Source organism: Nocardioides sp. Soil777, assembly GCF_001428425.1.
Taxonomy (GTDB): Bacteria; Actinomycetota; Actinomycetes; order Propionibacteriales; family Nocardioidaceae; genus Nocardioides; species Nocardioides terrigena.
In genome coordinates this window covers 56218-167789 of sequence record NZ_LMSN01000015.1, presented here as the reverse complement: position 1 = coordinate 167789, position 111572 = coordinate 56218, and the positions used below count along the sequence as shown (strand labels likewise).

General features: G+C 73.0%; 112 protein-coding genes and 1 riboswitch (2 of these 113 only partly in view). Of the genes, 32 read left to right on the top strand and 80 right to left on the bottom strand.

Annotation, left to right across the window (positions count from 1 at the left end; genetic code table 11):
* Positions 1–663, top strand: partial view of a family 16 glycosylhydrolase gene (locus ASG88_RS11515; protein ID WP_056887569.1) — the 3' portion only. It extends 552 nt beyond the left edge of the window; 663 of the gene's 1215 nt are visible here — the last part of the coding sequence; its start codon lies off the left edge, out of view; its stop codon occupies positions 661–663.
* A 267-nt stretch (positions 664–930) separates the two neighbouring features.
* On the opposite strand, the gene ASG88_RS11510 is transcribed toward ASG88_RS11515, so the two are convergent.
* Complete coding sequence (locus tag ASG88_RS11510) at positions 931–2805, bottom strand: Na+/H+ antiporter (RefSeq protein WP_056887568.1); 1875 nt, start codon at positions 2803–2805, stop codon at positions 931–933.
* A 92-nt stretch (positions 2806–2897) separates the two neighbouring features.
* Here ASG88_RS11510 and ASG88_RS11505 point away from each other — a divergent pair, with 92 nt between their 5' ends.
* Entirely contained in the window at positions 2898–4547 is a 1650-nt protein-coding gene (locus ASG88_RS11505) for a hypothetical protein (protein ID WP_157559693.1), read from the top strand.
* Here the strand turns inward: ASG88_RS11505 and menD are convergent.
* The 3 genes from menD to ASG88_RS11490 are packed head-to-tail and all read right to left on the bottom strand — an operon-like array spanning position 4519 to position 8086.
* The gene (gene menD, locus ASG88_RS11500; RefSeq protein ID WP_056887566.1) at positions 4519–6108 is read right to left on the bottom strand and encodes a 2-succinyl-5-enolpyruvyl-6-hydroxy-3-cyclohexene-1-carboxylic-acid synthase; all 1590 of its coding nucleotides are present in this window, start codon (positions 6106–6108) and stop codon (positions 4519–4521) included. The two genes, ASG88_RS11505 and menD, sit on opposite strands and share 29 nt — an antisense overlap.
* Positions 6105–7046: an o-succinylbenzoate synthase gene (locus tag ASG88_RS11495; RefSeq protein ID WP_157559718.1), complete on the bottom strand. Its 942-nt coding sequence runs from the start codon at positions 7044–7046 to the stop codon at positions 6105–6107. Before ASG88_RS11495 ends, menD begins: the two co-directional genes overlap by 4 nt.
* Positions 7046–8086 (bottom strand): AMP-binding protein, encoded by a 1041-nt coding sequence (locus tag ASG88_RS11490; RefSeq protein WP_235534823.1) that lies wholly within the window; start codon positions 8084–8086, stop codon positions 7046–7048. The genes ASG88_RS11495 and ASG88_RS11490 overlap by 1 nt, the downstream gene beginning before the upstream one ends.
* Before the next feature lie 37 nt (positions 8087–8123).
* On the opposite strand from ASG88_RS11490, the gene ASG88_RS11485 reads away from it, so the two are divergent.
* The 6 genes from ASG88_RS11485 (at position 8124) to ASG88_RS11460 (ending at position 14027) form a co-directional block, all read left to right on the top strand.
* Complete coding sequence (locus tag ASG88_RS11485; protein ID WP_235534822.1) at positions 8124–9452, top strand: MFS transporter; 1329 nt, start codon at positions 8124–8126, stop codon at positions 9450–9452.
* Complete coding sequence (locus ASG88_RS11480) at positions 9449–10825, top strand: MFS transporter (protein ID WP_235534821.1); 1377 nt, start codon at positions 9449–9451, stop codon at positions 10823–10825. Before ASG88_RS11485 ends, ASG88_RS11480 begins: the two co-directional genes overlap by 4 nt.
* A gap of 8 nt (positions 10826–10833) precedes the next feature.
* On the top strand, positions 10834–11709 hold the full coding sequence (locus ASG88_RS11475) for a 1,4-dihydroxy-2-naphthoate polyprenyltransferase (RefSeq protein ID WP_056887564.1): 876 nt from the start codon (positions 10834–10836) through the stop codon (positions 11707–11709).
* Positions 11710–11765: 56 nt separating this feature from the next.
* Entirely contained in the window at positions 11766–12134 is a 369-nt protein-coding gene (locus ASG88_RS11470) for an ArsR/SmtB family transcription factor (RefSeq protein WP_056887563.1), read from the top strand.
* Between the two features lies 1 nt (position 12135).
* Complete coding sequence (locus ASG88_RS11465; RefSeq protein ID WP_056887562.1) at positions 12136–12621, top strand: SRPBCC family protein; 486 nt, start codon at positions 12136–12138, stop codon at positions 12619–12621.
* 146 nt (positions 12622–12767) lie between these two features.
* On the top strand, positions 12768–14027 hold the full coding sequence (locus tag ASG88_RS11460) for a GNAT family N-acetyltransferase (protein WP_056887561.1): 1260 nt from the start codon (positions 12768–12770) through the stop codon (positions 14025–14027).
* Here ASG88_RS11460 and ASG88_RS11455 read toward each other — a convergent pair whose 3' ends face one another.
* Positions 14028–14294 (bottom strand): DUF4229 domain-containing protein, encoded by a 267-nt coding sequence (locus ASG88_RS11455; RefSeq protein ID WP_056887560.1) that lies wholly within the window; start codon positions 14292–14294, stop codon positions 14028–14030.
* 71 nt (positions 14295–14365) lie between these two features.
* Between ASG88_RS11455 and ASG88_RS11450 the strand changes: the two genes are divergently transcribed.
* Positions 14366–14590, top strand: coding sequence for a hypothetical protein (locus tag ASG88_RS11450; RefSeq protein WP_056887559.1), 225 nt, complete (start codon positions 14366–14368; stop codon positions 14588–14590).
* Here ASG88_RS11450 and ccsB read toward each other — a convergent pair.
* Genes ccsB through hemL form a run of 6 tightly spaced genes read right to left on the bottom strand, consistent with a single transcriptional unit; the run spans position 14539 to position 20532 of the window.
* Positions 14539–15531, bottom strand: a complete 993-nt coding sequence (ccsB, locus tag ASG88_RS11445) for a c-type cytochrome biogenesis protein CcsB (RefSeq protein ID WP_082600305.1) — start codon at positions 15529–15531, stop codon at positions 14539–14541. The two genes, ASG88_RS11450 and ccsB, sit on opposite strands and share 52 nt — an antisense overlap.
* On the bottom strand, positions 15528–17123 hold the full coding sequence (locus tag ASG88_RS11440; protein ID WP_235534820.1) for a cytochrome c biogenesis protein ResB: 1596 nt from the start codon (positions 17121–17123) through the stop codon (positions 15528–15530). Before ASG88_RS11440 ends, ccsB begins: the two co-directional genes overlap by 4 nt.
* A gap of 1 nt (position 17124) precedes the next feature.
* Positions 17125–17874: a cytochrome c biogenesis CcdA family protein gene (locus ASG88_RS11435; RefSeq protein ID WP_056887558.1), complete on the bottom strand. Its 750-nt coding sequence runs from the start codon at positions 17872–17874 to the stop codon at positions 17125–17127.
* Positions 17871–18506 carry a TlpA disulfide reductase family protein gene (locus ASG88_RS11430; protein ID WP_235534819.1) on the bottom strand — a complete coding sequence of 212 codons (636 nt, stop codon included), beginning with the start codon at positions 18504–18506 and terminating at the stop codon, positions 17871–17873. Before ASG88_RS11430 ends, ASG88_RS11435 begins: the two co-directional genes overlap by 4 nt.
* Positions 18507–18508: 2 nt before the next feature.
* On the bottom strand, positions 18509–19180 hold the full coding sequence (locus ASG88_RS11425; RefSeq protein ID WP_056887557.1) for a histidine phosphatase family protein: 672 nt from the start codon (positions 19178–19180) through the stop codon (positions 18509–18511).
* Positions 19180–20532, bottom strand: a complete 1353-nt coding sequence (gene hemL, locus ASG88_RS11420; RefSeq protein WP_235534818.1) for a glutamate-1-semialdehyde 2,1-aminomutase — start codon at positions 20530–20532, stop codon at positions 19180–19182. The genes ASG88_RS11425 and hemL overlap by 1 nt, the downstream gene beginning before the upstream one ends.
* A gap of 341 nt (positions 20533–20873) precedes the next feature.
* Here hemL and ASG88_RS11415 point away from each other — a divergent pair, with 341 nt between their 5' ends.
* Complete coding sequence (locus ASG88_RS11415) at positions 20874–22085, top strand: lytic transglycosylase domain-containing protein (RefSeq protein WP_056887556.1); 1212 nt, start codon at positions 20874–20876, stop codon at positions 22083–22085.
* A 4-nt stretch (positions 22086–22089) separates the two neighbouring features.
* Here ASG88_RS11415 and ASG88_RS11410 read toward each other — a convergent pair whose 3' ends face one another.
* Positions 22090–22908: an aminoglycoside phosphotransferase family protein gene (locus ASG88_RS11410; protein WP_056887555.1), complete on the bottom strand. Its 819-nt coding sequence runs from the start codon at positions 22906–22908 to the stop codon at positions 22090–22092.
* 76 nt (positions 22909–22984) lie between these two features.
* On the opposite strand from ASG88_RS11410, the gene ASG88_RS11405 reads away from it, so the two are divergent.
* Together ASG88_RS11405 and ASG88_RS11400 are read left to right on the top strand one after the other, a co-directional pair.
* Entirely contained in the window at positions 22985–23977 is a 993-nt protein-coding gene (locus ASG88_RS11405; RefSeq protein WP_056887554.1) for a DUF2332 domain-containing protein, read from the top strand.
* Positions 23978–24055: 78 nt separating this feature from the next.
* Entirely contained in the window at positions 24056–24763 is a 708-nt protein-coding gene (locus tag ASG88_RS11400) for a 4a-hydroxytetrahydrobiopterin dehydratase (protein ID WP_056887553.1), read from the top strand.
* A gap of 7 nt (positions 24764–24770) precedes the next feature.
* Here ASG88_RS11400 and ASG88_RS11395 read toward each other — a convergent pair whose 3' ends face one another.
* Positions 24771–25547 carry a DinB family protein gene (locus ASG88_RS11395; protein ID WP_056887552.1) on the bottom strand — a complete coding sequence of 259 codons (777 nt, stop codon included), beginning with the start codon at positions 25545–25547 and terminating at the stop codon, positions 24771–24773.
* A gap of 181 nt (positions 25548–25728) precedes the next feature.
* Between ASG88_RS11395 and glyA the strand changes: the two genes are divergently transcribed.
* Positions 25729–27060 carry a serine hydroxymethyltransferase gene (glyA, locus tag ASG88_RS11390; protein WP_056887551.1) on the top strand — a complete coding sequence of 444 codons (1332 nt, stop codon included), beginning with the start codon at positions 25729–25731 and terminating at the stop codon, positions 27058–27060.
* A 16-nt stretch (positions 27061–27076) separates the two neighbouring features.
* Here glyA and hemB read toward each other — a convergent pair whose 3' ends face one another.
* The 7 genes from hemB to ASG88_RS11355 form a co-directional block, all read right to left on the bottom strand.
* Complete coding sequence (gene hemB, locus ASG88_RS11385) at positions 27077–27997, bottom strand: porphobilinogen synthase (RefSeq protein WP_056887839.1); 921 nt, start codon at positions 27995–27997, stop codon at positions 27077–27079.
* An 83-nt stretch (positions 27998–28080) separates the two neighbouring features.
* Positions 28081–29751, bottom strand: a complete 1671-nt coding sequence (locus ASG88_RS11380) for a uroporphyrinogen-III synthase (protein WP_056887550.1) — start codon at positions 29749–29751, stop codon at positions 28081–28083.
* Positions 29748–30698: a hydroxymethylbilane synthase gene (hemC, locus tag ASG88_RS11375; RefSeq protein ID WP_056887549.1), complete on the bottom strand. Its 951-nt coding sequence runs from the start codon at positions 30696–30698 to the stop codon at positions 29748–29750. The genes ASG88_RS11380 and hemC overlap by 4 nt, the downstream gene beginning before the upstream one ends.
* Positions 30695–31996 (bottom strand): glutamyl-tRNA reductase, encoded by a 1302-nt coding sequence (locus ASG88_RS11370; RefSeq protein ID WP_056887548.1) that lies wholly within the window; start codon positions 31994–31996, stop codon positions 30695–30697. Before ASG88_RS11370 ends, hemC begins: the two co-directional genes overlap by 4 nt.
* The gene (locus ASG88_RS11365; protein WP_056887547.1) at positions 31993–32697 is read right to left on the bottom strand and encodes a redox-sensing transcriptional repressor Rex; all 705 of its coding nucleotides are present in this window, start codon (positions 32695–32697) and stop codon (positions 31993–31995) included. The genes ASG88_RS11370 and ASG88_RS11365 overlap by 4 nt, the downstream gene beginning before the upstream one ends.
* A gap of 161 nt (positions 32698–32858) precedes the next feature.
* Positions 32859–33128, bottom strand: coding sequence for a glutaredoxin family protein (locus ASG88_RS11360; protein WP_056887546.1), 270 nt, complete (start codon positions 33126–33128; stop codon positions 32859–32861).
* A complete protein-coding gene (locus tag ASG88_RS11355; protein ID WP_056887545.1) occupies positions 33125–34723 on the bottom strand; it encodes a class I adenylate-forming enzyme family protein in 1599 nt (532 codons plus the stop codon). The genes ASG88_RS11360 and ASG88_RS11355 overlap by 4 nt, the downstream gene beginning before the upstream one ends.
* Positions 34724–34815: 92 nt before the next feature.
* Here ASG88_RS11355 and ASG88_RS11350 point away from each other — a divergent pair, with 92 nt between their 5' ends.
* The 3 genes from ASG88_RS11350 to ASG88_RS11340 all read left to right on the top strand — a co-directional run bounded on the left by ASG88_RS11350 (position 34816) and on the right by ASG88_RS11340 (position 38022).
* On the top strand, positions 34816–35700 hold the full coding sequence (locus ASG88_RS11350; protein ID WP_235534817.1) for an HAD-IB family hydrolase: 885 nt from the start codon (positions 34816–34818) through the stop codon (positions 35698–35700).
* Between the two features lie 119 nt (positions 35701–35819).
* The gene (locus tag ASG88_RS11345) at positions 35820–36596 is read left to right on the top strand and encodes a sigma-70 family RNA polymerase sigma factor (protein WP_056887544.1); all 777 of its coding nucleotides are present in this window, start codon (positions 35820–35822) and stop codon (positions 36594–36596) included.
* Between the two features lie 148 nt (positions 36597–36744).
* On the top strand, positions 36745–38022 hold the full coding sequence (locus tag ASG88_RS11340; protein WP_056887543.1) for a DUF5667 domain-containing protein: 1278 nt from the start codon (positions 36745–36747) through the stop codon (positions 38020–38022).
* A gap of 18 nt (positions 38023–38040) precedes the next feature.
* Here the strand turns inward: ASG88_RS11340 and ASG88_RS11335 are convergent, their stop codons facing one another.
* The 5 genes from ASG88_RS11335 to ASG88_RS11320 all read right to left on the bottom strand — a co-directional run bounded on the left by ASG88_RS11335 (position 38041) and on the right by ASG88_RS11320 (position 42135).
* The gene (locus ASG88_RS11335; RefSeq protein WP_056887542.1) at positions 38041–39270 is read right to left on the bottom strand and encodes a lysophospholipid acyltransferase family protein; all 1230 of its coding nucleotides are present in this window, start codon (positions 39268–39270) and stop codon (positions 38041–38043) included.
* Positions 39263–40273 (bottom strand): NAD-dependent epimerase/dehydratase family protein, encoded by a 1011-nt coding sequence (locus tag ASG88_RS11330; protein ID WP_082600299.1) that lies wholly within the window; start codon positions 40271–40273, stop codon positions 39263–39265. The genes ASG88_RS11335 and ASG88_RS11330 overlap by 8 nt, the downstream gene beginning before the upstream one ends.
* Before the next feature lie 23 nt (positions 40274–40296).
* On the bottom strand, positions 40297–40398 hold the full coding sequence (locus tag ASG88_RS22635) for a 30S ribosomal protein bS22 (RefSeq protein ID WP_008356322.1): 102 nt from the start codon (positions 40396–40398) through the stop codon (positions 40297–40299).
* A gap of 183 nt (positions 40399–40581) precedes the next feature.
* Positions 40582–40788, bottom strand: coding sequence for a helix-turn-helix domain-containing protein (locus ASG88_RS11325; RefSeq protein ID WP_056887541.1), 207 nt, complete (start codon positions 40786–40788; stop codon positions 40582–40584).
* Between the two features lie 168 nt (positions 40789–40956).
* Positions 40957–42135, bottom strand: coding sequence for an acetoin utilization protein AcuC (locus ASG88_RS11320; RefSeq protein WP_056887540.1), 1179 nt, complete (start codon positions 42133–42135; stop codon positions 40957–40959).
* A gap of 89 nt (positions 42136–42224) precedes the next feature.
* On the opposite strand from ASG88_RS11320, the gene ASG88_RS11315 reads away from it, so the two are divergent.
* The gene (locus ASG88_RS11315; protein WP_056887539.1) at positions 42225–42728 is read left to right on the top strand and encodes a general stress protein; all 504 of its coding nucleotides are present in this window, start codon (positions 42225–42227) and stop codon (positions 42726–42728) included.
* Positions 42729–42815: 87 nt separating this feature from the next.
* Here the strand turns inward: ASG88_RS11315 and proC are convergent, their stop codons facing one another.
* Both proC and ASG88_RS11305 read right to left on the bottom strand, forming a co-directional pair.
* On the bottom strand, positions 42816–43619 hold the full coding sequence (proC, locus tag ASG88_RS11310) for a pyrroline-5-carboxylate reductase (RefSeq protein ID WP_056887538.1): 804 nt from the start codon (positions 43617–43619) through the stop codon (positions 42816–42818).
* 8 nt (positions 43620–43627) lie between these two features.
* Entirely contained in the window at positions 43628–44557 is a 930-nt protein-coding gene (locus ASG88_RS11305; RefSeq protein WP_056887837.1) for a proline dehydrogenase family protein, read from the bottom strand.
* A 165-nt stretch (positions 44558–44722) separates the two neighbouring features.
* Here ASG88_RS11305 and ASG88_RS11300 point away from each other — a divergent pair, with 165 nt between their 5' ends.
* Complete coding sequence (locus ASG88_RS11300) at positions 44723–45088, top strand: hypothetical protein (RefSeq protein WP_056887537.1); 366 nt, start codon at positions 44723–44725, stop codon at positions 45086–45088.
* Between the two features lie 246 nt (positions 45089–45334).
* Here the strand turns inward: ASG88_RS11300 and ASG88_RS11295 are convergent, their stop codons facing one another.
* Genes ASG88_RS11295 through ASG88_RS11275 form a run of 5 tightly spaced genes read right to left on the bottom strand, consistent with a single transcriptional unit; the run spans position 45335 to position 49190 of the window.
* The gene (locus ASG88_RS11295; RefSeq protein WP_056887536.1) at positions 45335–46072 is read right to left on the bottom strand and encodes an ABC transporter permease; all 738 of its coding nucleotides are present in this window, start codon (positions 46070–46072) and stop codon (positions 45335–45337) included.
* Positions 46069–46773 carry an ABC transporter ATP-binding protein gene (locus ASG88_RS11290; RefSeq protein WP_200956420.1) on the bottom strand — a complete coding sequence of 235 codons (705 nt, stop codon included), beginning with the start codon at positions 46771–46773 and terminating at the stop codon, positions 46069–46071. The genes ASG88_RS11295 and ASG88_RS11290 overlap by 4 nt, the downstream gene beginning before the upstream one ends.
* 55 nt (positions 46774–46828) lie before the next feature.
* Positions 46829–47422: a TetR family transcriptional regulator gene (locus ASG88_RS11285; RefSeq protein ID WP_056887535.1), complete on the bottom strand. Its 594-nt coding sequence runs from the start codon at positions 47420–47422 to the stop codon at positions 46829–46831.
* A gap of 20 nt (positions 47423–47442) precedes the next feature.
* A complete protein-coding gene (locus tag ASG88_RS11280; RefSeq protein WP_056887534.1) occupies positions 47443–48231 on the bottom strand; it encodes a sugar phosphate isomerase/epimerase family protein in 789 nt (262 codons plus the stop codon).
* Positions 48228–49190, bottom strand: a complete 963-nt coding sequence (locus tag ASG88_RS11275; protein WP_056887533.1) for a Ppx/GppA phosphatase family protein — start codon at positions 49188–49190, stop codon at positions 48228–48230. Before ASG88_RS11275 ends, ASG88_RS11280 begins: the two co-directional genes overlap by 4 nt.
* Positions 49191–49215: 25 nt before the next feature.
* Between ASG88_RS11275 and ASG88_RS11270 the strand changes: the two genes are divergently transcribed.
* The 3 genes from ASG88_RS11270 to ASG88_RS11260 all read left to right on the top strand — a co-directional run bounded on the left by ASG88_RS11270 (position 49216) and on the right by ASG88_RS11260 (position 51417).
* Positions 49216–49992 carry a hypothetical protein gene (locus ASG88_RS11270; RefSeq protein WP_056887532.1) on the top strand — a complete coding sequence of 259 codons (777 nt, stop codon included), beginning with the start codon at positions 49216–49218 and terminating at the stop codon, positions 49990–49992.
* A gap of 91 nt (positions 49993–50083) precedes the next feature.
* The gene (locus ASG88_RS11265; protein WP_056887531.1) at positions 50084–50722 is read left to right on the top strand and encodes a VOC family protein; all 639 of its coding nucleotides are present in this window, start codon (positions 50084–50086) and stop codon (positions 50720–50722) included.
* Complete coding sequence (locus tag ASG88_RS11260; RefSeq protein WP_235534815.1) at positions 50647–51417, top strand: class I SAM-dependent methyltransferase; 771 nt, start codon at positions 50647–50649, stop codon at positions 51415–51417. The genes ASG88_RS11265 and ASG88_RS11260 overlap by 76 nt, the downstream gene beginning before the upstream one ends.
* A gap of 42 nt (positions 51418–51459) precedes the next feature.
* On the opposite strand, the gene ASG88_RS11255 is transcribed toward ASG88_RS11260, so the two are convergent.
* Positions 51460–52503, bottom strand: coding sequence for a LacI family DNA-binding transcriptional regulator (locus ASG88_RS11255; RefSeq protein WP_056887530.1), 1044 nt, complete (start codon positions 52501–52503; stop codon positions 51460–51462).
* 74 nt (positions 52504–52577) lie between these two features.
* Here ASG88_RS11255 and radA point away from each other — a divergent pair, with 74 nt between their 5' ends.
* Both radA and disA read left to right on the top strand, forming a co-directional pair.
* Positions 52578–53981, top strand: coding sequence for a DNA repair protein RadA (gene radA / locus ASG88_RS11250; protein WP_056887529.1), 1404 nt, complete (start codon positions 52578–52580; stop codon positions 53979–53981).
* Between the two features lie 42 nt (positions 53982–54023).
* The gene (gene disA, locus ASG88_RS11245) at positions 54024–55106 is read left to right on the top strand and encodes a DNA integrity scanning diadenylate cyclase DisA (protein WP_056887528.1); all 1083 of its coding nucleotides are present in this window, start codon (positions 54024–54026) and stop codon (positions 55104–55106) included.
* Positions 55107–55322: 216 nt separating this feature from the next.
* Here the strand turns inward: disA and ASG88_RS11240 are convergent, their stop codons facing one another.
* Positions 55323–56129 carry a hypothetical protein gene (locus ASG88_RS11240; RefSeq protein WP_157559691.1) on the bottom strand — a complete coding sequence of 269 codons (807 nt, stop codon included), beginning with the start codon at positions 56127–56129 and terminating at the stop codon, positions 55323–55325.
* An 81-nt stretch (positions 56130–56210) separates the two neighbouring features.
* Between ASG88_RS11240 and ASG88_RS11235 the strand changes: the two genes are divergently transcribed.
* Positions 56211–57077 carry an A/G-specific adenine glycosylase gene (locus ASG88_RS11235; RefSeq protein WP_056887834.1) on the top strand — a complete coding sequence of 289 codons (867 nt, stop codon included), beginning with the start codon at positions 56211–56213 and terminating at the stop codon, positions 57075–57077.
* 294 nt (positions 57078–57371) lie between these two features.
* Here ASG88_RS11235 and ASG88_RS11230 read toward each other — a convergent pair whose 3' ends face one another.
* The 10 genes from ASG88_RS11230 to ASG88_RS11185 form a co-directional block, all read right to left on the bottom strand.
* On the bottom strand, positions 57372–59972 hold the full coding sequence (locus ASG88_RS11230; RefSeq protein WP_056887526.1) for an ATP-dependent Clp protease ATP-binding subunit: 2601 nt from the start codon (positions 59970–59972) through the stop codon (positions 57372–57374).
* A 333-nt stretch (positions 59973–60305) separates the two neighbouring features.
* Positions 60306–60641 carry a histone-like nucleoid-structuring protein Lsr2 gene (locus ASG88_RS11225; RefSeq protein ID WP_056887833.1) on the bottom strand — a complete coding sequence of 112 codons (336 nt, stop codon included), beginning with the start codon at positions 60639–60641 and terminating at the stop codon, positions 60306–60308.
* Between the two features lie 130 nt (positions 60642–60771).
* Entirely contained in the window at positions 60772–61545 is a 774-nt protein-coding gene (locus ASG88_RS11220) for a type III pantothenate kinase (protein WP_056887525.1), read from the bottom strand.
* Between the two features lies 1 nt (position 61546).
* Positions 61547–62467: a carboxylating nicotinate-nucleotide diphosphorylase gene (gene nadC, locus ASG88_RS11215; protein WP_056887524.1), complete on the bottom strand. Its 921-nt coding sequence runs from the start codon at positions 62465–62467 to the stop codon at positions 61547–61549.
* Entirely contained in the window at positions 62464–64152 is a 1689-nt protein-coding gene (locus ASG88_RS11210) for an L-aspartate oxidase (RefSeq protein WP_056887523.1), read from the bottom strand. The genes nadC and ASG88_RS11210 overlap by 4 nt, the downstream gene beginning before the upstream one ends.
* 9 nt (positions 64153–64161) lie before the next feature.
* The gene (gene panD, locus ASG88_RS11205) at positions 64162–64578 is read right to left on the bottom strand and encodes an aspartate 1-decarboxylase (RefSeq protein ID WP_056887522.1); all 417 of its coding nucleotides are present in this window, start codon (positions 64576–64578) and stop codon (positions 64162–64164) included.
* The gene (panC, locus tag ASG88_RS11200; protein WP_056887521.1) at positions 64578–65498 is read right to left on the bottom strand and encodes a pantoate--beta-alanine ligase; all 921 of its coding nucleotides are present in this window, start codon (positions 65496–65498) and stop codon (positions 64578–64580) included. The genes panD and panC overlap by 1 nt, the downstream gene beginning before the upstream one ends.
* Positions 65495–66478 carry a Rossmann-like and DUF2520 domain-containing protein gene (locus ASG88_RS11195; protein WP_082600297.1) on the bottom strand — a complete coding sequence of 328 codons (984 nt, stop codon included), beginning with the start codon at positions 66476–66478 and terminating at the stop codon, positions 65495–65497. The genes panC and ASG88_RS11195 overlap by 4 nt, the downstream gene beginning before the upstream one ends.
* 184 nt (positions 66479–66662) lie before the next feature.
* Positions 66663–67613, bottom strand: coding sequence for a glycosyltransferase (locus ASG88_RS11190; RefSeq protein ID WP_056887520.1), 951 nt, complete (start codon positions 67611–67613; stop codon positions 66663–66665).
* Complete coding sequence (locus tag ASG88_RS11185; RefSeq protein ID WP_056887519.1) at positions 67610–68767, bottom strand: sulfotransferase family protein; 1158 nt, start codon at positions 68765–68767, stop codon at positions 67610–67612. Before ASG88_RS11185 ends, ASG88_RS11190 begins: the two co-directional genes overlap by 4 nt.
* Positions 68768–68803: 36 nt before the next feature.
* Between ASG88_RS11185 and ASG88_RS11180 the strand changes: the two genes are divergently transcribed.
* Positions 68804–69922: a glycosyltransferase family 2 protein gene (locus ASG88_RS11180; protein WP_056887518.1), complete on the top strand. Its 1119-nt coding sequence runs from the start codon at positions 68804–68806 to the stop codon at positions 69920–69922.
* A gap of 113 nt (positions 69923–70035) precedes the next feature.
* On the opposite strand, the gene ASG88_RS11175 is transcribed toward ASG88_RS11180, so the two are convergent.
* The 3 genes from ASG88_RS11175 to ASG88_RS11165 are packed head-to-tail and all read right to left on the bottom strand — an operon-like array spanning position 70036 to position 72534.
* Entirely contained in the window at positions 70036–70983 is a 948-nt protein-coding gene (locus tag ASG88_RS11175; protein WP_056887517.1) for an ABC transporter substrate-binding protein, read from the bottom strand.
* Positions 70984–71038: 55 nt separating this feature from the next.
* Positions 71039–71815 (bottom strand): ABC transporter permease, encoded by a 777-nt coding sequence (locus ASG88_RS11170; RefSeq protein ID WP_082600295.1) that lies wholly within the window; start codon positions 71813–71815, stop codon positions 71039–71041.
* Positions 71812–72534: an ABC transporter permease gene (locus ASG88_RS11165; RefSeq protein WP_235534813.1), complete on the bottom strand. Its 723-nt coding sequence runs from the start codon at positions 72532–72534 to the stop codon at positions 71812–71814. Before ASG88_RS11165 ends, ASG88_RS11170 begins: the two co-directional genes overlap by 4 nt.
* Before the next feature lie 3 nt (positions 72535–72537).
* Between ASG88_RS11165 and ASG88_RS11160 the strand changes: the two genes are divergently transcribed.
* Positions 72538–73590: an ABC transporter ATP-binding protein gene (locus ASG88_RS11160; protein ID WP_414858636.1), complete on the top strand. Its 1053-nt coding sequence runs from the start codon at positions 72538–72540 to the stop codon at positions 73588–73590.
* Positions 73591–73653: 63 nt separating this feature from the next.
* Here the strand turns inward: ASG88_RS11160 and ASG88_RS11155 are convergent, their stop codons facing one another.
* The 13 genes from ASG88_RS11155 to dacB all read right to left on the bottom strand — a co-directional run bounded on the left by ASG88_RS11155 (position 73654) and on the right by dacB (position 85994).
* Complete coding sequence (locus ASG88_RS11155; protein WP_200956419.1) at positions 73654–74739, bottom strand: GNAT family N-acetyltransferase; 1086 nt, start codon at positions 74737–74739, stop codon at positions 73654–73656.
* A gap of 87 nt (positions 74740–74826) precedes the next feature.
* A complete protein-coding gene (locus ASG88_RS11150; RefSeq protein WP_157559690.1) occupies positions 74827–75486 on the bottom strand; it encodes a hypothetical protein in 660 nt (219 codons plus the stop codon).
* Positions 75487–75495: 9 nt separating this feature from the next.
* Positions 75496–76008, bottom strand: coding sequence for a DUF3180 domain-containing protein (locus ASG88_RS11145; protein WP_056887515.1), 513 nt, complete (start codon positions 76006–76008; stop codon positions 75496–75498).
* Complete coding sequence (gene folK, locus ASG88_RS11140; protein WP_056887514.1) at positions 76005–76577, bottom strand: 2-amino-4-hydroxy-6-hydroxymethyldihydropteridine diphosphokinase; 573 nt, start codon at positions 76575–76577, stop codon at positions 76005–76007. The genes ASG88_RS11145 and folK overlap by 4 nt, the downstream gene beginning before the upstream one ends.
* Positions 76574–76942, bottom strand: coding sequence for a dihydroneopterin aldolase (gene folB, locus ASG88_RS11135; protein ID WP_056887513.1), 369 nt, complete (start codon positions 76940–76942; stop codon positions 76574–76576). Before folB ends, folK begins: the two co-directional genes overlap by 4 nt.
* Complete coding sequence (gene folP / locus ASG88_RS11130) at positions 76939–77814, bottom strand: dihydropteroate synthase (protein ID WP_056887512.1); 876 nt, start codon at positions 77812–77814, stop codon at positions 76939–76941. Before folP ends, folB begins: the two co-directional genes overlap by 4 nt.
* Positions 77811–78416 carry a GTP cyclohydrolase I FolE gene (gene folE, locus ASG88_RS11125; protein ID WP_056887511.1) on the bottom strand — a complete coding sequence of 202 codons (606 nt, stop codon included), beginning with the start codon at positions 78414–78416 and terminating at the stop codon, positions 77811–77813. Before folE ends, folP begins: the two co-directional genes overlap by 4 nt.
* 12 nt (positions 78417–78428) lie before the next feature.
* Positions 78429–80495 (bottom strand): ATP-dependent zinc metalloprotease FtsH, encoded by a 2067-nt coding sequence (gene ftsH, locus ASG88_RS11120; RefSeq protein WP_082600293.1) that lies wholly within the window; start codon positions 80493–80495, stop codon positions 78429–78431.
* Between the two features lie 97 nt (positions 80496–80592).
* Entirely contained in the window at positions 80593–81144 is a 552-nt protein-coding gene (gene hpt / locus ASG88_RS11115; RefSeq protein ID WP_056887509.1) for a hypoxanthine phosphoribosyltransferase, read from the bottom strand.
* Between the two features lie 147 nt (positions 81145–81291).
* Positions 81292–82218 carry an endonuclease domain-containing protein gene (locus tag ASG88_RS11110; protein WP_056887508.1) on the bottom strand — a complete coding sequence of 309 codons (927 nt, stop codon included), beginning with the start codon at positions 82216–82218 and terminating at the stop codon, positions 81292–81294.
* Positions 82219–82425: 207 nt separating this feature from the next.
* Positions 82426–83427, bottom strand: coding sequence for a tRNA lysidine(34) synthetase TilS (gene tilS / locus ASG88_RS11105; protein ID WP_056887507.1), 1002 nt, complete (start codon positions 83425–83427; stop codon positions 82426–82428).
* Positions 83428–83435: 8 nt separating this feature from the next.
* A complete protein-coding gene (locus ASG88_RS11100; RefSeq protein WP_235534812.1) occupies positions 83436–84494 on the bottom strand; it encodes a zinc-dependent metalloprotease in 1059 nt (352 codons plus the stop codon).
* 27 nt (positions 84495–84521) lie between these two features.
* The gene (dacB, locus tag ASG88_RS11095; RefSeq protein WP_056887505.1) at positions 84522–85994 is read right to left on the bottom strand and encodes a D-alanyl-D-alanine carboxypeptidase/D-alanyl-D-alanine-endopeptidase; all 1473 of its coding nucleotides are present in this window, start codon (positions 85992–85994) and stop codon (positions 84522–84524) included.
* 162 nt (positions 85995–86156) lie between these two features.
* On the opposite strand from dacB, the gene ASG88_RS11090 reads away from it, so the two are divergent.
* Positions 86157–86645, top strand: coding sequence for an inorganic diphosphatase (locus ASG88_RS11090; RefSeq protein WP_056887829.1), 489 nt, complete (start codon positions 86157–86159; stop codon positions 86643–86645).
* Positions 86646–86663: 18 nt separating this feature from the next.
* Here ASG88_RS11090 and ASG88_RS11085 read toward each other — a convergent pair whose 3' ends face one another.
* The 4 genes from ASG88_RS11085 to ASG88_RS11070 form a co-directional block, all read right to left on the bottom strand.
* Complete coding sequence (locus tag ASG88_RS11085; protein WP_056887504.1) at positions 86664–87536, bottom strand: RNA polymerase sigma-70 factor; 873 nt, start codon at positions 87534–87536, stop codon at positions 86664–86666.
* Positions 87533–88111 carry a carboxymuconolactone decarboxylase family protein gene (locus ASG88_RS11080; RefSeq protein ID WP_056887503.1) on the bottom strand — a complete coding sequence of 193 codons (579 nt, stop codon included), beginning with the start codon at positions 88109–88111 and terminating at the stop codon, positions 87533–87535. Before ASG88_RS11080 ends, ASG88_RS11085 begins: the two co-directional genes overlap by 4 nt.
* Positions 88112–88316: 205 nt before the next feature.
* Positions 88317–88898, bottom strand: a complete 582-nt coding sequence (locus ASG88_RS11075; RefSeq protein ID WP_056887502.1) for a class I SAM-dependent methyltransferase — start codon at positions 88896–88898, stop codon at positions 88317–88319.
* Positions 88895–90901: an acyl-CoA dehydrogenase gene (locus tag ASG88_RS11070; RefSeq protein WP_056887501.1), complete on the bottom strand. Its 2007-nt coding sequence runs from the start codon at positions 90899–90901 to the stop codon at positions 88895–88897. The genes ASG88_RS11075 and ASG88_RS11070 overlap by 4 nt, the downstream gene beginning before the upstream one ends.
* A 23-nt stretch (positions 90902–90924) precedes the next feature.
* Here ASG88_RS11070 and ASG88_RS11065 point away from each other — a divergent pair, with 23 nt between their 5' ends.
* Positions 90925–91797, top strand: coding sequence for a sulfotransferase domain-containing protein (locus tag ASG88_RS11065; protein ID WP_056887500.1), 873 nt, complete (start codon positions 90925–90927; stop codon positions 91795–91797).
* Between the two features lie 199 nt (positions 91798–91996).
* Here the strand turns inward: ASG88_RS11065 and ASG88_RS11060 are convergent, their stop codons facing one another.
* The 5 genes from ASG88_RS11060 to ASG88_RS11040 all read right to left on the bottom strand — a co-directional run bounded on the left by ASG88_RS11060 (position 91997) and on the right by ASG88_RS11040 (position 98652).
* Positions 91997–93565 carry a C40 family peptidase gene (locus ASG88_RS11060; RefSeq protein ID WP_157559688.1) on the bottom strand — a complete coding sequence of 523 codons (1569 nt, stop codon included), beginning with the start codon at positions 93563–93565 and terminating at the stop codon, positions 91997–91999.
* 274 nt (positions 93566–93839) lie between these two features.
* A complete protein-coding gene (locus ASG88_RS11055; RefSeq protein ID WP_235534811.1) occupies positions 93840–94886 on the bottom strand; it encodes a phosphatase PAP2 family protein in 1047 nt (348 codons plus the stop codon).
* Between the two features lie 45 nt (positions 94887–94931).
* Positions 94932–95906, bottom strand: coding sequence for an ABC transporter ATP-binding protein (locus ASG88_RS11050; protein ID WP_056887497.1), 975 nt, complete (start codon positions 95904–95906; stop codon positions 94932–94934).
* On the bottom strand, positions 95906–97540 hold the full coding sequence (locus tag ASG88_RS11045) for an ABC transporter permease (protein ID WP_056887496.1): 1635 nt from the start codon (positions 97538–97540) through the stop codon (positions 95906–95908). Before ASG88_RS11045 ends, ASG88_RS11050 begins: the two co-directional genes overlap by 1 nt.
* The gene (locus ASG88_RS11040; protein WP_056887495.1) at positions 97537–98652 is read right to left on the bottom strand and encodes a thiamine ABC transporter substrate binding subunit; all 1116 of its coding nucleotides are present in this window, start codon (positions 98650–98652) and stop codon (positions 97537–97539) included. Before ASG88_RS11040 ends, ASG88_RS11045 begins: the two co-directional genes overlap by 4 nt.
* Positions 98643–98749: riboswitch (TPP riboswitch) on the bottom strand. (Overlaps the previous gene by 10 nt.)
* A 72-nt stretch (positions 98750–98821) precedes the next feature.
* On the opposite strand from ASG88_RS11040, the gene ASG88_RS11035 reads away from it, so the two are divergent.
* Positions 98822–99232, top strand: coding sequence for a GNAT family N-acetyltransferase (locus tag ASG88_RS11035; RefSeq protein WP_235534810.1), 411 nt, complete (start codon positions 98822–98824; stop codon positions 99230–99232).
* Here the strand turns inward: ASG88_RS11035 and ASG88_RS11030 are convergent.
* Entirely contained in the window at positions 99208–100266 is a 1059-nt protein-coding gene (locus ASG88_RS11030; RefSeq protein WP_157559687.1) for an MBL fold metallo-hydrolase, read from the bottom strand. The two genes, ASG88_RS11035 and ASG88_RS11030, sit on opposite strands and share 25 nt — an antisense overlap.
* A gap of 23 nt (positions 100267–100289) precedes the next feature.
* On the bottom strand, positions 100290–101108 hold the full coding sequence (locus tag ASG88_RS11025; protein WP_162259839.1) for a glycerophosphodiester phosphodiesterase: 819 nt from the start codon (positions 101106–101108) through the stop codon (positions 100290–100292).
* A gap of 106 nt (positions 101109–101214) precedes the next feature.
* Here ASG88_RS11025 and ASG88_RS11020 point away from each other — a divergent pair, with 106 nt between their 5' ends.
* Positions 101215–101925 (top strand): hypothetical protein, encoded by a 711-nt coding sequence (locus ASG88_RS11020; protein WP_056887492.1) that lies wholly within the window; start codon positions 101215–101217, stop codon positions 101923–101925.
* Here the strand turns inward: ASG88_RS11020 and ASG88_RS11015 are convergent, their stop codons facing one another.
* The 3 genes from ASG88_RS11015 to ASG88_RS11005 are packed head-to-tail and all read right to left on the bottom strand — an operon-like array spanning position 101926 to position 104186.
* On the bottom strand, positions 101926–102327 hold the full coding sequence (locus ASG88_RS11015) for a hypothetical protein (RefSeq protein ID WP_056887491.1): 402 nt from the start codon (positions 102325–102327) through the stop codon (positions 101926–101928).
* Positions 102328–102361: 34 nt separating this feature from the next.
* Positions 102362–103270, bottom strand: a complete 909-nt coding sequence (locus ASG88_RS11010) for a cation diffusion facilitator family transporter (protein ID WP_056887490.1) — start codon at positions 103268–103270, stop codon at positions 102362–102364.
* 58 nt (positions 103271–103328) lie between these two features.
* Complete coding sequence (locus ASG88_RS11005; RefSeq protein WP_056887489.1) at positions 103329–104186, bottom strand: hypothetical protein; 858 nt, start codon at positions 104184–104186, stop codon at positions 103329–103331.
* A 275-nt stretch (positions 104187–104461) separates the two neighbouring features.
* On the opposite strand from ASG88_RS11005, the gene ASG88_RS11000 reads away from it, so the two are divergent.
* A complete protein-coding gene (locus tag ASG88_RS11000; protein ID WP_056887488.1) occupies positions 104462–105739 on the top strand; it encodes an ammonium transporter in 1278 nt (425 codons plus the stop codon).
* 54 nt (positions 105740–105793) lie between these two features.
* On the opposite strand, the gene ASG88_RS10995 is transcribed toward ASG88_RS11000, so the two are convergent.
* Positions 105794–106084: a DUF1330 domain-containing protein gene (locus ASG88_RS10995; RefSeq protein WP_056887487.1), complete on the bottom strand. Its 291-nt coding sequence runs from the start codon at positions 106082–106084 to the stop codon at positions 105794–105796.
* Positions 106085–106135: 51 nt separating this feature from the next.
* Here ASG88_RS10995 and ASG88_RS10990 point away from each other — a divergent pair, with 51 nt between their 5' ends.
* Positions 106136–106483: a TraR/DksA family transcriptional regulator gene (locus ASG88_RS10990; protein ID WP_056887486.1), complete on the top strand. Its 348-nt coding sequence runs from the start codon at positions 106136–106138 to the stop codon at positions 106481–106483.
* A gap of 259 nt (positions 106484–106742) precedes the next feature.
* Here the strand turns inward: ASG88_RS10990 and ASG88_RS10985 are convergent, their stop codons facing one another.
* The 5 genes in view from ASG88_RS10985 to ASG88_RS10965 are tightly spaced (at most 23 nt apart) and all read right to left on the bottom strand, a layout consistent with a single transcriptional unit that may run on beyond the window.
* Positions 106743–107876, bottom strand: coding sequence for an NAD(P)/FAD-dependent oxidoreductase (locus tag ASG88_RS10985; protein ID WP_056887485.1), 1134 nt, complete (start codon positions 107874–107876; stop codon positions 106743–106745).
* 23 nt (positions 107877–107899) lie between these two features.
* A complete protein-coding gene (locus tag ASG88_RS10980; RefSeq protein ID WP_056887484.1) occupies positions 107900–108511 on the bottom strand; it encodes a LutC/YkgG family protein in 612 nt (203 codons plus the stop codon).
* Positions 108508–109986: a lactate utilization protein B gene (locus tag ASG88_RS10975; RefSeq protein WP_056887483.1), complete on the bottom strand. Its 1479-nt coding sequence runs from the start codon at positions 109984–109986 to the stop codon at positions 108508–108510. Before ASG88_RS10975 ends, ASG88_RS10980 begins: the two co-directional genes overlap by 4 nt.
* Positions 109983–110768 carry a (Fe-S)-binding protein gene (locus ASG88_RS10970; protein WP_056887482.1) on the bottom strand — a complete coding sequence of 262 codons (786 nt, stop codon included), beginning with the start codon at positions 110766–110768 and terminating at the stop codon, positions 109983–109985. The genes ASG88_RS10975 and ASG88_RS10970 overlap by 4 nt, the downstream gene beginning before the upstream one ends.
* A protein-coding gene (locus tag ASG88_RS10965; RefSeq protein ID WP_235534809.1) for a rhamnulokinase crosses the window boundary here: on the bottom strand, positions 110765–111572 show its 3' portion. It continues 659 nt past the right edge of the window; only the last 808 of its 1467 coding nucleotides appear in the window; its start codon lies beyond the right edge, outside the window; the stop codon is at positions 110765–110767. Before ASG88_RS10965 ends, ASG88_RS10970 begins: the two co-directional genes overlap by 4 nt.

The window sequence follows — 111572 nt, the reverse complement described above, 5'->3', positions numbered from 1 at the left end:
AAGGGTGACCCGCGCGCCGTCTCCGTCGGCGGCGGCACCGCCCGCCTGAGCGTCATCAAGGACCCGAGCCGCTCGACGAAGTGCGTGGCCAAGAAGGACGGCAAGTCCACCGGCAAGTTCGCCTACCGCCTCAACGGCCACATCGGCACCCAGGGCGCGTTCTCGTACAAGTACGGCTTCGCGGCCGCCCGCATCAAGTTCCAGAAGTCGCGCGGCCAGCACGGCGCGTTCTGGATGCAGCCCGCCGTCAGCGTGTCCGGTGCCACCGACCCGCGCCTGACCGGTGCCGAGATCGACGTCATCGAGTACTTCGGCGACCAGCACCCCGAGGGTGGCCTGACGTCGTTCGTCTACTCGAAGAACAAGAAGGGCCAGGGCGTCAAGACCGGCTCGTGGATCAAGGACTCGCGCTCGTTCCTCAAGAACAAGCGTGACGGCTGGTCCAAGAACTTCCACGTCTTCTCGGTGGAGTGGACGCCCAACGTCTACATCTTCCGGATCGACGGCAAGGAGACCTACCGCACCAAGGTCGGCGTCTCCGGCCAGCCGCAGTACCCGATCCTGAGCATGCTCGCGTCCGACTACGAGATCTCCAAGATCGTCAAGGACAGCAAGCTCCCCCAGTCGATGACTGTCGACTGGATCCGGGTCTGGCAGGCCTGATCGACCGGCCGCAAGGCCGCCCGCACGACGTGCGACGCGTCGTCCCGCTCCGGCGGGACGGCGCGTCGTCGCATTTCAGCCCGCCCCGGCTTCGCCGAGGTGGCGTCGGACGAGAATTGCTCCACTGCGGGGCCGGCGGCCGGTCTCGTTCCCCACGCCTGCGCCGTACGACGTCGCCCCACTCACGCCGTACGACGCCGGCCCACCTCGCGCGTACGACGCACTCCCGGACGCCGGGGGCACACCGCCGTGTGCCGCAGGTCGGGCTCAGCCGGTCAGGTGGTGCACGTAGCACCAGCGCCAGTCCTCGCCGGGCTGGGCGGACTGCATGACCGGGTGCGTGGTCTCGTGGAAGTGCTCGGTGGCGTGCCGGAAGGGCGAGGAGTCGCAGCAGGCCACGAGCCCGCAGGTGAGGCAGCGGCGCAGCGAGACCCAGTGCACCCCGGCGGCGAGGCACTCCTCGCAGACCAGCCCGTCGTCGGCCGACGCGGGAGGCTGGGCGGGCGTCTCGTCGAGGTGGTCGCAGGTGTCCCCGCGGACCACCCGGGCGTTGCGGGCCTCGTCACGCTCGTCCTCGTCACCGAGGGCGACGTCGAGCATCGACTCCTCGACGTCGAGGACGGCGAGCACGTCTCGGATGACGTCGCTGGCCACGCTGCCCGTGCTGCGGATCTCAAGCACCCGCTCCCGTTCGGCGCCGATCATGGCCACCCGGACCCGCGCGTAGAGGTCGCTGGGCGACTCCTGCCCGGCGGTCGTGGACAACCGCTCCCAGGCGGCGAAGTTGCGCTGCTCGACCCGCTGCCGGATCTGGTCGAGGACACCGTGCGGGTCGTCGGTCTCCATCCGCTCGAGCTCCTTGAAGCCGGCCTTGGACGCCTGCTGCAGCACCGACGCCCGGGCCAGGGCGTCGTCGAGCGGGTCGGGCGAGGGCACGCGCAGGGTGCGGGCCACCCACGGCAGGGAGAGGCCCTGGAGGAAGAGGGTGCCGGCCACCACGGTGAAGGCGATGAGCAGCAGGACCTCGCGGTGCTCGGTCTCCTCGGGGATGACGAAGGCCGCCGCCAGCGTCACCACGCCGCGCATGCCGGCCCAGCCGAGGACGAAGCTGTACTGCCACGGCGGCACCTCGCCGCTGTCGGGGTCCGGGCCGGGCCGGACCAGCAGGTAGCGCGCCGCGAACACCCAGACCATCCGCAGCACCACCGTGGTCAGCAGCGCCGCCACGCACACGGCGGTGATGAGCCGCGGGGAGAGCTCGCTGTCCGCGACGCCCTCGAGGATCCAGCGGGCCTGGAGGCCGATGAGCAGGAAGACGGTGTTCTCCAGCAGGAAGGAGATGGTCCGCCAGTTGATGCGCTCCGCGATCCGCGACTGCGCGGTCTGGATGACCGGCGCCTTGTGCCCGAGCAGCAGCCCGGTCACCACGACGGAGATGACCCCCGAGGAGTGCAGCTCCTCGGCCAGGAGGTAGGCCGCGAACGGCGTGACCAGCGAGATCGCGGTGTCCATCAGCGGGTCGGTGACGAGCAGGCGGACCTTGGCCACCACGACGAAGACCACGAAGCCGAGCGCGGCACCGCCGACGGAGGCCCACAGGAAGTCCAGTCCCACGTCGAAGGCCTCCACGCCGACCGAGCTGGCCGCCAGCGCGGTGCGCAGGGTGACCAGGGCGGTCGCGTCGTTGAGCAGCGACTCGCCCTCGAGGATGGTGACGATCCGTCGTGGCAGCCCGATCTTGCGGGCGATCGCGGTCGCCGCCACCGCGTCGGGCGGCGCGACGACCGCGCCCACGGCGATGGCCAGCGGCCAGGAGATGGCCGGCACCATCCAGTGCACGACCGCACCGACCCCGAACGCTGTGAAGAGCACCAGCCCGACCGAGAGCAGCAGGATCGGGCGCCGGTTGGCGTTGAAGTCGACCAGCGACGTCTGCAGCGCGGCGGCGTACAGCAGCGGGGGCAGGAAGCCCAGCAGCACCACCTCGGCCTCGAGGCGGACCTCCGGCACGAACGGCAGGTAGGTCCCGGCGACGCCGACCAGGATCAGCAGCAGCGGGGCGGGCAGGTCGAAGCGGTCGGCCAGCGCCGTGCCGGCGAGGACCACGACGACGAGGGCGACGAGGAAGAGGGCGATCTCCACCCGCAGAGTCTGGCAGGAGTACGACGCACGGTCGCCGCGCGTCCGCGGGGCACGGGGTCCGGGCCCCACCGGGCGGCTGGGATGATCTGCGGGTGCGACGACTCGGGAGGATGCTGCTGGCGCTCGTCGGCCTCGTGTGCCTCCTCGCCGGGGCCGCCGCGGCGGCGTACTTCGGCTCCGACGACACCGTCTTCAACCGCCCGGCCGCGCTCGGCGCCGACGGGCGTCCGGTCCTCACCGCACCTGACCTGCTGGCCTGGGACGGCGTGACGGTGACCCTGCGGGCCCAGGCGCCGGACGGCGTGTTCATCGGGACCGCGCACCCGGTCGACGTGGCCGACTTCGTCGGCGGCTCCACGCGCGTGCGGCTCGACGGCGTCACGCTCGACGGCGTGGTCGCCGAGGACGCGGGCCGGGGCGCACCGCGGCACCCCGAGGACGCCGACTTCTGGACCCGGGAGATGACCGGCACCGGACCGCAGGAGCTGGCGCTCGACCGCAGCACCTCGGCCGCCCAGTGGGTGATCGCCCCGCTCGGCGGCACCGGACCGACGACGGTGTCCTTCGGCGTGACCGTCGAGGGGGCCTACCTCGCCGCGCTGGGCGTCGCGGGTGCCGGGCTGCTGCTGCTCGTCCTGGCCGTCGAGCTGCTGCGTCCCCGGGGTCCCCGACGCCCCCGACGCTCCCGTCCGTCGCGGGGCCGGGCGTCCGACCCAGCCGACCCAGCCGACCCCGCCGACCCCGAGGAGCCGGCGCCCGTCCGACGCCCGGGCGCCCGCAAGGCCGCCCGCCCCGGACGCCGCTCCCGCACCACGACCACCACGACAGTCGCCACCCTCGCCGTGGTGCTCCTCGCGACCGGGTGCCAGCTCCCGGAGCCGTCGACCCAGGAGGCCGCCACCCTCGCCCGGACCAAGGTGTCGCTCACCGAGGACGACCTGCCGGCGCTCTACGCGTCGTACGACGAGCGGCGGGCGCGGGCCGTCCGCCGCGCCGGCCCGCCGGCCTACCGCGAGGGCCCGTGGCGCGCCGCCGACCGCGGGCTGGCACTGGCCGTGGACCGCTACGAGACGGCGGCCCGGCGCACGATGGGGCTCGGGCACGGGCACGCGGCCGCGCACACCGGGCTGCGGGTCTACGCCGCGCGGTTCGACGCCTACCCGATGTGGGCGCTGGTGGCGGCGCGCGCCCAGGGTGGCGACCCCGAGGTGCACGTGATGGTCCGCGACTCGGTGACCTCGCCCTGGCTGATGGAGGCCCGGACCGAGGTCGCCGGCGACCTGCCGCGGTCGGGGCGTCCCACCACGCTCCCCGGCAGCGGGGTCCGCGAGGCAGCGACCGCGGCCCGGAGTGCCTGGGCCGCCTTCCTCGAGAGCGGCACCGAAGAAGGGCTGCGGGTCGACGAGGCGTCGCGGGCATGGCGCCGGGCGATGGCCGACCTGGGCTCGCGGGCGATCTTCCGCGGCTGGGAGGTCGGGACGAGGGCCGAGGACGCCCCCGTGCGGGTCGTGGCCGTCGCGGACGGCCACCTCGCCGTCGTCGCGCTGCGGGTCGCCACCCGGCTGAACGGCCGTCCAGACCTGGCGGTGCGGTGGAACCCGCCCTACGCCCGGCTCCGTGCCGGGGAGGGAGGCGTGCTGGCGGTCGACGAGCTCGCGGTCGGCCTGGTGCACCTGCCGGACGACGGTCCGCCGACGCTGCTGGGGACGACCTTCAGCGAGATCCCGGCCGGAGCGACCTGATCCGGGCGTCGAGCTCGCGGCGGTTGTCGCGGCGGACGACCGCCTCGACCACCTCGATGCCCCCGTTGGGCGAGCCGAGCGCCTGCTCGAGCTCGGGCAGGCTCGTCACCCTCAGGTGCGGGGTGCGGGTGGCCGCGCAGACGCTGGCCAGGTCCACGTCGTGGGGCGTCCCGAAGAGGGTGTCGAAGGCGTCGCGGTGCTCGTCGGCGCCCTGCTCCAGCATGCTGAAGATCGACCCGCCGTTGTCGTTGACGACCACGACCGTGAGGTCCGGGCGCTGCTCACGGGGACCGAGCACCAGCCCGGTCATGTCGTGCACGAAGGTCACGTCGCCCATCAACGCCAGGGCCCGGGTGCTGCGGGGGCGGCCCAGCGCGGCGCCGATCGCGGTCGATACCGTGCCGTCGATCCCGGCCAGGCCGCGGTTGGCGATCACCTTGCGCCGGTCGCCGACTGCGTAGCGCGCCACCATCAGGTCCAGGTCGCGGATCGGGCTGGAGGCGCCCACGTGCAGCAGTCCCCCGGGCGGCAGCGCCCGACTCACCGCTCCCGCTACCTCGTACGGCGTGAGGTCGGGCTCCGCGGCGAGGAGCCGGTCGAGCTGGCGGCCGACCGACCGGTCGGCCTCGCGCCACTCGTCGAGCCACGCCGGGTCGCCGGGAGCGGCGGCGTACCGGTCGGCCTCCTGGCTGACCGCGAATGGGCGCGCCGACCAGATGCCCCGCGAGCGCATCGAGACGACCTCGACCTCCTCGCGACCGAGCAACCGGGTGACGGGGCGCGACAGCGTCGGGTGACCGGCCACGACGACCCGCTCGACGCGGTCGCCGAGGTCGCTGCCCAGCAGCAGGCGGTAGGTGCGGATGGCGTGGTCGCCGGTGCGCGAGCCGCTCGTCGGCTCGGCCAGCAGCGGCCAGCCGGCGTCCTGGGCCAGCACGCGCGCGGGCGGGCCTGCGTCGTCACCGGCCACCACGACGGTGCGGGGACCGGACGGGAGCTCGACGGGCACGGCGCGGTCGTCCCACGACATGGCCCAGGAGTCGGCGGCCACGTCGGTCCACGGCCCGTCGGGGAGCAGCGGGTCGTCGAGGTGGACGTTGAGGTGGACCGGTCCGGCGGTGCCCGACAGCGCGCCGCCGAGGGCCGGTCCGCCCGCCTCCAGGACCGTCGTCGGGGCGAAGGCGCCGAAGACCCCCACCTGATCGGTGGTCTGGTTGGCGCCGGTGCCGCGCATCCGTGCCGGCCGGTCGGCGGTGACGACGACCAGGTCGAGGCCGGAGTGGGCGGACTCCATGACGGCGGGCAGGAGGTTGGCCACGGCCGTCCCGGAGGTGCACACCACGGCCGCGCGGGCGCCCACCTTGGTGAGTCCGAGCGCGAGGAAGCCGGCGGTGCGCTCGTCGACCCGGGTGTGCAGGCGCAGCAGGTCGGCCCGAGCCGCGTCGTGGACCGCGAAGGACAGCGGTGCGTTGCGTGAGCCGGGGCAGAGGACGACCTCGCGCACCCCGGCCGCGAGCAGTGCGGCCACGACCTCGCGGGCCAGGGCGGTCGACGGGTTCACGAGGGCTGATCCTGCCGCACGGACGCCAGCCGGCGCTCCCACCAGGCGACCCGCTCCGGGTCGGCGGACAGCCGGTCGAGCGCGGCGGGGTCGACGACCGGGATGCGGACGGGCAGCATCCCGTCGTCCGGCAGCAGCGGCTCGGTCACCACGTCGTCGGTGAGCATCTGCACGGTGGCCAGCCCGCACGCGTGCGGCAGCTCCGGCAGCGCCGCCGCCAGGGCCACCCCCGCGGCGATGCCCACGCTCGACTCGATCGCGCTGGAGACGACCACCGGCAGGCCGATGTCCTCGGCGATCCGCAGGCACGCGCGCACGCCCCCGAGCGGCTGCACCTTGAGGACGGCGATGTCGGCGGCACCCAGGTCGCGCACCCGGTAGGGGTCCTCCGCCCGGCGGATCGACTCGTCGGCGGCGATCGCCACGTCGACCGCGCGGCGCACGGCGGCCAGCTCCTCGACGTCGGCGCAGGGCTGCTCGACGTACTCCAGGCCGCCCGCGGCCCGCTCGAGGAGGCGGATCGCGCCGACCGCCTCGTCGACGTCCCAGCCGCCGTTGGCGTCGACCCGGATGAGTCCCCCGGGGCCCAGCGCGTCGCGCACCGCCTCCAGGCGGGCCTCGTCGTCGCCAAGGGTCTGTCCGACCTCGGCGACCTTGACCTTGGCGGTGGCGCACCCGCCCGCCCGCACGATCGCGTGGGCGCGCTCGGGGCTGCACGCGGGCACCGTCACGTTGACGGGCACGGCGTCGCGCAGCGGGGCCGGCCAGTCCCCGGCGGCGGCCTCCTCGGCCGCGCGCCACCACGGCCGCGCGGTCGGGGCGTCGTACTCGGTGAAGGGGCTCCACTCCCCCCAGCCCGCCGGCCCCTCGACCAGCACGCCCTCCCGGACGGTGATCCCGCGGAAGCGGGTGCGCAGCGGGATGCTGAAGACGCGGATCACGCCCCCTCCTCCGCGCGCGCCACGAGCGCCTGCCGGTCGACCTTGCCGTTGTCGAGCAGCGGCAGGACGTCGAGGGCGACGACCTGCCGGGGCGCCCACGAGCGCGGGTGCACCTCCCCGACCCAGTCACGGACCTCCTCCAGCACCACGACGCCGACCACGAAGGCCACGACGCGGTGCCCCCACTCCTCGTCCTCGACGCCGAGCACCTCCGCGGAGTCGACCGCCGGGTGCTCGCGCAGCCGCCGCGCGACCGCGGGGAGGGGCACGTTGACCCCGCCGCTGACCACCACGTCGTCGAGACGGCCGAGCACGTGCAGCCGACCGTCCTCGTCGAGGCGGCCGGCGTCGGCGGTGAGGTACCAGCCGTCGACGAGCGTGCTCGCCGTCAGCTCCGGGTCGTCGGCGTAGCCCTCGAACAGCGTCGGCCCGCCGATCCGGATCCGGCCGTCGGTCCCGATCGCCACGGCGACGCCGTCGAGCGGGTGGCCGTCGTAGACGCAGCCGCCGGCGGTTTCGCTGGCGCCGTACGTCGCGACGACGTGCAGGCCGGCGTCCTCGGCCCGCCGGCGCAGGGCCGGGTCGATCGGACCGCCGCCGAGCAGGATCGTGTGCAGGCGACGCAGTGCCTCGGCCTCGCGCTCGTCGGTGAGCAGCCGGTGCAGCTGGGTCGGCACCAGCGAGGTGAAGAGGGGGACGTCGCGGTGGTGCGGCAGGCCGGCCAGCGTGGCGGCGAAGGAGCCCTGGACCACGACCGGCTCGTGTCCCGCGACCAGTGAGCGGCAGACGACCTGCACACCCGCGACGTACGACGCCGGCAGCGCCAGGAGCCACTGGCCGCTGGCCCCGAGGCGGGCCGCGGAGGCGTGCACGGAGGCGAGGACCGCGTGCCGGGCGAGCTCGACCCGCTTGGGCGTGCCCGTCGACCCCGACGTCTCCACCACGAGCGGCACGGGCTCGGCCATCACCGCCAGCCAGTCCCGCAGCGCGGCGACCACCTCGGTGGCACCGCCCCGCACCGGACGCAAGGAATTCACGAGACGCACGCTAGTCCCGGGGGGAGAATGGACGGCAATGACCTCCCAGCCACCCGATCTGCCGGAGTCCTCGGGGCACTCCGGACCGATGGCACCAGCGACTCCCCCGATCGACCCTGACCCCGGCTGGTGGCAGCGCCAGCTGCCTCCGTCGCCGCTGGCCCGGCGCCTCAGCGTCCAGTCGATCCTGTTCGCCGTCGGCGAGGGCACCTTCATCACCGGCAGCGCGGTGTTCTTCACCCAGATCGTCGGGCTCTCCGCCGCTCAGGTGGGTGTCGGCCTGACCGTGGCCGGGCTGGTCTCGTTCTTCCTCGCCGTCCCGGCCGGCAAGCTGGCCGACCGCGTCGGCACCAGGCGCATCTGGGCCATCAGCGCCGGCCTCACAGCGGCGCTCTACCTCGCGTGGCCCTTCATCGACGGGTTCGTCGCCTACGTCGCGATGATGGTCGTGCTCGAGGCGGTGAGCGTCGCCGGCTGGAACGGCCGCGGCGCCTACACGCTCGACATCTTCTCCAAGGAGGAGCGGGTCGAGTCGCTGGCGTTCATGCGCGCCGCCCTCAACATCGGCTTCACCATCGGCGCCCTCATCGGCGGTGCGGCCCTCGCGACCAACAACGACGACGTCGTGCGCGCCGTGCCCGTGCTGACGGCCGCGATCCTCGCCCTCAACACCTTCTGGATCACCCGGCTCCCCGAGCCGCCGGCCAAGGAGCCGACGCACGACGACGACCAGCTCATCAAGCCGGGCGCCCTCAAGAACCGCGCCTTCCTCGGCCTGATGACCGCCGACGGGGTGCTGGGCACCAACCAGGTGCTGCTCAACATCGTCATCCCGCTGTGGCTGGTGGAGGAGACCGACGCGCCCCGGGTGCTGCTGGCCTTCCTCTTCGGCACCAACACCGTGATGGCGGTGCTCCTCCAGGTCGCGGCGGCGCGCGGCGTCGACTCGGTCGCCCGCTCGCTGCGGGCGTCGTACATCTCGGCCTCCTTCTTCGTGCTCTCGTGCCTGATCGTGCTCGTCACCCACGACACGCTCGGGTGGGTCACGATCCTGCTGGTGTGGGTCGGGCACGTCACCGTCACCGGGGCCGAGCTCTTCCAGTCGGCCGGGAGCTGGGGCTACCAGTCGGAGCTGACCGACCCCGACCAGCGCGCCGAGTACCAGGGAGCGGCCCACATCGGTCACACTGCCGGGTCGGTGTGGGCCCCCGCCCTGTTCACCTGGCTGGCGATGGAGCACGGCACCACCGGCTGGCTGGTGATCGCCGCGATCGTCCTGGTCGCCACCGCCACCATGCGTACGACGTCCCGCTCGGCCGAGCGGTACCTGGAAAGGACGACCATGTCGACGGGAGGACCGCGTTGAGCATCCTGACGACGCTCAAGCACCAGGCGATCCCCCCGTCGCCGCTGGCGGGCCGGCTGGCGCTGCAGTCGCTGCTGTTCGCGCTGGGCGAGGGCACGTTCATGGCCGGGTCGGCCGTCTTCTTCACGCAGATCGTCGGCCTGACCCCCGCCCAGGTGGGCCTGGGCCTGACGCTCGCCGGGATCGCCGGGTTCATCGCGGCGTACCCGATGGGACGGCTGGTCGACCGCTTCGGCCCCAAGCGCTGCTGGGCGATCAGCTCGGCCGGCCAGGCGGCGATGTTCGCGGTCTGGCCGTTCATCGACAGCTTCACCGGCTACCTCGCGATGGCCGTCGTGATGGAGGTGATCGGCGCCCTCGGCGGCGTCGCCCACGGCGCCTACACGATCGACGTGCTGCCACCGCGGGAGCGCGTCACGTCGCGGGCCTACATGTACTCCGCGCTCAACGTCGGCTTCACCCTCGGCTCGTTCGTCGGCATCATCGCGCTGGCGCTGGAGTCGCTCACCCTGCTGGCGGCCGTGCCGTACTTCACCGCCGCGGTCTTCATGGTCAACGCCGTCAACGTGACCCGCCTGCCCAAGGCCCCCCACGACCTGAAGACGGTCGACGAGCGCAAGGTCCGGATCGAGGGCCCGGGCCCGATGCGCAACGTCGGCTGGCTGGCCGTCACGTTCTTCACCGGCGTGCTGTGGACCAACCAGGTCATCCTCAACCTGGTCATCCCGCTGTGGCTGGTCGACAAGACCGACGCCCCCTGGGTGGTCCTCGGCTTCCTGTTCGCGACCAACACGGTGATGTGCATCGTGCTGCCGATGGCGGCCGCCCGGGGTGTGAAGGACACCCGCACGGCGTTGCGGGCCATCCGCATCTCGACGGCCTTCTTCGTCGTCTCGTGCGTGATCACCCTGTCGACCCACGAGTCGATCGGGTGGGCCACCATCACGCTGTTCTTCCTCGGCCACGTCACCCTGACCGGGGCCGAGCTCTTCCTGTCGGCGGCGAGCTGGACCTTCGAGGCCGAGCTGATGGACCCCCGCCGCCGCGGTGAGTACCAGGGCGCCTCCGAGCTCAGCGGCACGCTGGGCCGGGTCTGGGCGCCGGCGGCGTTCACGTTCCTCGCGATGAACTGGGGAGGGATCGGCTGGATGATCATCGCCGGCATCATCACCGCGGCCGCCGTGGCCCTGCACCCCTCCACCGCCATGGCCCGCCGCTTCCTGGAGAAGCACGTCCCGGCCGACGTGCTCGCCGACGCCGCCGCCCACGAGGTCGCCGACGACGTCGCCCCGGTCGGCCCCCCGACGATCGAGCAGCCGGCCAGCCCGGGCGCCCCGGGAGCGCCCTCCGGGGCCGTCGGCCCGGGTGCTTGAATCCTCGGGTGGCATCACCGTCTGACTGGCTCGCCGGAGCCCGCCCCCGCACCCTGCCCGCCGCCGTCGCTCCCGTGCTCGCGGGCACTGGCGTCGCGGCGTACGTCGACGGCGCGGTCTGGTGGAAGGCCCTGCTCGCCCTCGTCGTGAGCCTGGCGCTCCAGGTGGGGGTCAACTACGCCAACGACTACTCCGACGGGATCCGCGGCACCGATGCCGACCGGGTCGGCCCGATGCGCCTCGTCGGCTCGGGCACCGCGTCGCCCGGTGCGGTCAAGGCGGCCGCGTTCGCGGCGTTCGGCGTCGCTGCCGTGGCCGGGCTCGTGCTCGCCGCCACCACCGCCTGGTGGCTGGTCGCCGTCGGGGTGGTCTGCGTGCTCGCCGCCTGGTTCTACACCGGCGGGTCGCGGCCCTACGGCTACCTCGGCCTCGGCGAGGTCATGGTCTTCGTGTTCTTCGGCCTCGTCGCCGTGGTCGGGACGACGTACGTCCAGACCGAGACCTTCGAGTGGGCCGCGCTGTACGCCGCCGTGGGCGTCGGCGCGCTCGCCTGCGCGATCCTGGTGGCCAACAACCTGCGCGACATCCCCACCGACGTCGAGGCCGGCAAGCGGACGCTCGCCGTCAAGCTCGGGGCCGAGCGGACCCGCGGCCTCTACGCCCTGCTGGTGCTGGCCGCGGCCCTGGCGGTGGTGGCCGTCGCGGCCGCCACGACGTGGTGGGCGCTCCTCGGGCTCGGGTTCCTGCTCCGCATGATCCCGCCCGTCCGCACCGTCCTCGGTGGCGCGGTCGGACCGGCGCTGGTGCCGGTGCTCCAGCAGACCGGGGTCGGCCAGCTGGTGTGGTCGGTGCTGGTCGCCGTACCCCTCCTCCTCACGTCCTGAAGTCGGCCGGGGCGCACCCTTGACAACGTACAACTGATTGGTTGTACGTTAGTCACATGACCAGCGAGCGGGAGAAGCAGGCGGACGCCTTCTTCCACGCCCTCGCCGACAGCACGCGGCGCGACATCCTCCGTCGCGTGCTGGCCGGCGAGCACTCCGTCTCGGCGCTGGCCCAGCACTACCCCATGAGCTTCGCGGCCGTGCAGAAGCACGTCGCGGTGCTCGAGCGCGCCGGCCTCGTCTCCAAGCGACGCAGCGGGCGCGAGCAGCTGGCGAGCGGTGAGGTGGAGGCCGTCCGGTCCGTCACCGCGTTGCTCGCCGAGTTCGAGCAGGTCTGGCGCGGTCGCGTCGACCGCATCGACGCGCTGCTGGACGACGACACCGCCACCCCACCCACGCACGAGCCCACGCAGAAGGAGACCTGACATGCCCGTCATCGACGTCGCCAAGGACCTCGACAGCCGCACCATCACCGTGACCTCCGAGTTCGCCGCCCCGGTGGACCGGGTCTGGCAGATCTGGGAGGACCCGCGCCAGCTCGAGCGCTGGTGGGGCCCGCCGACACACCCGGCCACCTTCACCGAGCACGAGCTCGCACCGGGCGCCCGGGTGAAGTACCACATGACCGGCCCCGACGGTGAGGTCTACCCGGGCTACTGGGACATCACCGAGGTCGAGAAGCCCACCCGCCTCGGGTACGACGACGGCTTCGCGGACGCCGACGGCAACCCGCAGGAGTCCGCCCCGATCGGCTCCAGCACCGTCGACCTGCACCCCACCGACGGCGGCACCCGGATGGTGATGACCGCGACCTACCCCACCGCCGAGGACCTGCAGAAGGTCCTCGACATGGGGATGGAGGAGGGCATCACCCAGGCCGTCAACCAGGTCGACGGCCTCCTCGCCGCCTGAGCAGCCGTCGCGCAGGCGGGGTAGTCCGTGACGATCGGACCCCTCGCGAGCCGACTCCGGGGTCCGATCGTCACGGACTACCCGAGAGCTGGGTCGGACCACCCCGACTCGGAAATCCGGTTGCCGCGCTGACTAGCGTGAGGTCCGTGGAGTACGAGCACAGGACCCTGGACCCGCACGACGACAGCGCCGAGGGCAAGGCCGCCGTCGATGCCTGGATGGGCGCGGTCAGCCGCGGCTTCCACGAAGGCCGCCCCTCGGAGAGCACCCGCGAGATCTGGCGCGAGACCGCCCGGGAGGACTCGCTCCGGCTGGCCGGCGCGTGGCTCCCGGACGGCACCTTCGGCGCCGGGCCGCTGCCCGTCGCGACCTTCAGCTCGTGGACCAAGACGCTCAACGCGGGCGCCGCCACGGTGCCGCTGCACATGATCAGCGACGTCACCGTCAGCCCGGCCCACCGCCGGCGCGGCCTGCTGCGGCGGCTGATGGTCGACGACCTCGCGCAGGCCAGCGCCCCGGTCGCCGCGCTCACCGTCTCCGAGGCGTCGATCTACGGCCGCTTCGGCTTCGGCCCCGCCACCTTCCGCCGGCGGATCGAGGTGGACACCACGGCGACGTTCGCGCTGCGCGAATTCACCGACCCGGGCCGCGTCGAGCTCGTCGAGCCGGCCGACCTGTGGGACACCGCCAGCGACCTCTTCGACCGCTTCCACGCCTCCACGCGCGGGTCGGTGGAGCGCCCGCACTTCTACCGCGCCTGGCAGACCGGACGCTTCGACCCGGCCACCGGCAGCACCGACGACAAGCTGCGCGGCGCCGTCCACCTCGACGCCGACGAGCGCCCCGACGGCTACGTCCTCTACAAGTACGCCGAGGGCGAGGGCGACAAGCCCGCCACCGTCACCGCCGAGCTGCTCACCCTCGACACCTCCGCCCACCTGGGCCTGTGGCGGTTCCTGGCCGACATCGACCTCTCCTCGCGGGTCGCGGTGCGCAACAGCCACCCCGACGACCCGCTCTACTGGGCGCTCGTCAACAGCGACGTGATCGGTGTCAGGAGCGTGTACGACCACCTCTGGGTCCGGGTGCTCGACGTGCCGGTGGCCCTGGGCGCGCGGCCGTGGTTCACCGACGACACGATGGTCCTGGGGGTCACCGACCCGCTCGGCCACGCGGAGGGTGCGTGGCGGATCGAGGCGGTCCACGGTCGCGCGGAGGTCACGGCCACCAACGACGACGCCGACCTCACGGTCACCGCCGAGACGCTCGGGTCGCTCTACCTCGGCGGGGTGCGGGTCGAGTCGCTGGCCAGCGCCGGTCGCCTCACGGGAGACCGCGAGGCGGTCGAGCGGCTGGGCCGGCTCATGGACGGCGGCCCCGAGCCGTACTCGCTGACGAGCTTCTGACTACTCCTTGTCCTCGCGGGCGCGGCGCTCCTCGAACGCCGCGCTGGCGCGGGCGGCGCGCTCCTCGACCTTGCGGGCGAAGGCATCGCGCTGGCGGTTGAGCAGGAAGTACGACGCGACACCCGAGAGCGCGAACGCGATGACCACGGGCCAGATCATGTTGACCTGGCCGTCGCTGTCGAGCAGCGTCCAGACGCCGACGACGAGGCCGACCATGCCGATGAACAGCAGGACGCGCAGGGCGGTGTAGACGAGGAACTCCTTCACGCCACCAAGCCTAGGTGCTGCCCGGGAGCATGACCCAGGTGGGCGGTTGCGTGGCCGCCTACATTGGGGGGGTGAAGTTCCTGGTGTTCCTCGTGCTGCTGGCACTGGTCGTCTACGCCCTCGTGCGGGTGGCCCAACAGCGCGGCCTGCGCCCGCCGCCGCGACGACCCGCGGCGCCGCCCCCACGTCCTCACGGACCCGACGACGACCCGGACTTCCTGCGTGACCTCGACCGCAAGCGACGTCAGGAAGAGGGCGGGACCGGCGGTCCCGGCGGGACCGGCACCGGCACCTGAGCCGCGCGGCCGGGGGCGACGTCGTCGTACGCCGGTCGCTGCTCGACCAGCGCGGGCGCAGCGTAGGAGTGCTGCGAGCTCGTGCTGAAGAAGTTGATCCCGATGAAGTTGAACCACAGCGTCGCCAGGCCGACGAGGGCGACGTACGCCGCGTTGCGGCCCTTCCAGCCGACCGTGGCTCGGGCGTGGAGGTAGGCCGCGTAGACGACCCAGGTGATGAAGGCCCAGACCTCCTTGGGGTCCCAGTTCCAGTACGACGACCACGCCTGGTGGGCCCAGATCGGCCCGGTGATCAGCACCGCGAAGGTCCAGACCGGGAACGCGAAGGCGTGCATCCGGTAGGAGATCCGGTCGAGCGACACCAGCTCGGGGACGCGGGCGAGGTAGCCGCGCTCCTTGGTCGAGCGCTCCTTGAGCAGGTAGAGCACCGAGCAGATGCCGCCGAGGGTGAAGGCGCCGGTGGCGATGACCGCGGACACCACGTGGATGACCAGCCACGGGCTGTAGAGGGCCTCGGTGAGCGGCGCGACGGGTGAGTAGAGCCAGACGACCGCGGTCATCATCAGCGCCAGCACGAGGCCCACGACGAGCGGGCCCATCCATTCGAGGGAGAAGCGGCGCAGCAGGAGCAGGTAGAGGAGGGTGACGACGAAGGTGCCGGAGAGCGTGAACTCGTACATGTTGCCCCAGGGCACCCGGTTGGGGTCCGCGGCCATGCCCCGGGCGAGGAGCGCCAGGCCGTGCACGAGCGCCGCCACCGCGGTCAGCAGCACCCCGAGGCGGCCGGCCATGGCGGTGCGCCCGGTGGTGACGACCTCGTCGGCCGGCAGCTTGCGCAACGATGCCCACTGGACCAGGTGCGCCATCAGCGCGAGGAAGTAGACCACCCCGGCGGCCGCGACGGCCTGGTTGCTGAGGGTCTCCCACGATGCGTCGGTCACGAGCTCTCCTTGGTGGTGCTGCCCACGTCGCCGGAACCGGCGCGCAGGGTGTCCATGATCGCCACGAGCTCGGCGGCACCCCGGTCGGGGTCACCGCCGTTGGAGCGGTCGAGGGCGGCGACGTCCACGACGGTGGCCCCGTCCTCCTCGCGGGCCCGCACCCACAGCCGGCGCGGCCGGATGAAGAGCGACCCGAGGAGGCCGACGAGGGCGAGCACGACGCCCGCGAGGGCGACGAGCTTGCCGGGGGTCTCGCTGATCTGCAGCTTGTTCCAGCGCTGGACGCCGTCGAAGGTCACGGTGCCGAGACCGTCGGGCAGCTCCACCGTGTCGCCGGGACGCATGTCGAGCCGCAGCGGCTGGCCGTCGTCCTGCATGAGCTGCTCGGCATTCGACTTGTCCAGCACGTAGACCGACTGGCTGCCGCCGTCGTCGAGCCCGAGGTCGCCGGTGTAGACGAACAGCGACATCAGCGGGTTGACCGCGTCGCCGAACACCGACCGCGGCAGGCCGTCGCCGAGGGCGAACGTCGGGTAGAAGGTGCCCTCGAGGGCGATCTGGCCGGGCTGCGCGTCCGGGGCCTTGATGACGCCGAAGCTGTCGAAGGTCGGCCCCGTCGGCAGAAAGATCGTCGGGCCGCTGTAGGCCACGTCCCCGTTGCCGTCGGTGATCGTGACGACGGGGGCGTAGCCGTGCCCGATCAGGAAGACCTCGGTGTCGCCGATGGCCAGCGGGTGGTTGACGCGCAGGTCGTAGGTGCCGCTCTCGCCGTCGGCGGTCGTGTAGTCGAGGTGGGAGACGAACTTGCGCGCCTGCCCCTTGGCCGGCCCCTCGGTCAGCCACGTGATGTCGAAGTCCTCCACCGCCACGGAGAAGCCGTCCATGTCGTCGGCACCGAAGAGGCTGCCGGGGACGAACTCGTCGTACTGCGTCGGGTTGTTGGAGAAGCCGTTGCCCACGGTCACGATGACGCCGGCCTTGAAGCCGAACAGCCCGCCAACGGCGAAGCCGACCAGCACCACGAGCACCGACAGGTGGAAGAGCAGGTTGCCGGCCTCGCGCAGGTAGCCCTTCTCGGCCGAGACCGCGCCCTCGCGGACCTCGACGCGGTAACGACGCCGCCTCAGCTCCGTCGCGGCCGCCGCGAGGACGTCGTCCACGCCCTCGCCCGTCCTGTACGACGCGTGCTCCGGGAGGCGGGACAGGTTGCGGGGGGCGCGGGGCGGCCGGGCCCGCAGTGCCCGCCAGTAGACCGCGGACCGGGGCAGGATGCACCCGACCAGCGAGATCATGAGCAGGATGTAGATCGCGGAGAACCACACCGAGTCGTAGACCGAGAACAGCCCGAGCCGCTCGTAGACCGGTGCCAGGTCGGGGTGTGCGTCCTTCCAGCGGCCGGCGGCCAGCGCGTCGACGTCCTCCTGCGGGACGACCGACCCGGGGATGGCGGCCAGCGCGAGCAGGAGCAGCAGCACGAGGGCGGTGCGCATCGACGTCAGCTGGCGCCACGACCAGCGGGCGAGCTCGCGCGCGCTCATGTCGGTGGGCATGGGCTGGGCCTGCCGGTCGTCACCGGACGAGTGGGTGCTCACCTCACACCGCCGTCTCGAAGGACGTGACCATGCGGACCTGGAGCCACTGGACCATCTGGTCCCACAGGCCGGTGACCAGCAGGACGCCGACGAGCACGAGCATGAGCCCCCCGGCCCGCATCACCCACAGCTGGTGCCGTCGGACGACGGCGAAGACGGTCAGGGCGCGGCGGTAGGCCAGGGCGGCGATGATGAACGGCAGCCCGAGGCCGAGCGCGTAGATCGCCGACAGCAGGGCGCCACGGGCCGCGGTGCCCTCGTTGAGCGACAGGTTGGTGATCACCGCGAGCGTCGGCCCCATGCACGGGCTCCAGCCCAGGCCGAAGAGGAAGCCCAGCAACGGCGCGGCGGCCAGGCCCACGGCGGGCACCTGGTGGACGCGCCAGTCGCGCTGGAGGCCGGGCAGAAGGCCGGCGAACATCAGCCCCAGCACGATCGTCACCAGGCCGAGCACGACGGTGATCTCGCGCTTCCAGTCGACCAGCCAGGCGCCCATCGAGCCGGCCGCCGTCCCGATGGCGACGAAGACGACGGTGAAGCCGAGGACGAAGAGCAGGGCCCCGGCGAGCATGCGGCCGCGGCGGGCGTTCTCCAGGTCGGCGCCGGACAGCCCGGTCGCGTAGGAGAGGTAGCCCGGCAGCAACGGGATCACGCACGGGGAGAAGAACGAGACCAGGCCGGCGAGCAGGGCGACGGGGACGGCGAGGGCCAGGGACCCCGCCGCCGCCTGGTCGGTGAACCAGTCGCTCACGAGGCGTCCTCGCCCGCAGCGGCATCGTCCGCAGCGGCCTCGGCGGCGGTGTCGTTGACGAGGTCGACCAGCGTCTGCTTCGACGGGAGGGCGCCGAGGACCGAGGCGGCGATGCGCCCCTCGGCGTCGAGCACGACGGTCGCCGGCACGGTGTAGGCGGTCAGGGTGCCGTAGAAGGGCACCAGCGCCTTGCCGTCGGCGGAGTAGAAGGACGGGTAGGGCACGTCGAACGTCCGGACGTAGGCGTTGGCCTGGTCGGACGACGAGTCACGGATGTTGAGCCCGACGAAGGCCGCGTCGCCCTCGAGCTCGGCGGCCGCCTCGGTGAGGTCCGGCTGCTCGACCCGGCACGGCGGGCAGGCAGACCACCAGACGTTGACCACCACGGGCTGACCCCGCAGGTCGGCCAGCGACAGCGGCTTGCCGTCGAGGTCCTCGCCCTCGAGCTCGATCGGCTCGCCACGGTCGGCCGGGGCCACGACCTCGACCTGGCCGTCGCTCGTGACGTAGCCCTTGTCGCCCGAGCCCTCCAGGGACGAGCAGCCGCCGAGGGCCACCGTGCCGAGCAGGAGGCAGGCGAGCAGGGAGACGAGGGCGCCGGGGGTCCGTGGGCGCGAGGGGTGGGAGCGCACGATCAGGGCCGGTCCTCCGCGGCGGCCCCACCGGCCGAGAACGGCGCCGAGCGGTCGGCCACCGGGATCATGTCGCCGGCCGGCTCGGAGTAGGTCACCCGCACCAGGCGGTCGTCGTCGAAGTGCAGCGACGTGAGCGAGCACAGGGTGCACTGGCGCTTCTTGGGGTGGTGGAGGTAGGACTTGCGCTCCGCGAAGAGGCGGGTGGTCCAGATCGGCAGCTGGTGCGAGACCACCACCGCCTCGTGGCCGCGGGCGGCGTCGCGCGCGTCGTGGACGGCGGCCATCATCCGCGCCGCGATGTCGTCGTACGGCTCGCCCCACGACGGCTTGACCGGGTTGTACATGTGGCGCAGCAGCGCCGGGCGCTTGACGAAGGTCATGCCGCCGTCGCGGAAGCTGATCCCCTCGAACTTGTTGGCCGACTCGATGACCCGCTTGTCGATCACCGGCTCGAGCCCGCGCGCGGCGGCGAGCGGAGCGATGGTCTCGCGGGCCCGCTCCAGCGGCGAGCTGACCAGGTGGACGATGTCGCGGTCACCGATCGTCTCGGCGACCCGGCGGGCCATCCGGGTGCCGAGGTCGGAGAGGTGGAACCCGTCGCGGCGGCCGTAGAGGATGCCCTCGGGGTTGTGGACCTCGCCGTGGCGGAGCAGGTGGACGATCGTCTCCATCAGGAGCGGTTTCCTTCCCTGTCGGAGGGGATGGCCGCCGCAGCGGCACGGGCCGCCGCCGGCAGCGCGTCGAGGACGGTCTGCACGGCGCGGTCGTCGTGGGCCGTCGAGACGAACCACGCCTCGTACGCCGAGGGGGGCAGGTAGACCCCGCCCTCGAGCATGGCATGGAAGAACGCCGCGAACGCACCGGTGTCCTGCCGGCTCGCGCCGGCGAAGTCGCGGACCTCGCCGTCGGCGAAGAAGATCGAGAACATCGTGCCCGCGGACTGGAGGCGGTGCGGCACCCCGGCGCCGACGAGGGCGTCGACGGCCGCGGCGCCGATCGTCGCGGCGGTCTCGCCCAGCTGGGCGTAGACCTCGTCGGTCGCGAGGCGCAGCGTGGCGAGCCCCGCGGTCGTGGCGACCGGGTTTCCCGAGAGGGTGCCGGCCTGGTAGACGGGCCCGTCCGGCGCCAGCCGGCCCATCACGTCGGCGCGGCCGCCGAAGGCCGCGGCCGGGAAGCCGCCGCCCATCACCTTGCCGAAGGTCATCAGGTCGGGGATCCACCCCTCCACGGCGCCGTCGAGGCCCCAGCCGCCCTGCCGGGTGGCGCGGAAGCCGGTCATCACCTCGTCGCTGACGAAGAGCGCCCCGTGCCGGCGGCAGGTCTCCGCGAGGAAGCCGTTGAAGCCGGGCTCGGGAGGGACGACACCCATGTTGCCGGGGGTGGCCTCGGTGATGAGGCAGGCGATCCGGTCGCCGTGCTCGGCGAAGGCCCGCTCCACCGCGGCCCGGTCGTTGTAGGGCAGCACGATGGTCTCGCCCGCCGCGGAGGCCGGGACGCCGGGCGTGCCGGGGACGGCGAGGGTGGCCAGGCCGGAGCCCGCCGACGCGAGCAGCGCGTCGACGTGGCCGTGGTAGCAGCCGGCGAACTTCACGACGAGGTCGCGACCGGTGAAGCCGCGGGCCAGCCGGATCGCCGACATGGTCGCCTCGGTGCCGCTGGAGACGAAGCGGACCGCCTCGACCGGCGTGCGGGAGACGATCTCCTCGGCCAGCTCGACCTCGGGCTCGGTGGGGGTGCCGTACGAGGTCCCGCGGGCCACCGCCGCAGCGACCGCGGCCTGCACCTCGGGGTGGGCGTGGCCGAGCAGCATCGGGCCCCACGAGCAGATGAGGTCGACGTACTCGTTGCCGTCGACGTCGGTGAGCCAGGCGCCGGACGCCGAGCGGATGAAGCGGGGGGTCCCGCCCACCGCGTTGAACGCACGGACCGGCGAGTTGACCCCACCGGGGGTCACGGCGCGGGCCCGCTCGAAGAGCGCGCTGCTGTGGGTGGTCGGGGCCGTGGCCTGCAGGGGCTGGGTCACCCGGTCATTGTCGCCCAGCCACCAAGCCCGGACGTATTCGGGAGGGCGGTGGGGAGCCCCGCTCACCCGCTCGGAGCCTGCGGGTGGGCAGGCGGCCCGGGGAACCCATCCGCCCGAGTCTTGGGTACGAATTGCCCGCACGGGGTGTCATGGCGGCCTCATCGGGGGAGGATGGGGGCGCCACACCGCTGTCACGGAGGGGCCGGGATGCGACGCAGGTCACAGCCCGGTGGTGCGACGTAACTCACTGTGACAACATTCGTTGGAAGGACACGCGGGCTCGAGGGAGACCGCGACCGCTCCGGCGACACAGCACCACCTGACCACGGGGAGACCACCAGATGTCCGCATTCGGCCGCATGCACAAGGCCACGGCACTCGTGCCGCTGGCCGTGCTCTCCGCCGCGTGGACGGCCAGCATGGCCGGCTCGGGCATCGGCTCCGCGGTCGCCGGCGACGAGGGCTCGGGCGCACTGCCCGACGGCACCACGGTCCCGGCGCAGGCCATCGAGGCCCCCGCCAGCGTCTCCGTGCCGGGGGTGGTGGCCCCCAGCGTGCCCCGCGACCGGGCCGCCCGGATCGTCGACACCGCCTCCACCAGCGGCATCCCGTCCGCCGCCCTCTCGGCCTACCAGCGTGCGGAGGCGGTCATCAACGCCGCTGACACGTCCTGCGAGCTCCCCTGGCAGCTGATCGCGGCCATCGGGCGCGTCGAGTCCGACCACGGCCGTTTCGGCGGCAACGTCCTCGGTGACGACGGCGTCGCCCAGCCGGGCATCTACGGCATCGCGCTCGACGGGCGCAACAACACCCAGCGGATCACCGACACCGACGCCGGGCAGTACGACTCCGACAAGAAGTTCGACCGCGCGGTCGGTCCGATGCAGTTCATCCCATCGACCTGGACGGTCGTCGGCGTCGACGGCGACAACGACGGCAAGCGCAACCCCCAGGACATCGACGACGCCGCCCTCGCCACCGCGGTCTACCTATGCTCGGGGGAGGACGACCTGTCCGCCGAGCAGGGCCAGCGCGCCAGCGTCTACCGCTACAACCACTCCAACGACTACGTCGACCTGGTCCTGTCGATCATGCAGGCCTACCTCGACGGTGAGTTCACGTCCGTGCCGACCCGCACCACCTCGGCCGGCGTCTTCGTCCCCGCCCCGACCGGACCGGCGGGTCCGGGCAAGGACAAGGGCCGCGGCGGCAAGGACGGCCAGCAGGGCAACCCGGTCGCCGTGGCCGGCACCCCCACCGCCACACCCACGAAGAAGCCCACCAAGCAGCCCACCAAGACCTCGACACCCACCCAGCAGCCGACGCAGCAGCCCACCCAGCAGCCGACGAAGACGCCGACCACCAAGTCGCCGGTCCCGGTCCCCGTGCCCCCGACGTTGCCGACCCTGCCGTCGACCAGCGTCCCCCCGCTGGACCAGACGCTGACCTACGTCCAGGCCGTGGCGCAGTGCACCACCCAGGGCGTGGTCGACAACCCGCTCACCGCCACCAACGAGCTCGCCAACTGCGCCAACTCCCTGCTCGCTCCCTGACCCGTCAGGGGTCGAGCAGGTCCAGCAGGTGGCGGGCCTGCCGCTCCGTCGTGCCGGCCGGGTTGCGTCGCCAACCGCCGTTGCCCGGCAGCAGCATGGCCAGCCAGAAGGCGGCCCACAGCGGGCGGTAGAGCGTGAATCGCCCCCGTGCGGTCTCGTCGAGACCGACCGCGCCGACCAGGGCCTGCGCGTCGTACACCCCGGTCAGCCGGCTCGCGATGTGCTCGACGTGGTCCGCGAGCTCGTACGCCGGGTCGCTGAGCCCGCCGTCCTCGAAGTCGACGAGCCGACACCGCTCCCCGTCCCACAGGACGTTGGCCGGGTTGAGGTCAGCGATGCCCAGGCCCCGCAGCTCCGGCTCCGGGAGCGCACCCGGGGCGGCCAGCGCCGCGAAGGCCCGGTCGACCGCGGTCGCCACCAGCGCCGGGTCCTGGCAGGCCCCCAGGTCGTAGGACTCCCCCAGCCACTCCGCGACGGTGCCGGCGTGCGTCGAGATGCCGTAGGTGCGCTCGCTGATCCCGGCGGCCCGCACCGCAGCGAGCGGGACGGCATACAGGCGGCGCAGCGCCTCGCCCAGCGAGACGGTCTGCGCGGCCGTCAGCGGACCGTCGCCGAGCGGCCGGCCGGGCAGGCGCTCCATGACGACGACCGGGGCGCCGTCCTCGATCTCGCGCCGCAGCGGACGGGGCGCGACCCCCGGCGCGTGCTCAGCCAGCAGGCGCAGGCAGTCCCACTCCCGCTCGGCCTCGCCCCGGTCCCAGGAGACGAACCTCTTGCGGACCTCGGTCTCGGTGAACGTGAGCTCGTGGGTCTGGGTCTGCACGACCCCGACCCTAGGGGGCGCCCGTCCTCCCGCCGTCGGACTCCACCCGCCCCGCGGCCGCTGGTTGACTGTGGTCATGTCCGTGCTCGGGGACGTGCAGACGACCTATCGCAGCTTCGCGGTGTACGCCGCGGGCAGCTCCCCCTGCTTCGAGGAGTGGGCGCTCGGCGTCGTCGACGACCACGAGGTGCAGCGCTGGCTGGCTCGGCTTCCCGAGCCGAAGCGCCAGCCCAACCTGGTCTTCGCCGCCGCCCGATGGCACGGCCTCGCTGCCCCCGCGCCGTACGACCACCTCCGCGCCACCCTCCTGGGGGATGCCGGCCGGATCCGCGCCACGAGCATGGAGCGCGCCACCCAGACCAACGAGGTCGGCCGGTTGGCGGTGCTGGTGCCTGCCTTCGCCAGCGTGCCCGGCGACGGGCCGGTCGGCCTGCTCGACGTCGGTGCGAGCGCCGGGCTCTGCCTCTACCCCGACCGGTGGTCCTACTCGTGGTCCACCGGCCGCGGCGCGGTGACGGTCGGTCCGGCGGCCCCCAGCCTGCACGCGGGCGTCTCGGGTCCGGCACCGCTCTCGGAGGCCCTCCCGGAGGTGGTGTGGCGAGGTGGGATCGACCTGAACCCCCTCGACGCCGCGGACGCCGACACCTGCCGCTGGCTGCTGACGCTGGTCTGGCCCGAGCACGACGATCGCCGGGTGCGATTGGAGGAGGCCTTGGACATCGCGCGCCACGAGCCACCCGGCCTCCGCCGGGGCGACCTGCTGCAGGAGCTGCCCGGTCTGGCGGCAGAGGCGCTGGCCGCGCTGCCGCACGGGGGCAGGTTGCTGGTGTTCAGCTCCGCGGTGATCGCCTACCTCGACGTGCCCGGACGCGAGCGGTACGCCGCGCTGATGCGGGACCTGCTGACCGATCCTCGCCTGCACTGGGTCAGCAACGAGCGCCCGCGCGCACTGCCGGCCGTCACGGCGACCGGGCCCCCGCCCCCACCCGGACGCTACGTCCTCGCGGTCGACGGCCACGCCGTCGCCCACACGCACCAGCACGGCCGCGACCTGCACTGGTGGGACTGATCGCCCGACCGGGTGATCCACCTCGACGGAAAGCGACCCCCTGCCCATCGGGCCGGGTCGGGGCTAGGGTCCCCGTGCATGGACATGCTGAGGAGCGCGCAGATCGCCGAGGCCGACCTGACCGACTGGCGCAAGCTCGCCCAGGGACTGCACGCCCGCTACCTGGTCGACGACTTCGGCGCCGGCGCCCGGTTCGTCGCCGCGGTCGGTGAGGCGGGCGACGCGCTCGGACACCACCCGCGCGTGACGATCGGCCGTGGCCACGTCGACCTCGAGCTGGTCACCGACGACGCCGTCTACCGCGAGGACGACGGCACCGAGCACGTCGTCGAGTGGGTGACGCAGCAGGACGTCGACCTCGCACGACGGATCACCGAGGTCGCCGCCGACCACCGGCTCGCAGCCGACCCGGCCTCGGTCAGCGAGGTCGAGCTCGGCCTCGACACGGCGCGCTCCGCGACCATCGCCCCGGTGTGGGCGGCCCTGCTGACGGGGAGCGCCGAGTCCCAGGGCCGCGGATCCCCCAGCGACGAGGTCCGGGACGCCACGGGCCGGGTGCCGAACCTGTGGTTCGGGGACGCCGACGAGCCCGGGTCCCCGGGCCAGCGCTTCCACGTCGAGGTCTACGTCGCAGCCGAGGTGGCCGAGCAGCGGATCACCGCCGCCGTCGCCGCGGGTGGCACCGTCGTGGACGACAGCGACGCGCCCGCCCTCACCGTGGTCGCCGACCAGGACGGCAACCGGGGCGTCGTCTGCGTCGACGCGGCCGCGGCGAAGCGAGACTGACCTCGGCCTACTGCGGCCGCCTCTCGAGGATCGCGAGGTCGCGCTCCGCGTAGGTCCGGTGCCACCACTCCTCGTTGAGCACGATCGACAGGCACTCCTTCACCGCAAAGGGGCGGGGCGGGGGCCACCCGGCACCGTCCGGCGGGGTGGTGTCGGCGGCGAGGGACTCCTCGGTGAGCCCCTCGAGCACGCGACGTACGTCGGCCTGCCGGGCGCGGCGGAGCTCGAGCACCTCGTCCAGCGACGGCCGGGCCGTGCGGTCGCGCGGCAGGCCCTGGTCGTCGGGTGCCTCGTCCCACGGCAGGTCGAGCGGGTGCCACGGGGCGGGGTCGCCGCCGATCGCGCAGTGGACCCACGAGGCGGTCGCGAACGAGAGGTGCCGCAGCGTCTCGATGAACGACCACTCCCCGTCGACCTGCTCGTGCAGCTGCGCCGGGTCGAGGAGTCGGGCCCGCTCGACGGTGCCGTCCCAGAGCTGCTCGAGCAGGTCCCAGGCCTCCACGAAGCCGTCGGGGTCGTCGGGGCGCATCCTGGCCAGGTCGGGCTCGCGGCGCGCCAGCTCCTCGCCGACGTACGCCGTCACGTCGACGCCGTTGATCCGCAGACCCCTCACCTCGCCGCTGATGTCGACGTCCCAGAGCTCGACGCCGGTCATCTTCACGTGGTGCAGGTCGGTGCCCCGGATCGTCACGTTGCTGAGCGACGCGGCCCGGAACGTCGACCCGCTGAGGTCGGTCCGGTCGAATGTCGAGCCGCGGAGGTCCTCCCTGCCGAACTCAGCCATCCCACACCGCCCATCCCGCCACGGAGGCCGGCTGGTCGGGTCCTCGGTCGAGAGCGACGGCGCCGCCGCTCCGGTCACGTGAGGTCATGGATCCGACCCTAGGACCCGTTCCGGTCGATACGGTTCCGGAACCTGCCCCACCGATGCGCGTCGCCGACGCACCCGCACGAGGAGGACCCGGATGTCCCACGCCGTCGCCGCCCGCCCCTGGCTGCCCACCACCGTGGCCGACCGCGTCCGCGACGTGTCGTCGAGCGCGTTGACGGGGGGCGCCCTGCAGGCCGAGATCGAGCGACTGGCCGACGAGAACCACCGCATCCACGACGTCACCTGTCTCAACCTCAACCCGGCGACCAACGTGATGAACCCGCGGGCCGAGGCCCTCCTCTCGGCGAACCTCGGGTCCCGTGCGTCACTGGGCTACCCGGGCGAGAAGTACGAGACCGGGCTCGAGGCCATCGAGCAGATCGAGGTGCTCGCCGCGGACGCCGCCTGCCGCGTCTTCGGGGCGGCGTACGCCGAGGTCCGCGTCGGCTCCGGCGCCCTGGCCAACCTCTACTCCTTCATGGCCACCTGCCGGCCCGGCGACACGATCATCGCCCCGCCCGCCACCATCGGCGGGCACGTGACCCACCACCTCGGTGGCGCCGCCGGCCTCTACGGACTGACCACGCTGGCCGCGCCGGTCGACCCGGACGGCTACACCGTGGACGTCGACGCCCTCCGCACCCTGGCGCAGCAGACGCGACCCCGCCTCATCACCATCGGGGGGAGCCTCAACCTGTTCCCCCACCCCGTCGCCGCCATCCGGGAGATCGCCGACGAGGTGGGCGCCCTGGTGCTCTTCGACGCCGCGCACCAGTGCGGCATGTTCGCGGGAGGAGCGTGGCCCAACCCGCTCGCCGAGGGTGCGCACCTGATGACGATGAGCACCTACAAGAGCCTGGGCGGACCTCCCGGCGGGCTCGTCGTCACCAACGACGCAGCCCTCGCCGAGCGTCTCGAGGCCATCGCCTACCCGGGCCTGACCGCCAACTTCGACGCCGGCAAGACCGCCGCCCTCGCGGTGACGCTGGCCGACTGGGAGGTCGCCGGCAGCGCCTACGCCGAGGCCATGGTCGCCACGGCGCGTGCCCTGGCAGACGGCCTCGGCGCCCTGGGCGTCCCGCTCTTCGCCGCCGACCGCGGCGCGACGACGTCGCACCAGTTCGCGGTCCTGGCCCACGAGTACGGCGGTGGGCAGCGCGCCGCACAGGGCCTGCGCCTGGCCAACCTGCTGGCCTGCGGCATCGGGCTGCCGACCACCGCGGTCGCCGGCGACACCAACGGGCTGCGCATCGGCACCCCCGAGCTCGCCCGCCTCGGGATGACGGCCTCCGACATGCCGACCCTCGCGTCCTTCATCGCCCGCGGGCTCGCCGGCGACGAGTCCGCCGCGTCGGCCGGACCCGAGGTCACCGAGTGGCGCAGCGGCTTCAGCGGCACCCACTTCACCGTCGACCTCCCGCACTGAGGCGGACCGGGGAGGGTCAGAGACGCAGGAGGTGGGCCGCCTCGGCGGCCCAGTAGGTGAGGATCACGTCCGCACCGGCACGCCGGATCGACGTGAGCGTCTCCAGGATCGCCGGCTCCCGGTCGATCCAGCCGCGAGCGGCGGCGGCCTCGACCATGGCGTACTCGCCGGAGATGTTGTACGCCGCGACGGGGACGTCGACGGCGTCGCGCACCCGGCGGATGACGTCGAGGTAGGCCAGGGCCGGCTTCACCATGACGATGTCGGCGCCCTCGGCCACGTCGAGCAGGGCCTCCCGGACGCCCTCGACGGCGTTGGGCGAGTCCTGCTGGTAGGTGCGCCGGTCGCCCTCGAGCGAGGAGTCGACCGCCTCGCGGAAGGGGCCGTAGAACGCGGAGGCGTACTTGGCCGAGTAGGCCAGGATCGAGACGCCCTGGTGCTCGCTGGCGTCGAGGGCCTCGCGGATCACCCGCACCTGGCCGTCCATCATCCCGCTGGGGCCGACCATGTCGACGCCGGCCTCGGCGTGCGCGCGCGCCATGTCGGCGTACGCCGCGAGCGTCCTGTCGTTGTCGACCTCACCGTCCGTGGTGAGCAGGCCGCAGTGGCCGTGGTCGGTGAACTCGTCGAGGCACAGGTCGCTCATCACGGTGAGCCCCTCGCCCACCTCGGCGACGACGTCGTTGATCGCGAGGTTGAGGATGCCGGCCGGGTCGATCGCGCCGGAGCCGGTGGCGTCCTTGGTGGCCGGGATGCCGAAGAGCATCACGCCCCCGAGCCCGAGCTCGGCCGCCTCGGCGGCGGCCTTCCGCAGGGACTCGCGGGTGTGCTGGACGACGCCGGGCATGGAGCCGATCGGCTGCGGCTCGTCGATGCCCTCACGCACGAACATCGGCAGCACCAGCTGCCGGGGCTCGACCGAGGTCTCGGCCACCATCCGCCGCAGCGCAGGGGTGCGTCGCAGGCGTCGGGGCCGGACGACCGGCCCGACGACCTCCGGGTGCTCCCCCGCGCTGCTCGTCACTTCGCGCGCGCCTTGCGCCGCGCGGCGGGCTTGCGCTCGCTCGGGCGGGTGACGGGGTCACCGGACTCGAGCATCGCCAGCCGGCGGGCCGAGCCGAAGTCGGCGAGCGCGTCGACCAGCAGCTCGACGTCGGGCTGGGGGGCCATGACGTCGACGCGCAGGCCGTGCTCCTCGGCGGTCTTGGCCGTGGCCGGACCGATGACCGCGATGATCGTCGACGGGTGCGGCTTGCCGGCGATGCCGACGAGGTTGCGCACCGTCGAGGACGAGGTGAAGACGACGGCGTCGAACTTGCCGGTCTTGATCGCGTCGCGGGTCGGCGCCGGCGGCGGGGTGGCCCGCACCGTGCGGTAGGCCGTCACGTCGTCGCACTCCCAGCCGAGGTCGACCAGGCCGGCGACGAGGTTCTCGGTGGCGATGTCGGCGCGGGGCAGGAAGACGCGGTTGATCGGGTCGAGCACCTCGTCGTACGGCGGCCAGTCCTCGAGCAGGCCGGCGGCGGACTGCTCGCCCGACGGCACCAGGTCGGCGCGCAGGCCCCAGGCGGCGATGGCCTGGGCGGTCTTGTCGCCGACCGCGGCGATCTTGAGGCCGGAGAAGGCACGCGCGTCGAGGCCGTACTCCTCGAACTTCTCCCGGACGGCCTTGACGGCGTTGACCGAGGTGAAGGCGATCCACTCGTAACGACCCTCGACGAGGCCGCGGACGGCCTTGTCCATCTGCAGCGGGTTGCGGGGCGGCTCCACCGAGATGGTGGGCACCTCCTCGGGCACGGCGCCGTACTCACGCACGCGACGTGACAGCGACCCGGCCTGCTCCTTGGTGCGCGGGACGAGCACGCGCCAGCCGAAGAGCGGCTTGGTCTCGAACCACGACAGCGTGTCGCGCAGGTCGACGACGTCACCGATGACCGTGATGGCCGGCGGGGCGACCCGGGCGGCGCGCACGTCGGCGGCGATGTTCTCGAGGGTGGAGATCACGGTCTCCTGCTCGGTGGTGGTCCCGACCCGGGTCATCGCGACCGGGGTCTGCGGGGAGCGACCGGCCTCCATCAGCGCGGCGGCGGTCTCACCGATGGTGCCGACGCCGGAGAGCAGCACCAGGGTGCGGTCGTCGGCGTACTGGCTCCAGTCGACCTTGTCGCCACAGGTGACGACGGCCATCTCCTTGTGGTTCTTGGTCGTCAGCGGGATGCCGGCGTAGGCGGGCACCGCGGACACCGACGAGACGCCGGGGACGATCTCGAAGCCGACGCCGGCCTTGACGCACGCCTGCGCCTCCTCGGGGCCGGAGGCGTAGAGGAACGGGTCACCCGTCATGAGGCGTACGACGCGCTGCTTCTTGCCGTGACGCACCACGACCTTGGCCCGGGCGGCGTGGGTCAGCGGCTGACCGTCCTCGCCGAAGCCACCGTCGACGAGGAGCGGACCGGCCGCCTGCTCGTCCGGGGCGGCGCCCTCGACCGGGGTCGGCAGGCCGAGCAGCGTGCGGACCATGCCGACGTGCTCGGGCGTCTCGGTGACGACGACGTCGGCGTCGCGGAGGAGCTCCACCGCGCGCACGGTCAACAGGCCGGGGTCGCCGGGACCACTGCCGACGAAGGACACCCATCCACGGGGCGCGACGCCCGACGTGCTGGACGGGGACTGGCTCTGGCTTCGAGTCATGCCTGCTGCTTCCTCACTGGTGCTTCCATCAGGTCTGCGGCGCCGTCGTCGAGCATGTCGCTCGCGAGGCGGTGGCCGACGCCGGCGGCGTCGGCGACCGGTCCGGTGGTGCTCCTCCGGACCGAGAGGCCCCCGTCGTGGGAGAGCGCGACCGCGCGCACCCACAGCTCGTCGCCGTCCTCCCCCTCCACGACCTCGGCGAGGGCGCCGAGGGGTGCGGAGCAGCCGGCCTCGAGCGTGGCCAGCACGGCGCGCTCGGCGGTCACGGCCGCGCGGGTGGCGGGGTCGTCGAGCGCGGCCAGGGCGGCCACGAGGTCGGGGTCGTCGGTGCGGCACTCGATCGCCAGCGCACCCTGCCCGGGGGCGGGGAGCATCTGCAGCGGGTCGAGCACCTCGGTGGCGTCGTCGAGGCGGCCCAGGCGGGCGAGCCCGGCGCGGGCCAGCAGCACGGCGTCGTACTCACCGCTGGCGACCTTGCCGATGCGGGTGTCCACGTTGCCGCGGACGCCGGACACGTCGAGGCCGAGGCCGAGGGCCTCGAGCTGCGCGGCGCGGCGCGGCGAGCCGGTGCCGACCCGGCTGCCGTGCGGCAGCTCCCCGAGGGTCAGGCCGTCGCGGGCGACGACGACGTCGCGCGGGTCCTCGCGGATGGGTACGGCGGCCAGCGCGATGCCGTCGGCGGGTGCGGTGGGCAGGTCCTTGAGCGAGTGGACGGCCACGTCGACCTCACCGCGGAGCAGCGCGTCGCGCAGCGCGCTCACGAACACGCCGGTGCCCCCGAGGGTCGCGAGCGGGGCGGAGCTGACGTCGCCCTCCGTGGTGATGGTCACGAGCTCCACTTCACGCCCCAGCCGCTGCCGAATCAAATCGGCGACGAGGCCGGACTGGGTGGTGGCCAGCGCCGAGGCGCGGGTGCCCAGGCGCAAGGGGTCCACGGCGGCCGTCATGACGTCCCCTCCCGCGAGATGCCCTCGGCGCGGGTGACAGCGTCGACGGCCTCGGGGTCGAGGGCGAAGAGCTCGGCGAGAGCGGCGGCGTAGGACACGGCACCGTCCTCGTTGGCGAGCTCCTTGACCCGGACGGTGGGCTCGTGGAGCAGCTTGTCGGCGACCCGCCGCACGGTGTGCAGCACCTCGGCGCGGGTGGCGTCGTCGAGGCCGGGCAGACGGGACGCGAGGCGCTCCATCTCGCTGTCGACGACCGACGTGGCCATCGAGCGCAGCGCGACGACGGTCGGGGTCACGCTCGCCTGCCGGCGGGCGGCGAGGAACGCGGCGATCTCCTGGGCGACGATGGACCGCACGTCGTCGACGCCGCGGGCCGAGTCGGAGCCCTTGAGCTCCTCGGCCAGCGCCGCCAGGCCCAGCACGCTCACGCCCGGCACCTCGGCGGCGGCCGGGTCGACGTCGTGGGGCAGGGCCAGGTCGACGATGGCCAGCGGGGCGGAGGTGTGCGCGCGGGCGGTCTCGACCGCGCCGCGGCTGATCAGGACGCCGGTCGCGCCCGTGCACGAGATGAGGACGTCGGTGCGACCCAGCTCGACGTCGAGGTCGACCAGCGAGACCGGCCTGGCGGCGTACTCGGTGGCGAGGCGCGCGGCACGGTCGGGCGTGCGGTTGACCACGGCGATGTCGCTGGCGCCCATCCGGTGCACGGTCGCGGCGGCGAGCGACGCCATCGCGCCCGCACCCACGACGACGACCCGGCGACCGGCCACCTGGCCGGGGATGCGCTCGAGGGCCGCGGTGACGAGCGACGGGGCGGCGCGGTCGATGTCGGTCTCGGCGCGTGAGCGCTTGCCGACGCGCAGCGCCTGCTGGAAGAGCACGTTGAGGGCGGGTCCGACGGTGCCGAGCTCCTGGCCCACCCGCAGCGCGTCGCGGGTCTGGCCGAGGATCTGGCCCTCGCCGACGACCATCGAGTCGAGCCCGGCGGCGACGTTGAAGAGGTGGGACACCGCACCGTCGTCGTAGTGGACGTAGAGGTGGGGCACGAGCGCCTCGGTCGACTCGCCGGCGCGGTCGACGAGCAGGCGGGAGACCTCCTCGATGCTGCCGTGGAAGCGGTCGACGTCGGCGTAGATCTCGAGGCGGTTGCACGTCGAGATGACGGTCGCCTCGGTGACGTGCTCGCTCGCGGCGACGTCGGCGATCAGCTTGGTCACCCCGCCGGCGTCGAGCGCGAGGCGCTCGAGCATGGACACGGGTGCGGACCGGTGGGACACGCCCACGACCAGGACGCTCATGCGGTCACCTCCTCGTCGTGCAGCCGGTCGAAGTCGTCGGCCACGGTGCCGCCGGCCTTGCGCTGCACGTGGTAGGCGAGGATCTGCAGCTCGATCGACAGGTCGACCTTGCGCACGTCCACGCCGTCGGGCACCGACAGGACGGTCGGTGCGAAGTTGAGGATGCTCGTGACTCCCGCCGCGACCATCCGGTCGGCCACGTCCTGGGCCGCGACGGCCGGGGTGGCGATGACGCCGATGGCGACGCCCTGGTCCTCGACGATCTCCTCGAGGTCGTCGAAGGGGCGTACGTCGATGCCGGCGACGAGCTCGTCGTGGCGCTCCGGGTCGGCGTCGAGCAGGGCCACGACCCGGAAGCCGCGGCTGCGGAAGCCGGAGTAGTTGGCGAGCGCGTGGCCGAGGTTGCCGATGCCGACGATGACGACCGGCCAGTCCTGGGTCACGCCGATCTCACGGGCGATCTGGTAGCGGAGGTACTCCACGTCGTAGCCGACGCCGCGGGTGCCGTAGCTGCCGAGGTGGGAGAGGTCCTTGCGCAGCTTGGCCGAGTTGACGCCGGCGGCCGCGGCGAGCTCCTCGCTGGAGCACGTGGCCGTCCCCGCCTCGGCCAGGCCCACGAGGGCCCGGAGGTAGACGGGCAGCCGCGCGACGGTCGCCTCGGGAATGTCCCGGGCGTGGTCGGTGGAAGTCCGTGCGGTCACTGCTCTTCTCTCCAGCCGGCTCGATCCCGGGTGGTGGGAGACCCGGTCAAGGTCGAGCGGCGTGGTCACTGTAGGAGTTTGTGAACGGGAGAACAAACTCGGCGGAGGGCACCGGCTAGCACATGTGAGTATCCCCACCTCGGCCGGGGTGCGTCGAGGGCTCAGCCGCGGCGCAACGCGGCCCGGAGCCGGTCGGGATCGACCCGCCAGAAGTCGTGCTGGCGCCCGTCGACGAGGGTCACCGGGATCTCCTCGGCGTAGCGGTCGAGCAGCACCGGGTCCTCGTCGACGTCGACCTCGGACCACGACTCCCCCAGCTCGGCGCAGACCACCTCGATGACGGCGCGGGCGTCGTCGCACAGGTGGCAGCCCGGCCGGCCGACGAGCGTGACCCGCGCGCCCGTGGCCGAGGTGGCGCCCGACCCGGTCACTCGAGGAGCCCCAGCGCGCGACGGCGCTCGAGGCCGCGCAGCCGGCCCTTCTGCACCTTGCCGGTGACGGTCAGGGGCAGCTCGTCGACCACCTCGATGCGGGTGGGCTGCTTGAAGCGGGCGAGGCGTACGGCGGCGTGGTCGGCCACGGCGGCGCCGAGGGCCTCGGCGTCGACGTCGTGTGCGACGACGTACGCGACGACGGCCTCCCCCGTCCGGGGGTCCTCGACGCCGATGACGGCCGCGTCGACGACGCCGGGCACCTCGCGCAGCACCTCCTCGACCTCGGTCGGGTAGACGTTGAAGCCGCTGACGATGACCAGCTCCTTGACCCGGTCCACGAGGAACAGGTCGCCCGTCGGGTCGAGGAGGCCCACGTCACCGGTGGCCCACCAGCCCTCGGCGTCGACCCCGCCGGAGCCGTCGGGCCAGTAGCCGCTGAAGAGGTTGTCCCCGCGGACCTGGATCTCGCCCGGGTCCTCGCCGCCGAGCACCCGTCCGGTGGCGTCGACGAGGCGCACCTCGATGCCGGGCAGGGCCGCGCCCACGGAGCCGGACTGCAGCGACTCGCTGCACAGGGTGCTGGTGACCACCGGGGCCGCCTCGGTCAGCCCGTAGCCCTGGTGGACCGGGATGTCCGTCGCGGTCGTGAAGGCGTCGATCACCTCGGGACCCAGCGGCGCCGAGCCCGACAGCACCAGCCGGACCGGGCCGAGCCGGTCGGCGAGGTTGTCCAGCGGCAGCCAGTGGGCGAAGACGGGCGGCGCGACCGGCAGCACGCTGCAGGCCTCGTCCTCGACGATGTCGAGCACGGTGACCGGGTCCCACCGCTCGACCAGCAGCAGCTTGGCGCGGTGCCGGAGCACGCCGCCGAGGACGGCGTTGAGGCCGTAGACGTGGAAGAGCGGCAGGACGCCGAGCACGACGTCGTCCCCGTGGATCATCTTGGGCTCGACCCGGGCGACCTGCTCGATGTTGGCGAGCAACGCGCGGTGGGTGAGCATCGCGGCGCGCGGTCGACCCGACGTACCGCTCGTGTAGAGGAGTGCGGCGAGCTTCTCGGGGTCCTGCAGCGGCGGGACCGGACGCGCCTCACCGGCGAGGAGGTCGTCGTAGCCGATCTCCCCGGCACCGCGCCCGTCGCCGACCGCCACGACCCGGGGGTGCACGGCGCGGGACACGAGGTCCTCGTCCAGCGTCGACGTGTTGCCGTCGAGCGCCGCGTTGACCGTGGCCACCGCCACGCGCACGGCGGGCAGGGCCTCCTCGTCCGCGATGACGAGGCGCGAGCCGGAGTCGGCGATCATCCGGGCGAGCTCGTCGGCCGTGGAGCGCGGGTTGACCGGCACCGCCACGACCTGGGCCCGGAGCACCCCGAGGTAGCTGGTGACGAACTCGAGACGGTTGCCGACCACGATCATCACCCGGTGGCCGGCCAGGACCCCGAGGCGACCGAGGCCGGAGGCGCAGTGCGCGACCTCGGACTCGAGCCCGCCCCAGGTCACCGCGCGCCCGCCGGACTCGACGACCGCGAGGCGGTCGGGAGAGTCCTCGGCGGCCTCGGCGACCAGGTCCGCAAGGTCCGTCAACGACATGGATCGATCCTTCCACACCTGCACACCGACCCTCAGCCGATCACCGGCCGGTCCGCCGGACGACCGCGGCGTTCCGGACTACCCTGAGCGACGTGACGCCGCCCGATCGCCCCCGCCGCCTCAACCTGCAGCAGCGCTCGACGATGGCGGGCGAGGCAGCGGCCGCTGCCGCGGAGGTCGAGACCGCCCTCGACACCCCCGTCGACCCGACGGCTGCGGCGTTCTTCGACGTCGACAACACGATCATGCAGGGCGCGAGCATCTTCCACCTGGCCCGCGGCCTGCACCGGCGCGAGTTCTTCACGACGCGCGACATCCTCGGCGCCACCTGGAAGCAGGTCTACTTCCGGGTCGTGGGGGTCGAGGACCCCGAGCACGTGGCCGACGCCCGCAACTCGGCGCTGGGCTTCATCGCCGGCCACACCGTCAGCGAGCTCGAGGGCCTGGTCGAGGAGATCTTCGACGAGGGCATGGCGCACCGGATCTGGCCGGGCACCCGCGCGATGGCCCAGATGCACCTCGACCAGGGCCAGCGGGTGTGGCTGGTGACCGCGGCGCCCATCGAGATCGCACGGATCATCGCGCGGCGCCTGGGCCTCACCGGCGCCCTGGGCACGGTGGCCGAGCACGTGGACGGCGTCTACACCGGCCACCTGGTGGGCGACATGCTGCACGGACCCGCCAAGGCCGAGGCGGTCAAGGCCCTCGCCGCGCGCGAGGGGCTCGACCTCACCCGCTGCTCGGCCTACTCCGACTCCTCGAACGACCTGCCGATGCTCTCCCTGGTGGGCGACGCCTGTGCCATCAACCCGGACGCCCGCCTGCGCCACCACGCCCGCCAGCAGGGCTGGCGGATCCGCGACTACCGCACCGGGCGCAAGGCCGCCCGCGCCGGACTGGTCGTCGCCGCTGCCGCCGGAGCGGTCGGCGGTGCGGTCGCCGCCGGCGCCACGGTGCGCGGCCGACGCCACCACTGAGCGCCGAGACCTGACCCGGGCCCACGTTTGCCCGTGGGCGGTTCACAACGACGGCACCTCCACCTACTCTTGAGTAGGTCCCGGCAGGGACCGATCTGGGGAGGGTCGTCAACGACGCCATGTGGGGTGCCACCGACATCGAGCAGGGGCTCGACGCGCTGCGGCGCGCCGTGCTCCTCGCCCTCGCCGCGCCCGTTCCCGTCGGGGGCCACGTCCTGCTCGCCGAGGCCGACATCTCGGTCGGCGGCGCCGGCCACGGCGGGGGGCGCGGCGCCGGCCGCGATGACGGCGCCAACACCTACGGCGACGCCGACCAGGCCACCTCCTCGGAGGACGACGAGGCCGAGCGCGCCCGGCTGATCGCGCTCGTCGAGCTGGCCCGCGGCGGCGACACCGAGGCCTTCGGCCTGCTCTACGACCACTACCAGCCGTCGGTCTACCGCTTCCTCTACTACCGGACCCGCTCGGTGGCGCTCGCCGAGGACCTCACCTCCGAGACCTTCTTCCGGGCCCTGCGCAACATGAACAGCTTCCGCTGGCAGGGGCGCGACCTCGGCGCCTGGCTCATGACGATCGCCCGCAACCTCACGACCGACCACTACAAGGCCGGCCGGACCCGGCTGGAGCTCACCACCGAGGACATGACGCTCCACGACGACGCGACCGACGGTCCGGAGGACGCGGTGCTGGAGGGGATCACCCACGAGATCCTGCTCGCGGCGCTCACCGAGCTGCCGACCGAGCAGCGCGAGTGCATCATCATGCGGTTCCTCCAGGGGATGAGCATCGCCGAGACGGCGCTGGCCCTCGAGCGGAGCGAGGGCGCGATCAAGCAGCTCCAGCTCCGCGGCGTACGCAACCTCGCCAAGCTGATGCCCGAGGGGATGCGGGACTGATGACCCCCTCGCTGCTGCAGCCCCGCCGGCCGGTCCAGTTCGCTGCGTCACAGTGCGTAACCTCCTCGCCCGACCCGTCGTTCATCGAGGTGGAGGGGCACCGCACGGTCGCGACCGGCGGCACCCAGGACGAGACGGGACGGACAGGATGACTGCGCCATTCCCGGCACGACGACGTGCTGAGGAGTTCGACGCCCTGGTCAGCGGGGCGTCCTCGACCACCCCGCGCCCGCCGCTCACCGAGCGCGACGCCGCACGCTTCGCCGACCTGCTCGCCGTGGTCGACGACCTCCGCGCCGTCCCCGAGGTCGTCCCGCGCCCCGAGTTCACCGCCGCGCTGCGCGAGCGGCTCATGCTCGAGGCCGACACCGTCCTGGCGGCCCAGCCGGCCCGGGCCCGCGCCGAGGAGGCCCGCCTCGTCCTGCCCACCCGACCCCGCGCCCGCGACCGCCGGCTCGCGACGCTGCTCGGCGGAGCGGCCCTGATCGGCGCCACCACCTCGATGGCCGTGGCCGCCCAGACCGCCCTGCCCGGCGACTCGCTCTACCCCGTCAAGCGCGCCATCGAGGACGCCCGCACCGGCCTCGCCAACGACGGCGCCGACCGGGGCGCCCGGCTCCTGGCCCACGCCGGCGGACGGCTCGACGAGGTCGACGAGCTCGCCCGCACCTCCTCGCCCCTGCGGAGCGCGGCCGTCGCGGACACGCTCCTGACCTTCGACGAGCAGGCGACCGAGGCCGCCGACGTCCTCCTCGAGGCATATGCCGAGTCCGGCGACGAGCAGGTCATCCGCTCGCTGCGCAGCTTCACCGCCACCGGCCTCGACCAGCTCTCGACGCTCGAGGGCCGCATCCCGGACTCCGCCCGAGACGAGCTGGTCGCCGCCGGGCGGACGCTCGCCGAGATCGACGCGCGGGCCGTGGCCGCGTGCCCCGAGTGCGGTGGCGGCGCCGCGACGCTGCCGCCCTTCCTCCTCACCGCCTCGGCCGAGGGCCTCGACGTCGGCAGCGTGCTCAGCTCCTCGACCTCCTTCATCGTCGACCGCGGCCGCACCGGCCAGCCGGCCATCGGGGCGACCATCTCGGGCCAGGACGTCGGCGGCATCGTCGTCCCCGACCTCGACACCACCGTCACCGGTGGGGACGGTCCGGCGAGCGGCACCGGCGGTGGCGCCGGCAGTGGCACCGGCGGAGTCCCGACGCCCACCGAGGTCCCGTCGACCGGCGCCGGGGAGGCGGTCGAGGAGACCGTCACCGGCACGGTCGACGACGTCACCAAGCTGCTCACCGGCGACGTGCCCACGCTCGTCGACGAGGTGCCCGTGGTCGGACCCGTCGTGGGACCGGTCGTGGGCGGCACCCTCGGCGGGGTGGTCGGCGGTGCGGGCGGCACGCTCGACCAGACCACCGACTCGCTGCTCGACTGAGCACCGCCTCGGCGCACGTCAGCCGAAGACGCCGTCGCGCTCCCGCAGCAGGGTGTAGAGCGTCTGCTGGATCGTCTCGCGCACCTGGTCGGTGACGTCGAAGACCAGCATCGGGTCCTCGGCCTCCACCGCGTCGTACTCGTCGGTGCGGATCGGCTCGCCGAACTCCAGCAGCCACTTGGACGGCAGCGGCACCATGCCGAGCGGACCGAGCAGCGGGAAGAACGGCGTGATCGGGATGTAGGGCACCCCGAGCAGGCGGGCCAGGCTCGGGATGTTGCCGACCAGCGGGTAGATCTCCTCGGCGCCCACCACGGACAACGGCACGATGGGTACGCCGGTGCGCAGCGCGGCGGACACGAAGCCCCCGCGGCCGAACCGCTGGAGCTTGTAGCGCTCGCCGAACGGCTTGCCGATGCCCTTGAAGCCCTCCGGCCAGACCCCCACCAGCTCGCCGCCGGACAGCATCCGCTCGGCGTCCTCGGTGCAGGCGAGGGTGGCACCGCTCCTTCGGGCCAGCGAGCTGACGACCGGGAGCTTGAAGACCAGGTCGGCGCCGAGGGGACGCAGGAACCGGCCGGTCGCGTCGTGGATGGCGGTCATCGTCATGAGGCCGTCGACGGGCACGGTGCCGGAGTGGTTGGACACCACGAGCGCGCCGCCGGTGGTCGGGATGTTGTCGATGCCGCGCACCTCGACGCGGAACCACTTCTGCGCGATCGGGCGCATGGCCGCCATGAGGAACCGCTCGGTGACCTCGGCGTCGAAGCCGTACTCGTCCACGGTGTAGTCGCCGGCGAGACGGCGGCGGAGGAAGGCCATGAGCTCGGCCAGCCGGCGCTCCCACTGGTCACCGAAGAGCTCGACGGCGGCGTGCTGGAAGGCGTGCAGCCAGTCGCCGACGGGGATGCCGGCGAGGGGGTGCGTCTCCTCGGTGGTCGAGGCGGCGCGAGGTGGAGCCCCGGCGGCAGTCTCCGCGGCGGGCGACGCCGGCTGCTCGGCGCTCGGAGCCGGCGGGACGGGGCGGACCGGGGTCGGCCGCGCCGCCTTGGACGCCGACTTGGGCGCCGCCTTGGACGCCGACGTGGGCGCCGACGTGGGCGCCGCCTTGCGCGACGGGGCGAGGTTGCGGGCGGCGGCGGAGGGGCGTGCCTTGCCGGTCCCGCGACCGGGGCGACCCGACGTACCGATGGGGACGACGTCGGCGCCCTCGGCCCGGTCGCGCTGCGGGCGCTCGGACTCAGCCATCGTGTGCTCCGCCCGACCGGCCGGTGAGGACGGGCTCGTCGGGGACGTGGAGCGGGACACCCAGCGAGACGCCGAAGTCGGCGAAGGCCGACGCGGTGGTGAAACGCGGCTCGAAGCCGAGCTCGGTGCGCATCCGGGTGGTGTCCACCCCCCGACCGTAGGTCAGGAAGGTGAGCTGCTCCGGCGAGAAGTCCGCCACCCGGGCCTGCCGCAGGACCGATCCGAGGCGACCGACGGCGACGCCGGGCATGGCGACGGACGGCTTGCCCAGCCGGCGGACCGCCTGGGACAGCATCAGCATCCCGTCACCGGCGACGTTGAAGGTGCCGGGCGTGCCGGCGACCACCGCGTGCCGGAGCACGTCGAGCAGGTCGTCCTCGTGGAGGAACTGCAGCCGCGGGTCGAAGCCCAGGACCCGCGGGATCACGGGCAGCCGGAAGTAGCTGGTGATCGGGCTCGTCACGTGCGGGCCGATCACGTTGGCGGCACGGATCATCGTCACCGCGACGTCGGGCCGCCGGCGGGCGAAGCCGCGGACGTAGCCCTCGACCTCGTAGACGTCCTTGGCGTAGCCGGAGCTGGGCAGCCGCTTGGGCCCCATCTCCTCGGTGAACATCGCGGGGTCGCGCGAGCTCGCGCCGTAGACCGTGGTCGTCGACTTGACGACCAGCCGCTCCACGCGCGGGGCCTTCTGGCATGCAGCGAGGAGCTGCATGGTGCCCATGACGTTGAGCTCCTTCATGGTGTTGCGGCCCCCGGCAGAGCCCGGGGTCGCGATCACGCTCATGTGCACGACGGTGTCGATGTCCTCCTTGGCGAGGACCTTGGCGATGACCGGCGTGCGGATGTCGGCGCGCACGAAGGAGACGTCGCCGATGTCACCGCGAGGTGGGACGACGTCGACGCCGATGACTCGGTCGATGGAAGGGTCGTGGGCGGCCGCGCGCGCGAAGCGGCGGCCGATGTCACGGGAGATCCCCGTGACCAGTACGACCCGTCCCATGACCTGAGCCCCCGGCCCGGGACCTACTTGCCGAGCTTGCGACGCTGGACGCGCGTCTTCTTCAGCAGCTTGCGGTGCTTCTTCTTGGCCATGCGCTTGCGCCGCTTCTTGATGACAGAACCCACAGGGAAACCTTTCACGTGCGTCGCACGAGCACTCCTGCGCACGTGCGGCGCGCAGGCAGGTGCCCGCGCGACCAGCACAGCCTACTGGCAGCACCGGACGGTGGAGAATCGTGTGTCCGGGCTCGCACCCGGCCACACCTCCAGGAGGGGCCGACGTCGGTCGGAGGGACGTGCCGGACTGGGTCAGCCGGCGTTGTAGAAGCTCTTGCGGAGGTACTCGTTGACGTCGTCCTCCGTCACGCGGAAGGAGCGACCCACGCGCACGGCGGGGAGCTCCCCACCGTGGACGAGGCGGTAGACGGTCATCTTCGAGACGCGCATCTTCGCGGCGACCTCGGCGATCGTGAGGAACACGACGTCCGACATGTCGCCGGGTGAGTTGGGGGCCATGATGCACCGATCCTTCTGTTGCCACGGCACCGGCTTCCCCACCGGTGTCACAGTTCGTGGCGCTCTGCCGCGACAATAGGGCCTGTGTGACCCGTGGGGAAGAGGATCACTCCTGAAACTTGTGGGACCAGCGGCGTGTCGGGTTGATTTTGCCCTCGGGGGCGTCGATCAGGGGTAGGGATCGAGCCCGTGCAGCGGGAAGACCTCGGTCCGCGTGGCCATGATCGCGCGGTCCAACCAGGTCTCGGGGTCGTAGCCGTCGGCCCAGTCCCGGTAGGCCGGCGTGCGACCGTCGGTCATCCGGTGCGGCGGGGTGCGGTCCAGCAGCTCGCTGACGTGGGACCGCCACCCGGGCGGCGTCGGGGTCTCGGGCGGGATCGGGTGCCCGCCCACGATCGCGAGCAGGTGGGTCCAGGCGCGCGGCACGACCTCGACCAGGGCGTAGCCGCCACCGCCGGTGACCACCCACCGCCCCTCCGCGACCTCGTGGGCGAGCTCGTGGAGCGCGACGTACGCCGCCCGCTGGCCGTCGACGGTGAGCATCAGGTGGGCGAGCGGGTCCTCCATGTGGGAGTCGCAGCCGTGCTGGGTCACGAGGATCTCCGGCTCCCACGCGCGCAGCACCGGCGGCACCACCGCGTGGAAGGCGCGCAGCCAGCCCGCGTCCGCGGTGCCGGGCGGCAGGGCGACGTTGACCGCCGTCCCCTCGGCACCCGGACCGCCGCTGTCGTGGGGGAAGCCGGTGCCCGGGAAGAGCATCTGACCGGTCTCGTGCAGGGAGATGGTGAGCACCCGCGGGTCGTCGTAGAAGATCCGCTCCACCCCGTCGCCGTGGTGGACGTCGACGTCGACGTAGGCGATGCGCTGGTAGCCCTGGTCGAGCAGCGTCTGGATGCCGACGGCGATGTCGTTGTAGATGCAGAAGCCCGCGGAGCGGTCGGCCATCGCGTGGTGGAGACCGCCGGCGATGCTCGCGCTGTGCAGCGACTCCCCGCTCGTCACCTGGCGGAACGCCTCGACCGTCGCGCCGACGACGTGGGCCGCGGCCTTGTGCATGTCGCGGAAGACGGGGTCGTCGTCGGTGCCGAGGCCGTGCTCGGCGTCCTCCCCGCCCTCGGTCCCGCAGCGGGTGACCGCGGCGATCAGGCTGCGGTCGTGGACGGTTGCGATGAGGTCGTCGTCGGCGACCGGTGCCTCGACCATGCGGACGTGCTCGAGGACGCCGAGCTCCTCGGCGAGGCGCATCGTCAGGTCGACACGGACCGGGGACATCGGGTGGCCGGGGCCGAAGTCGTACTCCACGAGGCTCTTGTCGAAGACGACGGACGCGGGACCGGAGCACTCCATGTGACGGACGCTACCCGCAACGCGCCCGGTGGGCGGCGGGCACCCGCGGCGTGAGAGCCACCTTTCCCACCGGGTGGGAGACTCGTCGCATGGACACCACGACCACCCGCGGCACCGGCCTCGACCTCGACTACCCCCAGTCGCTGGCCGTCTACGACACCTACGAGCAGGCGCAGCGCGCCGTCGACCACCTCTCCGACGAGGAGTTCCCGGTCGAGAACCTCCTGATCGTGGGCACCGACCTCAAGCGCATCGAGCGGGTCACCGGCCGCCTCACCTGGGGCCGGGTCGCGCTCGCTGGAGCCGTGTCGGGCCTGTGGTTCGGCGTCTTCGTCGGCCTCGTCCTCGCCCTGTGGGTCGAGGACGACCTGCTCAGCGTCCTGCTGTCCACCGCGGCCTTCGGCGCCCTCTTCGGCCTCGTCTGGGGCCTGATCGGGTACGCCGCCACGCGTGGGCGTCGTGACTTCAGCTCGGTGACCGCCGTGGTCGCCACCCGCTACGAGGTGCTCGTCGAGCACAAGCACCGCGAGGCCGCGCGCACCATCCTGGCGGCCACGCCGGGCCTGCTCCCCGACCCGCACGCCGCGGGCTGACGCACGGCGCGGGCAGCTCGCGACCCGGCCCCCCGGCGCACGCCCGGTGGGCGGCCGGTCGGCCCGAGCTGCCCGGAGCGTGCAGGCTCAGGCGCCCTCGGCGAGCTCGCGCGAGCGGTCGCGGGCTGCCTCCATGGCCGCGAGGAACGCGGCGCGCACCTTGTGGATCTCGAGCTCGCGCAACGCCGACGCGGTGGTGCCGCCCGGCGAGGTCACCTGCTCACGCAGCACGACCGGGTGGGTGCCCGTCTCACGCAGCATGGTGGCCGAGCCGTAGAGGGTCTGGATGACCAGCTCGGTGGCCGTCGCCCGCGGCAGACCGAGGTGGACGCCGGCCTCGATCATCGACTCGACGACGAAGAAGATGTAGGCCGGTCCCGAGCCGCTGATCGCGGTGACCGCGTCCATCTGGCGCTCGGGGATCCGCAGCACCTTGCCGGTCGAGGCCATCAGGGACTCGGCCTCGGCCAGGTGCCCGTCGTCGCAGTGCGAGCCGGGCGAGATGGCCGCCATGCCCTCGTCGACGAGCGCCGGGGTGTTGGGCATGACGCGCACGACCGCGACGCCCTCGGGCACGCGCGACTCGATGAAGGCGGTGGTGATGCCCGCGGCCAGGCTGACCAGCAGCTGGCCGGGTCGCAGCTCGCCGGCGATCTCGTCGAGGACGGCCGCCATGTCCTGCGGCTTGACCACCAGCGCGACGGTGTCGGCCTTGCGGGCCGCCTCCGCGTTGGAGACCACGGCGACGCCGTACTGCTCCTCGAGCTCGCGGGCCCGCTCGGGTCGCTTCTCCCCCACCAGCAGGTTGTCGACGCGACGCCCGGCCCGGACCAGTCCGGAGAGCAGGGTCTCGCCCATCACGCCGGCGCCGATGATCGCGGTCTGGGGCATCGGCGGTCCTACTTCTTGGAGATCAGCGAGCGGAGGAAGAAGGTGAGGTTCTGCGGGCGCTCGGCCATCCGGCGCATGAGGTAGCCGTACCACTCCTCGCCGTACGGGACGTAGACGCGCACGGTCTCGCCGGTCTCCGCGAGGCGCTTCTGCTCCTCGGGCCGGATGCCGTAGAGCATCTGGAACTCGTAGGTCCCCGGGCGGCGGCCGTAGCGGCTGGCCAGCGAGGACGCGATCTGGATCATCCGCGGGTCGTGGCTGGCGATCATCGGGTAGCCCTGGCCGGCCAGCAGCACCTTGAGGCAGCGGACGTAGGACTTGTCGACGTCGAGCCGGTCCTGGAAGGCCACGCTCTCGGGCTCGTGGTAGGCGCCCTTGCACAGCCGGACGCGCGACCCCTCGTAGGCGAGCGCGCGGCAGTCGGCCTCGGTGCGGTGCAGCATCGCCTGCAGCACGGCACCGGTCTCGGGGAAGTCCTTGCGCAGCTCGCGCAGGATGCCGAGGGTCGAGTCGGTGGTGGTGTGGTCCTCCATGTCGAGGGTGACCGTGGTGCCGGCGTTGCGGGCCGCGCGGCAGATCTCGCGCGCGTTCTCCAGAGCGACCTTCTCGCCGTTCTCCGGGAGCGCCTGGCCGACCGCGCTCAGCTTGACGCTGACCTCGGCCTTGGCGGCGAGGCCGCGGCGGGCGAGCTCGGCCAGCAGGTCCTTGTAGGCCGCGACGGTGGCCTCGGCCTGGGCGAGGTCGAGGGTGTCCTCACCGAGGAAGTCGAGGGTCACGTAGAGGCCGCCGTCGACCAGCTCGGCGGTCGCGGTGACGGCGTCGTCCGTGGTCTCACCGGGGACGTGGCTGGTGACGATGCCCGACGAGACGGGCATGGTGCTGACGAGCTTCTTGACCTGCTCGCTCTTGGCGAGAAGCAGGATCGGCTGGCGGAGCAGAGGCATGGCGCACAGGCTACGCCGAGACGCCACGGACGGCCTCCTCAGGATGTGCCATCCGCCCGCACCAGCCCCCTGCACAGGACCTCCACGACTCCTCCACCTCTCCGGCCGGACGGCGACCTACGGTCGGTTGACCAGCCGCTCGCCCGCCGAGGAGACCCCATGCGCACCGCCCGCACCCGCTACGTCCTGGCCGCCACCGTGTGGGCGGGAACGCTCCTGGTGCTGCTCTTCGGGGTCGGGGCGCTGGGCATCGTCGGCGACGGCGGTCCGCCGGACCTCATGTACCTCGCCGCCGCCCTGGTCGGTCTCGTGGGGGCCGCGGCCGCCCGCTTCCGCCCGGCCGGTACGGCGCGCGCCCTCGCCGTGGCTGCCGGGCTCACCCTCGTCGCCGGTGTCGTGGCGGTGGCGGCCGGGTGGCAGGAGGAGGGCTCGGTCGTCGACGTGCTCGCGCTCAGCGCGATGTTCGCCGGGCTGTACGCCGCCTCCGCCTGGCTGTTCCGCTCCGCCGCCCCGCGCCCCGCCTGACGGGACTGCGTCGGCAGGGGACGCGCCGGTGGGACCGAGCGCGCCCGCAGGTGGCGGCGTACGACACCCCCATCCGCCGCCGGCCTGTCGTCCGCCGCCAGTCACGGAGGAGAGGGGCGGAGGAGCGGTCCGTGGCCAGGCGGGCGCCCACAGCTGGCGGCGTACGCCATCCGCATCAGCCGCCGATCTGTCGTCCGCCGCCAGTTGCGGGGAGCCGGGCGGGCCGGGTGCGGCGGCGGAGCGGGCTCAGGCCGTACGCCGCCGCAGGGTCGCGGCGCCGAGGGCGAGCCCGGCGAGCGCGAAGCCGAGGACGACCGCGACGTCCGCCCACACGCTCGCCTGGTCGGCCGCCCCGACCAGCTCCTGCATGGCGTCGACGGCATAGGAGAGCGGCAGCACGTCGCTGATGGCCTGCAGCACCGGTGGCAGGAACTCCCGGGCGACGAACAGCCCGCACAGCAGGAGCTGCGGGATGACGAAGGCCGGCATGAACTGCACCGCCTGGAACTCGGTGTCCGCGAAGGCACTGACCAGCAGGCCGAGCGCCGTGCCCAGCACGGCATCGACCACCGCCACCACGCCGAGCAGCCAGACCGGGCCGTTGACCTCGAGGCCGAGCAGGCCGACGCTCACCCCGACCGCCAGCGCCGACTGGACGGCGGCGAGCAGCCCGAAGGCGAGGGCGTAGCCGAGGAGGAAGTCCAGCTTGCCCATCGGCATCGACAGCAACCGCTCGAGGGTCCCGCTGCCCCGCTCCCGCAGGGTGGTCACGCTGGTCACCAGGAACATGACGGTGAACGGGAAGATCGCGAGCAGGCCAGGGCCGATCCCGTCGAAGACGTCCCCGGGCAGGTCCGCGAACATCCACCAGAGCAGGGTCATCAGCAGGCAGGGCAGCAGCAGCAGCATCGCCAGCGTGCGGTGGTCGCGACGCACCTGCGTGAGCACCCGGCCCGCGACGGCGAGCGTCACCCGGGCGCTCATGCCGCTCCCTCGACGATCTGGAGGAAGGCCGCCTCGATGTCGCGCGCCCCGCCGCGGATCTCGGCGGGCGTGCCGTCGGCGATGATGCGGCCCTCGCGCATCAGAAGCAGCCGGTCGCACCGGTCCGCCTCGTCCATCACGTGGCTCGACACGAGCACGGCCTTGCCGCTGTCCGCGAGCCGGTGGAAGAGCCGCCACAGGTCCCGGCGCAAGACCGGGTCGAGGCCGACGGTCGGCTCGTCGAGCACCAGCACGTCGGGGTCGCCGAGCAGCGCGACGGCCAGGCTGGCCCGGCTGCGCTGGCCCCCACTGAGGTTGCCCACCACGTGGTCGCGACGGTCGGTGAGGTCGACGGCGGCGATCGCCTCGTCGACCTCGGCACGGTCGACCCCGAGCACCCGGGCGAAGAAGTGGAGGTTCTCGGCGACGGTGAGGTCGTCGTACACGCTCGCGGCCTGGGTGACGTAGCCGACGCGGTCGCGCAGCCGTCGGTCGCCCGCGGGCAGCCCGAGAACCTCGACCCCGCCGGACCGCACGCGCTGGACGCCGACCACGGCCCGCAGCAGCGTGGACTTGCCGCAACCGCTGGGACCGAGCAGGCCGGTGACGCCGGGGGCCACGGCCAGGGAGATGCCCGGGAGCACCTCGTGACCGCCGCGCACGACGACCAGCTCCCGTATGTCGATGACGTTATTCATCATGTGTTGAATTGTGCTCCCGGCCGCCGCGACCCGTCAAGGGTCGGGAGACCCGGAGTCAGGGCGGCAGGTCCCCGGTGAGGTAGCGCTGGAGGGTTGGGGCGTACGTCGCGACCACCTGCTCGCCGGTCAGCGACGCCACCGGCTCCACGCGCATCACGTAGCGCACCAGGATCAGCCCCATCACCTGGCTGGCGACCAGCGCCATCCGGTGCTCGGGCCGGTCGATCCCCAGCGCGGCACCCACCGGCTGGATCACCACCGGCAGGAACCCCTCGCTGAGCAGGCGGTGGGCCGACGGGTCCATCACCCCGCGGGCCACGGCCAGCAGGGCGGGCTGCACGTCGGGGTCGTCCCACACCGACAGGAAGGCACGCAGGAAACGCACGGCCGCCTCCTCGACGGGTCCCTCCACCACCCGGCCGATGACCTCGCGGGGGTCGACGGGCAGCTCCATCGCGGCGAGGAAGAGATCGTCCTTGGTGCCGAAGTAGTGGTGCACGAGCGCCGGGTCCACCCCGGCGTCCGAGGCGACCGCGCGGATCGTCGTACCCCCGAAGCCCTTGGCCGCGAAGGCCGCACGGGCCGCGGCGAGGACCGCCGCACGCGTGTCAGGAGCGCCGGGTCGGCGGCCGCGGGAGGGGCGCGTCATGCGAGGGAGGGTACGACGCGTCAGCGCGCCGGCACGGAGAAGTGCTCGCGGGCGAACTCCAGCGACTCGCGCAGGTCCGCCTCCCGCTCGGCGCGCGTGGAGCAGCGACGGGTGTTGATCTCCAGCACGATGTGGCCGGCGAAGTCGCGGGCGGCCAGGTGGGCCAGGAAGTCCTCGGCCCCCATCGCCCCGCGGCCGGGCACCAGGTGCTCGTCCTTGGCCGAGCCGCTGCCGTCGGTGAGGTGGATGTGCCGGAGCCGGTCTCCGAGCCGCTCGGCCATCTCGATCACGGAGGTACGCGCGATGGCCGCGTGCGAGAGGTCGATCGTGGTGTTGGCGTACTCGTGGTCGCTGGGGTCCCAGCTGGGGAGGTACATCTCCATGCCCCGACGCTGGGAGGCCCGCCAGGGATACATGTTCTCCACCGCGAAGGCGATGCCGGTCGACTCCTCCAGGGCGGCGATGCCGTCGACGAAGCCGGCGGCGTACTCCTTCTGCCAGCGGAACGGCGGGTGCACCACGACCACGTCGGCGCCGACCGCGGTCGCGAGCTCGGCGGAGCGCTCGAGCTTGCCCCACGGCTCGGTGCCCCAGACCCGCTGCGTCCACAGCAGGCACGGCGCGTGGATCGCACAGATCGGCATCTCGTGGTGCTCGGAGAGCTGCTGGAGGGCGGAGGTCTGCTGCGACAGGGCGTCGACGCCGACCATCACCTCGACGGCGTCGTAGCCCACCTGCGCGGCCCACGCGAAACCGTGGGCGGTGGACTCGGGATAGACCGAGGCGGTCGAGAGCGCGACGAGGGTCACGACGCGCCCCGCCGTGCCGCGGGCCGGGTCACGACGGACAGCTGGTCGAGACGCTCCAGGATGACGCCCTCGCGCAGCGCCCACGGGCAGATCTCGAGGGCCTCCAGGTCGAAGATGTCCATGCAGGCCTCGGCGACCAGCGCGCCCGGCACGATCTGGTGGGTGCGGCTGGGCGACACGCCCGGCAGCGCGGCGAGCTCGTCGGCGTCCAGCGCGATGAGCTTGGGGATCCATTGCGAGAGGGTGTCGAGCTCGAGCACGCGTGGGACGAGCGGGCCGTCGCCGCTCGGCGCAGCGCCGCAGATGCGGGCCAGCGAGCGGAAGGTCTTGGAGGTGGCCGCAGCGCGGTCGGGCGCACCCGGGCGCAACAGGTTGCCCGCGTCGCGGGCGATGTCGGCGCGGATCTGCTTGCGAAGCCGGCGAATCGCTTCGTCGTCGGGGCGGGCTCCGCCGAACCAGTCGCGGGCGAGCCGGGCCGCGCCGAGCGGCATGGACCACGCCACGTCGGGCGCCTCGTCGGCACCGCCGGCGATCTCCAGCGAGCCTCCGCCGATGTCGAAGACCGCCAACCGGCCGGCCGACCAGCCGAACCAGCGGCGTACGGCGAGGAAGGTCAACCGCGCCTCGTCCTCCCCCGACAGCACCGACAGGTCGACCTCCGTCACGTCGTTGACGTGGGCCAGGACGGCGTCGGAGTTGACCGCGTCGCGCACCGCCGACGTGGCGAAGCCGAGCATGTCCTCGCAGCCCTTGTCCTCGGCGACGGACACGGCCTCCCGGCAGAACTTCGTGAGGGCGTCGACGCCCGCCTCGGAGACGGCACCGGACTCGTCGAGGTGCTCGGCCAGGCGCAGCGGCTGCTTGTAGGAGAAGGCCGGCAGGGGCGCGGCGCCACCGTGGGCGTCCACCACGAGCAGGTGGCCCGTGTTGGATCCGATGTCGAGGACGCCCAGGCGCATGTGGCCAAACTACTAGGCTTGGCCAGTGCCTGAAGTCGACCTCGTGTTTCCCCGTGCCTACGTCGAGTTCGTGGACCCCGCCGACGAGGAGCAGGTCTTCCGCTGCGACCTCACCTGGCTGACCTCGGCCTACACCTGCATCTTCGGCAACGGGTGCCAGGGCATCTACGCCGACTCCCCCGACGTGGGGTGCTGCACGCTCGGTGCGCACTTCAGCGACGGGGACGACGAGCAGCGCGTCGCGTCGTACGTCGCGCAGCTCACGCCGGAGCAGTGGCAGTTCCACCCGCAGCGACCTGTCGAGACCGACGACTGGGTCGAGGCCGACGAGGACGGCGAGCGCAAGACCATCGCCCTCGAGTACGACGGGCAGTCGGCGTGCGTCTTCCACAACCGGGCCGACTTCGCCCCCTCGACCGGAGGCGGGGGCGCCGGCTGCGCGCTGCACGGCCTCGCCCTGGAGCAGGGGCGCAACCCGCTCGAGACCAAGCCCGACGTCTGCTGGCAGCTCCCCATCCGGCGCACGTTCCGCAACGTCGAGCGCCAGGACGGAACGGCGTACACCGAGGTCTCGATCGGCGAGTACGACCGCCGCGGCTGGGGACCCGGGGGCCACGACCTCGACTGGTACTGCTCGGGCAACACCGAGGCCCACGTCGCGCCGGAGCCGGTCTACGTCACCCACGAGCCCGAGCTGACCGAGCTGATGGGCGCCGAGGGCTACCGCGAGCTGGTGCTCCACTGCGACGCGCACGTGCGGTCGCGCTCGGCCCTCGCGCTGCACCCCGCCGACCCGCGCTGAGCCGGCGCGTCCGGCGCCCGAAATTCGCTCGACGTCAAGACAACCTGACCCCGGCGTGACGGCGCCCCACCCCTCAGCACAGAATGCAGCCATGCGCCTGGACCATCTCTCGTTCGCAGCCGGACCGGATGGACTTGCCAGCACTGCCCAGCGCATCGGGGGCCAGCTCGGCAAGGACTTCATCGACGGCGGCGTGCATCCCCGCTTCGGGACCCGCAACATGATCATGCCGCTGGACGGCCGCACCTACATCGAGATCGTCGAGGTGCTGGACCATCCCGCGAGCGACAAGGCCCCCTTCGGGCAGGCCGTCCGTGCTCGCTCCGCCCTCGGTGGCGGCTGGCTCGGCTGGGTGGTGGCCGTCGACGACATCACCGTCGTCGAGACCCGCCTCGGCCGCGAGTCGGTCAAGGGCAACCGGCACCTGCCCAACGGCAAGGAGCTCGTCTGGCGCCAGATCGGCGTCCACGGCCTGCTGTCGGACCCGCAGCTCCCCTACTTCCTCCAGTGGGAGTCCCCGGCCGAGATGCACCCGAGCAACGCCGCCGACAGCGAGTTCTCGCTGGTCGCGCTCGAGATCGCCGGCGACCCGCAGCGGGTCAGCGAGTGGCTCGGCGAGACCGTCGAGGCGCCGCTCGAGGACATCAAGGTGGAGTGGGTCGCCCCCAACGGCACCCCGGGGATCATCGCGGTCCAGATCCAGACGCCCTCCGGGCTCGTCCGGCTCTGAGCGAGCAGGGGCGCGGCGCCACCCCGAGCCCGAACATCTGGCACCACCCGGAGACCTACGAGCTCGAGAACCTCGCCGCGGACCCGCACGGCCGCATCGAGGCCGCCATGCGCTCCGTCGCGTCCTGGGACGACCGCGTCCTGCTCGACGTCGGGTGCGGCACCGGCTTCCACCTCCCCCGCTGGGCCGAGCACGCCCGGACGGTGATCGGCGTCGAGCCGCACGCCTCCCTCGTCGCGCTCGCGCGGCGTCGTACGCGTCGGCTCGACCACGTCGAGGTGCGGCAGGGCACCGCCCAGCGCCTCCCCCTGCCGGACGCGTCGGTCGACGTCGTGCAGGCGCGGTGGGCCTACTTCTTCGGTCCCGGGTGCGAGCCGGGCCTGGCCGAGCTCGACCGGGTCGTACGCCGCGGCGGCACGGCGTTCGTGATCGACAACGACGCGAGCCGGTCGACGTTCGGGACGTGGTTCCGCCTCGGCTACCCGATGGTCGACCCCGACGAGGTCGAGCGCTTCTGGTCGCAACGCGGCTGGACCAGGGTGTCGGTGGACATGGGGTGGTCCTTCGCGCGGCGCGAGGACCTCGAGGCGGTGGTGCGGATCGAGCTCTCCCCCGAGGTCGCGGAGCGGGTGCTCGCGTCCCACGAGGGCACCGAGGTGGACTACGCGGTCAACCTCTGGTGGCGGGAGTACTGATCCCCTCCGCCGGGCGCCGCGCCGGCGGGCGGCGTACGCCGGTCAGGAGGACTCGCGCACGACCAGGGTCGGGGTGAGGAGCACGCCGTCCTCGGGGGCCGGCTGGTGGGACAGCAGGCTCTGCAGGGCGTTGACGATCTCGACCGCGACGTCCTCGAGCGGCTGGCGCACCGACGTCAGCCCCACCGGGTAGACCTGCGCGACCTGCGAGTCGTCGAAGCCCACCACCGCGATGTCCTTGCCGGGCGCGAGCTGGCGCAGCCACAGCGTGTGGAGCACCCCCATCGCCAGGGTGTCGGAGGCGCAGACGAAGGCGGTGGGCTCCGACTCGTCGAGCAGCACCGCGGCCGCCTCGCCCCCGGACTGGACGGTGTCCTCGACCCGGCTGGCGAGGCCGGTGGTCGAGAGCCCGTGCTCGTGCATGGTGGTGAGCCAGCCGGCGCGGCGGTCCTCGCCGATCGGCGAGTCCTTGCGCCAGCCGATCCAGGCGATGCGGGTGTGGCCCTTGGCGATGAGGTGCTCGGTCGCGAGCCGGGTGCCGGCGGCCCCGTCGACGTCGACCCACGGGTGGCGGGCGCTGGCGCGGTCCCACGGGCGACCGAAGGCGACGAAGGGCGCCCGCTGGTCGGCGAGCCAGGCGGCCTGCGGGTTGCCGAGGTAGGTGTCGGTGACGACGAAGGCGTCCACCGCGGTCGAGCGCAGCAGGTTGTCGTAGCCCGCGACCGGGTCCTCGTCGTCACCGGTGAAGAGGAGCACGTGGTGCCCGGCCAGCGCCGAGGTCTCGACGAGGGTGTGGACGAAGCGGTCCATCATCGCGTTGGCGGTGCCCTCCTGGACCGGCGAGACGCGCAGGCCGATCAGCTGGGAGGTGCGGGTGCGCAGGTTGCGGGCCGCCCGGTTGGGCGAGTAGCCCATCTCCTCGATGGCACCCCGGACCCGCTCGAGCGTGCCGGGACGCAGCAGGTCGGGGTTGTTGACGGCGTTGGACACCGTCTGACGACTGACCCCCGCGCGCTCGGCGACGTCGGCCAGCGTCGGTGGGGACACCGGCAGGTGTGCACCCAACCGAGACTCCGGTCGCGACATGTTCGGCCCCCTTGATCGTTCCAATCAGGGGCAGCATAACCGCGCTGTCGGTGGTGTCGCCTAGCGTGCCGCCCATGAGCAGACAGCGCGCCGCCTACAAGTGCTCCGAGTGCGGCTGGGAGACCGGCAAGTGGGTCGGCCGGTGCGGCGAGTGCCAGGCCTGGGGGTCGGTCGCCGAGGCGGCCGCCGCACCGACCGGTCGCACGACGGCCTCGCCCGTGACGCGCCCGGCCGTGCCCATCGGCCAGGTGTCGGTCGAGGACGCGACGTTCCGCTCCTCCGGCGTCCCCGAGCTCGACCGCGTGCTGGGCGGCGGGCTGGTGCCGGGCGCGGCGATCCTGCTGGCCGGCGAGCCCGGTGTCGGCAAGAGCACGCTGCTGCTCGAGGTGGCCGCCCAGACCGCCCGGGTGCGCACCCGCACCCTCTACGTCACCGGCGAGGAGTCCGCCTCGCAGGTGCGGCTGCGCGCCGACCGCACCGGCGGCGTCCACGACGAGCTGTTCCTCGCGGCCGAGACCGACCTCGGGGCCGTGCTCACCCACATCGAGCAGGTGCGCCCGACCCTGCTGGTCATCGACTCGATCCAGACCATCGGCGCGCCCGGCATCGAGGGGGTGCCCGGCGGCGTCACCCAGGTCAAGGAGGTCGCGGCCGCGCTCGTCCGGGTGGCCAAGACGCGCAACATCACCACGGTGATCGTCGGCCACGTCACCAAGGACGGCTCGATCGCCGGCCCACGGGTCCTCGAGCACCTCGTCGACGTGGTGCTCAACTTCGAGGGCGACCGCAACTCCCGCTTCCGGATGGTCCGCGCGATGAAGAACCGCTTCGGCCCCGTCGACGAGGTCGGCTGCTTCGACCTGTCCGCCGGCGGCATCACCGCGGTGACCGACCCGACCGGCCTGTTCGTCGAGCACCACAGCCAGCAGGTGCCCGGCACCTGCGTGGCCGTCACCATGGAGGGCCGTCGGCCCCTGCTCGCCGAGGTGCAGGCGCTGGTGACCCCCTCGCCGCTCGAGCGCCCGCGGCGCACGACCTCGGGCATCGACTCCTCCCGGGTGGCGATGATCCTGGCCGTGCTGCAGCAGCACGCCTTCATCAAGCTGCACGCCCACGACGTCTTCGCCTCGACCGTGGGCGGCGCCCGGCTCACCGAGCCGGCCACCGACCTGGCCGTCGCGGTGGCCATCGCCAGCGCCACCCACGGCCTGGCCCCGCCCAAGGGGGTCGTGGCGATGGGCGAGATCGGCCTGGCCGGCGAGCTGCGCCGGGTGCGCGACCTGCCGCAGCGCCTGGCCGAGGCCGCGCGGCTCGGCTTCGAGGTCGCCGTGGTGCCGCGGGAGGCGCACGAGCCCGAGACGGGGTCGCACCGGATGGTCGACGGGCTCCGGGTGATCTCCGAGGGCACGGTGTGGGGCGCGCTCTCCACCCTGCGTGTCACGAAGGCCGACCACCCCCGATTGCGTCCCCTAGACTGAGCGCCGCGACGCCCGGCGTCGTACCCGTCAGAGAGGACCACCGTGCCCGAGCGTTCGGACGACGTGCTGCGCCTGCGCGCCACCCTGGCGATGATCGCGCCCGGCACCGCCCTGCGAGACGGCCTGGAGCGCATCCTCCGCGGCCGCACCGGCGCCCTCATCGTGCTCGGCCAGGACAAGATGGTCGAGTCGCTGGCCACCGGTGGCTTCACCCTCGACGTGCCGTTCACCGCCACCGGCCTGCGTGAGCTGGCCAAGATGGACGGCGCCATCATCGTCGACCGCGACGTCACCCGGATCTCGCGGGCCGCGGTCCACCTCATGCCCGACCAGTCGATCCCCTCGGAGGAGACCGGCACCCGGCACCGCACCGCCGAGCGGGTGGCCAAGCAGACCGGCCACCCGGTCATCTCGGTGTCGCAGTCGATGCAGATCATCGCCGCCTACGTCGGCGACATCCGCCACGTGCTCGAGGACTCCGGCAAGATCCTGTCCCGTGCCAATCAGGCGCTCGCGACGCTGGAGCGCTACAAGCTGCGCCTCGACGAGGTGTCCGCGACCCTGTCGGCCCTCGAGATCGAGGACCTCGTGACCGTCCGCGACGTCGCCGTCGTGGCCCAGCGACTCGAGATGGTCACCCGGATCGCCCGCGAGATCGACGACTACGTCCTCGAGCTCGGCACCGACGGCCGGCTGCTGTCACTCCAGCTCGAGGAGCTCATCACCGGCGTCGACGCCGAGCGCGAGCTGGTGGTCCGCGACTACCTCCCCGCCGGCAAGCGCCGCAAGGTCGAGGCGTCGGTGATCCTCGGCGACCTCTCCACGCTCTCCCCCACCGAGCTCGTCGACCCGGGCGCGGTCGCGGCCGTCCTCGGCCTCGGCACCGGCGAGCACCTCGACGGCGCGGTCGCACCGCGAGGCTACCGACTGCTGGCCAAGGTGCCGCGCCTGCCGGGCTCCGTGGTCGACCGGCTCGTCGAGCACTTCGGCGGTCTCCAGCAGCTGCTCTCCGCGGGCATCGACGACCTCCAGGCCGTCGAGGGCGTCGGCGAGCTGCGGGCCCGCAGCGTGCGCGAGGGGCTCTCCCGGCTGGCGGAGTCGAGCATCACCGAGCGATACATCTGAGTCACGCAGCAGGACGCGCTCGCGCGTCCTGCCTGGGCGCGGCCAGATCGAGCAAGCCCCGCGAGCGAGGGACGACGTCGTGGAGGACGCGTCGAGATCGCCGAGGCCCTGCGTGGGTTTGGCGGTCGACCCGAGGTTGGCGCGCACTCCAGTGGGTTGGCGTGCGCTGCAGCGCAGCCGAACCCACGGGATCACCGGGCGCCCGGTGATCCCACGTCACCCCGCGGAGTTGCCCTCGCCGTCCTCACCGGGCTGGTGGGTGCTGTCCTGCTGCTTGGTCTTGCCCTTCTGGGGCTTCGGCGTCACCGTCTTGGTGATCACCTCGCTGGCGGGGCGCACCAGCTCGAACTGCACGTCGGTCGGCTCGCCCGCCAGGGCCGCCGCCTCCACGTGGTAGAACCCGGGCATCGCCCACTCGGTGAAGGCGGAGCACTCGTCGTCGGAGCGCTTGGCGTTCCAGGTGATGACGACCGGCGCATCGACGGCCTGGCGCACCACGACCTCCTGGGGCACGATCGCCGCCGGGCACTCGCGGCTCGACCAGATGGAGTCGGTGCCCGAGGTGATGCTGACGGTCAGCGTGTCCGGCGACACAGTCCAGGTGCAGGCGGCGGTGACCCGGGTGCGCAGGTTGAGCGTGATCGGGACGTCACTGCCGCCGGGTGCCTCGGTGATGGTGGGGGTGGCGACGATGTCGCCGTTCTCGCAGGTGCCCACGGGCTCGGCGAGCGGAGGCTCGGTCGGGGTCTGCTTCTTCTTGCGTCTCGGCTTGTCCGTCGGGACGGTCGGCGCCTGGGTCTCGGCGGTCTCGCCTGGGTCGGCGCTCGTGCTCGTCGTCGCGCCGGCGGTGGTCGCCTGGGGGTCCTCGTCGGACGACGCGTCGCTCGAGCCGCCGAGGAGGCGGGCCAGGCCCGCGACCAGCAGCACGGCCACCCCGAGCACCACGAGGCGACGGAACCAGTAGACGCGAGCGGGCAGGGGACCACGCGGTGCCATCGGAGGGGCAGGGCGCGAGGACGGCATGACCCCGACCCTAGGAGCAGCGTGGGCGCGCGGGGTGGTGCCACACCGGGCCCCCGAGGATCCGTGCGTACGATCACCGCGATGACCGACCTGCACGCGCCGATCCTCGACTGGTACGACGCCCACGCGCGCGACCTGCCGTGGCGTCGGCCGGAGGCGTCCGCCTGGTCGGTGCTGGTCTCCGAGCTCATGCTCCAGCAGACCCCGGTCGTGCGGGTGCTGCCGGTCCACGACGCCTGGATGGAGCGCTGGCCCACACCGGCGGCACTCGCCGCGGAGCCGACCGGCGAGGCGGTCCGGATGTGGGGTCGCCTCGGCTACCCGCGTCGGGCGTTGCGGCTGCACGCCGCGGCAGTGGCCCTCGTGGAGCGCCACGACGGCGAGGTGCCCGCGGCGTACGACGAGCTGATCGCGCTGCCCGGGGTGGGCGACTACACCGCCGCCGCGGTGGCGAGCTTCGCCTTCGGCCGCCGGCACGTCGTGCTCGACACCAACGTGAGGCGGGTGCTGGCGCGGGTGGTGTCGGGGGTCGAGTTCCCCGGCGCGTCCGTCACCCGCGCGGAGCGCGACCTAGCCACCGACCTGCTGCCCGAGGACGAGGACACGGCCGCCACCTGGGCCGTAGCCGTCATGGAGCTGGGCGCCCTCGTCTGCACCGCCCGCGACCCGCGCTGCGGCGCCTGCCCGGTCGCCGACCGGTGCGCGTGGCTGGCGGCCGGCCGGCCGGCGTACGACGGTCCCCCGCGGCGCGGGCAGGCGTGGGCAGGCACCGACCGCCAGTGCCGCGGCCGGATCATGGCCGTGCTGCGCGAGGCCGACGGCACGGTCCGGCCGGCCGCGATCGAGGCGGTGTGGCCCGGCGCCGAGCAGCGGGAGCGCTGCCTGGCCGGGCTCGTCGAGGACGGCCTCGTCGCTGTCGTCGACGGCGGCTACGCCCTCCCTGGGTAGTCGACTCCCTGGGTAGTCGACTACCGGGGTAGTCCGTGACGATCGGACCTCTCAGAGGCCCGACCCGGGGTCCGTTCGTCGGGGACTACCCCAGCGAGGAGCCGGCCCTGGGGTAGTCGGGGACGAACTGGTAGGTGAGAGGCCCGTTCCAGCGACCAACTCGTCCCCAACTACCCAGCGGGGGCCCGCGAGACTACCCAGGCGGAGGCGCCGAACCACAAGATCCAGGACGCATGGGAGCCCCCGGCGCGGATGCGCCGGGGGCTCCTGTGGTGGTGCGGTGTCAGTCGACCGTCACTCGGGGCCGGTGGCCCGGGGGACGTCGGTCGGCCCGTCGGAGTCGTCGGGACCCTCGCCCTCGACCGGGACCGCGATGTCGAGCGACTCGGCGCCCACGTCGGCGGTCTCGAACGGCGGCAGGTCGGGCAGCGCCGAGACCTTCTGGCCCTGGAAGGTGAAGGTCGCGGACGGACCCTCGCCCTCGACGTCGACCAGCACGATCTGACCGGGGCCGATCTCGCCGAAGAGCATCTTCTCGGCCATCACGTCCTCGATCTCGCGCTGGATCGTGCGACGCAGCGGCCGCGCACCCAGCACCGGGTCGAAGCCCCGCTGGGCCAGCAGGTTCTTGGCCGGCTGGGTCAGCTCGAGCTGCATGTCGCGGTCCTTGAGCCGGAGCTCGACGCCCGCGATCATGTTGTCGACCATCGAGACGATCTGCTCCTGCGACAGCGGCGGGAACACGATGATCTCGTCGACACGGTTGAGGAACTCGGGCTTGAAGTGCTGCTTGAGCTCCTCGGAGACCTTGCTCTTCATCCGGTCGTAGGACCCGGCCTCGCCCGACTGCTGGAAGCCGAGGTTGACGCCCTTGGCGATGTCGCGGGTGCCGAGGTTGGTGGTCATGATGATGACGGTGTTCTTGAAGTCGACCACCCGGCCCTGCGAGTCGGTCAGGCGACCTTCCTCGAGGATCTGCAGCAGGCTGTTGAAGATGTCCGGGTGGGCCTTCTCGACCTCGTCGAACAGCACCACCGAGAACGGCTTGCGCCGGACCTTCTCGGTGAGCTGGCCGCCCTCCTCGTAGCCGACGTAGCCGGGAGGCGAGCCGAAGAGTCGCGACACGGTGTGCTTCTCGCCGAACTCGCTCATGTCGAGCTGGATGAGCGAGTCCTCGTCGCCGAACAGGAAGTCGGCGAGCGTCTTGGACAGCCACGTCTTGCCGACGCCCGAGGGCCCGGCGAAGATGAACGACCCGCCGGGACGCTTGGGGTCCTTGAGTCCGGCACGCGTACGACGGATGGCGCGGGAGAGTGCCTTGACGGCCTCCTCCTGGCCGATCACGCGCTTGTGGAGCTCGTCCTCCATGTTGAGCAGGCGCGTCGACTCCGCCTCGGAGAGCTTGACGATCGGGATGCCGGTCGCCACGGCGAGCACCTCGGCGATGAGCTCCTCGTCGACCTCCGCGACCTCGTCCATGTCGCCCGAGCGCCACTGCGACTCGCGCTCGGACTTGCGGGCGATCAGCTGCTTCTCCTCGTCACGCAGGCGCGCGGCGGCCTCGAAGTCCTGGCCGTCGATCGCGGCCTCCTTGCGCTGGCGCACGTCGGCGATCTTGTCGTCGTACTCACGCAGGTCGGCCGGGGCCGTCATGCGACGGATGCGCAGGCGCGAGCCCGCCTCGTCGATGAGGTCGATCGCCTTGTCCGGCAGGAACCGGTCCGAGATGTAGCGGTCGGCCAGGGTCGCGGCCGAGACGAGCGCCTCGTCGGTGATGGTCACCCGGTGGTGCGCCTCGTAGCGGTCACGCAGGCCCTTGAGCATCTCGATGGTGTGCGCGATCGAGGGCTCCTGCACCTGGATGGGCTGGAAGCGGCGCTCGAGGGCGGCGTCCTTCTCGAGGTACTTGCGGTACTCGTCGAGCGTGGTGGCACCGATGGTCTGGAGCTCACCACGGGCCAGCATCGGCTTGAGGATCGAGGCCGCATCGATGGCGCCCTCGGCCGCACCGGCACCGACGAGGGTGTGGATCTCGTCGATGAAGAGCACGATGTCGCCGCGGGTGCGGATCTCCTTGAGGACCTTCTTGAGGCGCTCCTCGAAGTCACCGCGGTAGCGCGAGCCCGCGACCAGCGCACCGAGGTCGAGGGTGTAGATCTGCTTGTCCTTGAGCGTCTCGGGCACGTTGCCCTTGACGATGTCCTGGGCCAGGCCCTCGACGATGGTCGTCTTGCCGACGCCGGGCTCGCCGATGAGGACGGGGTTGTTCTTCGTGCGGCGCGACAGGATCTGCATGACGCGCTCGATCTCCTGCTCGCGCCCGATGACCGGGTCGAGCTTGCCCTCGCGGGCGGCCTGGGTCAGGTTGCGGCCGAACTGGTCGAGGACCAGCGAGCTCGACGGCGCCTCGGAGGACGAGCCGCCGGTGGCCGCGCCGGACGCGGCCGACTCCTTGCCCTGGAAGCCGCTGAGCAGCTGGATGACCTGCTGGCGGACCCGGTTGAGGTCGGCGCCGAGCTTCTGGAGGACCTGGGCGGCCACGCCCTCGCCCTCGCGGATCAGCCCGAGCAGGATGTGCTCGGTGCCGATGTAGGAGTGGCCGAGCTGGAGCGCCTCGCGCAACGACAGCTCGAGCACCTTCTTGGCGCGTGGCGTGAAGGGGATGTGGCCGGACGGGGCCTGCTGGCCCTGGCCGATGATCTCCTCGACCTGGGCGCGCACTGCCTCCAGGGAGATGTCGAGGGACTCCAGCGCCTTGGCCGCGACGCCTTCGCCCTCGTGGATCAGCCCGAGCAGGATGTGCTCGGTGCCGATGTAGTTGTGGGAGAGCATGCGGGCCTCTTCCTGGGCCAGCACGACAACTCGCCGGGCTCGGTCGGTGAACCGCTCGAACATGTGCGCTCCTTGCTCCGTCTGTGCGTCCGCGAGACCACCGTCAGACGGTGGGCGGACAGTGGGCTCAACGCCCGACTCCACCCTACGTGTTCCCGGTCGCGCAGCGGAGGCGTCCGCTCTCAGCGAACACCCGCGAGGCGACCGACGTCCACCCTTCGTCCACACCGGTCGCAACGTGCCGGCCCGGGCGCGACGGCCGGGCGGGAATCACACAGGCAGTGCAACCGCGACCGGAAAAGAGCAATGGCCGACGAGCATGGGTGAATTGTCAAGGAATCAATGACACGGCGCCGCACTCCCGGACGGGAATGCGGCGCCGAGTGGGAAGCGAATTCAGTGCGCGGCGTCGTACGCCTGCTGGACGTCGGCGGAGATGCGTCCGCGCTCGGAGACGTCCATGCCCTGGGACTTGGCCCATTCGCGGACGTCCTTGGTGTTGGAGGCGCCGGACGACGAGGCGGCGGAGCCGGTACGGCGACCGCGGCGGGCGCCACCGGTGACCTTGCGCGCGTGGCCGACGTAGCCGCTCAGGGCCTCACGCAGCGCGGCGGCGTTGCCGTCGTTGAGGTCGATCTCGTACGACGCGCCGTCGAGGCCGAACGAGACGGTCTCGGTGGCCTCTGAGCCGTCGAGGTCGTCGACCAGGATGATGTTGACCTTTTGTGCCACGTTTTCCTTCTTCCAGAAGACGAGCATTACTACTCGGGGGTGTCAGGAAGGTACTCGCGCGCAATTCACAAAAGCAAATAGCCGCGCCAAATGGTATTGACCATTGGCTATTGCCGGAAGGCAGAGAAATTCAGGAGTTGCGCTCATAGACGAGGCGCAGTCCCTGGAGCGTGAGCCACGGGGCGTGCTCGGTGAAGCAGTCGCACTCGTCGAGCAGCAGCGTCGCGAGGTGACCGGTCGCGATGACGGTGACGTCGGCGACCGCGACGCCGAGCTCGGCGATCATCCGGTCGACGATGCCCTCGACCTGCGCGGCGACGCCGAAGATCATGCCGCTCTGCAGTGCCTCGACGGTGTTCTTGGCAATGACCGAGCGGGGCCGGGCCAGCTCCACCTTGCGCAGCTGGGCGCCACGGCGACCCAGGGCCTCCAGCGAGATCTCGATGCCGGGGGCGATGGCGCCACCGATGTACTGGCCGGCACCGCTCACCACGTCGAAGGTCGTCGCGGTCCCGAAGTCCACGACGATCGCCGGGCCGCCGTACAGCGTCGCTGCGGCGAGAGCGTTGATGATGCGGTCGGCACCCACCTCGCGCGGGTTGTCCATCAGGACCGGGACCCCGGTGCGCACGCCGGGCTCGACGACGACGCTGTGCGCCTGCGGGAAGTGGCGGGCCATCATGTCGCGCCACTCGTGCAGCACCGCCGGGACGGTCGCGCACACCGAGATGCCGCTGATCCCGGTGGCGTCCACGTCCGCGAGCAGCCCCCGCACCAGGACGGCCCACTCGTCCGACGTACGCCGCTCGTCGGTGGCCACCCGCCAGTGGTGGGCCACCTCCTCGCCGTCGAAGAGGCCGAGGAAGGTGTGGCTGTTGCCGATGTCGGCCGCGAGGAGCGTCATCTCAGGAGTCCGTGGCGCTGTCGTCGACGAGGTCCATGCCGAGGTCGAAGACCACCACGCTGTGCGTCAGGGCCCCCACCGAGATGTAGTCGACGCCCGTCTCGGCGACCGAGCGGGCACGCTCGAGGGTGAGGCCGCCGGACGCCTCGAGGATCGCCCGACCGCCGGTGATCCGGACCGCCTCGGCCATCGTCGCGTCGTCCATGTTGTCGAGCAGGACCCACTCCGCCCCGACGTCGAGCAGGGCCCGCAGCTGGTCGAGGTCGGTGACCTCGCTGATGATCGGGAGTCCGGGGTACGCCGCCCGCACGGCCTCGATGGCCGGCACCACTCCCCCGGCCGCGATGACGTGGTTGTCCTTGATCATCGCCTTGTCGGCCAGGCTGAAGCGGTGGTTGACGCCACCGCCGCAGCGCACGGCGTACTTCTGCAGCGCCCGCCAGCCCGGCATCGTCTTGCGGGTGTCGAGGACCCTGGCCCCGGTGCCCTCGAGGACCGCGACCCAGCGGCTGGTGGCGGTGGCGACCCCGGAGAGGTGGCTCGCGAAGTTGAGGGCGGTCCGCTCGGCGGTGAGCAGGCCGCGGGTCGGGCCGGCGACGTGCAGCACCACGTCGCCCGCATCCACGTGGGTGCCGTCGGGGACCCGGCCGGTGATCGTGACCGCGTCGCCCATGACGTAGTGGAAGACCATCGCGGCGAGCGCGAGACCGGCCACGACCCCGGGCTCGCGGGCCGCCCAGTCGGCGCGGCCGGTGGCGTCGGCCGGGATCGTCGCGACGCTCGTCGTGTCGTCCGCACCGTCGGGGAGGTCCTCGGCGAGGGCGCGGGCGATGTCGGCGTAGACCTGCTCGGGGTCGAGCCCCGCGTCGCGGACCTCGGCGAGCAGCTCCGGCGGGAGGGCGTCGTACGGCGTGGGGGTCATCGCTGCTCCGCGGTGGGGGTGGACGGGTCGGTCGAGGGGGCGGCGACGAAGTCCTGGCGGAGCACGCCGTCGACGAGGCGGCTGTCGACGTGCCCGGCCCACGCGACGTCGTCGCGCTCGGGGAAGTCCTCGCGCCAGTGGGAGCCGCGGGTCTCCTCGCGGAGCAGCGCGGCACCGGCCAGGGCGGTGCTGAGGGAGAGCAGGTTGGTCGTCTCCCACCCGTCGACGCCGGGGACGTCGCGGCCGTCGACGCCCAGACCGGACAACCCGTCGAGGGCGGCTCCGATGCCGTCGGCCGAGCGGAGCACGCCGACCCGGGTCGTCATCAGCTCTTGCAGCGGACGGCGGCGGTCCCCGGCGACGAGCCCGTCGGGACGCGGGTCGGCGGTGACCGGGTCGGCCCAGGGGCGGAGCTCGCCGGGCAGGACCGCGGCGATCCGCCGGGAGAAGACGAGCCCCTCCAGCAGCGAGTTGGAGGCCAGCCGGTTGGCGCCGTGGACGCCGGAGCAGGCCACCTCCCCGGTGGCGTAGAGGCCGGGGACGTCGGAGCGGCCGTCCAGGTCGGTGGCGACCCCGCCGGAGGCGTAGTGCTGGGCCGGGGCGACCGGGATCAGGTCGGTCACCGGGTCGATGCCGTGCTCGCGGCAGACGGCCAGGATCGTGGGGAACCGGCGCTCCCAGAAGGCGGCCCCGAGGTGACGGGCGTCGAGCCACATGTGCGGCCGGCCGGACTCGATCATCCGTCGGGTGATCGCCTTGGCGACCACGTCGCGAGGCGCGAGGTCGGCGAGCTCGTGCTGTCCCTGCATGAAGCGGGCGCACTCCCAGTCGACGAGGAAGGCCCCCTCGCCGCGGACCGCCTCGGAGATCAGCGGCTGCTGTCCCTGCGAGTCGGGCCCGAGGTACATCACCGTGGGGTGGAACTGGACGAACTCGAGGTCGCGCAGGGTCGCTCCGGCCCGCAGCGCCAGGGCCATCCCGTCACCGGTCGAGACGCTCGGGTTGGTCGACTGGGAGAAGACCTGGCCGAGGCCGCCGGAGGCCAGCACGACCGCCCGGCAGTGCACGGCCCCGACCCCGTCGCGCTGGCCCTCGCCGAGCACGTGCAGGGTGACCCCGGCGACGCCGCCGTCGTCGGAGCGGAGCAGGTCGACGGCCAGGGCGTGCTGGATGACCTCGATGGCCGGTGCCCGCTCGACGGCCGCGATGAGGGCCCGCTGGATCTCGGCGCCGGTGGCGTCGCCGCCGGCATGGGCGATGCGGTCGCGGTGGTGGCCGCCCTCACGGGTCAGCGACAGCTCGCCGTCGGGGTGGTGGTCGAAGACGGTGCCCAGGTCGATCAGCTCGCGGACGGCGTCGGGCCCCTCCGTCACCAGCACCCGGACCGCCTCCTCGTCGCAGGCACCCGCGCCGGCGACCAGGGTGTCGTGCAGGTGCTGCTCGGGGGTGTCGCCGGGCCCGAGCGCGGCCGCGATGCCGCCCTGGGCCCACTGGGTGGAGCCGGCGTTGAGGACGTCCTTGGTGACGACGAGCAGCGACAGCGAGCTGTCCTCGGCGTGGATGCGCAGCGCGGCGGTCAGCCCGGCGATGCCGGAGCCGATCACCACGACGTCGGCCCGGGTGGTCCAGCCCGGGTCGGGCGCCCGCAGGCGCTGGGGAAGCGTCACCGTGGACGTCGACTGCATCAGCGCAGGCTAGCGGGACAGGACGTCGCCGCGGGTCAGCGACGGGTCCCCGAAGGTCTCGGCGGGGTCGTAGCCGGTGGCCATCACCTTGTTGTCCGCGTCCACGAACACCACCGAGGGCGTGAGCTCGCGGGCCTCGGCGTCCTCGACCTGCGCGTAGGCGATGAGGATGACGGTGTCACCGGGGTGCACCAGGCGGGCCGCGGCACCGTTGATGCCGATCACGCCCGAACCGCGCTCGCCGGCGATCGTGTAGGTCTCCAGCCGGGCGCCGTTGGTGACGTCGACGATGTGGACGAGCTCGCCCACGAGCAGGTCGGCGGCGTCGAGGAGGTCCTCGTCCACGGTCACCGAGCCGACGTAGTGGAGGTCCGCCTGGGTGACGGTGGCCCGGTGGATCTTGGACTTCATCATCGTGCGCAGCATCAGCTGCTCCCTTCTCGAACGGCACTGCTCTGGGTGGTCGGGCCCCCGGTGGGGGTGCCCGCCTGCGGGAGGGTGTCGAAGACGATGGGCATGTTGTCGATGAGCCGGGTGGTGCCGACGCGGGCGGCCACCAGGATCCGGCCCTCGCCGTGCGCCGGCGGCTCGCCGAGGTCGACGCCGGTGAGCGCGAGGTAGTCGAGCTCGACGGTCGGCTCCGCCTTGAGGACCCGCATCGCCGCCCAGCGCGCCGAGGGGACGCCGTACGACGCCCGCTCCTGCGCCGCCCGCAGCGCGCGGCTGAGCGCGACCGCGGCGGTCCGCTGGTCGGCGTCGAGGTAGCGGTTGCGGCTGGAGAGGGCGAGGCCGTCGGCCTCGCGGACGGTCTCGGCGCCCACGACCTCGACCGGCAGGCAGAGGTCGCCGACCATCCGGGTGATCAGCGCGAGCTGCTGGTAGTCCTTCTGGCCGAAGACCGCGACGTCGGGCTGCACCAGGCCGAGCAGCTTGGCGACGACGGTGAGCACCCCGGTGAAGTGACCGGGTCGGCTCTCGCCGTCGAGGATTTCGCCGAGCCGGCCGGGGTCGACGGTGACGCCCCGCTCGCTGCGCACGCCGTGGGGGTAGACCTCGTCCACGGACGGCGCGAAGACCACGTCGACGCCCTCGGCCGCACAGACCTCGAGGTCGGCGTCGAGGGTGCGCGGGTAGCGGTCGAGGTCCTCACCCTCACCGAACTGGAGCGGGTTGACGAACACGCTCACCACCACGGTGTCGGCGTGCTCGCGCGCGGTGCGCATCAGGCTGGCGTGCCCCTCGTGCAGGGCACCCATGGTCGGCACCAGGGCGACGCGGCCGGGCCGCTGCGCGCGCCAGGACCTCAGCTCCTCGCGGGTGGACGCGAGGACGGGAGTAGCGGTCATCGACGTGAGGACCTCGGCCGGGCCGCCGGAGCGCCCTGGTGGTCGAGCGGGCCCTGCTGGTCGAGCGGGGTCGGGACCTCCGCGGCGTCGAGGACCGAGGCCAGCTTGGCCGCACGGATGGGCAGCACCCGACCGTCGAGGACGACGCGCTCGAGGGTCGCGCGGGCCATCGCGACGTACGACGGGAGCGTGTGCGGGGCGGTCGCCGCGATGTCGGCGAGGTGGGCACGCACGGTCTCGACGTCGCCGCGGACGATCGGCCCGGTGAGGGCGGAGTCGCCCTGCGCGAGGGCGTTGTCGAGGGCCGCGGTGAGCAGCGGGCGCAGGGTGTCGGCGGGGCTGACGGCGTCGCTGCCGTCACTGGTGACGTCCATGGCCTGGGAGAGCAGCTCCATCGCCTGTGTCACGAGGGTGACCAGGTGGTTGGCGCCATGGGCGAGACCCGCGTGGTAGAGCGTGCGGCGGTCCTCGGGCACCCACATGGTGCGACCGCCGAGGTCGGCGACGAGCCGCTCGGTGAGCTCACGCTCGGCGTCGCCGGCGGTGACACCGAAGACGCAGCCCGCAAGGCGGGGCAGGTCGACCTCGGTGCCGGTGAAGGTCATCGCCGGGTGCAGCGCGATGACGCGCGCACCGACGGCGGCGGCCGGCTCGAGGACGGCGAGGCCGTGGCGACCGGAGGTGTGCACGACGTACTGCCCCTCCCGGATCGCGCCGGACGCGCTCAGCATCGCGACCACGTTGGGGAGCATGTCGTCGGGGACGGTGAGCAGCAGGAGGTCGCAGGACCGGGCGACGTCGGAGGGCTTCGCGAGGGGCACGCCGGGAAGCAGTGCGGCGCTGCGCCGGCGGGAGGCGTCGGATTCGCCGGCGACGGCCACGATCTCGTGGCCCGCGCGGCCGAGGGCGGCGGACAGGGTCGCGCCGACGCGACCGGCGCCGATGGCGCCGACCCGCAGGCCCGTGCTGGGCTGGGTCATCTGGTGCGAACCTCTCGTTTCAGTCCCGCTGCCCCCCGATGGGGCAGGTTGGGTACCGCTCGATGTGCTCGTGACTGCGACGAGAGTACGCCCGGCGAAACGGCCGTGTGAACAGTCGGTGAACGTGACCTACCCGACACCGACGTGGTGGTCGGCGGGCGCCGACCGTCCGGGATGAGCGGTGTCAGGCGCGCAGGTGCAGCTTGGCGTGGTCGGGGTCATCGACGGCGAAGGGGCGCGGGGCGCGCGGCAGCCACGCGTGCGTGACGTGGTCGACGACGTGCACCCCGGCAGGGGCGACGATCTCGGTGACCCCCTCGGGGACTTCGCCGTTGTTGAGCGCGTTGAATACCGTCCACTCGCGGCGCTTGCGCCGGTTGCGGATGCTCGTCGCGAACGACGCCGGGTCGGTCCAGTGCGCGAACTCGTCACCGTCGAGGTACTTCAGCTCGACGACGAGGCCCTGCGGCAGCGCGAACATCCGGAACGTCTCGGGCGTCGTACGGATCTCCCACTCCGGCGCCTTGGAGTAGACGAAGTCCGGGCTCATCGGGAAGCCCCACTCCTCGATGTTGCGCAGGCCGAGGTCGAGGTACGCCGTGGTGTCGTCCTTGATGTAGAGGCCGTGGCGCGGGATGCGGACCACGGCGTCGGTCATCCCGATCTGCCACGACAGGTCGGCCAGCGAGACCTCGCCCTCGGTGGTGAGGACCATGTCGCCGTCCCACTTCCACGAGTAGCGGGTCCGGACGTGGCTGAAGCACCAGTTGTAGAAGTAGGCCAGCGAGTGCACCGACCGCTCGTTGACGGCCAGGTGCTCGGCGCCGGCACGGGCGACGGAGAAGGGGTACTCCGCGAGCGTCAGCCTGTCCGGCAGACCGGCGTCCGCGGCCGCGGCCCGCGCCGCCTCGCCCGTGCCGTCGTCGGACCCGTTGTCGACGACGAGCACGTGGTCGCAGGCCCGCAGCAGCGGCGGCAGCACGAAGCGCATCGAGGGCGCCTCGTTCTTGACCCGGAGCACGGCGGTGGCGCCGCGACGCAGGCCGCCCTCCCGGTTCCAGGGCCAGACGATGTCGAAGTCGGTGTGCCCCTCGAGGTTGCTGAGGCCGCGGCCGGAGCCGATGGGGATGCTCATCCCTGGGACCGCTCCCGACCGAGCGCCTTGCGTACGCCGCGGCGTACGGACGGCGGGATCTTGGCGCGCACGTCGTGCGGGATCTTGTCGGCGAGGCCAGCGGCCGGGGCCGGCTGGTCGGCGCCCGCCGCCTGGGCACCGGCGATCCGGGCCGCGACGACCGACGACTTGCTGATCGCCTCGGCCTCCTCGTAGAGGTCGGTGTAGGCGTCGCGGAGCTCGTCGAGGGTGGCATGCACGTCGGTGGTGTCGCCGTCGGGCTCGGCGAGCTTGTTGAGCTCCTCCCACGTGGTGGCGGTCAGCTCGTGCAGCCGCGGCGGGAGGCCGAGGTCGTCCAGGCTCTGGGTGACCCGCCGCAGGTTGGGGTCGATGAAGCGGTGGACCTCGCGGATCTGGTCGCTGCGGGTGTGGATGATGGTCTGGAGGTCGAGGGACCGGCCGACGTGCATGGTGGTCTTGACCCAGTCGGTGAGCAGGTCCTCGTAGCGGACGAAGACCCGGGCGCCGCCGGCGTTCTCGCGGGTCGCGCGCTCGGTGTGGAGCAGCATGTTGAGCCAGCTGGCGGCGAGGTGCGAGGCGCCGAGCTTGTTGGCGTAGTACTTCTGCTTGCTGCCCACGACCTCGGCCGGGGGGCGCAGCATGGTGGCGAAGACGGGGGTCGCACCCGTGCGGATGGCGGCCACCCGCCACAGGCCGATGAACCAGCTGAGCCGCGGGTCCTTGACGACCAGCTCGGGGTGGACGTCGAAGTGGGGCTCGAGCCACTCGGCGACCCGGATCCGGGCCGGCTCGCGGGTGGAGATGCGACCGGTCTCGAACCACGCGTTGGGCCGGCTGTCGCTCACCTGGACGCCGGCCTCCTTGAGGAGCCGGTCGTGGAGGTCGACGACCCACTGGGGCTCGCTGAAGCCGCGGGGGTTGGACGCGTCGGCGGGGACCTCGGGCAACGGGACGTGCATGCCGAGCAGGCTGGTGATGCCGGCCATCGTGGAGGTGCCGCTGCGACCGGCCCCGGCGACGAACAGCACCTTGCGGGGCACGCCGTCGGGATTCATCTCGTCGATGGCCCGGGCCTGCCGCTGCGTCGTCGATCCGGCCGCCGACCCGATGGTCGATCCGGCCGTCGCTCCGGTGGTCCCGCTCGCCTCAGTCACGGTCGGTGAGCCTACAACTCGTTACTGTCCCCACCTGTGAAGTGGTTTGGTCGGCGACAGCCCCTCGTCAGTGTGGTCGTGCCCGTCTATGCCGTGGAGGAGTGGCTGCCCGCCTGCCTGGCCTCCCTGGTGGCCCAGACGCACACCCGGTGGGAGGCCGTGGTCGTCGACGACGGCACCCCCGACCGGGCCGGCGAGATCGCCGACGAGTGGGCCGCCCGCGAGCCGCGGATCCGGGTCGTGCACACCCACAACGGCGGGCTGGGCGCCGCCCGCAACGAAGGCCTGCGCCACGTCCGCGGCGACTACCTGGCCTTCCTCGACTCCGACGACGTCCTCCCCCCGACCGCCCTCGCCGTCCTGGTCGGGTCCCTGGAGGCGTCCGGCTCGGACTTCGCGACCGGCTCGGTGCTGCGCTGGGAGGACGGCACGCTGTCAGAGCCGCCGTGGATGCGGCGGCTGCACCACCCGCCCCTGACCGGCGTGCGGGCGCACGATCACCCCGAGATCCTCGGCGACGTCTTCGCCTGGAACAAGCTGTTCCGAAGGTCCTTCTGGGAGTCCGCCGGCCTGTCGTGGCCCGAGCGGATCCGCTACGAGGACCAGCCGACCACCACCCGGGCCTACCTCGCCGGGACCTTCGACGTCCTTGACGAGCCGGTCTACCACTGGCGGATCCGCTCCGACGGCACCTCGATCACCCAGCAGCGGGCGTCCGTGCCGGACCTCGTCGACCGCTGGGAGACCAAGCGGATGACCCTCGCCTCGGTCGAGGAGCACGGGGACCCGGAGGTGACGTCGTACGTCGTGGACCGGGTGCTGGCGGGCGACCTGTGGCGCTACTTCCTGCTGATCCCCGGCGCCAGCGAGGAGTGGTGGCGGCTGCTGCGGGCCGGGGTGCTGGAGCTCTGGGGGCAGCGCTCCCTGGTGCACAGCGGGCTGCCGCCCGTGCACCGGCTCTGCGGGTGGCTGGTCGAGCAGGACCGGCGCGCCGAGGCGGCCGAGCTGATGACCTGGGTGGCGGGCCTGGACGGGCCGGCGGACCGGGTGCAGGACGTCGCCAGCGGTGCGTGGCGACTCGACGTACCGCACCGGGTGCTCGACGTCGCGACCGTGGACCCGGCGGCGCTGGAGGTGCGGCCGCACGAGGTGTGAAAGTCCCCGCTCCAGCGGGGATGTTGACGCTTGCTGGCCGACATGTCGGCCAGCAACCGACAAAGTCCCCGCCTGAGCGGGGACTTTGACGGAAGCAGGAAACGGTCAGCGGGTCAGAGCAGGCCCTGCTCGCTGAGGAAGTCGGCCGCGACGTCCTCGGCGGTCTCCCGGTCGACGGCCATCCGGCCGTTGAGCTCGGTGAGCCCCTCGGTCGTCAGCGCCGCCATCAGCGGGTTGAGGATGTCGGCGACGTCGGGGTTGTCGGCCAGGAAGTCGGCAGAGACGGCGGGCACGAGGTTCTGCGCCGGCTGGATCTGCTTGTCGTCCTCGAGGATCACCAGGCCCTGGGACTCCAGGGTGCCGTCGGTCGTGGAGGTCTCGCCGAGCTCGGACTCGCCGTCGAGGACCGACTGGTAGGTCTGGTCGGAGGCGTAGCCGAGCGGCAGCACCTCGGTGACGTCGATGCCGTACTCGTCGGAGAGCCCGCCCTCGCAGTCGAGGCGGCCCTCGCAGTCGGGCGCCGCGGCCAGGGTGACCGACTGGCCCTCGAGGTCGGAGAGCGTGGTGACGCCCTCGGCCTCGCTGAACTCCTGGGTCACGAAGAAGGCGTTGGCGTCGGTGGCGGGCGACAGGTCGAGGAGCTCGATGCCGGCCTCCTCGAGCAGGGACGCGCCGTCGGACGCGAGCTGCTCGCCGTCACCGGCCTCGAAGGGCTCGGCGTCGGCGCCGTTGGCCTGGGTGTTGAGGAAGTTGACGATGCCGCCGACGTACTCCGGAACGATGTCGACGTCACCGGGGAAGGTCGGCATGTAGGCGTCGCGGGAGTCGACCAGCTTGGTCTCGACGGTGTAGCCGGCGTCCTCGAGGAGCTGCTCGTACATCGAGGCGACGAGGGTGGCCTCGGGGAAGTTCTGCCCGGCGAGGGTGAGGGAGCCCTTGTCGGCGGCGGCGGAGGTCTCGGGGTCGGAGGCCGAGTCCTCGGCGAGGTCGTCGCCGGCGCAGCCGGTGAGGGTCAGGGCGCCGGCGGCGAAGACCGCGGCGAACGTGCGAGCGAGGTGCATGGGAGGTTCCTTCTGTGTCCCGCATCCCGAGGGTGCGCGTGTCCGGATGCTGCGTTCAGCCGACGGATTCGGCGGAGGACTCCACGGTAGCCCCGGTCACCGACAACGCGTCGTCGTGACCACCTGCGGGGGTGATGGAGGCACCCGTACGCCGCGCGGGGTCGGCCGCGCGCTGCGCCAGCGCCGCCGCCATCTCGAGCACCAGCGCGACCGCGGCCACCACGACGGCACCCGCGATGCCCTTGCCGTAGTTGGAGCGGAAGAACCCGTCGGTGATGATCCGGCCGAGCCCCGGCCCGGCCACCAGCGCGGCGATGGTCGCCGTCGCCCAGACCTGCACGAGCGCGAGCCGCAGGCCCGACATCACGAGCGGCAGGCCCAGCGGGAGCTCCACCCGCCAGAACTGCTGACGGCCGGTCATGCCCATCCCCCGCGCCGCCTCCCGCACGTCGGGCGCGACCTCGCGCATGGCGACGTACGAGTTGGTGATGATCGGCGGCAGCGCGAAGAGGGTGAGGGCGATCAGCGTCGCCAGGCCGGCGCGGCCGTAGGGGCCGAACGAGTCGGTGCCCGGCCACGGGGCGACGACCAGCAGCGCCAGCAGCGCGAAGGTCGGCACGGCGCGGCCGATGTTGGAGATGTTGATGGCCAGGAAGCCGCCCCGGCCCAAATGGCCCAGCCACAGGGCGAGCGGCAGCCCGAGCACCATCGCCATCAGCAGGGCCGTGAAGGTGAGCAGCAGCTGCTCGGCCATCAGCGCGAGGATCCCGTCGCTGCCCGTCCAGTTGGCCGGGTCGGACAGGTAGGCCCACATGTCCGTGAGGACGGTCATGCCCGCACTCCCCTCGTCCACGGGGTGAGCACCCGTTGCATCAGCACCAGCAGCGCGTCGAAGACCACGGCCAGCAGCACGCACAGCACCGACGCGGTGAAGAGCTCGGCGCGGAAGTTGGTGAGCACGCCGTCCTTGATGAGGTTGCCGAGGCCGCCGTACGCCACCAGCGATCCCACCGTCGTCAGCGCCACGGTCGAGACGGTCGCGACCCGCAGGCCGGCCATTACCACCGGCAGGGCCAGCGGCATCTCGACCTTCATCAGCAGGGACCTGCGCCCGTAGCCGAGGCCGACCGCGGACTCGCGCACCTCGTCAGGCACCGAGCGCAGTCCTTCCAGCAGGCTGCGGACCAGGATGGTGAGCGCGTAGAGCGCCAGCCCGATCACCACCGTCGTGGCGGACAGCCCGGTGAAGGGCACCAGCAGGGGGAAGAGCGCGAGCGACGGCACCGTGTAGATGCCGGTGGTCACCGCGAGGATGCCCGACTCGAGCCGCGGCAGCCGGCGCGCGAGCAGCGCCAGCGGGAACGCGATCAGCAGCCCGAGGACCACCGCCACCACCGTGATGCCGATGTGCTGGACCGTGGCGTCGACGATCTCGTCCCAGCGGTCCACGACGTACTCACCGCAGACCCACTCGTTGACCTGTCGGCTGTAGCAGCTCGGCTCGTCGGCGCTCGACAGCCGGATCTGCGCGGCCTGCACCAGTAGGGTCACCGCATGGACGCTACCGCCTCCGACCACGGATTCCAGTCAGCGTCGGCCACCCCCGACGCGCACGACGACGCGGCCGCCGGTGCGGACTCCGACACGATGATCCGCATGTCCGGCGTGGGCAAGACCTACGACGACGGCACGGTCGCGGTGCACGAGCTCGACCTCGACGTACGCCGCGGCGAGATGGTCTGCCTCGTCGGTCCGTCCGGCTGCGGCAAGTCCACGACGCTCAAGATGATCAACCGGCTCATCGAGCCCACCACCGGGCGCATCTGGCTCGACGGCACGGACGTCACCCACGCCGACCCGGTGGAGCTGCGCCGCGGCATCGGCTACGTCATCCAGCAGATCGGCCTCTTCCCGCACCAGAAGATCATCACCAACGTGATGACCGTGCCCCTGCTGTACGGCGAGTCCAAGACGACCGCTCGCGAGCGCGCCCGCGAGCTCATGCACACCGTGGGCCTCGACCCCGACCAGTACGCCGACCGCTACCCGCACCAGCTGTCCGGCGGCCAGCGCCAGCGCGTCGGCGTGGCCCGCGCCCTGGCGGCCAACCCGCCGGTGCTGCTGATGGACGAGCCCTTCGGCGCCGTCGACCCCGTCGTCCGCACCCGGCTCCAGGACGAGTTCCTGCGCCTCCAGCGCGAGCTGGGCAAGACGGTCGTGCTCGTCACCCACGACATCGACGAGGCGGTGCGGATGGGCGACCGGGTCGCGGTCTTCGCGACCGGGGGCCGGCTGGCGCAGTTCGCCACGCCGATGGAGCTGCTCGCCCACCCGGCCGACGACTTCGTGGCCGACTTCGTGGGCTCGACGCGGGGCCTGCGCCGCCTCGCCGTGACGCCCCTGCGCGTGGAGCACCTCGAGCCGCTCGAGGGCGTGCAGGGCGGTCAGCTCGGTGCCGCGATCGACCTCGACTCCACGCTGGAGGAGGCGTTCGCCGCGCTGCTGCGCGACGACAAGCCGATGATCGGGGTCAAGCAGGGTGCGGCCTTCGTCGGCGTGCTCACGCCGGCCGGGGTGCACCGCGCGCTGCGCGAGTCCCTGCGCTGAACCCTGCGCGAGTCCCTGCGCTGAGCGCTGCGCTGAACCCTGCGTTGGGCCCTGGATGCGGCGTCAGCGGACCGGCACGTCCTTGTGCCACGACTCGGTGACGTAGCGCGTCTCCCAGCCCATGGCGACGTACAGGCCGTCGGCCCCGGTCGGGGAGTCCGCATCGACCTCGAGGCCCACCCGGTCCCGGTCGCGCGCAGCAGCGTCGGCCACGATCGTGCGCAGCAGCCCGGTCGCCACGCCCCGGCCACGGGCCGACTCCAGGACGCCGAGGTAGGACACGTAGGAGCCGTCGGGGCCGCCGTCGCTCTCCGAGACCGTGCCGACGAGGGCGCCGACGGGCTCGGGGGCCTCCGGGTCGTCGAGCAGCTCGGCGAGCCACCAGTGGTCCCAGCGGTGGCCGGGGTCCTCGCGGAGCCGGTGGATGAACTCGTCGAAGGTCTCCTCCGCCGAGTTGAAGTGGTCGGTGAACGCGCCCTCGAGCACGTCGTGGACCGCCCGCAGGCAGGACTCGTCGGGCATCCCGTCTTCCTCGCGACCGACGAGGCGGAAGCGCACGCCCTTGCGCTCCCACCCGGCCGGGTCGGCCACCAGCGTCGCCTCGTCGGCGGTGACCGGACGGCTCATCTGCCACCAGGTGCGGACCTTGGTGAAGCCGGCTCCCTCGAGGAAGCGGTGCTGGCGCTCGTCGTCGGCGAACGCTCCGGTGTCGATCTGCTGGACGTCGAGCCCGCGTCCCTCGCCCACCGACCGGGCCTGGGCCTCGGCCCACTCGACGAGCACGTCGGAGCAGGCCAACGCCGTGTCGTCGTCGAGGTCGCGGTCGACGACGTGGACGAAGAGCATCCGGCCCTCGGCGCGGTCGTGCACGCTGCCCCAGGCGCGGATCGTGCCCGCGGTGTCGCGGACGACGACGTTCTCGCGAGTGGCGAGGCCGTGGTGGGAGACCTCGACGCGTACGTCGTCCGCGGACGCGCCCGCCCAGCCGCGACCGGCGGCCTCGTGGGCGCGGAGGAGGTCCGTGAGGCGGGCCACCGTCGCGGCGTCCCCGCCGTCGACCGGCCCGGGCTCCCAGCCCTCCGGCAGCGGGTGATCCTCGGGGATGACGCTGGCGGGGTCGCTCTCGAACCGGTTGTCCTCAGGGATCACATCGGTTGATTCTGCCCTACGGGCCGGGCGGTCACCCGGCCACCGTCACCCGCCCACCGCCGGCGGGACGCGCAGCGGCTTGGTGGATCAGGCGGACTCGGCGCGCTTGGCGGCCGCGGCGGCCTTCCAGGAGACGAGCTCGGCGCGCATCACGTCGAGCTCGGCCTCGAGCTCGGCGACCAGCACGATGGCCTCGGCCGCGCGGTCCTCCGAGGCGTCGAGCAGCCGGGCGGACTCGGAGACCTCACGCTCGGCGACGTCGGCGCGACGGGCCTCGGCGTTGAGCTTGCGTGTCTGGTCGGCGGCGAGGCGCTGGGCCTTGCTCAGGGCCACCTCGAGGCCGTCGATGACCTCCTCGCGATCGGCGATCTTGCGACGCATGTCGGCGGCGAAGACGGCGTTCTCCGCGGTGCGCTCCGCGGTGAGGGCGGCGTACTCGGACGCCTGCTCGGCGCGGTCACGAGCGGCGTCGCGGCGGGCCTGCATGACCTCGGTGTGGGTGATGCGGGTCGCGGCGGCGCCCAGCACCAGGGCGGCGACGGCGACCAGCGACGTCAGCCAGCCGGTGCCGGCGACCAGGGCCCACCCGACCAGCAGGGTCGCCACGGCGAGCAGGGCGACGGCCACGGTCAGTCGCGTGCTGCGCTGGCGACGACGGGAGGCACTGCGCGCGCTGGGCGCGGTGCTCGTCGGGGCCGGGGCAGCCGGAGCGGACACCTGTGACTGCTGGGGCTGGAGGGAAGGCATACCAGCAGGTTAGGGCCCGTTCTCGCGGGAGGGCAGCCGACACGCGCGCTCGAGGAGCAGCGAGGAGATGACGATCGCCACTCCGGCGACGGCCGCCACGGCCGAGCGGAGCACCCGCTGGTCGGCCAGCTCGGAGGCGTCGCCGACCCAGGTCACGGCGTACGCCGCGTAGCCCGCGGCCACCAGCGCGCCGACCAGGGCGCAGGCCCGGGCCAGCACGAGCCGGTTGACCGCGCGGTGCGGCTCCAGCCGCTCGTGGCGGACGTGGAGGGTCCGGCGGGTGTCCCACGCCAGCGCACCGACGAAGCAGGCCACGAAGACCAGGGCGAGCACCTGGACCCACGTGACGATCGGCGCCGTCCCGTCGAGGGCGACCGCGACGTCGCGCAGCACCCCTCCCCCGACCATCCCGATGGCGGCCGCGACCGCCAGGGCGGTGGCGGAGGTCGGACGCAGGCGGCCCTCCGGCTCCTCCTCGGGACCGGGGACCTCCGGGTCCCCGTCGGGAGGGCCTGCGGTCACTGGACCTCGAGGGCCAGGTCGTCGCGGCGCGAGATGCCGGTGGCGTCGGCCTGGTCGAGCAGCTCGGCGATCGGGCCGTGGTCGGGGAGCTCGGCGTCGGGCTCGAGGTCGTGCCACGGCTGGAGCACGAACGCGCGCTGGTGGGCGCGCGGGTGCGGCAGGCGCAGGAAGTCGTCGTCGGCGCGGCGGTCACCCACCACGATGAGGTCGACGTCGAGGGTCCGCGGGGCGTTGCGGAGGTCGCTGCGCTCGCGTGCGAAGGCGTCCTCGATGGCCAGCGCCCGCTCCATCAGCCGGGCGGCCGGGAGGGTGGTGTCGGCCAGCACGACGGCGTTGAGGAACATCGGCGAGTCCTCGACCGGCGAGTCCACCGGCTCCGACTCGTAGACCGGCGAGACCCCGGTGAGGAAGAGGTCAGGGGTGTCGGCGAGCGCGTCCACGGCGCCCTGGAGGGTGGCGAGGCGCTCGCCGAGGTTGGATCCGAGCGCGACCACGATCCGGCGGATCGGGTGCATCTCTCCGGTGAGGGAGTCCGTGTCCACGATGTAGGGATTGGGGGTCTCGGTCATCGACTGGCCTCTGTCCTGGTGATCGTCAGCGCGACATCCCGAAATGTCGCGTCAATGGGTGCATCTGGCTTGTGGATCGTGACGCGGGCCCATTCAACACGACCATCGGTCAGGCAGATGTCGGCGATGCGCTGGGCCACTGTCTCGATGAGGTCCACGGGGTCGGACTCGACTGCCGCCCGGACCCGGTCCACGAGAGTCCCGTAGTTGACGGTGTCCTGCAAGTCGTCGGACGCGGCCGCCGGACGGGTGTCGATGCCCAGTGCGAGATCGATCACGAAGGTCTGTCCCTCGCGTCGCTCGAAGTCGAAGACGCCGTGGTGCGCGAAGCACTCGACGCCCGTGATGCTCAGCTCGTCGGTCATCGGTGCTGCTCCTGTCCGGTGGTCGGAGCGGGCCCTGGCGACCGGTGGGTCCGCCAGGCCTGCCAGGCCGCGAGGGCGTCGGTGGTGGCGCGTACGTCGTGCACCCGCAGGCCCCACACGCCCAGGTCGGCGAGCAGCGGCGCCAGGGCGGAGTGCGCGTGCTCGCGCTCGCCGGGGGGTCGCGGTGTGCCGTCGGGGCCGGCGAGCAGGGCGCCGAGGAAGCTCTTGCGGCTCGCGCCCACCAGCAGCGGACGACCCAGGGCCGCCACCGCCTCGAGGTGGGTCAGCAGCTCCCAGTTGTGCTCTCCGCGCTTGGCGAAGCCGAGGCCGGGGTCGAGCACGACGCGGTCGGGGTCGATGCCCGCGGCGGTCGCCGCGTGCAGGCGCTCGCCCAGCTCGTCGACGACGGCCGTCACGACGCCGCCGGGACCGTCGTACGTCGCGAAGTCGGCCATCCGGTCGCTGTGCGCGCGCCAGTGCATGGCGACGTACGTCGCGTCGGACCCCGCGACGACGTCGAGGATCGCCGGGTCGGCCAGCCCGCCCGAGACGTCGTTGACGATCCGCGCCCCGGCCTCGAGCGCGGCCGCGGCGACCTCGGCGCGCATGGTGTCGACGGAGACGACCGCACCCAGCGCGGCGAGCCCGGAGATGACCGGCACGACCCGGTCGAGCTCCTCGGCCACCACGGGCCGGGTCGCCCCCGGCCGAGTCGACTCGCCGCCCACGTCGAGGACGTCGGCCCCCTGGGCCAGCAGGTCGCGCCCGTGGGCGAGCGCGGACGCGGTGTCGGCGTACAGGCCGCCGTCGCTGAAGGAGTCGGGGGTGACGTTGACGATCCCCATCACGAGGGGACGCTCGGGGAGCGTCATCGGCGGGAGTGGATCAGCGCCATCGCCTCGGAGCGCGTGGCGGCGTTGTGCATGATGCCGCGCACCGCCGACGTGATCGTGCGGGCGCCCGCCTTGCGCACCCCGCGCATGGTCATGCAGAGGTGCTCGGCCTCGATGACCACGATGACGCCGCGCGGCTCGAGGATCTCCATCAGGGCGTCGGCCACCTGCGTGGTGAGTCGCTCCTGCACCTGCGGTCGCTTGGCGAAGACGTCGACGACGCGCGCCAGCTTGGACAGCCCGGTGATCTTGCCGGTCTCGGCCGGGATGTAGCCGACGTGCGCCACTCCGGTGAAGGGCACCAGGTGGTGCTCGCACATCGACCACAGCTCGATGTCGCGCACGAGGACCATCTCGTCGTGGCCGATGTCGAAGGTGGTGGTGAGGACGTCCTCCGGGCGCTGCCGCAGGCCTGCCGTCAGCTCGGCGTACGCGCGCGCCACCCGGGCCGGGGTGTCCTGCAGGCCCTCGCGGTCGGGGTCCTCCCCGATCGCGTGCAGCAGCTCGCGCACCGCTGCCTCTGCCCTGGCGTGGTCGAAGTCGGGCAGCTCACGCTCGTCGAGGCTGATCGGGTCCGTCATGGCGTGGGCCCGTCAGGTCGTCGTGGGCGGGGTGGGCGGCGTGGTGTCGGTGCCGCCCACGGTGTCGCCGTGGGTGTCGCCGCCGGCGCCGGGCGGGGTGAGGACGATGCCGCCCTGGGCCTGGTCGGGGGCGGTGCCGTTGGCGTTGCGGGCCCGCTCGCGGATCTCCTCGGGGATCTCGACCGGGGGGATCGCCGACGGGTTGCGGTCGGGCGACCCGGTCCAGGCCGGACGCGCGCCCTGCAGCCGCAGCGGCTCGAAGATCCGGGCGATCTGCGCCTTGTCCAGGGTCTCCTTGTCGAGGAGCTCGAGGACCAGGGCATCGAGGACGTCGCGGTTCTGCTCGAGGATGTTGAAGGCCTCCTGGTGGGCGGTGCCGAGGAGCATCTTGACCTCGGCGTCGATCACCGCGGCGACCTCCTCGGAGTAGTTGCGCTGGTGGCCCATGTCGCGGCCCAGGAACGGCTCGGAGGTGCTGTCGCCGAGCTTGATCGCGCCGAGGCGCTCGCTCATGCCGTACTGCGTGACCATCGCCCGGGCCAGGCTGGTGGCCTTCTCGATGTCGTTGCCGGCGCCGCTGGTGACGTCGTGGAAGATCAGCGCCTCGGCCGCCATGCCGCCGAGCATGTAGGCCAGCTTGTCGAGCATCTCCGAGCGGGTCTGGCTGTACTTGTCCTCGTCGGGCAGGACCATCGTGTAGCCGAGGGCCCGGCCGCGCGGGAGGATCGTGACCTTGTGCACCGGGTCGGTGCCGGGCACCGCGGCGGCGACGAGGGCGTGGCCGCCCTCGTGGTAGGCCGTGATGAGCTTCTCCTTCTCGCTCATCAGGCGGGTACGACGCTGCGGTCCCGCGATCACGCGGTCGATGGCCTCGTCGAGGGACGCGTCGGTGATGAGCTTCTCGTTGCCGCGGGCGGTGAGCAGCGCCGCCTCGTTGAGCACGTTGGCCAGGTCGGCGCCGGTGAAGCCCGGCGTACGACGGGCCACGCTGAGCAGGTCGATCTCCGGGGCCATCGGCTTGCCGCGCGAGTGGACCTTGAGGATCTGGTGACGACCGTTGAGGTCGGGGGCGTCGACCTGGATCTGGCGGTCGAAGCGGCCCGGGCGCAGGAGCGCCGGGTCGAGCACGTCGGGCCGGTTGGTCGCGGCGATGAGGATGACGCCGCCGCGGACGTCGAAGCCGTCCATCTCGACGAGGAGCTGGTTGAGGGTCTGCTCGCGCTCGTCGTGGCCGCCGCCCATGCCGGCGCCGCGGTGGCGTCCGACCGCGTCGATCTCGTCGATGAAGACGATGGCCGGGGCGTTCTCCTTGGCCTGCTCGAAGAGGTCGCGGACGCGGCTGGCGCCGACGCCGACGAACATCTCGACGAAGTCCGAGCCGGAGATCGAGAAGAAGGGCACGCCGGCCTCGCCGGCGACCGCGCGGGCCAGCAGCGTCTTGCCGGTGCCGGGCGGGCCGTAGAGGAGGACGCCCTTGGGGATCTTGGCGCCGACGGCCTGGAACTTGGCGGGCTCCTGGAGGAACTCCTTGATCTCGCCGAGCTCCTCGACCGCCTCCTCGGAGCCGGCGACGTCGGAGAACGTCGTCTTCGGCATGTCCTTGGTGATGAGCTTGGCCTTGCTCTTGGCGAACTGCATGACGCCGCGGCCGCCGCCCTGGGCCTGGTTCATCAAGAAGATGAAGAGCAGCACGATCAGGGCGAAGGGCAGCAGGGTGACCAGGAGCGAGCCGAGGATGCTGGGCTGCGGGTTCTCGGAGTTGGACTCCTCGATGGTGCCGGCGACCACCTGCTCGTCGACCGCCGCCAGGATCGACTCCTGCTGGCCCTGGATGTAGTAGGCGACGACCTTGTCGCTGCCCTCGCGCACGCCGGAGTCGAGCGTGGCCCGGATCTCCTGGTCGCCGTCCACGAACGTGATGTCCTTGACGTCGCCGTCGGCGATCCAGGCGTTGAGCTCGGAGGTCTTGACCTCGTCGTACCCGCCGTTGGGGATGAGGAACTGGATGGCGAGGAGCGCGGCGACGCCCGCCACCAGCGCTATCAGCCAAGGGCCCTTGAAAATACGCTTCACAAGCATCTTTCGCGACGAGGGGTTCGGGGGGTGTGACCGTACATCGTCACGCCCACCCGCGGGTGTGGCCCATTCTTTCAGGCGGGGTGAAGCGCGGGGGCTTTCATGAGTAGACGTGCGGCGCCAGGGTGCCGATGTCGCGCAGGTTGCGGTAGCGCTCCTGGTAGTCGAGCCCGTAGCCCACGACGAACTCGTTGGGGATGTCCCAGCCGACGTACTTGGGCTCCACCGGCATGCTGAGCGCCTCCGGCTTGCGCAGCAGGGTGGCGATCTCGACGCTGGCCGGGCCGCGGCTGCCGAGGCTGTTGACCAGCCAGCTGAGGGTGAGACCGGTGTCGATGATCTCGTCCACGATCAGCACGTGGCGCCCGGTGATGTCGGTGTCGAGGTCCTTGAGGATCCGCACCACGCCGCTGGACTTGGTGCCCGAGCCGTAGGAGCTGATCGCCATCCAGTCCATCTCGACGTGGCGACCGAGCGCGCGGGACAGGTCGGCCATCACCATCACGGCACCGCGGAGGACACCGACCATGAGCAGGTCGTGGCCCTCGTAGTCCGCGGCGATCTGCTCGCCCATCTCCCGCAGGCGGGCTTGGATCTGCTCCTCTGTGAAGAGCACGTTGACCAGGTCAGACTCCACGTGGGACGCGTCCATGGCGAGCAGCCTAGGTGCACCGGGCGCCCGGCCGTCGGGGCGGTCGAGGAACGGAAGACGGACCTCCACGCAGGTGCGTGGAAATGCAGGCCTGGCCGGGCCGGTCGGGCTGCACTTCCACGCAGGTGCGTGGCTATCCGTCCGTCGTCAGAGGTACGACGCGTGGCCGGGGAAGTGCGGGCGCCACGCCTGCGACGGCCGGGACGGCACGTCCGGGACACCCCGGGCCCGGAGCAGGCGCCAGACCCTGTCCACCGTGGACCCGGGGTCCCGGTAGATCCCGCGGGCGACCACCACCAGGATCCGCCAGCCGTGGTCGTCGATCTCCTCCCGGCGGGCCAGGTCGACCTCCCACTGCTCCTCGCGCTCCACGTGGTGCCGTCCGTCGTACTCGACGATGACCTTGCCCTCGGGCCAGCTGAGGTCGAACCGTCGTACGGGCTCGCCGTCCACGTCGCGGATGGTGACGTTGACGCGGGGCTCCGGGAGGCCAGCCAGCACGAGGAGCATCCGCAGCCGGGTCTCCATGGGCGAGTCCACGCCGGTCCGGACGTACGCCGCGGCCCGCCGCGCCAGTCGGCCCGCCACGCCCGGCGCCGACCGGCACGCCCCGATCAGGCGGGCGGGCGTGATGCCCTTGCGCCGCACCATCCAGTCGCCGAGCACGACCAGCTCCACGAGTGGCACGTCGCCGGCCAGCTCCACGAAGAGGTCGGGCAACGAGGACACGCGGACGCCGTCCACGACCACGGCGCTGGCGTCGGCGCGCACGTGGCAGGTCACCCCGTCACGCCGGAGCCTCTCCCCGGCGACCGGGACCGTGACGTGCTCACCGGGGCCGGTCTCGATGGGCACTCCCCAGACACGGGCCGCCGTCGCGTGGCTGGCGAACGCGTGCGCGAAGAAGCAGGCCAGTGCCCCCTGGGCCCTGACCCGCGGGGTGATCGGGACGCCGGCCGCGATGACGACGCCGTGCAGGACGCGTTGGTAGCCCGGCCCGTCGAGGGTCGCGCGGCTGATGCCGGCACGGAGTCCCTGCCAGCGCGGGAAGGGTCGGGTGGTGTCGAGCTCCATGCCCGGAGACTTCCCGGACGGCGGCGTCGCGGACGGTTGTCCACAGGAGCAATCCGGGCCGCGTCGGAGGCGGGAATGAAACTCCACGCAGGTGCGTGGAAATGCAGCCGCGACCGGGTCGGGGACACGGATTTCCACGCAGGTGCGTGGAACTCCAGGCGGGCGGCCGGGACACCGGGGTCAGGCGGGCGGCCGGGACAGCGGGAGTCAGGCGGGCCCGGGGCCGCCGGGCGCGGACGGCGCGCGCTCGAGGACGAGGTGGCCCGCTCGGCGTACGGCGCGCAGGTGGCCGGGGAGGTCGATCCACTTCTGGCCGCGCCAGTCGGTGAGCAGGGCGTCGACGGCCAGCACGTGCTCGTGGTGCACCTCGGAGGCCGGGGCGCCCGCGGCGAGGACGGCGCTGCGGAGCACGCGGCGACGCAACGAGGGGTGCTGGCCGGCCAGGGGGTCGACGGCGAGCCCGTCGTCGGTGGTGACGGCGGCGGCGACGGCGGCGGCGAGCTCGTCGAGCAGGCCCATGTCGTCGCGGAGCTGGTCGGCGGTCCGGGCCAGGGTGGGCGCGACACCGGGTCCGAGCTCGTCCTCGAGCACCGGCAGCACCCGGCGGCGGACCCGCACCCGGGTGTAGGCCGGGTCGGTGTTGTGCGGGTCCTCCCACGCCCGGAGGCCCTCGACCTGGCAGGCGGTGACGGTGTCGTCGCGGCGTACGCCGAGCAGCGGCCGGGCGAACACGTCGAAGCGGCGGCGCATCCCAGCCATCGAGCGGCCGCCGGAGCCGCGGGCAAGCCCGAGCAGCACGGTCTCGGCCTGGTCGTCGAGGGTGTGGCCGAGGAGGACCACGGCCGCGGAGGTCCGGGCGGCGACCTCCTCGAGCACGGCGTACCGCGCCTCCCGGGCGGCCGCCTCGGGCCCGAGCCCGGCCGCGTCGACCACCACGGTGGCGGTCATCGTCTCGTCGGCGCCGAGCCCGGCCATCTGCTCGACCACCCGGGACGCATGGTCGGCGGACCCGGCCTGGAGACCGTGGTCGACGGTCACGCCGATGACGCGCTGGTCGCGCTTGTGGCCCTCGAAGACGGCCGCGCTCATCAGGGCCAGCGAGTCGGCGCCGCCGCTGCAGGCCACCACGACCGTCGCCCCGGTGGGCAGGTCGTCGAGCACGGCCCGTACGCCGCGGCGTACGGCAGCGATCGCGGGGTGCAGGCTCACCGCACGCCTCAGAGGACCCGGGTGATCCAGGCGTCCGGGTCACCGATCTCGGACTTGCTGGGCAGGTGTGCGGGCTCGGCCCACACGGCGTTGAAGTCGTCCATCCCGACCTTGTCGACGACGTGGCGCACGAAGGCGGCGCCGTCGCGGTACTGCGCCATCTTGGCGTCGAGGCCGAGCAGCCGGCGCAGGATGCGGTCGAGGGTGCCGACACCCTTGCGGCGCTCGTTGAAGCGGCCCCGGATCCGCTCCACGCTGGGGATCACCGTCGGTCCGACGCCGTCCATCACCACGTCGGCGTGGCCCTCGAGCAGCGACATGACGCCGGTGATCCGGTCGAGGATCTCCTTCTGCTCCGGGGTGCCCATGACGTCGAGCAGGCTGCCGCCGCCACCGCGGACGGCCTCGGAGACGCGGCGTACGACGTCGTCCATCATCCCGGTGGGCTCGACGGTCCCGGTCAGGGCGAGCATCTCGGAGTAGAGGTGGTCGCGCATCCACGGCACGGCGGTGAACTGCACGCGGTGCGTCTCCTCGTGGAGGCAGACCCAGAGGCGGAAGTCGGTCGGGTCGACGCCGAGCTCGCGCTCCACGTGGACGATGTTGGGGGCGACGAGCAGCAGCCGGCCGGTGTCCGTGGCGGCTCCCCCGTCGGGCCCTCCGTCGGGCAGGCCGTAGAAGGGGTCGAACTGGCCGAGCACCTTGGTGCCGAGGAAGCCCAGCATGAGGCCGACCTCGGCCCCGGTGACCCGCGAGCCGATGGCCAGCGACAGCCCCTGCGGCGTGCCCTTCTTCTCCGTCAGCCGGGTCACGAGCGGATCCAGGATGCGGGCGAAGCCGTCGGCGTTGGCCTGCACCCAGCCGCGCCGGTCGACCACGAGGACGGGTGCGGAGCTGCCGTGGGCGACCAGGCCGGTGAAGTCGCGGACCAGCCCGGTGGAGCGGTTGGCGTCGTCGCGGAGCTCGGTCACCGCCGCGGCCGCGTCGGCCGGGGTCACCTCGGGGCCGTCGCCGGCGACCTTCGCCCCGAGGTTCACCGCGAAGTCCCAGTCGACCATTGACGTCATGGGGCGACCCTAGCCGGACGGCCCACGTCAGCCGGCGCTGCAGCGGCAGGCCGCGAGGTCGCCCGCGAGGCGGTCGACGGCCTGCTGCGCGTCGAGCTTGTCCTCGTCCCTGGCCCGGTCCACGGCCACCACGAAGGCCATGGCGTTGCCGTCGCGGTCGGTCGTCACACCGGCCAGCGAGTGGACCCTGCTCAGGGTGCCGGTCTTGGCCCGCACGTGCCCCGGCCCCTCGGGCGAGCCGGTGTCGAACCGGAAGGCGAGCGACCCCGTGAAGCCGGCGACCGGGAGGCCGGTGAGCACCGCCCGCAGGGCCGGGTTGGCCGGTGCGGCGGCCGCCTGCACCACCTGCAGGAGGGTCCCGGCGGAGACCCGGTTGAGCCGGGAGAGCCCCGACCCGTCGTGGATCACGTCGGAGCCGGTGTCGACGCCGAGCCCCCGGAGCGTGGCGAGCACCGCGGCCGCACCGCCCTCGAAGGACCCCTCACCGCTCACCGCGATCCCCACGTGGCGGGCCAGCACCTCGGCGGTCTCGTTGTCGCTGACCTCGAGGACGTGCTCGACGATGTCGGCCACCGGCGCACTGGTCACGGAGGCGATCTCGGTGGCCCCGGCCGGCGCCGTGGTCGGGGCCGGGGCGCCGACCACCCGCACCCCCGCGTCGCGCAGGGCGGCGGCGAACGTCTCGGCGGCGGTCGCGCTGGGGTCGTCGGAGTAGCCGAAGCCGGTGGGCGAGGCCCCGCGGTCGACCCACAGCGCCGTGATCGGGCTGACGATGTCGTCGGGCACGTAGTCGGCCCGCCACCGCGGGTTGTTGCTCGGCCCGGTGAAGAGGCCGTCGTCGTACCGCACCCGCACCCGCTGCCCGGGGTCGACGCTCGCTGCCACCCGGCGGGCGAGGGTCACCACGTCGGTGCGCTCGGGATAGGCCGCCAGCGACTCCTCGGGAGTGAGTGGCCTGCTGGCGAGGTAGGGGTCCCCGCCTCCGACGAGCACCACGTCGCGCGGCGTGGCGCCCGTGACGACGCGGGTCGTGAAGCGGGTGTCGGGGCCGAGGGCCTCGAGCGCGGCGGCACCGGTGAGCAGCTTGGTGGTCGACGCGGGGATGACCGCGCCCTCGCCGTACGACCAGACGGGTCCGTCGCCGTTGAGGTCGCCGACCGCGGCGACCACGTGCCGGCCGAGGTCCTCGTCCCGCAACCCGGGGGCCATGGCCGCGGCGACGGCGGCCGGGTCGACGGTGCCGCGCCGGGCGGGCGGGACGACCTCCGAGACCGAGGCGGGCTCGCTCCACTCCGGCAGCGCCACCCCGGCGGGTGGGGCGATCGCGGCGGGCTCGGACTGCGGGTCGAGCGCGAGCCAGGGGAGGTAGCGGGGGCCGAGGTCGAGGCGGTACGACGCGAACGCGGCGGCCACCAGCGCCAGCACCAGGAGGGTGGGCACCCAGTGCGCGACGCGGCCGGGACCGGTGGGTCCCGGCGAGTGGCGTCGGTCACGTCCCACAGGAATTCCCCCCTCACTTTGGCCGTCGGGGGCCATTGTGCGCGACACTGGCGGCCGATCACCCACACGCCCCAGGAGATAACCGTGCCCGACGAGCAGGTAGCCGACGACGTCCGCGACGAGATCAGTGAGAGCGACGTCCACCCGCCCGAGGGCGGACAGCTGCTCTTCGACGTGCTGATCGAGATCCCCAAGGGCTCGCGCAACAAGTACGAGGTCGACCACAAGACCGGCCGCCTGCGCCTGGACCGGATGCTCTTCACCTCGACGGCCTACCCCGAGGACTACGGCTACATCGAGAACACCCTCGGCCAGGACGGCGACCCGCTCGACGCGCTCGTGCTGCTGCAGGCGCCGACCTTCCCCGGCTGCCTCATCGAGTGCCGCGCGATCGGCATGTTCCGCATGACCGACGAGGCCGGCGGCGACGACAAGGTCCTGTGCGTCCCGTCCCACGACCCGCGCCTGCAGCACCTGCAGGACATCGGCGACGTCTCCAAGTTCGACCGTCTCGAGATCCAGCACTTCTTTGAGGTCTACAAGGACCTCGAGCCCGGCAAGTCCGTCGAGGGCGCCAACTGGGTCGGCCGCGCCGAGGCCGAGGCCGAGGTCCGCGCGTCCTTCGAGCGCGCGCAGACCGAGGGCCACTGACCCACTGACCCCTCGCCCTCAGCGGGCGAGGGGGACCGGCTCCCCGACCGACGCGAGCTTGTCGGGGTTGCGCACCAGGTAGAGCCGGGTGACGACCCCGTCCTCGACGAGCATCGTGCCGACGCCGTCGCGGTGGCCGCCGACGACGAACTGGATCGCCGGCGACCCGTTGAGCCAGACCGGCACCAGCTCCAGCGCGTCCGGCGCGACCGCGGTGAGGAAGCGGAGCACCTTGTCGCGCCCGTGGATCGGGTTGAGCGCCGCCTGCACCTTGCCGCCACCGTCGGTCATGAGCACCACGTCGGGGGCGAGGACGTCCATCAGCACCTGCAGGTCGCCGGTCTCGGTGGCCAGCCGGAAGCGCTCGATGACGGTGTCGCGCTCCGCCGCGGTGACCGCCGTGCGCGGACGCCGGGCCTGGACGTGGGCGCGGGCACGGTGGGCGACCTGCCGCACCGCGGCCTCCGACTTGTCCACGGCGGCCGCGATCTCGTCGTACGGGACGTCGAAGACCTCGCGGAGCACGAAGACCGCCCGCTCGGTCGGCGGCAGCGTCTCCAGGACGAGCAGCATCGCCGTCGAGACGCTGTCGGCGAGCGCGACGTCGTCGGCGACGTCCGGGGTGGTGAGCAGCGGCTCGGGCAGCCACGGGCCGACGTACTCCTCCCGTCGCCGCGCGCCGCTGCGCAGGTGGTTGAGCGCGAGCCGGGTGGTGATGCGCACGAGGTAGGCCCGCGGCTCGCGTACGTCCTCGTGCTCGGCACCCGCCCAGCGCAGCCAGACCTCCTGGAGGACGTCCTCGGCGTCGGCGGCCGACCCGAGCATCTCGTAGGCGACCGTGAAGAGCAGGTTGCGGTGGGCGACGAACGCCTCGGTGGCCGGACCGCTCATGGGGTGGAGGGTACGGCGAGGGGGAGGAGCTCGCAGCGGTCGGCGTACCCCTGGCTGGCCAGCCCGAAGGCGGCGTTGAAGCGCGAGCGCTCGTTCTCCACGGCGATCACCATGGTCAGCTCGACCATGGCCTCGTGACCGAGTGACGCGTCGAGGGCGGCCACCATCTCGTCGGTGACCTCCGGCGGGGTCGCGGTCATCGCCTCGGCGTAGGCCATCACGTCGCGCTCGAGGTCGGTGAAGGCCTCCGACTCGCGCCAGCGGGGCACCTCGCGGACCTTCTCCAGGGTGAGGCCCTCCTCGTGGGCCAGGAAGTAGCCGAAGTCGAGGCACCACGAGCAACCGATCGCCGCGGCGCTGGCCAGCTGCGCGTAGGTCTTGAGGTGCGGGTCGAGGGCCTTCCAGCGCGCGACCTTCTGCTCGAAGGCGAAGACCGCGCGGGTGACCGGCCGGTGGTGGAGCAGGACGTAGGCGTTGTCGGGCACCTCGCCCCACATCCGTCGCGCGACGACGGTCATGACGCGGCCGTAGACCCCGCCGGCCGTGGCCTTGGGGATGCGGAAGTTGCTGGGCATGCTGCCTCCTCGTCGGTGGGTCCCTGGTGGGCTCGCCATGGAGACACCGGCGGACCGGGATCTGTGACACCCCGCGGGACGTCATGGGAGTCGGTCGCCCGGACGACCGGTCCTCATGACGTCCGCCGGCGTCAGGTCGCGATCGCGCGGAAGTAGCCGAGCCCACCGCTCAGGTGCAGGTCGACGTCGCGGCAACCCGCCTCCGTCAGCCAGGCCACCGCCTCCCGGCTGGTGCACATCGGCCCGACGCCCCGGCCAGGGTGCCCATCCGGCGGGCCGGCTCGTGCGCCCGCCCGGTGTCGGTGAACATCGAGCTCCCGGTGATGACCCCGCCGGGGCGCAGCACGCGCACCATCTCGGTGACCGCGCGGTGCGGGTCGGGGAAGCAGTGCAGCCCGGTGAAGGTGGCCACCAGGTCGACCGAGGCGTCGGCGAGCGGGAGGTCGCCGACATCGGCGACGAGCGGCGTCACCTGGTCGTCGACACCGAGCCGCCGGGCCGTGGCCAGGGCCCGGTCGAGCATGGTGGCGGAGATGTCGGCGGCGACGTAGTCGAGCCCCTGGCCCGCGGTGAGGCCCCGCATCGCGATGCCGTTGCCCGTGGGGACGTCCAGCACCCGGGACCCGGCGGGCAGCCGCCCGACCTCGCGCACGGCGTCGTACAACAATCCGAGGTCGCTGCCGAGGCCGAGCCGCCAGGCCACTCCCCCGACGCGCCGGTGCTCCACGAGCCAGCCGTAGATGCTGGCCCACAGGGGGTCCTCGTGCCAGCCGCCCAGGAGCCTCATCGGCCCAGGATCTCCTCGGACCGCAGCATCTCGCGGGGTACGCCGAGCGCGTCCACGAGATCGACGGCCAGCGGGCGGATCTTGCGGCACAGGTCGTTGACCTCGCGGCTGATCGCCTTGGAGCGGGCCGCGGTGAGCCGGCCGTGCTCCATGAACCAGGCGCGGTCGGCCTCGATGGTGGTGAGGGCGTGCAGGTCGCAGAGCAGGTTGAGGGCGACCTTGGTGTCGCCGTCGGGGAGGTCGCCGGCCTTGGCCACGAAGGCGTCGAGCACCAGCCGCTCCACGTGCGCGCGGGCCGCGCCGATGACGTGGTCCTGGACGCGGGAGAAGACCTCGCCGGGGTTCATCCCCTGGTCGATGCCGCGCTTGAGGCGCCGGGCCACGCCGCCGAGCATGTGCTCCTCGCGGAAGCGCAGCATCGCCTGCTGGTAGGCCGGGTCGAGCAGGCCGGCCTCCTGGTCCCACTCGTCGCCGCCGGGCAGGGCGTCCTTGATCGCGGAGAACAGCTTGCGGGCGCTGGTCCGCTCCAGGACGGTCTCGACCGCGAGACCGGCGACGAAGCGGACCATGCCGAACTGGTCCATGTCCTCGAACTCGCTGGCGTAGTCGGTCAGCAGCCCCTTGGCGACCAGCTGGAGGAGGACGTGGTTGTCGCCCTCGAAGGTCGTGAAGACGTCGGTGTCGGCCTTGAGCGCGTCGAAGCGGTTGGCACTGAGGTAGCCCGCGCCGCCGCACGCCTCGCGGCACTCCTGGATCGTCCGGGTCGCGTGCCAGGTGCCCAGCGCCTTGAGCCCGGCGGCGTCGGACTCGAGCCGGCGACGCTCCTGCTCGCCCTCCTCCCCGCCGGTGGGCGGCGGGCCGGAGAAGACCTCGTGCAGCTGCTGGGCGACGTTCTCCTGCGCGAAGTGCAGCGCGTAGGTGCGGGCGAGCAGCGGGAAGAGCCGGCGCTGGTGCATGCCGTAGTCGAGGATCAGGTCCTCCACGGGTGGGGCGGTGGCCTCGAACTGGCGGCGGCGGACGGCGTACTTGACGGCGATGGCGAGCGCGACCTTGGACGCGTTGATGCCGGCACCACCGACGCAGACGCGGCCCTGCACGAGGGTGCCGAGCATGGTGAAGAAGCGTCGGTTGGGGTTGTCGATCGCGCTCGAGTAGGTGCCGTCCGCGGACACGTCGGCGAACTGGTTGAGCAGGTGGTCGCGGGGGATCCGGACGGCGTCGAACCAGATGCGGCCGTTGTCGACGCCGTTGAGGCCCATCTTGGGGCCGCAGTCCTCGATGCGTACGCCGGGCAGCACGGCGCCGTCCGCGCGCAGCGGCACCACGAAGGCGTGCACCCCGCGGGACTCGCCGCCGACCTCGAGCTGGGCGAAGACCACCGCCACGTCGGCGTGCGCGGCCGCGTTGCCGATGTAGTCCTTGCGGCTCGCGTCGTCGGGCGTCGTGATGACGAACTCGCCGGTGTCAGCGTCGTACGTCGCGGTGGTGCCGAGGGCCTGCACGTTGGAGCCGTGGCCGGTCTCGGTCATCGCGAAGCAGCCCATCAGCTCGCCGGTGACGAGCCGGGCGAGGTAGGCCTCGTGGTGGCGCTCGGTGCCGAGCTGGAGGATGGCGCCGCCGAAGAGCCCGAACTGCACGCCGACCTTGACCAGGACGCTCAGGTCGCCGAGGGCGAGGGTCTCGAAGGCCGCGATGGAGGCGCCGATGTCGCCGCCCCCGCCGTACTCCTCGGGGAAGCCCATGCCGGTCTGGCCGGTGGCCGCCATCTCGACCACCACGTCCTTGACGCGCTCGCGGAACGCGGCGGTGTCGAGGGTCTCGGCGTCGGTGAGGAGGTCGGCGTGCGCGACCAGGTTGGAGCGCACGAGCCGGCGCACCTCGGCGTACCGGCCGTCGAGGAGAGCGGTCATCGCGGCGACGTCGACCTCGGGCTGGACGTAGCCCCTGGCGGGCTGGTCGGTGGTCTCCGCTGCGGCTGCCTCGGTGGCGTGCTCCGTGGTCATGGGCACAAGGTAGCGTCGCGCGCGTGAACCGTCCGGAGCCCGACGTCGATCTCGGCCGGATGCCCTACAACTTCTCGATCGTGGGCGTCCAGAAGAGCGGCACCTCGACGTTGTCGGGGACGATCAGCCAGCACCGCCTCGTGTGCCGGCCGCCCCGCAAGGAGGCGCACTTCTTCAACGACGAGTCCTACGACTGGGCCCACCCCGACTACGACCGCGACTACACCGCGCCGCGTCGCGCCAAGGTCCACACCATGGTCGGGGACTCCACGCCGGTCTACCTCTTCTGGCCCAACGCGCTGGAGCGGATGCGCGACTACATGCCCGGGATGCCGCTCATCGCGGTCTTCCGCGACCCGCTGGAGCGGCTCTTCTCGCACTGGACCATGCTCCGCACGCGGCACGCCGACTGGCCGGACTGGCCGGGGTTCCTCACCGAGTTCCGCCCGACGTCGCTGCCCGACACGGTGCCGACCGACGTCAAGCCGATGCGCTACAAGCACATGTCCGGGATCGCCCGCGGCTACTACGGCGCCCAGCTCGAGCGGGGCTTCTCGGTCTTCCCGCGCGAGCAGTGGCTGCTGCTGGAGTTCCGCTCGATGCTGGCGTCGTTCGACGCCTCCGTCGACCGGGCCACCGACCACCTCGGGCTGCCGCGCTTCGAGACGCACCCGCCGCTGCGCAACCGGTACGCCGGGGCGGAGCTGGTCAGCGGGACCCCGCCGACCGCCGAGGACCTGCAGTCGCTGGCCGAGCTGTACGCCGCCGACCTCGCCGTCTTCGACCGGCTCTCCGGTCTCGACACCTCGGGCTGGCCGACCACGCAGATCCTCGCCGGGACGCTGGACCCGGGCGAGCTCGCCGCGCGGCTGGCGACCAAGGTCGCCCCGGCCTGAGGGTCGCCCGCTGCGCCGCGTAGTTGGGGACGACCTGGTAGGTGATCGCGCCTCGCTGCCTACCAGATCGTCCCCAACTACCCGCGGCCCGGCGGTGGTGCGGCTAGCTCCCGCCGCGGGGTAGTACCGGACCTTTGGGTGGCAGTCATCGGCGTGTCGCCACCCGAACGTCCTGTACTACCCCGGGATCGGGTCAGCGTCAGGGGCGGGCGAAGAAGTTGGGCGTGGTCCAGGAGTAGATCGACTCCCTGACCACCGGTCGGCCGGTGCGCGGAGCGTGGATCATCTGGCCGCCACCGATGTAGAGGCCCACGTGGTAGATCGAGCTCGGGCTGCTGCTCGAGCCCCAGAACACCAGGTCGCCCGGCGCCAGCTGGGCGGCGGTGATCCGGGTCGAGCCCGTGAACTGCGCGACCGAGTAGTGCGGGAGGTACTTCCCACCCTTGGCCCACGCACCGGCGGTGAGGCCCGAGCAGTCCCAGGCGTCAGGGCCGGCCGCGCCCCAGCGGTACGGGTCGCCGATCTGGGCGGTCGCGAAGGCGATCGCCGCGGCCGCGCCCGTGCTCGCGGGCGGAGGCGGGGTCGGTGCGGGAGCGGGGGCAGGGGCCGGGGCCGGAGCCGGGGCCGGCGTGGTCGGGGCAGGAGTCGTGGGGGCCGGTGTGGTCGGTGCCGGGGCCGGCGTCGGAGTGGGGGTCCTGGTCGGCGTCGGCGTGGGGGTGGGCGTCCTCGTCGGAGTCGGCGCGGGGGTCGGCGTCGGCGTCGACTCCTGCTCGGCCTGGGTGGCAGCCTCTTGGGCTGCCTTGTCCGCAGCCTCCTGCGCGGCCTGGTCCACTGCCTCCTGCGCGGCCTGGTCGGCTGCCTCCTGGGCCGCGGCGGCAGCTGCGTCCGCGGCCGCCTGCTCGGCGGCGTCCTGGGCGGCCTGCTCGGCAGCCTCCTCGGCGGCGGCCTGCTCGGCGGCCTCCTGTGCGGCCTGGGCAGCTGCCTCGGCGGCGGCCTGCTCCAGCGCCGACTGGCGCCGCTCCGCGAGCCGGACACTGATCCCCTGGAGGTCCGCCAGCTCACCGATGAGCGCCGTCTTGGAGACCGCGATCGCCTCGGCCGCCGCACCGGCCTGCGCCTCGGCGGCCGACGCCGCGGCTCGGGCCTCCTCGGCCTCCGCCTCGAGTCGCTCGGCGGCGGCCAGCGCGTCCTCGGCCTGCGTGGTGGCGAGGTCCGCCAGCGTCGCGGCGGCGCGGAAGGCGTCGTACCTGCCGTCGAGGGCGTCCTCGGCGTTCTGCATCGTGGTGGTGCGGTCGATCATCGTCTCGATGCCGTCCGAGCCGGCGACGGCCGCGAGGCCCTGCAGGGTCGGGGCCATCTCGTAGCTGCGGACGAGCGCGTCGCTGTAGTCCTCCTGCTGGCGCTGCACGTCGGCCTCGGCGGACTCGGCCGCGGCGGTGGCCGCCGCGGCGGCGGTGCGGGCCTCGTCGGCCGCCCAGCGGGCGCCGTTGTAGGCCTCGGCCGCCTGCGCGGCCGTGACGGCGGTCTGGCGGAGCTGCTCGTTGGCCACCACGAGGTCGGCCTGGACGGCGGAGACGTCGCGGGCCTTGTCGCTGGCGTTGCGCTCGGCGACCGCGATGTCCTCCTCGGTCGGCACCTCGTCGTCGGCCACCGCGGTGGTGGTGACGCCGGCGGCGAGCACGAGGCTCAGCGCGGCGGCGGCGGGCCAGCGCAGCCGCCGGGCGCGGTCCGGCGTACGGCGTGGTGCGGGTGCAGGCAGTGCTCGCACAGGTGTGTCCCCTCGGAGGTCATGGCCACGGGTGACTTCCCTTTCACCCGTGACACTCGCGGCACGCTAGTGCTCACGAGTCCCAATAGGAACAACTTTCCCAACCTTTTACCAATTCGGCGGCGTGTCGACTTGACGAACTACAAGGTTGTAATTCGGTTCGATCCGCTCCCGCGCGCCACGGGATGGCGCACTCGCTGGCCGATGCATCGGCCAGGACGCGACAAAGTCCCCGCCGGAGCGGGGACTTTGTCAGGGGCGAGGCGTACGACGCTCAGTCGGCGTCGACAGGCACCTGCGACGTGGTCGTCGTCGGGTGCGAGGAGAGCCCGCCGCGGTCGAACTTCTGGCCACTGGCGAGCCCGCCGAGCCAGAACGAGATGAGCGCGATCGCCACACCGGCGATGTCGTCGGCGACGTAGTGCCAGCCGAAGTAGAGGGTCGCGACGACCGTGATCGCGAAGTTGATCCAGAACACCCAGTGCAGGACGCGGCTGCGGAGCGTGTACTGCACCATCAGCGCCACGAGCAGGGTGATCGCGACGTGCAGGCTCGCGAAGCCGGCCACCGACTGGACGGCACCCTCGATGCCGTCCCTCAACACCCCTTTTCGGGCATAGAAGAGCGAGTCCATCAGCGCCCCTGACCCCGTGTCGGGCAGGTCGTTGTAGAGCCACGAGTAGGCGAAGCCGGGACCGAGGGTCGGGAGGGCGTAGTAGGACGCGGTGCCGAGTGCCCACGCCAGGCACTGGGAGGTGGCGAACCAGTAGCCGAAGCTGATGTTGCGCGACCACACCAGCCAGGCCGCCAGCGCCAGCGGCACGAGCGGGAGGAACCACAGGTAGATCGAGGACAGCACGTGGGCGGTCCAGCCGGTGCCGAAGACCTGGTGCAGGATCGTGGCGGGCTCGTGGCCGAGGAACAGGGCCCGGTCCATGAGGTGCAGCTCGCGGTCGTACTTGCCGTCGCCCATCACGAAGGGCAGGAACGACTTGAGGTTCCGGTAGCTGACGTAGGTGATGTAGAAGCACACCAGGCCCATCACCACGAGGGTCATCCGCTCGCGGGTCCAGTGGTCGCGCACCCGGGCCCGGGCGATGTCGGGCATCAGCCTGGGGTTGAAGCGCGAGCCCCACAGGGTGCGCGGCAGCATGTCGAGCAGGAACGCTCCGAGCACGAGCAGCGGCAGGCGCAGCCACGAGGGTCCCAGGAACCCTTCGGGGTCGACGAGGGGGCGGTCCAGCGTCACCGATGCGAGCACGGCGAGCAGACCCATGACTGCGGCGACTCCCACGAGGAGCGCATAGGCCGGGCGATACACGCAGGCCAGTCTAGGGACGACCGGTGAAACCGACCCGATCGCGAGTCAGGTGATCGTCGCCACCCTGGTGGGATCGACCCGCAGCCGCACCGGTTCGCCGGGCGCGACGTGGCTGCCAGGGGGTGCCACGGCGTCGAGCTCCCCCATGCCGTCCACGGTGACGACCAGCCGCACCAGCTCGGGGGTCGCCCGGGCCGAGACGACGGTGCCGACGAGGTCGCCCTCCCCCGCCACGAGCGCGGAGCGCCGCAACGCGACGCTCGGGGCGTCCGGCAGCCGGGCCGCGGCGAGGAGACGTCGGGCCGGTACGCCGACCAGCACGCGCGCGTAGCCGAGGAACAGCGCCGTGGCCTCGTCGGCCGGCGCCGCCCACACGGCGCCGATGGGCCCCGACTGCACCACCTCGCCGGCCCGCATCACGGCCAGCCGGTCGGCGACGGTGAACGCCTCCTCGTGGTCGTGGGTGACCATCAGCGCGGTGGTGCCGGCCGCCCGGAGGATCGCACGCAGGTCGACCGCCAGCCGCTCGCGCAGCGACGCGTCCAGCGCGGACAGCGGCTCGTCGAGGAGGAGCAGCCGCGGTTCCACGGCCAGCGCCCGGGCCAGGGCGACCCGCTGCCGCTCGCCGCCCGACAGCGTGGCCGGGAGCCGGTCGTCGTACCCCTCGAGGCCGACGAGGGCGAGCAGCTCGCGGACCCGGGCCGCGGACGGCTTGCGGCGCAGCCGCAGGGCGTAGCCGACGTTGCGGGCGACGGTCATGTGCCCGAAGAGCTGCCCGTCCTGGAACATCAGCGCGAAGCCGCGGCGGTGGGTCGGCAGGTGGTCGACGGGCGAGCCGTCGAAGGCGATGCCACCGCCGGTCAGCGGCTCGAGGCCGGCCACCGCCCGGAGCAGGGTGGACTTGCCGCACCCGGACGGCCCGAGCACGGCGAGGACCTCGCCGTCGGGCAGGTCCAGGCTGACGTGCCGGACGGCGGGGACGTCGTCGTACGCGACGGAGACGTCGGTCAGGCTCAGCATCAGAAGGCTCCCAGGCTGGGGACGCGCAGGCGTTCGACGACCAGCATGACGGTGGCGGTGGCCACGGCGAGGACGACGGACGCGGCGAGCGCCATGCCGTAGTTGTGCTCGCCGGGGTGGCCGAGGAGGCGGAAGATCACCACCGGCAGGGTGGGCTCCTCGTCGCGGGCGAGGAACGCGGTCGCCCCGAACTCCCCCAGCGACACGGCGAAGGCGAAGCCGCTGGCGGCGAGCAGCGGCTTCCACACGACCGGGAGGTCGACGGTGAGCAGCGCCCGCCAGGGGGGCGCACCGAGGGAGGCGGCCGCCTGCCGCTGCCGGTCGTCGATGCCGGCCAGCACCGGCGCGATGGTGCGCACGACCAGCGGCAGCGCGACGAGCGCCTGGGCGATCGGGACCAGCAGCGGCGAGTCGCGCAGGTCGAGGGGCGGCTCGTCGAGGGCGATGAGGAAGCCGAAGCCGATCGTCACCGCGCTCACGCCGAGCGGCAGCATGAAGAGGAGGTCCAGCGATCCGCGCACCCGGCGCTCGACGCGGGTCCGCGACCTCCGCGTCACGAGCAGGGACACGGCCAGGCCCATCAGCAGCGCCATCCACGTCGCGTCGACGGCGATCCGCAGCGACGTCACCAGGGCGTCGGTGACCGGCACCAGCAGTGCCTGGTCCTCGCCCGTGGTCGTCAGGCGGCGGTAGTTGTCCAGGCTCCAGGCCCCGTCCACGTGCAGCGAGCCCGAGACGAGGGTGACGATCGGCAGCGCCACCAGCGCGAGCAGAGTGGCGGTGCCCAGGAGGACGGGTACGTCGCGCCGACCCGGTCGCTGCGGACGCGGGGTGGAGCGTGCGGTGGCGGGGTCGGGGGTGGCACGCAGCCGGGCCGCGACCACGAGCAGGACGACCACGACGACGAGCTGCACCAGCGACAGCGCCGCCGCCGCGCGCAGGTCGAAGAGCGTCGTGGTGAGCAGGTAGATCTCCGTCTCGACGGTCGCGTAGCGCACCCCGCCGAGCGTGAGCACGACCCCGAACGCGGTGGCGCAGAAGAGGAAGACCACGCTCGCCGCGCTCACGATCGCGGGCCGCAGGGCCGGCAGGGTGACCGTGCGGAGGACCTGCCACGGCGAGGCGCCCAGCGCGGCGGCGGCCTCACCGGGGCGCCGGTCCAGCGACTCCCAGGCCGCACCGACCGCCCGGACGACGACGGCCACGTTGAAGAACACCAGCCCCGCGATGATCGCGACGGGGGTGCCGTCGAGGCCGAGGCGACCGAGGGGACCCGACTCCCCGAGCAGCTGCCGGAAGGCGACGCCGACCACGACGGTGGGGAGCACGAACGGCACCAGCAGCGCCGCCCGGACGATCCGCCGCCCCGGCAGCGCGAGCCGGTGCAGCGCGTACGCCGCGGGCAGCCCGAGCAGGACGGCGACCAGCGTCGCGACGGTCGAGGACCAGACGGTGAACCACGCGACCCGCAGCACCCGCGGGCGGGTCAGCACCTCGAGCACGCCGGCGACGTCGAGCTCGCCGTCGACGAAGAAGCCCTCCTTGACCATGGCGGCCACCGGGAGCACGAAGAACACCCCCAGCAGCAGCACCGGCCCGAGGGCCAGCAGCGCCAGGGTGGCGAGCCGCCTCACCTGCTGATGACGTCCGTCCACTCGGTCAGCCACTGCTCACGGTTCGCGGCGATGTCGGCGGGCGCCACCTCGTAGGACTCGGTCGGCTGCGCGGCGTACCGCGCCCAGTCGGCTGGCACCTCGACGGCGTCGCTCACCGGGAAGACGTACATGCTCGTCGGCAGCGCGGCCTGCACCTCGTCGGAGACCAGCCAGTCGACGACCGCCTCGGCGCCGGCCGGGTTGGCCGCACCCTCGAGCACCCCGGCGTACTCCACCTGGCGGAAGCAGGTGTCGAGGAGCGCGGCCGTGGTCGAGCGGCCGTCCTGGACGGTGAACGCCGGCGACGAGTCGTAGGACAGCACGATCGGGCGCTCGCCCTCGCCGCCACCCTGGGTGAAGTCGCCGTAGTAGGCGTCCTCCCACCCGTCGACCACCTTGGCGCCGTTGGCGAGCAGGTCGGTCCAGTAGTCCTGCCAGCCGTCCTCGCCGTACTCCGCGATCGTGCTCAGCAGGAAGGCCATGCCCGGCGAGCTCGTCGAGGCGCCGGAGGTGACGAAGAGGTCCTCGTACGCCGGGTCGACCAGGTCGTCGAGCGTCTGCGGCGGCTCGATGCCCTCCCGCTCGAACCAGGTGGTGTCGACGTTGACGCAGACGTTGCCGACGTCGACCGGGGTCAGCCGGTCGCCGCCCTCGTCGAGGACGTACTCGTCGGCACCCGCCGGCAGGTCGGCGGCGTACGTCGCGAAGACGCCCTCGTCGAGCGGCCGGGAGGCGAAGGTGTTGTCGACGCCGAAGGCCACGTCGCCGGTGGGGTTGTCCTTGGTCAGCGACAGCCGCGCGGTGAGCGTGCCGCCGTCGCCGGCGGAGCGGGTCTCGAGGTCGATGCCGGTCTCGGACTCGAACGAGCGGACGAGCTTCCTGGGCAGCGCGAACGACGAGTGGGTGACCAGCACGACGGTGCCGCCGACCTCCCCGTCGGAGCTGTCGGTGCTGCCCTCGCTGGTGCCCGACGGGCTCGGCTCGCTGGCCGAGTCGCCGCTGCCGCCCATCGTGCTGCAGCCGGTGACGGCGAGCAGCAGGGCTGCGCCGGTCGTGCGGGCGGTGAGGGCGCGTGCGCGCGCGGTCTTCATCATGGACTCCCTATCGCCGGTGCTAGCCGGATCAGGTTCGGAGGGTCTGCGGTCTCCCGCACTCTCAGCACGCTGGCGTGCTCCCCTGTCTGTGTGCTGGGCACTCTACGCTGGCGGCCATGCCGAGCCGACGCCACCGACGGGAGAGCAGCTCGTGAGGATCTCGACGGTGACCTTCGACGACCTCGACGCACGGGCGGCGTACACGCTGTGGCGGCTGCGCCAGCAGGTCTTCGTGGTCGAGCAGGTCTCGCCCTACCCCGACCTCGACGGCCGTGACCCGGAGCCGGCGACGCGGCACGTGCTCGCCCACGACGGCGACGAGCTGGTCGGGTGCCTGCGCCTCCTCGACGACGGCACGCACGCGCGGATCGGTCGCGTCGTCGTCGCCCCGTCAGCGCGTGGTCGCGGCCTGGCGCGGGACCTGATGGACGCCGCGATGGCGGAGGTCGGCGAGCGCGAGGTGCGGCTGGACGCCCAGACGGGGCTGACCGCGTTCTACGCGTCGTACGGCTTCGAGGTGAGCGGCCCGGAGTTCGTCGAGGACGGCGTCGCTCACGTGCCGATGGTGCGTCGGTAGACGACGACCCCGTCCTGCTCGGCGTGCCCGAGGTCGCCGCGCGCGACCAGCAGCTCGAGGTGGGCTCGCGTCTCCAGCGTGGCCAGCGCGGAGTTGAAGACGTCGAGCGAGGCCAGCGTCCGCTCGTGGCGCGTCCACGGCAGCACGCCCGCGACGTCGTACGACGACAGCGCACCGTCGCCGACCGCCTCGAGGCACCGCGCGAGCCGGTCCTCGTGGTGGGCCAGCAGCTCGTCGACCCGGGCGTGCGAGGACGGGGCGACCGGGCCGTGGGCGGGCAGCAGCGCGAGGTCGGGCAGGCCGCGGACCTTGGTCAGCGAGCCCATGAAGTCCCCCAGCGGCTGGGCCGCGACCGCCGGCTCGAAGCCGATCGACGGCGTGATCGTCGGCAGCACGTGGTCGCCCGCGAAGAGCAGCGAGGCGGCCCGGTCGGCGAAGACGTAGTGGCCCCGGGTGTGGCCGGGCGTGTGCACGGCGTCGAGGGCGCGGTCGCCGACCTCCAGGGTGGTGTCGCCCTCCAGCCACGTGTCGGGGTAGTCCCACACCGACAGGTCGGGGGTGTGCCGGCGGGTGAACTCGCCCCACGCGCGGGCGATGTCGGGCGCCCCGGCGCGCTCGAGCAGCGTGATGTGCGGATCGGTCCCGCCCGAGTCGCGCTCGTGGATGACGTCCAGGGTCGCCTTGTCGCCGATCCCCAGGCTGACGTGCGAGCCGACCTCGCGGCGGATGGTGACGGCCTGCGTGTAGTGGTCGCGGTGCACGTGGGTGACCAGGAAGCGCCGGATGTCCCCGACCTGCCGGTCGATCTCCTTGAGCGACTGCTCGAGCTGGGTCCGGGACACCTCGATGGCCCACCCGCCGTCGATGAGCGTGAGCCCGTCGTCGGTCTCGAGCACGTAGACGTTGACCGCCCGCAGCCCGTCCATCGGGAGCGGCAGCGGGATCCGGTGCACCCCCGGGGCCACGGCCCAGGCGCCGGGCTCGGTCCAGTGGGTGCCGGAGTCCGGCGAGATCGCGTGGGCGGTCGAGGTCACCGGCCCGACTCTAGGCGGGTGGCTCAGCCGAGCCAGGCACGGTAGGCGGTGACGTCGGGGGTGACCACACCGTCGGCGCCGACGTCGCGGAGCGTGCGCCACTCCGGGCGGGTGAGCGCATAGCCGCCGAGCACGACCGCGCCCTGGCGGTGCAGGCGCCGCACCCGCTGCTCGGACAGCAGCCGGGCGGGCACGTTGTAGCCGCCCACCAGGCCCTTGGCCTGCCGGACCTTGCGCCAGCCGCTGACGATCAGCTGGTTGCCCATCCGCGGCGAGAGGCGGCGTACCCGCTCGAGGACGGTGGCACGCAGCGACGAGATCGCGGTGACGTCGACGAGCCCGGCATCCTTGACCAGGTTGACCACCCGGCGGACCTGGGTGACCGACCAGTTGCTGCCCTTGAGCTCGAGCATCAGCGAGAACGGCCGGCCCTGCTCCGCGCGGGACGACGCCAGTGCGAGCAGCTCCTCGACGTGCGGGATCGGCCGGCGTCCGGTGCGCTCGAGGCACTGCCGGTCGAGCTGGCGACGCGTCCACGCACCGATCGGGCCGGTGCAGGTCGTCGTGCGGCCCAGGCCGCTGTCGTGCAGGACGACGAGCTCGTCGTCCTTGGTGCGCCGCACGTCGGTCTCGATGGCGGTCGCGCCGGCGCGCAGGGAGTGCCGGAAGGCCGCCATGGTGTTCTCGCCGAGGGTCCGGGTCGGACCGCCGCGGTGGGCGGTGACGGAGAAGTCCCGTCCAGCTCCGGCGCCCTCGGTGGCGGAGGCGGGGACGGCGGCGAGCGGGAGGGCGAGGGCCAGCGCGACGAGCGGCGTCAGGACCGGGGCGAGGGTGCGGGACACGGCGGACATCATGCCTGCAGGGACGAAAGTCCCTTGTCCCCCTCCCCGCTCCGACGCACACTGGGAGGAGGGCCGGACGCCCCGCCCGGCCGCACGGGAGTCGGCCATGGACACACTCGTGCCCGGTCTCCGGGTGACCCACCAGATGCTCGTCGAGCGGCTGGACCTCGCCTCCGTGGCGCGCCCGACGACCGATCCCCAGCACCCGCGCGACCAGTACCCGGCGATCGACACCTTTCTCGCGAGCGCCAGCCGGCACAACGCCGCGACGCTCGCCGTGGTCGTGCCGGCGGTCCGCAGCCACGTCGCGGACGGACCCGAGCGCGCCCACGACTTCGTGGCCCAGAGCCGTCGCTTCGAGGTCGCCCTGTCGCAGGTCAAGGCCAAGCTCTACGGGTCGTCGTACGCCGTGCGCCGGCCGTGGGAGTCGATCTGGAGCGACGTACGACGCGAGCTCGCCGAGACCTGCCAGATGGAGCGTGCGCTCGTGGTCGACCTCGCTGCCTCCCGGCGGGAGGGCGACCCGGACTGGGGCGAGCGGCTCTACCGGGCCGAGCTGACGGCGCCGACCCGGCCGCACCCCTACATCCCCCACCAGGGTGTGCCCGGCCGGGTCGCGCGCACCGTCGCCCGCCGGGTCGACGGCTTCTGGGACACGGCGGAGGGCCGGATGGTCCCGGAGCCGTTGCGCCACCACGAGCGGAGCGAGGACGGCCGGTTGACGCAGTACCTCCTCGCCGACCCGCACCTGCCCGACGAGGACGAGGACGACGGGGGCGAACCGCGGGCCGAGGACGACCCGGGCCCGGAGGCCTGATCAGAGGGAGTCGGGCACCTGCAGCGTGTCGGGATCGCTGCGCGGCGGGAGGCCCGCGAGCGCGGCCCGCAGCACCGCGACCCGGGCCGCGACGACGACCTTGCGGCGCATCCGGCCGCCCGGGGCGTCGCCGAGGGTCTCCTCGACCGCCGCGAGGACCTGGGCGTCGGTGAACTCCGGCCGGGTGCCGGTCGCGACCTCCACGTCGGGCAGCGCGACCAGGGCCGGCAGCAGCTGGCCGCCGAGGGCGTCGAGCACCTGGTAGCGCTCGTAGCCGGTCATCTCGCTCCACACCGCGTCCGGGTCCTGGCGGCCCTTGCGGAGGCCCCGCTTCTGGGCCGCGGCGACCGGCTTGGCCGCGGCGGTGAGGGCGACGGTCAGCTCGTGCTCGGTGAAGCGCATGGCACCAGCATGCCGTCACGTCCCGGAGCCCGCCTCACCAGTCGAGCTCGTGGCACTCCCGCGAGGCGGCCGACTCCACCTGGAGGGTGGCGTGCGAGATCTCGTGCTCGCGGCGCAGCAGGCTGCGGGCGTCGTCGAGCACCCGCTGGGCCTGCCCCTCCTCCGCGACGAGGTGGGCGGTGGCGACGTGCATGCCCGACGTCAGCGTCCAGACGTGGACGTCGTGGACGTCGGCGACCCCCTCGAGGGCGGCGAGGTCGGCGGCGATCACCTCGACCTCCATCCCGGCGGGCACGTGCTGGCCGAGCACGGCGAGCACCTGGCGACCCAGCACGAGGGCGCGCACGGCGACGAAGATCCCGATGGTCAGGGCGACCACGGTGTCCCAGACCCCGTCTCCGGTGGTGGCGACCAGCCACCCCGCGACGAGCACGCCCACCGAGCCCAGGGTGTCCGCCACGACCTCGAGGTAGGCACCCTTCACGTTGAGCGACTCGTCGGCGCCGCCGCGCAGCAGGAGCAGCGCGACGAGGTTGACCACGAGGCCGAGGCCACCGACGACCAGCATCGGGGTCGAGGCGACCGCGACGTCGGAGCCGCGGCGGCCGAGCGCCTCGACGACGACGTACGCCGACACCCCCAGCATGAGCAGCACCGCGAGGCCGGAGGCGAAGACCTCGGCCCGGTAGGAGCCGTACGTGCGCCGACCGGTCGTGTCGGGGCGGCTCGCGACCCGGGTGGCGACGAGCGCGGCACCGAGCGCCACCACGTCGGCGGCCATGTGGCCGGCGTCCGAGAGCAGCGCCAGCGAGCCGGACGTGAGGCCGACGACGAGCTCGACGGAGAAGAAGGCGGCGATCAGCCCGAAGGAGACCGCGAGCCGCCACCGGTGCCGCTCCCCGGCGTGCCCGGACCCGTGCCCGTGGCCGTGACCTGCCCCCATGCCGCCTCCGCTCGTCCTGCCGGGACCACGGTAGCCAGCCCGCAGCCGGACCGGGACGTCAGCCGCCCCGGCGTCCCCAGCGGGACGTGCGGGGCTCGCGCGGCTGGGCGGCCCGGAAGCGCATCCCGGCCTGCTGGGCGGGCAGGGCGGTCGACGCCGGGGCGGACACGGGGGCCGACGCCGCGGCGGGGTCCGTCCCGAGCGGATCGACCCGGGTCTCACCGGTCGCGATGGTGTCGGCACGGGCGACGTCGCCGGGCGCGAGCACCGCCCGGACCTCGTCGACGATCTCGGCCACCACCTGGGGGTCGAGCTTGTCGGCGAAGGCGTACAGCGCGTGGTCCCCGACCGCGGCGACCAGCATCGTCCCGTGCGTGTAGTCGAGCAGGACGCAGGTCTCGCGGTAGGGCTCCTCCAGTGCGCCGAGCACGGCCAGTGCCCGTACGCCGACCTCGGGCAGGGCGGCCATCGCGTCGAGGACCGCACTGCCGGACTGCGGGACCGCCGCGGCGACGACACGCTTGTCCCCGGTGATGACCGCGCTCCAGTGCGTGCCCAGCATCTGTCGCACCCGTTGCATGCAGTGGCCCAGCGCCGCGTGCACGTCGGCGCCGCCCACCACGGTGAACTCCTTGGGCGCTCGGGCCTGCCCGGTCTCGACCTCGGCCGACAGCGTCACCTCGCGCGCATCGCTCCACCCGACGCGGGCGGTGACAGCGGTGCTGCTCACCGTGCTGACCCACTCGAGGTCGCCCGCCCCGGTGAGGAACTCGAGCTGTCCGGCCACCCGGCAGGCGTAGCGCAGCGACGCGGCGAGGCGGCCGTCGGCGCCGTCGTCACCGTGGGTCGTGCCGTCGGCGGCGACGGTGAAGCGTCGGGCCTGCGTCTCGGGCGGGCTGGCGTCGTACTCGGTCATCGGGACCTCCACACGCGGCGGTTGCGGCAAGCGCCCGACGGTCCCGAGACCCCTTCAACCCACGGACACACTGCCCTCAGGACACCAGCATCGAGGACGGCCCGTGGGGTCTTCGGCGAATCCGTCCACCTTTCACACGCCCGACACGCGACCCCCTGATCGGTAACCGCGACGAAACGCCGCCGGCCTGCAGGGACAACACGGCGGCCCGAGGGTGGTGCCACGGTGCCGCTCGGGAGCACGAACCTGCCTCTCCACGACCTCAGGAGGTCACCATGGTCAACACCGGCGACACCGCCTGGATCCTCACCAGCGCGAGTCTCGTGCTGCTGATGACGCCCGGCCTCGCACTCTTCTACGGCGGCATGGTCCGGGTGCGGAGCGTGCTCAACATGATGATGATGTCGTTCGGTGCGCTCGGCCTGATCAGCGTGCTGTGGGTGCTCTACGGCTACTCGATGGCCTTCGGCGACGACCTCGGCGGCGGGCTCCTCGGCGATCCGCTCCAGTACGCCGGCCTGCGCGGCCTGATGGAGGACGTCACCTCCACCGAGGGCGGCCTGCCGGCGATGGCCTTCGTCGGCTTCCAGGCGGTCTTCGCGATCATCACCGTGGCGCTGGTGTCGGGCGCGGTGGCGGAGCGGATGAAGTTCGGCGCGTGGATGGTCTTCGCCGGGATCTGGGCGACGCTGGTCTACTTTCCGGTCGCGCACTGGGTCTTCGACTTCTCCCTCGGCGACCACGTCGGCGGCTGGATCGCGAACGACCTGGCGGCGATCGACTTCGCGGGCGGCACGGCCGTCCACATCAACGCGGGTGCCGCGGCCCTGGCCCTGGCGATCGTGATGGGCACCCGTCGCGGCTTCGGCGCCGAGGCGATGCGCCCGCACAACCTGCCGCTGGTGATGCTCGGCGCCGGCCTGCTGTGGTTCGGCTGGTTCGGCTTCAACGCCGGCTCGGCGGTCGCGGCCAACAACACGGCCGCCGTGGCGTGGGTCAACACCCTGGTCGCCACCGCCGCAGCCAGCCTCGCGTGGATGGCCACCGAGAAGGTCGTCGGCGGCTACGCCACCTCGCTGGGCGCGGCGTCCGGCGTCGTGGCCGGCCTGGTCGCCATCACCCCGGCCTGCTCCTCGGTCTCGCCGCTGGGCGCGATCGTGGTCGGCGCGGTCGCGGGCATCCTGTGCTCGCTGGCGATCGGCGTGAAGTTCCGCTTCGGGTACGACGACTCGCTCGACGTCGTCGCCGTCCACCTGGTCGGCGGCCTGTGGGGCACGGTGGCGGTCGGCTTCCTGGCCACCGCGGCCGCGCCCGCCGGCGTCGACGGCCTGTTCTACGGGGGCGGCATCGACCAGCTCACCCGTCAGGTGGTCGGGGCGCTCGCAGTCCTGGTCTTCTCCTTCGTGGTCACCTTCGCGATCGCCAAGGTCCTCGACTCCGTGATGGGCCTGCGGGTCGTCGAGGAGCACGAGGTCGCGGGCATCGACGCAGCGGTGCACGCGGAGCAGAGCTACGAGCTCGGTGTGTTCGGCGGTGGGACGACAACACACTGATCGCTCGGGGTGGAACGGCGCCACGGCCTGCTGCAGGGCCGTGGCGCCGTTCGCCTACTCCGCGCCCGGCACGATCCGCAGGTCCCGCACGGCGCCGCCGTCGAGCGCGGCCAGTGCCTCCTGGTAGGCCGGGCTGTCGTGGGCGGCCCGGGCCGCGTCGACGGAGTCGAAGACGATGACCACCGTGCGCGTCACCTCGCCCGCCTCGTAGGTCTGCTCCGGCAGTCCGCGCACCACGAACGTCCCGCCCGCCGCCCGCAGGGCGGGTCCGGCCAGCTCGGCGTACGCCGCGACCTTCGCCTCGTCGGTGATCTCCCGGTAGATGCTGATCCAGTAGGCACTCATGGGACCCATCCTGTCGGGTGCCGGGTGACGCGCCGGTGGCAGCATGCAGGGGTGGACGAATCGCGGGCACGGGCACGGCTGGAGGCCGAGCGGGCGACGGTGCTCGCTCGGCTGGCGGCACTCACCGGGGACTACGACTCGGTGGTCGCGGCATCCCTCGACACCAACGCCGACGACGAGCACGACCCGGAGGGCGCGACGATCGCCTTCGAGCGCTCGCAGATCGGGGCGCTGGTCGCCCAGGCGCGCGAGCACCTCGCGGAGGTGGACCGCGCCGTGTCCCGGCTCGACGACGCGACGTACGGCACCTGCGAGCGCTGCGGCGACCCGATCCCGGCCGGCCGCCTCGAGGCCCGGCCCACGGCGCGCCGGTGCGTGGCCTGCGCGTCCCTGCCCTGACCCGGCGGCCCTGAGCCGGCCCGGTGCGGACGGGCTGGCCTTTCCTGCGCAGGTGCGCAGCCATGGGGCGAGCCGTTCGCTCTTTCCCTGCGCAGGTGCGCAGCCATGGCGCGAGGCGATCGCGCCTTCCCTGCGCAGGTGCGCAGCTACAGGGCGAGGCGACCGGGCCTTCCCTACGCAGGTGCGCAGGGAACGGGTCGCGGCCTCGCCCGAGAGCTGCGCAGGTGCGCAGGTGCGCACAGTGCGCCCGCTCCGGCGGTCAGCGGCGGACGAGCCCGCCGAGCAGCCCGGCGGCGAGCCGCGGTGAGATCCGGCCGTCACCGAGACCGAGCTCGACGAGCGTGTCGAAGGCGTGCCGGTCCCACCCGGCGGCCCGGATGCCCGCGTCCACCACGCTCGGCGAGCGGGCGAGCCGGGACGCGAGCCAGGTGTGCCGCAGGTGGGTGGCCAGCAGCCGCCGCACGTCGCGGCGGTGGGCGGCACCGGCGTCGTCCGGACGGCCGGCGCGCACGGTCCGGGCCGCGGTGCGCCCGGCGATGATCCCGGTCGCGACCGCGTAATAGATGCCCTCCCCCGTCATCGGGTTGACCAGCCCCGCCGCGTCCCCCACCAACAGCACGGGGCCGTCGGGCTGGCGCCAGCGCCAGGTGCTGAGCGGCAGGTGGTGCCCGCGCCAGTCGGTGCCGGAGGCGGCGACGCCGGGGATCAGCACCTCGAGCTGCTCGAGCAGCAGCCGGCGGCTGGGCGCCTCGCGTCGGTCGCGCTCGGTCGGCAGCAGCTCGCCGTACCCGACGTTGGCCAGTCCGTCGCCGCGGTCGAAGGCCCAGGCGTACGACGGTTGGCGGCGGTCGCCGTACCGGATCACCTGTCGCCCGCGGAGCTCCGGAGTGGTCGGCGCGTAGCCGCGGATGGCGATGGCGCGGCGGTCGCGGGTCGTGCCCAAGAGGCCCGTGCGGACGAGGGAGTGCGCGCCGTCGGCGCCGACCACCACCCCTGCCGCGAGCTCGTCCGAGACGAGGACCGGACCGCCGTCGGCGGCCGGAGTGACCGAGGAGACCCGGTGGCGGCGCAGGGTCGCACCGGCGGCGACCGCGCGCTCGACCAGGCGGGCGTCGAGGACCGCCCGCGGGACGACGTACGCCGGGCGCTCCATCGCCCCGGCCACCCGCACGTCGCCGTGCGAGAGCTCGAGGTCGCGCAGCGGCGTCCAGTCGTCCACCACGTCCCCGGCACCCACGGTGGCGAGGGCGTCGAGCGCGTGCGGCGCGATGCCGTCGCCGCAGGACTTGTCGCGGGGGAAATCGGCGCGGTCGAGCAGCAGGACCCGCAGCGACGGGTCCTCCGCGAGGGCGCCCAGCGCGGCCGCCGAGCCGGCCGGGCCGGCACCGACCACGACGACGTCCCACGCCTCGCGGCTCAGGGGAGGTCCACCGCCTCGTCGTCGACGAGGACCACGTGCAGGGTGCGCGGGCCGTGGACGCCCTCGACCCGGTCGAGCTCGATGTCGCTGGTGGCGCTCGGCCCGCTGATCCAGGTCAGCGGACGCTGCGGGTCGAGCAGCGCCACCGCGTCGGGGACGTCGGCGACCACCTGGTCGGCGCGCACGATGCAGACGTGCAGGTCGGGCACCAGGCTGATCGCCCGGCGGCCCTGGTCCTCGGCGTGGTCGAGCACGATGGTGCCGGTCTCCGCGACGCCCACGCGGGCGGCGGTCACCACGGCGTCGATCCCGTCGAGGTCGGCGGCGGAGAGGCCGCCGTCGTCGACCACGGCGCCGGGCACGTCGAGGCCGAGCCCGGACGGTACGACGGCGCTGCCGCCGGCGAGCACGGCGGCCACGGTAGCCGCGACCTCGTCGGACGAGCAGCGGGTCACCACGGCGCGGTAGTCCTCGACGCGCTCGGCGAAGCGACCCACCAGGTCGTCCACCGGGTGCACGGTCGGCGGGGCGGGCAGCGGCCCGGCCGGCTCGACACCCTCGAGGGCGGCCCGGACCTTGGCCAGGATGTCGTCACGGGCGCTGGTCATCGGCGTCCTCCGTCGGTGCGCTTCCACCAGGCGCGGAAGGACTCCGCGGGCGGGGCGGGCAGGTCGCGCGCCGACGTCCATGCGCTCGCGGGACCCGGCAGCCGGCCGGCCGCCCGGCGACCGCCCGGGAGCGTCGTACGGCCGAAGCGACCGAGCACACGACCGGCGAGGCCGGACGCCGTCTCGGCCCAGCCCAGGCGCCGGGAGTCGGAGAACGTCCAGGCCGCGGCCCTCATCGCCGCAGCCTCGGGCTTGGGCACGGTGTCGCCGCGGTGGCTGTCGACGACCTGCGCGCGCAGGTCGACCAGCACCGAGGGGATGTCGATGAGCACCGGGCAGACCTCGAAGCAGGCGCCACACAGCGAGGACGCGTACGGCAGGGACGCGGTCTGCTCGTCCGAGACGCCGTTGAGGAGCGGGTTGAGGATCGCGCCGATCGGGCCGGGGTAGACCGAGCCGTAGGCGTGACCGCCGACCCGCTCGTAGACCGGGCAGACGTTGAGGCAGGCCGAGCAGCGGATGCAGCGCAGGGCCTGGCGCCCGACGTCGTCGGCCAGCGCGTTGGTGCGGCCGTTGTCGAGCAGGACGACGTGCACCTCGTGCGGGCCGTCGCCGGGCGTGACCCCGGTCCAGGTGGAGGTGTAGGGGTTCATCCGCTCGCCGGTCGAGGAGCGCGGCAGCAGCCGCAGCAGCGGGTCGAGGTCGCGCCAGGTGGGCACGACCTTCTCGATGCCGACCACGCTGACGAGCACCTCGGGCAGCGTCAGGCACATCCGGCCGTTGCCCTCGGACTCGACCACCACGAGGGTGCCGGTCTCGGCGACGGCGAAGTTGGCACCGGAGACACCGACCTTGGCGCGCAGGAACTTCTCCCGCAGGTGGGCGCGGGCGGCCGCGGCCAGCACCGCCGGCTCGTCGGTGAGGTCGTCGGGGGCCGGGCGGCCCACGTCGGCCATCCGGCGGCGGAAGATCTCGCGGATCTCGGCGCGGTTGCGGTGGATCGCCGGCACCAGGATGTGCGAGGGCAGGTCGTCGCCGAGCTGCACGATCAGCTCGGCGAGGTCGGTCTCCCACGCGGCGATGCCCTCGGCCTCGAGCACCTCGTTGAGGCCGATCTCCTGGGTGGCCATCGACTTGACCTTGACCACCTCGTCGACCCCGTGCGAGCGGGCGACCTGCGCGACGATCTCGCACGCCTCGGCCGCGTCGCGGGCCCAGTGGACCGTCGCACCGCCGGCGACCAGGGACGCCTCGAGCTGCTCGAGGTGGGTCGCCAGGTCGCGCAGCGCGGCCTCCTTGACGGCCGCGCCGGCGACGCGCAGCTCCTCCCAGTCCTCGACCTCGGCGACGACCCGGGCCCGCTTGTCACGGATGGTCATGGTGGCGTGCGCGAGGTTGTGGCGCAGCTGGGTGTCGCCCAGCGCGGCGCGGGCGGCCTCGGGGAAGGCCGGCATGCCGACAAAGGTGCCCGTCATGCCCGGTCACCTGCCCGCGCACCGACGGCCGGTCCGTCGGACCGGGACTCGGTGTCCTCGGTGGCGGCCAGGATCTCGGCGAGGTGCACGGTGCGGACGCCGGAGCGCTCCCGCGAGAGCAGCCCGCCGATGTGCATGAGGCACGAGTTGTCGCCGGCCACCACCATCTCGGCTCCCGTCTCGCGCACGTGGCGCGCCTTGTCGGATCCCATCGCCACGGACGTGTCGGCGTTCTTCACCGCGAACGTCCCACCGAAGCCGCAGCACTCCTCGGCCTGCGGCAGGTCGACGAGGGTCAGTCCGCGCACCTTCTCGAGCAGCTGCCGGGGGCGGTCTCCGACCCCGAGCATCCGCAGCGAGTGGCAGGTGGGGTGGTAGGTCACCCGGTGCGGGAAGTAGGCGCCGACGTCGGTCACGCCGAGCACGTCGACGAGGAACTCGCTGAGCTCGTAGGTCCGCGGGCCGGTCTCGGCGACGGCCGCCACGAGGCCCGGGTCCCCGGAGCGGCGGGCCACGATCGAGTGCTGGTGGCGCGCGGAGCCGGCGCACGAGCCGCTCGGGGTGACGATGGCGTCGTACCCCGCGAAGGCGTCGACGAAGGTGCGCACCACGGGCACGGCCTCGTCGAGGTAGCCCGTGTTGACCATCGGCTGGGCGCAGCACGTCTGCGCCGTCGGGAAGTCGACCTCGACGCCGAGGCGGCGCAGCAGCGTGACCACGGCCTTGCCGGTGTCGGGGTACATCGCGTCGTTGATGCACGTGACCAGCAGGGCGACTCTCATGCGTGCATCCTGCCCCGCGCGTCACGCGGCGTGAAGCGTCGCAGGTCGTGGGTCACCCCTACGAGGGCACGCAGGTCGTCGAGCCCGCCGGTCACCGCACCGGCCGCGCGGGCCTGCACGAGCACGTTGCCCAGGGCGGTGGCCTCGACCGGGCCGGCGACGACCTCGCGTCCCGACCGGTCGGCGATGGCCTGGCAGAGCAGGGTGTTCTGGGCACCGCCGCCCACGACGTGGACGGTGCTGACGGTGCGACCGGCCAGCGTGCCGGCGGTGTCGAGGGCCGTGGCGTACGCCGACGCGAGCGACTCGACGATGCTGCGCACCGTCGTCGCGGCGTCGGCGGGCGGGCGCACGTCGTGCTCGGCACACCACGCCGCGATGCGGGCCGGCATGTCACCGGGCGGCACGAAGCGCGGGTCCTGGACGTCGAAGACCGGCACGTCGGCATCGACGTCGGCCGCCGCCGCCAGGAGTGCGGTCAGGTCGGTGCGGTCCCAGGTGCGCATGGTCTCGCTGAGGAGCCAGGTCCCCATCACGTTGGTCAGGAACCGCACGGTCCCGTCGACGCCACCCTCGTTGGTGAAGTTGGCCGCACGGGCCGCGCCGGTGAGCACGGCCGAGTCGAGCTCCAGGCCGACGAGCCCCCAGGTGCCGAGGGAGAGGTACGCCGATGCGTCGTCCGCGAGCGGGGTCCCCACCACGGCGGAGGCGGTGTCGTGGGAGCCGACCGCGACCAGCGGCAGGTGGTCCACCCCGAGATCGGACGCGACGTCCGCGGACAGGTCTCCCACCACGTCGCCGGGC

Excerpts from the sequence above, each read along its gene's own strand:
- ASG88_RS11485 (WP_235534822.1), top strand. The coding sequence starts at position 8,124 with ATGACCTCCCAGCCACCCGATCTGCCGGAGTCCTCGGGGCACTCCGGA.
- ASG88_RS11470 (WP_056887563.1), top strand. The coding sequence starts at position 11,766 with ATGACCAGCGAGCGGGAGAAGCAGGCGGACGCCTTCTTCCACGCCCTC.
- ASG88_RS11465 (WP_056887562.1), top strand. The coding sequence starts at position 12,136 with ATGCCCGTCATCGACGTCGCCAAGGACCTCGACAGCCGCACCATCACC.
- ASG88_RS11425 (WP_056887557.1), bottom strand. The coding sequence starts at position 19,180 with ATGGAGACGATCGTCCACCTGCTCCGCCACGGCGAGGTCCACAACCCC.
- ASG88_RS11415 (WP_056887556.1), top strand. The coding sequence starts at position 20,874 with ATGTCCGCATTCGGCCGCATGCACAAGGCCACGGCACTCGTGCCGCTG.
- ASG88_RS11405 (WP_056887554.1), top strand. The coding sequence starts at position 22,985 with ATGTCCGTGCTCGGGGACGTGCAGACGACCTATCGCAGCTTCGCGGTG.
- ASG88_RS11400 (WP_056887553.1), top strand. The coding sequence starts at position 24,056 with ATGGACATGCTGAGGAGCGCGCAGATCGCCGAGGCCGACCTGACCGAC.
- ASG88_RS11395 (WP_056887552.1), bottom strand. The coding sequence starts at position 25,547 with ATGGCTGAGTTCGGCAGGGAGGACCTCCGCGGCTCGACATTCGACCGG.
- glyA (WP_056887551.1), top strand. The coding sequence starts at position 25,729 with ATGTCCCACGCCGTCGCCGCCCGCCCCTGGCTGCCCACCACCGTGGCC.
- hemB (WP_056887839.1), bottom strand. The coding sequence starts at position 27,997 with ATGGTGGCCGAGACCTCGGTCGAGCCCCGGCAGCTGGTGCTGCCGATG.
- ASG88_RS11380 (WP_056887550.1), bottom strand. The coding sequence starts at position 29,751 with ATGACTCGAAGCCAGAGCCAGTCCCCGTCCAGCACGTCGGGCGTCGCG.
- hemC (WP_056887549.1), bottom strand. The coding sequence starts at position 30,698 with ATGACGGCCGCCGTGGACCCCTTGCGCCTGGGCACCCGCGCCTCGGCG.
- ASG88_RS11370 (WP_056887548.1), bottom strand. The coding sequence starts at position 31,996 with ATGAGCGTCCTGGTCGTGGGCGTGTCCCACCGGTCCGCACCCGTGTCC.
- ASG88_RS11355 (WP_056887545.1), bottom strand. The coding sequence starts at position 34,723 with ATGTCGTTGACGGACCTTGCGGACCTGGTCGCCGAGGCCGCCGAGGAC.
- ASG88_RS11345 (WP_056887544.1), top strand. The coding sequence starts at position 35,820 with ATGTGGGGTGCCACCGACATCGAGCAGGGGCTCGACGCGCTGCGGCGC.
- ASG88_RS11340 (WP_056887543.1), top strand. The coding sequence starts at position 36,745 with ATGACTGCGCCATTCCCGGCACGACGACGTGCTGAGGAGTTCGACGCC.
- ASG88_RS11335 (WP_056887542.1), bottom strand. The coding sequence starts at position 39,270 with ATGGCTGAGTCCGAGCGCCCGCAGCGCGACCGGGCCGAGGGCGCCGAC.
- ASG88_RS11330 (WP_082600299.1), bottom strand. The coding sequence starts at position 40,273 with ATGGGACGGGTCGTACTGGTCACGGGGATCTCCCGTGACATCGGCCGC.
- ASG88_RS11325 (WP_056887541.1), bottom strand. The coding sequence starts at position 40,788 with ATGGCCCCCAACTCACCCGGCGACATGTCGGACGTCGTGTTCCTCACG.
- ASG88_RS11320 (WP_056887540.1), bottom strand. The coding sequence starts at position 42,135 with ATGGAGTGCTCCGGTCCCGCGTCCGTCGTCTTCGACAAGAGCCTCGTG.
- ASG88_RS11315 (WP_056887539.1), top strand. The coding sequence starts at position 42,225 with ATGGACACCACGACCACCCGCGGCACCGGCCTCGACCTCGACTACCCC.
- proC (WP_056887538.1), bottom strand. The coding sequence starts at position 43,619 with ATGCCCCAGACCGCGATCATCGGCGCCGGCGTGATGGGCGAGACCCTG.
- ASG88_RS11300 (WP_056887537.1), top strand. The coding sequence starts at position 44,723 with ATGCGCACCGCCCGCACCCGCTACGTCCTGGCCGCCACCGTGTGGGCG.
- ASG88_RS11295 (WP_056887536.1), bottom strand. The coding sequence starts at position 46,072 with ATGAGCGCCCGGGTGACGCTCGCCGTCGCGGGCCGGGTGCTCACGCAG.
- ASG88_RS11290 (WP_200956420.1), bottom strand. The coding sequence starts at position 46,773 with ATGATGAATAACGTCATCGACATACGGGAGCTGGTCGTCGTGCGCGGC.
- ASG88_RS11285 (WP_056887535.1), bottom strand. The coding sequence starts at position 47,422 with ATGACGCGCCCCTCCCGCGGCCGCCGACCCGGCGCTCCTGACACGCGT.
- ASG88_RS11275 (WP_056887533.1), bottom strand. The coding sequence starts at position 49,190 with ATGCGCCTGGGCGTCCTCGACATCGGATCCAACACGGGCCACCTGCTC.
- ASG88_RS11265 (WP_056887531.1), top strand. The coding sequence starts at position 50,084 with ATGCGCCTGGACCATCTCTCGTTCGCAGCCGGACCGGATGGACTTGCC.
- ASG88_RS11255 (WP_056887530.1), bottom strand. The coding sequence starts at position 52,503 with ATGTCGCGACCGGAGTCTCGGTTGGGTGCACACCTGCCGGTGTCCCCA.
- radA (WP_056887529.1), top strand. The coding sequence starts at position 52,578 with ATGAGCAGACAGCGCGCCGCCTACAAGTGCTCCGAGTGCGGCTGGGAG.
- ASG88_RS11240 (WP_157559691.1), bottom strand. The coding sequence starts at position 56,129 with ATGCCGTCCTCGCGCCCTGCCCCTCCGATGGCACCGCGTGGTCCCCTG.
- ASG88_RS11235 (WP_056887834.1), top strand. The coding sequence starts at position 56,211 with ATGACCGACCTGCACGCGCCGATCCTCGACTGGTACGACGCCCACGCG.
- ASG88_RS11230 (WP_056887526.1), bottom strand. The coding sequence starts at position 59,972 with ATGTTCGAGCGGTTCACCGACCGAGCCCGGCGAGTTGTCGTGCTGGCC.
- ASG88_RS11220 (WP_056887525.1), bottom strand. The coding sequence starts at position 61,545 with ATGACGCTCCTCGCGGCCGACATCGGCAACAGCCACACCTTCCTCGGC.
- nadC (WP_056887524.1), bottom strand. The coding sequence starts at position 62,467 with ATGACCCCCACGCCGTACGACGCCCTCCCGCCGGAGCTGCTCGCCGAG.
- ASG88_RS11210 (WP_056887523.1), bottom strand. The coding sequence starts at position 64,152 with ATGCAGTCGACGTCCACGGTGACGCTTCCCCAGCGCCTGCGGGCGCCC.
- panD (WP_056887522.1), bottom strand. The coding sequence starts at position 64,578 with ATGCTGCGCACGATGATGAAGTCCAAGATCCACCGGGCCACCGTCACC.
- panC (WP_056887521.1), bottom strand. The coding sequence starts at position 65,498 with ATGACCGCTACTCCCGTCCTCGCGTCCACCCGCGAGGAGCTGAGGTCC.
- ASG88_RS11195 (WP_082600297.1), bottom strand. The coding sequence starts at position 66,478 with ATGACCCAGCCCAGCACGGGCCTGCGGGTCGGCGCCATCGGCGCCGGT.
- ASG88_RS11190 (WP_056887520.1), bottom strand. The coding sequence starts at position 67,613 with ATGAGCATCCCCATCGGCTCCGGCCGCGGCCTCAGCAACCTCGAGGGG.
- ASG88_RS11175 (WP_056887517.1), bottom strand. The coding sequence starts at position 70,983 with ATGCACCTCGCTCGCACGTTCGCCGCGGTCTTCGCCGCCGGCGCCCTG.
- ASG88_RS11170 (WP_082600295.1), bottom strand. The coding sequence starts at position 71,815 with ATGACCGTCCTCACGGACATGTGGGCCTACCTGTCCGACCCGGCCAAC.
- ASG88_RS11160 (WP_414858636.1), top strand. The coding sequence starts at position 72,538 with ATGGACGCTACCGCCTCCGACCACGGATTCCAGTCAGCGTCGGCCACC.
- ASG88_RS11150 (WP_157559690.1), bottom strand. The coding sequence starts at position 75,486 with ATGCCTTCCCTCCAGCCCCAGCAGTCACAGGTGTCCGCTCCGGCTGCC.
- folK (WP_056887514.1), bottom strand. The coding sequence starts at position 76,577 with ATGACCGAGACCCCCAATCCCTACATCGTGGACACGGACTCCCTCACC.
- folB (WP_056887513.1), bottom strand. The coding sequence starts at position 76,942 with ATGACCGACGAGCTGAGCATCACGGGCGTCGAGTGCTTCGCGCACCAC.
- folP (WP_056887512.1), bottom strand. The coding sequence starts at position 77,814 with ATGACGCTCCCCGAGCGTCCCCTCGTGATGGGGATCGTCAACGTCACC.
- folE (WP_056887511.1), bottom strand. The coding sequence starts at position 78,416 with ATGACGGACCCGATCAGCCTCGACGAGCGTGAGCTGCCCGACTTCGAC.
- ftsH (WP_082600293.1), bottom strand. The coding sequence starts at position 80,495 with ATGCTTGTGAAGCGTATTTTCAAGGGCCCTTGGCTGATAGCGCTGGTG.
- hpt (WP_056887509.1), bottom strand. The coding sequence starts at position 81,144 with ATGGACGCGTCCCACGTGGAGTCTGACCTGGTCAACGTGCTCTTCACA.
- ASG88_RS11110 (WP_056887508.1), bottom strand. The coding sequence starts at position 82,218 with ATGGAGCTCGACACCACCCGACCCTTCCCGCGCTGGCAGGGACTCCGT.
- ASG88_RS11100 (WP_235534812.1), bottom strand. The coding sequence starts at position 84,494 with ATGACGTCAATGGTCGACTGGGACTTCGCGGTGAACCTCGGGGCGAAG.
- ASG88_RS11085 (WP_056887504.1), bottom strand. The coding sequence starts at position 87,536 with ATGAGCGGTCCGGCCACCGAGGCGTTCGTCGCCCACCGCAACCTGCTC.
- ASG88_RS11080 (WP_056887503.1), bottom strand. The coding sequence starts at position 88,111 with ATGCCCAGCAACTTCCGCATCCCCAAGGCCACGGCCGGCGGGGTCTAC.
- ASG88_RS11075 (WP_056887502.1), bottom strand. The coding sequence starts at position 88,898 with ATGAGGCTCCTGGGCGGCTGGCACGAGGACCCCCTGTGGGCCAGCATC.
- ASG88_RS11070 (WP_056887501.1), bottom strand. The coding sequence starts at position 90,901 with ATGACCACGGAGCACGCCACCGAGGCAGCCGCAGCGGAGACCACCGAC.
- ASG88_RS11050 (WP_056887497.1), bottom strand. The coding sequence starts at position 95,906 with ATGCTGAGCCTGACCGACGTCTCCGTCGCGTACGACGACGTCCCCGCC.
- ASG88_RS11040 (WP_056887495.1), bottom strand. The coding sequence starts at position 98,652 with ATGAAGACCGCGCGCGCACGCGCCCTCACCGCCCGCACGACCGGCGCA.
- ASG88_RS11020 (WP_056887492.1), top strand. The coding sequence starts at position 101,215 with ATGGACACACTCGTGCCCGGTCTCCGGGTGACCCACCAGATGCTCGTC.
- ASG88_RS11015 (WP_056887491.1), bottom strand. The coding sequence starts at position 102,327 with ATGCGCTTCACCGAGCACGAGCTGACCGTCGCCCTCACCGCCGCGGCC.
- ASG88_RS11010 (WP_056887490.1), bottom strand. The coding sequence starts at position 103,270 with ATGGGGGCAGGTCACGGCCACGGGCACGGGTCCGGGCACGCCGGGGAG.
- ASG88_RS11005 (WP_056887489.1), bottom strand. The coding sequence starts at position 104,186 with ATGACCGAGTACGACGCCAGCCCGCCCGAGACGCAGGCCCGACGCTTC.
- ASG88_RS11000 (WP_056887488.1), top strand. The coding sequence starts at position 104,462 with ATGGTCAACACCGGCGACACCGCCTGGATCCTCACCAGCGCGAGTCTC.
- ASG88_RS10995 (WP_056887487.1), bottom strand. The coding sequence starts at position 106,084 with ATGAGTGCCTACTGGATCAGCATCTACCGGGAGATCACCGACGAGGCG.
- ASG88_RS10980 (WP_056887484.1), bottom strand. The coding sequence starts at position 108,511 with ATGACCAGCGCCCGTGACGACATCCTGGCCAAGGTCCGGGCCGCCCTC.
- ASG88_RS10975 (WP_056887483.1), bottom strand. The coding sequence starts at position 109,986 with ATGACGGGCACCTTTGTCGGCATGCCGGCCTTCCCCGAGGCCGCCCGC.
- ASG88_RS10970 (WP_056887482.1), bottom strand. The coding sequence starts at position 110,768 with ATGAGAGTCGCCCTGCTGGTCACGTGCATCAACGACGCGATGTACCCC.